Raw genomic sequence first — 114461 nt, 5'->3', positions numbered from 1 at the left:
ATGAGTGTTGTCGTCATATCCCTGTTTCCCGATTTCTCTGGCTTGAACCGAATCTCGCGGCGTCCGCACGGGTCCGGTCCGAGACCCGATGTCGACAGAACGCAGCGGTGCTTCTGTCAACTTCTCGCGAGTCGGCGCGCCAAGAGTGGCGCGGCTCACTCATGGTAGTCAGGTCCGCGGGTCATGAGGTGGCTTACGTGCGAACCGAATTTCGCGCATCGGAGAAATCTCGGAAGCATCCCATGAGATGCACGAATTGCGGCAACGGCGAGCGCCGAGACCTGAAAGACTCAGCAGCACCTGGGGATTCAGGGTAGCGACGTTGGGAGCGGCCGCAGGCTCGGACATGTGGATGGTGGCTCGATCTCCGGGGCGATACGCAACATCTGAAGGGAACTACATGTCCACAGCAAGCGTCATCCGTCTGCTGGCGCCGAGCGAACAGATGTTCGCCTTCGGCGAGGTCTTCGTCGGGTACTCGGTTCGCGTGTCCGGTCGATTGGACCTGAATGCGTTGTCGACGGCGTTCGACGCCATTGTTCGCGCCCACCCCATTCTGAGCGCTCGTCTCGAGGCCGCCGAGACCGGCGGGCACGTCCTGGTGGCTGCGGCAGGGGCGGCGCCGGGAATCTCGGTGGTCGACGGTGATCCGGAGCAACTGCTCACCGGAGCGAAGTTCGACCAGAGCGTAGCGGTCGGTGCGCTGTGCGTGGTCCGCGACGGCGACTCCGCGAGCGTCACGCTGGTGATCCATCACAGCGTGGCAGATGCGTACCACGCCCTTGCCATCCTCGGCGATCTGTGGTTGTTCTATCGTGCTGCGACCGAAGGCCGCCTGCCCGAACCGGAGATCCATCCCTATCCGGAGCCCGTGGAGGCACTGCTGGCCGCCCGCGGCATCGAGAAGTTTCCGAATCCGGCGGCCGCCGCACCGGCGCCGGGGCTCGCGGTGACCTCAACGCCCGCACCGGACACCATCGACCCCGGATACCAGATGTCCCAGACGACGCGATGCCGGCTGAGTAAGGCAGCGACGGCGCAGCTGGTCGATCTCGGGCACCGCGAACAGGTAACGGTGCACGGGCTGGTGTCCGCAGCGATCCTACTGATGGAGGCCGAGATTCGGGCACTGCCGCTGACCGAGCTCATGTACTCGTACTCCGTCGATCTACGCACCAGGGTCAGCCCCCCGATCGGTCTGACCGACGGCACCGACGTCCTGGGGTTCACGAACTATGTGCCTGGTGCAGACGCGGGGGCAACGCTGATCGGCCTGGCCCGCGGCGTCTGCGATGCCCTGCAGGCCGCCGTGGACTCGGGTTTCGTGCAGCAGACGCCCCTGCAGATCCCCGATGTGGCAGCGGCGGGACCACCCAGGGTCCCCGGGATGGTGATGGCGACGAACTGGGGCCGGGTGCCGCAACTGCCCGCGCAGCAGGACCTGCGGATCGACGACTTTCGCTCGATCTTCATCGCGAAACCGGACCGAACCGGGCGCAGGCCAGCGGCCAACACCCGCATTATCAGCACCTTCGACGACCGGCTGAGCATCGAAATCCATCATCCGCCGCAGACCGCAGCACAGGAGCAGCGTCGCATCGAGTTGCTCACAACGACACTGCACACGGCCGCCGAAATCCGCTCCCCGCAGTGACGCGAGTGTCGTCGCGCGAGTAGCGGACCCGGTTCGGGCTCGCCATCGGATGATGCGCGCCCGGGCCGCTTGCCCGGGTGCGGCTGAGCTCGTGCCTACCTGCGTATCGAGGGTGTGTCGGCCCCGCCTGGTAGACAGAGATCGCCGTCGACGACTGAATCCGGGAGGTGGGCGAGATGCCCCGCGAGTTGGCAGACCTGCCCTACGCGAGCTACCTGAAGCCGCTGGAAGGCCCGCTCGAGCAGGAGGGCGACTACGACTGCGTGCAGGTGAGCGGCGCGGACATCGACGATGTCGAGGCGGGCCACGCGCGGTTCTCCGAGGCGGTGTTCACCTCGCTCTCGATCAATCGCGGCAGCATGCGGTACTCGCGATTCGCGGATGTGTGGGTGCGCAACGTGCGATGGGTCGGCACGGAATTGGCCGACACCTCGTGGCAGGACGCGGAGTTGATCGAGGGCGCCATGTCCGGTGTGGACGCCGGCGGTGCCAATTTGCGGCGAGTTCGATTCGAGGGTTGCAAGTTCGACTCCGTCAACTTCCGCCGCGCCAAGTTCCGCGACGTGTCGTTCGTCGATTGCGTTGTGCGGCACACCGATTTCGGCGACGCCGAGCTGACCAATGTGACATTCCCCGGCACGGTGGTGCAAGGACTGCTACTGAACCGGGCGCGCCTGAAGAAGTTCGACCTCCGCGACGCGGTGAGCATCGGCATTGCCGACGGTATCGACGCGTTGCGCGGCGCGACCATCAGCAGTCGTCAACTGATGGACCTTGCCCCCGATTTCGCCCGCGCGATCGGCATCAACGTCGTCGACAGCTGACGGCGGTTCGCGTGTGTCATCGCCGAGGCTGAACTATTGAAGGTTCGTAGTTCCATCGCTATCGACGGGGTGGTGCTCGGAGACCAGCTGCGCCCCAGTGCTTTTCACCGGTGGGAGGCGTCTACGGTGTCGCCGAGGAACGCGGCAGTGTTCGCAGCACACCATTCGGCGAAGGTTCGAGGCGTGCGACCGAGCAGCCGCTCGACCGTGTCGGTGCGAAACCCGGTCGTATCGGCGCGCAGCAGCGCAAACCCTTCCGCAATGGCGGCGGCCAGTGCCGGGGGAGCACCGTGCGGAAAGCGGGAACGAACAGCTTCCTCGGGTGTGCGCACCGCGCGGACTTCGATGGTCCGGCCGAGCGTCGCGGCGAGGATCCGCACTTGCTCGGTGACGGTGAGCGCCTCGTCGCCGGTGAGAGCGTATTCCGTGTTCTCATGGCCGTTTTCGGTCAGGACGTGCGCTGCGACCGCGGCGATATCGGCGGGATCGATCGGCGCGAAGCGTCCTGGACCGACGGGGTCGAGGACGAAACCCTCGTTGCGGATGCTGTGTACCCACTCGAGCGCATTGGTCATGAAGCCGCCCGGTCGCAGGATGGTGGCGGGAATGCCACTGGCCCGGACGATTTCCTCCCGCGCGTGGTGCCAACGTCCCATCGCGGGCATGGGATCGCCGAGCACAAAGAGGGAGGACAGGTGCACCACGTGGCGGACGCCTGCGCGTACTGCGGCCGCGATGGCGTGGGCGGTCTGCTCGGTGCCGATGCCCGGAGTGAGCAGAAAGAGTGCGTCGACGCCGTCGAAAGCGCTCGCGAGGGTGGCAGGGTCGTCGAGATCGGCGACGACGCGGGGGATGCGACCGGGCAGCCCGGCGGCGCGCGCGGGATCGCGGACCAGGATCCGGCATGCGGCGCCGCGCCCATCGAGCTCCCGGACCAGTTCTCGCCCCACATTTCCGGTGCTTCCGGTCATCAGTATCATTGCTGCTCCCAGTTCATTAGCCGACTATCGACTGTCCGAACAGAACGTTAGCCGGTTAATGATTAGCCGTCAATCGACCTGTTTCGTACGACCATGGAGACCGCGATGCCCGAGTTCTTGGACCTGCACAGCAAGACGACAAAGGTGCTGCGCGCGGTGGCCGACGCGGGCATGCGACGGCACGGACTGCACCTCGGGCAGAACCACCTGCTGGCAGCGCTGTGGGAGCAGGATGGGCAGACGCCGGGCGAATTGGCCGCCGCATTGCACGTCACGACGCCCACCGTCGTCAAAATGGCCACCAGGATGGCCGACGCCGGGCTGCTCGTCCGTCAGCGCGACGACCACGACAACCGCCTCGTGCGCCTCTGGCTCACCGACGCCGGCCATGATCTGCGGGAGCCGGTCGAGTCCGAACGACGATCGCTGGAGGAAGTGATCACCGCGGATCTCACGGCGACCGAGCGCGAGTACCTGCTGAGCGCGCTGGCGAAAATTCACCGTGCCGCAACCGATCTGCTGCACGGTTCGGCAGACTGAGTGACGCTGGCGCTCAGTACTCCTTGCGGTGTGGAACGAACTCCAGCGTGAGCAGTGCGGCCGCGGCCAGCAGGACCTCGCGCCAGCGGATGAGGGCAAAGCGCTGATCGGACAGCGCGCGGAACTTGCGCAGGAACCGATACAGCGATTCCAGTCGAATCAGTGGATCGCCCAGGTGCACGAACGCATAGATCAGCGTGGCCGTTCGGGAGCGGTCCTTGTCGGCGAACAACTCGGGGAAAGGCGCGAAGGCCAAAGAGACTCGCTGAATACCCTGGGTGCGGGCGTAGTCGACCAGGTCGAGGACCATCCGTTCGTCCAGGCCGTTGGGGGCGTCCTTGCGCCGCCACGGGACATCGAGGCTCAGTTCTCGGCCGCGGCCGGACACGCCATAGCGCTGGAAACCTGCGACCCGCCCGTCCGCGTCGCGGGCGATGACCACGAGCATGCCGGGGTTTCGGCCATCCAGGAGATGATCGAGGATCATCGAGAAGCCGCGGGTCTGCCTGCCGTGCTGCCATTCGTCGACGATGTCGAGCAGTTCGGCGCGCAGCGGCTCGCTCAGCGTGGCTTCGCTGACCACCTCGGTGGTCACGCCGAAGTTGTGGGTGCGGCTCACGGCTTGGCGCAGATTGCGGAACTTTCGTCCGACCATGGCGAAACTGTCCACCTCGATCACCACATCGCGTCCGACCGGGATCGCGTGCAGCCCGCGATGCTCGATCGCTCGGCGCCGCCACATGTCCGCCATTTCGGGACCGGCGCCGAGCACCGCGATCCGCCAGCCGTTGTTGGCGGTGAAGTCGGAGAACTCCGAGATCAATTCGGCGAATGCGGCGCGCTCACCGATCGGATCGCCCGCCACCACCGCGATGCCGAAGCGGGTGCGATAGGCGATCGCGGCGGAGGAATTCGTGTTGAAGAAGTAGCTTTTCGACGAATGCAGCGCGAATGCGGCCAGCGGATCGCGCTCGGTCCGTCCGACCAGCTCGGCCACCCGATACAGCTGCTGTGGCTGTGGCCTGCTCGGTTGCGCCAGCATCAGAATGAAACCGGTCGAGGCGAGGAAGACGAACCCGAACCCGGGGTGGGAGACGCGATAGGCGGCATTGGCGGCCGCGAGTACGAACACCGCGATCGTCAGATGCGGCAAGGTGATCGGCCTGCGCAGGTGCAGGCCACGGACCACGAACAGTCCGGCGATCGAGGCCGCGACAAACCAGCTGTGATCGACGCCCTCCTGCGTAGCCAGCCCGGCTTCGTACACGAGTGCTGCGCTGAGCAGTAGCAATGCGGCGGTCAGGATGGGGCGGACAGCAGGTGTCGCGGTGAAGGTCGCTTGCCGATACCCGGCAAGCGTGGTCAGGCTCTGTGCCGCTGTCTGCCGCTCCTCAGCCACGCCGGTATCCCATCCGGACCAGTCGAGTCCGCGTCTGCCGCACATTCACGAACAGGTTCCCCATTTGGTCCTCCTGATGATCCTGTACCGAAGCCACACTATGCCGAACATGTGACAGGCTCTCGAACATTCCTTCGCTATGGAAACGATTTGTGTTAACGCTGTCCGGCGCTATTGCTCCAGCATGCGCGGTTGCACACCCGATGGCTATGCCCGCTTATCGAGCGAGGGCGAATAGATCCCTGTTCGGAAACTCGGCCTGGGCCGAGGAGGCCGTTGGTGGGTGGAAATCGCGGTCATGCTGCGGCGAGCCCCGAGTTGCCGTGGCGGTCTTGTGTCCGAGACAGTACGGGCGATCTATAGACAACGCTGTTCATATACGCCTATCGTCTTGATCTATGACGAAGTTCGGCGGTAAGCGCTGCCTGATCACCGGGGCCGCAAGTGGCTTGGGCCGCAGCATCGCACTGGCGGTCGCCGCCAAGGGCGCCTCGGTCATCCTGACCGATATCGACGACGACGGTCTGCAGCGCACCGCGGCCGACGTGCAGTCCGCCGGTGGCACCGTGCATCTCGCGGCCCCCGCCGACGTCAGCGACTACGACGCGGTGGTCGCGCTCGCGGCCGAAGCCCATGCCGTGGTCGGCAGCGTGGACATCGTGATGAACGTGGCGGGGATCGCCACCTGGGGCGCGGTGGACCGGCTCACCCACACCCAGTGGCGGCGGACGATCGATATCGATTTGATGGGCCCGATCCACGTGATCGAGGAATTCGTGCCGCGCATGATCGAGGCGGGCAACGGCGGTCACCTACTGAATGTGTCCTCGGCCGCGGGACTGTTCGGCCTGCCGTGGCATGCGCCCTACAGCGCCGGCAAATTCGGCCTGCGCGGCGTCTCGGAGGTACTGCGTTTCGATCTGCGCCGCCACGGCATCGGCGTCAGCCTCGCCGTGCCAGGTGCGATGTCGACGCCGATGGTCGACAGCGTGGACATCGCCGGTGTCGACCGCGCCGACGCCACCGTGCAGCGCGCCATCGGGCTCTTCATGCGCCATGCGGTCACCCCGGAAGCCGCCGCACGGTCCATCGTGCGCGGTGTCGAGCGCAATCGGTATCTGGTCTACACCTCGCCCGACATCCGGGTCGGGCACTGGGCGCAGCGATACTTCCCGCCCTCCTACAACCTCGCCATGCGCGGCATGAACTGGGCGATGACCCGCTACTTCGACCAGGAAGCCGCAGTCGACGCACGCTGATCAACCCGCCACTCGCCCAAGCAGCCTGCGCGTCGAGCGAAGGATCACCCATCGCGGCGTTGCAGCATCGAAGCGGGCGCCCGGCTGGATCACGGCGACCTGAGCCCCCCAGCTACCTGAGCTGTCGAGTTGTCGCGCACTGACCAGTTGATCTTGCCTACCCGCTGCGACGTAGCGTGATCGCTATGAGTGAGCGACTGGTTGTCATCGGCGGCGACGCGGCAGGGATGTCGGCGGCGTCGCAGGCGCGCAGGCTCAAAGATCCCGACGAGCTGGAGATAGTCGTCTTCGAGCGGGGCAACTTCACCTCCTTCTCCGCCTGCGGGATCCCGTACTGGGTGGCGGGGGATGTGGCCGAGCGTGACGAACTGGTCGCGCGCACCCCCGAGGAGCATCGATCCCGCGACATCGATCTGCGGATGCGCACCGAGGTCGTGGAGATCGACGTCGCGGGCGGCCGGGTGCGTGCCCGCGATCTCGAGTCCGGCGCCGAATCATGGACCGACTACGACAAACTGGTGATCGCCACCGGCGCCCGGCCGATCCGCCCGCCGTTGCCCGGCATCGACGCACCCGGGGTGCACGGTGTGCAGACCCTCGACGACGGCCAAGCGCTGATCGAAACTCTCGAGCGGACCGACGGCAAGCGGGCCGTAGTGATCGGCGCCGGCTATATCGGTGTGGAGATGGCGGAGGCGTTGATCAAGCGCGACTTCGGGGTCACGATGGTCAATCGCGGCGACGAGCCGATGTCCACCCTCGACCCGGACATGGGCGCGCTGGTCCGAATCGCGATGTGCGACATGGGTGTCGAGATCGTCAGCAGCGCCGAGGTGACCGAGATCCGCACCGGCGCGGACGGTAGGGCGAGCGCGGTGGTCACCTCGGAGTGCGAGTACCCGGCCGACGTGGTTGTGCTCGGCATCGGTGTGCGTCCGGAGACCGCACTGGCCGAGGCCGCGGGGCTGCCGCTCGGCAAGCACGGCGGCCTGCTCACCGATCTTGCGATGCGGGTGCGCGGCCACGAGAACATCTGGGCGGGCGGTGATTGCGTGGAGGTGTTCGACCTGGTGTCCGGTCTGGAACGCCACATCGCACTCGGCACGCATGCCAACAAGCACGGCCAGATCATCGGGTCCGGCATCGGGGGCGGGTATGCGACCTTCCCCGGTGTCGTCGGCACCGCAGTAAGCAAGGTGTGCGACGTGGAGGTCGCGCGAACCGGCTTGCGCGAGAAGGACGCTCGCGCGGCAGGGCTGCAGTTCGTCACCGTGACGATCGAATCGACCAGTCGCTCCGGCTACTACCCGGGCGCGGCGACGATGACGGTGAAAATGATGGCCGAGCGGCGCACCGGCCGCCTGCTGGGCGTGCAGATCGTCGGCCGTGAGGGGGCGGGCAAGCGCGTGGATATTGCGGCGGTCGCGCTCACCGCACGGATGACCGTCGAGCAGATGACGGCACTGGATCTCGGCTACGCGCCGCCGTTCTCGCCGGTCTGGGACCCCGTGCTGGTGGCCGCGCGCAAGGCGGTCGCGGCCGTCCAGCAGCGGGGATAGCGCGTCAGGCCGTTCGGCGATACACCGCGACCACCGGGATCACCCGCTCGGTTTTGGCTTCGTACTCGGCGAAACCGGGCAGGATCTCCACCATCCGCGCGTACAGCTCATCGCGTTCGGTGCCCGTCACGAACTCCGCCTTTGCCGGGTACTTCTCGGTGCCGATTTCCACGGTGAGCTCGGGGTTCGCGCGCAGGTTGTGGTACCAGGCCGGGTGCTTGTCGGCGCCGCCGTTGGAGGCGATGATCACGACCCGCTCACCATCGGGCAGATAGACCAGCGGGTTGAGGATCTGGCGTCCCGATTTGGCGCCGGTGGTCGTGATGAGCACCATGTGCGCCCCCTCGAACATGCCGCCGACCTTGCCGTCGTTCGCTCGGAATTCCTCGATGATCTGGGCATTGAAGTCGTTCATGTGTTCCCGTCCATTCGACTGCTTTTCCCGGGCCAACACCATAGCGGCTCCGGTAATTCCAGCCCCGACGCGAGGAGCAGCGAAGTGCAACCCGCTACCGTACTATCGCGAGCGAGGACACCCGCCAGGTGGATGAAGGGGGGCGGTGTGGGAGTTCGCCTACCGGCAGCCATACACGACGGGGCACGGTGGTTGCGGCGCTTCGCCACGACGACTCCCGGCGCGATCGGCGCGGTGCTGGTCGTCACCGTTGTGCTGTGTGTGTTTTCGGGTTTCGTGTCCGCGAATCAGCTGAGCGACAAGATGGTTCGCCGCGATATCGTGCTGGAGCGGACCGAACCACTGGCCTATGCGGCGCAGAGTCTGTACGTCGCGCTGTCGGCCGCCGACGCCTCCGCGGCGGCGGCCTTCCTGTCCGGTGGTATCGAATCGCCGGAGGTGCGCGGGCGATATCAGCAGGCGCTCGCCGATGCGGCGGGCGCGCTGGCGGAAGCGACCACCGGCGCCTCCGACGCGCAGACCCGATCGATCGTTGCGCGCATCACCGCCGACCTGCCCGCCTACACGGGGCTGGTCGAGACCGCTCGCGCCAACAACCGGCAAGGCTTCCCGGTCGGCTCCGCCTACCTGCGCGAGGCATCGATGTTGATGCAGAACTCGTTGCTGCCCAATGCCGAACAACTCAGCAAGAACCGTTTCGCCGCGGTGCGAGACGACCAGAACGACATCGGGGCGCTGCCGCTGACGAGCGTCGCCCTGCTGCTGTCGGTGTCGGCCGCCTGCGGCGTCGGCTCATACGTGCTGCTGCAACGGACCAATCGGCGCATGAACCTCGGGCTCGCCACCGCGGCCGGGGCAACGGCCGTCGTCCTGCTGTGGTCGGTGGCCGCGGTCCTTGTCGCGGCGAGCGGGGTGGACACCGGCAGGTCCGGGGCAAGCACTCGATTCGAGACGCTGGCGCAGGCCAGGATGCTTGCCCAGCAGGCCCGCACCGACGAGACACTACAGCTGATCACCCGTGGCGATATCACCTCCGGTGAAGCGGATTTCACCGAACACACCGCCGCGCTCGGTGCGCGCCTGGAGAACACGATCGGTTCGGATTCGGCCGCCGCCGGGGCGCTGGCGAGCTGGAAGGTCGGGCACGCTCGCCAGAAGGACGCCTACGAGGCAGCCAACTATCCGGCGGCGGTGGCGCAGGCCATCGGTTCCGCGCCCGAGAGCTCGGCAACGCGATTCGCCGACCTCGACGCCGCACTGCGCAACGAACTCGCCGACGTGCGCACGGAATTGCGCAAGGGTGTCGATTTCGCCGGCGGGTCACTGGCGTTCAGTCCGTCGGGCACCCTGCTGCTGATGGTGTTCGCGGCGGTCGCCGTCGCCGTCGGATTGTGGTCGCGGCTGAAGGAGTTCCTGTGAACACGAGGCTGCTGCTGGCTGCGACGCTGGTCGCCATGAGCGCACTGGTGACCGCATGCGGTTCCGGCACGAAGGTTCCGGACCCGACCAGGGTGGCGGCGGTGAACCCGCGGCCGGACCTGACCGAGATCACCACGGCGCCGGGATCAGAGGCCGACGACAGCTGTAACCCCGAGGCGAGCCTGCGTCCCGGACCGCTGCCGAGACCCGGCGCGATGCCGCCGGGGTCGCCGATGGCCGCGATCGTCGCGACCGGCCGCCTGCGGGTTGGCGTGGACCAGAACACCTATCTGTTCGGCTTCCGCAACCCGACCAGCGGCCAGCTGGAAGGCTTCGACATCGATATAGCCCGGGAGATCGCCCGCGACCTGTTCGGCGACCCGGACAAGATCGAGCTGCGTTCGGTCGTGGCAGCGGACCGCATCCCGGCACTGCGCGACAAACAGGTGGACCTCGTCGTGCGCACCTTCTCGGCCACCTGCGAACGCCGCAGGAATGTCGACTTCTCCGAGGTCTACTACCGTGCGGCGCAGCGGATTCTCGCACCCAAGAACTCCGGGATAAGGACCGCTGCCGACCTCGCGGACAAGGTCGTGTGCGTCACCCGCGGCACCACCGCGCCCGGTCCGCTGTTCGGACTGCCCAAGAGGCCGACCATCATGGGCGCAGGCAACTGGACCGATTGCCTTGCCGCACTGCAACAGGGCAACGTGGACGCCATCAGCGGCGACGATCCAATCCTGTTCGGACTGGTCGCGCAGGATCGCAACCTGGAGGTCGTCGGGGCAGAGATCGGCACCGGCGCGTACGCGGTCGGTATCGCGCAGGGCAACCCCGACCTGGTCCGCTTCGTCAACGGCGTCCTCGAGCGCCTCCGTACCGATGGCACCTGGCGGCGCCTCTACAACGCCGGACTCGGCGCCCTCGGCCCGTCGCCCGGCCCGCCAACGCCCCGGTACACAGAGTGAGTGCGGCGACCATGCAGCCGCTCACCGTCGCCGAGATCGATCACGAATTGGCCGCCCGCGCAGCCGAACTCGACGCCATCACCGCCACCCTGCTGGAACTGGACAAGCATCCCGGACACACGCTGCTGCGCCGCTTCCCGCCGACCGGGCGCACCGATCAGCGGTGGCAACCGGTGCGCGACGCGCTCGCAATGATGTGGGAGGACTTCGGCAGGCTGCGCTCGATACTGGATTCGGCGCGGACCGTGCGCGGCAGTCGAGCCCGGCTCGACGACAGCGAACGCGCCGAGGTGACCAGGCTGCTGCGTGGACGACCCTATGAGGCGTCACGCACGCCGATACCGATGGCGCAACGTTCGCTGACCGGTCCCAGCGAACAGGTGCTGTTCGTCGGGCTCGCCGATACCGTGGACCGCATGCGGGCCACCTTCCCGGAGATCGCCGAATTCTTCGACGAGGTCGATGCAGTGAACACCCGGATCATGTCCGGCCTCGCACCGCTGCAAGAGGAGTTGGACAAGGCAGGAGGAGCGGCGATCGCCGAGCTGGGTGTGATCGAACACGGCATCGCCGACCTGCTGAGTCGCTCGGCCACCGACCCGCTCGCGCTGACCACGCCCGAGATCGACACGCGCATCGCCGAATTGAGCGACATGCTCCGCAACCACGCCACCGTTCTCGCCGAACTCGCCGCGATGGCGGCGAATTGGCAGACGGCCGTCGCGCAGACGCGCAGCCGGTGGGACACACTGCGCGCGACCCGGGAGCGCGCCGCCCACGCCAGGGCCGAAGTCGAGCGCACGATTCTGGCGGGATCGCTGCCGGTGCCCGCCGACAATACCGCGACCCTCGGCGCACAACTGGAGGCATTGTCGGCGCATCCCGGTGCGGCTGCGGCACTGCTGGCGCTGCGCCGCCGGATTGCCGAGGCCATCGCCGATGCGGGCACTGCCGAACAGCTGGCGCAAGGCCTGCTCGACCGGCGCGCCGAACTGCGCGGGCGGCTGGCCGCCTACCAAGCCAAGGCGGCTCGGCTCGGAATCGGCGAGGATCGAGATCTGTTGTCCGCCTCCCAGATCGCCGCGGGACTGCTGTCCCGCAAGCCGTGCGACTTGGCGGCGGTCACCCGGGCGGTCGCCGATTACCAGCAGCTCATCGGTGAGAAATCGGGGAGACGACCATGATCTGTCAGGAGCCGGGGTGCGGCGGGGCCATCGAAGACGGATACTGCGTGGTGTGCGGGACAGCGCCCGCCGAGGCGACATCGGTCTCGGCGTCGGAAAACGCAGTGTCCGTGCCGAATCCGGTGTCCACCGAGGGCGATGCGTGCGCGGAGTCCGGCTGTACGGGCACGGTTGTCGACGGCTACTGCGACGAATGCGGTACCGCGCCTGCTGTGCGCACCACGACCTCGGCGACCTCGGCTCGGTCCGCCTCGACCGGCACCAACCGATCGTCGGGACGCTCGGTGCGCACCGGTCGGTCCACGTCGTCGAAGGCCAGTGCGCGGGGACGACTCGGTGCGGGCATGGTCGACGTGCCGCGGATACCGCGCATCGATCCGGCCACCGCAATCATGGTTGTCCCTGAGGTCGCCGAGTCGAAGCGGTTCTGCGGCAAGTGCGAACGAGCGGTCGGCCGCGGCCACGATGGAGTGCCCGGCCGCACCGAGGGCTTCTGCCCGAACTGCGGCACGCGGTTCTCCTTCACTCCCAAACTGTCCAACGGCGATCTGGTCGGTGGGCAATACGAGGTGGCTGGCTGTCTCGCACACGGCGGGCTCGGCTGGATCTATCTGGCGACCGACCGCAATGTCAGCGACCGCTGGGTGGTCCTGAAAGGCTTGCTGAATTCCGGCGACGTCGACGCGATGGCGGCGGCCATGGCCGAGAAGCGGTTTCTCGCCGAGGTCGAGCACCCCAGCATCGTCAAGATTCACAACTTCGTCGAACACACCGGACCCGATGGCATCGCCGTCGGCTATATCGTCATGGAGTACGTCGGCGGCACCTCGCTCAAGCAGATCCTGCGCGGCCGCCGCGACACCGACGGCAGCTATCTGCCGCCCGCCCAGGCGATCGCCTACATCCTGGAGATGCTGCCCGCACTGGGTTATCTGCATTCGCTCGGCCTTGCCTACTGTGATTTCAAGCCCGACAACATGATGCAGACCGATGAGCAGCTCAAACTCATCGATCTCGGCGCCGTGATCGCCATGGACGATCAGGACAGCAATATCTACGGCACCATCGGATACCAGGCTCCCGAGATCGCCGAGTCCGGACCGACGGTCGCCACCGAGGTGTACACGGTGGGACGTACCCTCGCCGTGCTGGTGATGAATGTGCCGCAGCAGGGCGGGCACTTCGGCGAACTGCCTGGACCGGTCACCGAACCGCTGCTGTCGAAATACGATTCGCTGCACCGGTTCCTAGTGCGCGCCACCGACGCCGAACCGGAAGCCAGATTCTCCTCGATGGAGGAGATGGCGGACCAGCTCACCGGTGTGCTGCGCGAGGTGCTCAGTACTGATGACGGGGTGCCACGACCGGGCATGTCGGCGTATTTCGGGCCGCCGCGCGCGGTGTTCGGCGTCGGCGCGGACGCCGTGGTGGCACCGGGCACAGTCGTTGCGGCGCTGCCGGTTCCGCTCGTCGACCCCGGCGACAGCGGCGCCGCGCTCCTGGCCACTACAACCGGGAGTACGCCTGCGGAATTGGCGAGCGCCTTCGAGGCGGGGCTACGGGCGGTCGTCACCAAACGCGGTGAGTCGGTGGAGATCCCGCTGCGGCTGGTGCGCGCGACACTCGAAGTGGGAGATTCGGAGGGGGCCGAACGACGACTGGACGGGCTTGCCGAAACCCTGCCCGGCGATTGGCGTTTGGCCTGGTATCGCGGACAAGCGCGGCTTCTCGCCGGGGATTTCGGTACGGCCCGGGCAGAATTCGATGCCGTGTACGCCGCGCTGCCCGGTGAGGCCGCGCCGAAACTGGCATTGGCGGCCGTCGCCGAACTGGCCGGTGCCGATGCGGCGACCCAGGAGGCATCGCGCTATTACGACACGGTGTGGCGCACTGATCACTCGTTTGCCAGTGCCGTATTCGGCCTTGCTCGCCTGCGTCGGGCTCGCGGCGACCGCGAGGGCGCGGTGGCTGCGCTCGACCAGGTGGACGCCGCATCGGCGCTGCACTCCGAGGCTCGGATCGCGGCAGTGGAAACAATGCTGACCGGGCGTGCGGCGGCCGAGCTGTCCGAATCGCTGCTGCGGGACGCGGGCGCTCGGGTCGAGCGGCTGCGGCTGGACTCCAAACGCCGTGGGGCGCAGATTCGGATGCGGGTGCTCGACGCCGCACTGGCCTGGCTGGCTGCGGGCAAAGTGCCTTCGGCGCATGAATCGCTGCTCGGCGCGCGCCTGGACCAAGACGGTGTGCGCATCGGACTGGAACGGTGCTATCGCGACCTGGCTCGCGAAACCGACAATATGTGGACGCGTTTCGAACTGGTGGATCGGGCCAACCTGATCCGGCCGAGGACGACGTTGTGAGCGAGCGTAAGGAGCGAACCATAGATACAGCGCCCGCGAGTGGAGCCGTGAACGCAGGCAGGCAGGCCGCCGCAGCGGCCAGGTGCCCGGGATGCGCCGCGAGTGTCAGTGCGGTCGACCGCTATTGCGAAGCCTGCGGTCGTGAGCTCGGTGCGCTGATTGCCCATGGGCTGCGCCGGGTCGCTCTGCCGCAGCCCGACCCGGACACGGCAGCGACATGCGACGGCTGCGGCGGGCTTCATTACGACGCCGATGGCTACTGTCGCGACTGCGGGCAGCTGCGTCCCGAACCTGACCGGTGCGAGGCGGATCTGGGTGCGGTGTGCGTCGTGACCGATCGCGGTATCGCGCACGCGCGCAACGAGGATGCGGTCGCCGCCGCCGTCGTAGCGGGCCGAACCCCGTGGCAGCGTGCCTCGACGGTGCTCGTCGTCTGCGACGGGGTGTCTACGTCGGAGGATCCGCAGGCGGCATCGGGTGCCGCGGCACGGGCCGGCGTCGATGCCACCGTCGCCGCGTTGGGTGACTCGCGCTCCGCCGAGGATGCGGTGATGGCCGGACTCGCGGCCGCTGCCACGGCAGTGCGCGATATCGGTGAGTACGACGGCCATGCCCCCTCGTGCACCTACGTCTCGGCCGTCGTGCGTCGACTCGGCGACGGCACAGCGGAGATCACCGTCGCGAATGTCGGTGACAGCCGCGCCTATTGGTTGCGTGCGCGCGATCCGCAGGCCCGCGATGCGGCGCCGTCCCAGCGACTGTCGTCCGACGATTCCTGGGCACAGGCTCTCGTGGACGCCGGCGCCATGGACGAAGCGGCCGCCATGAAGGACCCACGGGCCCATACTCTGCTGCGCTGGCTCGGCGCGGACAGCGATCCGAAACCATGGTCGGACTCCTGCGTGCGGACCTTGCGCACCGCCGGCCCCGGCGTCCTGTTGCTGTGCAGCGATGGGCTGTGGAATTACCAGGCCGATCCAGAGGCGCTGGCGGGCATGGCCACCACCCCCGCCACCGCGCTGCTTGCCGCGCGCGAGCTCGTCGACTTCGCGTTGCGCTCCGGCGGCAGCGACAACATCACCGTTGCGCTTGTGCCCGTCGGGCAGCCCGACAAGCCAGGAGAAAAGTAGTGAGTTCTGTTGACGGCAACGGCATTTCGGTAGCGATCGACCAGAACGAGTATCTGGCCGAAGGGACGGGCACGGTGGATGCCGTCGTCACCGTCGAGACCGGGGCGGATTTCGTGGCCGCGGGGCCGCCGCCGGACAGGGTGGAGATCCTCATCATCGACAGTTCCGGGTCGATGGGCACGGCGCGGAAATTCGACGAAGCGCGCAAAGCGACGCTTGCGGCGTTGGACGTGTTGCCCGACGGAGCGAAATTTGCGATCGTGCAGGGCACCTCGATGGCGCGCCTGGTGTTCCCCACCGACACGCCATCGGTGCTCGCAAGCCGGGAGAGCCGGGCGGCGGCGCGCCGCCACCTCGACAAACTGCGGCCCACCGGCGGCACCGCGATGGGCACCTGGCTCGGACTGACCCGACAGCTGGCAACCATGCATCCCGGCGCGCTGGTGCATGCGATTCTACTGACCGACGGCAAGAACGAACATGAGGAGCCCGAGGCGCTCGCCGCCGAGATCCGGCAGTCCGAAGGAATGTTCACCTGCGACTGCCGTGGTGTCGGAACCGACTGGCGGGTAGACGAATTGCGCGCCATCGCCTCGGCGCTGCACGGAACTGTCGACATCGTCGCTGACCCGGCCCACCTGGCCGTCGACTTCGCCGCCATGACGCAGTCCGCGATGACCAAGGCGATCCCGGAGCTGACGCTGCGGGTCTGGACGCCTGTGGGCGCGGCGGTGCAGTTCGTCAAACAGGTCGCACCGACCATCGAGGACCTGACTGCGCGTCGTACCGAATCCGGTGCGCAGGTGGGGGAATACCCGCTCGGCGCGTGGGGGGCGGAGGACCGCGACTATCACGTGCAGGTGCGGGTGGAACCCGCCGCGCCCGGCCGGGAGAAGCTGGCGGCCAGGATCAGCGTGGTCGCGGGCGCGGAGGTGGTCGGCCAAGGGCTCGTCCGCGCGGTGTGGACCACCGAAACGGAGCTGTCGGCCCGAATCAGCAGGCGGGTAGCCCATTACACGGGTCAGGCCGAGCTCGCACAGGTTGTCCAAGAGGGGCTGACCGCCCGCAAGAACGGTGACGTGGACACCGCGACGGCGAAGCTGCGCAGAGCGGTGCAGTTGGCCGCGGAATCGGGCAACGAGGGGACGGCCAAGCTGTTGCGCGGAGTCGTGGAGGTCGACGAACACAACGGGACGGTGCGATTGCGCGCCAAAGTCGAAGCCGCCGATGAGATGGCGCTGGACGCGCGCTCGACCAAGACGGCACGGGTGCGGAAGGAAGCGTGATGGTCTGTCCGGAAGGCCATCACTCTGTCGCCATCGACTATTGCGATGTCTGTGGCTCGCCGCTGGCCGAGCCTGCGACGGTCATGCCCGCGCCGACCACGGAATGCCCGTACTGCGGTGCGCCGATCAGTGGCCGATTCTGCGAGGTGTGCGGCCATGATTCGGCGCTGCCCGCCCCGGTTCCGGCTGCCCCCGCACGGCCGGAACCGATAGTTGCCGAATCTGCTCCCGCGACCCCGCCCGCCCGAATCTCCGGCGTGGTGACATGGGTAGCGACGATCACCGCTGATCGTGACTTCTATGACCGGGTGGTCGCCCGCGACGGACCCGATGCTGATCAGGTCGGCTTCCCCGCGTTCTACCCGGAGCGCCGAATTACCCTGCGCGAGGGCGATATTCTGATCGGCAAGCGCAGCGTCTCACAGGGCCTCGAACCCGACATCGATCTGGGCATTGCGCCCGCCGACATCGGCATCTCCCGCGCGCACGCGATGATCCACATCGCCGCCGACGGCCTCAACATCACCGACCTCGGTTCCACCAACGGCACCAGCCTCAACGGCAGCGACGAGCTGATCACACCCAAGATGGCAGTCCCCTTGCGCAGCGGCGACCGTATTCACCTCGGCGGTTGGACCACGATCACGGTGTCCGCCGAACTCGCGTGAGGCCGATCAGCCGCGCGAACAGTTCGGTCGGCAGGCCGGCCTGTGTGCCTGCTTCGTTGTATTCGACGCGAATCGCCACCCGCGTGGACGTGCCGCTGCTGCCGTTGGCGGTGCTGAACGCGACGACCTCGGCATCGGGGACATCCTCCACGCTCCTGGCCTTCGGTCGGGTGATCTTCTCGCGCAGCACATGACCACCGACTGTGACTACCCGACCGAGCAACCAGAGCTTGTGGTTCAATCGTTTCCTCGATTCCGAAGCATGACGAAAAATCCTGAGCAACTGTCCCGTTCACAAAAACGTGCCGTAGGACAGTACCCGATGCGTTCGGATCGTGTTGTACGACAACAATTTCGTTGATTGCGGCGTGATTGCGACGACCGGCGGTTTTTCGGGTGATTGGAAGCGCACGTGTCGAGCTCGGGGAACGGGGAACGACTCGGCGATCCACATCGTCTCCCCCAGACGCGGTTGTCGCGATAGCAGCGTACCGTCTCGGCCATCTCGGGCCCGAACTGCCGAGGTGATCGCGATCCGAGTGCTGCTCGAGCTTCGTCGGGTTGATGACGCAGCGTCGGCCGATGGGTCGGACCAGGCGTCATCCCCGGCCAGAGTCCCGATCATCCTGTATCTAACGGACCGATGTACAGCGGCGAGATTCGTCAAGTCGGGGTTTTCTGAAGCCGTTTGGCGGGTATCTCTGGGGGAAGGAGGGTTTGAAGGGGGATTTTACGGCATATTGTAGAACCCATTGAATGGTCCGTTGACTAGCGGTACATTCAGGAGCGATCCGATTGTTCGGGGTGAAGGGCTTCCCACCATGACCACAGTTCGTTCCGGTGAAGACTCGCAGGCGGCAGGTTCGTTGCGGACCGAAGACGTCGGCTACCGTCAGAGCCTCCGACCACGCCAAGTGCAGATGATCGCCATCGGCGGCGTTATCGGCACGGGTCTCTTCCTCGGCGCAGGAAGCCGCCTGGCGAATGCGGGCCCCGGTTTGTTCATCGTGTACGCGGTGTGCGGAATATTCACTTTCTTCATTCTGCGTGCCCTCGGTGAATTGGTGATGCACCGCCCGTCATCGGGGTCGTTCGTGTCGTATGCGCGCGAGTTCTTCGGTGAGAAGTACGCATTCGGCATCGGCTGGATGTACTTCTTCCACTGGTGCATGACCGGAATTGTCGACATCACTGCCATAGCCACCTACTTCCATTACTGGCGAGCCTTCCAGGGCGTTCCGCAATGGGTGATCGCATTCATCGCATTGATGCTGGTGCTGAGCATCAACATGGTGTCGGTGAGATGGTTCGGTGAGCTGGAGTTCTGGGTCGCGCTGGTGAAGGTCGTTGCGCTGGTGGCATTCCTGATGGCGGGAACGGTCTTTCTGGTCGGCCGGTTCCGGATTCAGGGCCAGGAAACCGGTGTCAGCGTGGTCGAGCACAGCGGTGGATTGTTTCCCACCGGCGTACTGCCGCTCGTTATGGTCACTACCGGTGTGGTTTTCGCCTATGCCGGGGTGGAACTGGTCGGGACGGCGGCGGGGGAGGCCAAGGACACGGCCAGGATAATGCCGCGCGCGATCAACTCGATCATCGCCCGAATAGCGGTGTTCTATGTGGGATCGTTGGTCCTGCTTGCCCTACTGCTGCCATACACCAGTTTCAGGGCGGGTGAGAGCCCGTTCGTGACCTTCTTCTCGAAGCTCGGCCTCGGTGGTGCTGCGGCGCTGATGAATGTGGTGGTGCTGACGGCGGCGTTCTCCAGCCTCACCGCCGGCTTCTACGCGACCGGCCGGATCCTGCGGTCGATGTCGACGAATGGCAGCGCGCCAGCCATCATGTTCCGGATGTCGACCAGGGGCGTGCCCTTTGTCGGGATTCTGGCGACCGGTGCTATCGCGCTGTTCGGGGTCGCACTCAACGCCGTCGTGCCGGAGAAAGCGTTCGAGATCGTGCTGAACGTGTCGGCCTTGGGCACCATCACATGCTGGTCGGTGATCGTGCTCAGCCAGCTGCAGCTATGGCGCTGGTCGCGCACCGGCCGGGCCGTGCGCCCTGCGTTCCAGCTTCCGGGGTCTCCATTCACCGGTATTGCCACACTTGTGTTCCTTGCCGGAGTTGTGACACTGATGGCGACGAACGATGACGAGGTCCAACGGTGGGCAGTGCTCACGACGGTGCTCGTCATGGTTCCGGCCCTCGTCGTCGGCTGGTTCGTGGCCCGGCGGAAGATGGCGAGCGTCGCGCGCCTCCGAATGGGATTCATCGCGCTGCTCCCAGCGGTCGCTGAGATGCGGTCGGTCGGCTACGAGGATCGCCAGCACCGGAACGCAATTCCGCCCTCGACAGCTTTCTCGGACCGGGAAATCCAGTGAAACCTGCAGAGAGTATTACGAATTCGGGAAGGTTCGCGTGGCAGTCCGATCCTGACAGGCACAACCCCAGGCCGGCATCGAGTCGGTGGGCGTCGAAACATGCCCGAGGTCGGTGATCGGGGACGGCTCGGAATACGTTGCGATCGTGCAAGTCTGCGCCATCTCGAACCGTTCTCTCATCGGCGGGAATACGAGTCGCCTTGTCGAGAATCCTGTTTCGGCTGGGTGGAGGGTGGTAGATCGGGCTGGACCACCGAACTGCAATCATGGCGGCATGGCATCCGCGGTATATCTGATCACCGGCATTCAGGCCGCCGGGAAGTCCACGATCGCGCAGGCGCTGGCCGAGCGGTTTCCACTCTCGGCACACGTGCGTGGTGACACGTTCCGGCGGTTCGTCGTCGGTGGGCGGGCGGAGATGAGTCCGCAACCGTCACAAGACGCGCTTTCGCAGCTGCGGCTGCGGTACGGATTGGCCGCGGACACGGCTGACGCTTATGCGGCAGCGGGTTTCACGGCGATCGTCCAAGACGTCGTGCTCGGGGGTGAGCTGCCGTGGTTTGTCGATCAGATCCGGACCAGGCCACTGTATGTCGTGGTGCTCGCACCGCGGCCCGACATTGTCGCGGTGCGCGAGGCGGGGCGTGACAAGGTCGCCTACGGTGCCTTCACCGTCGAGGATCTGGACACGGGATTGCGTGCGACGACACCGCGCATCGGATTATGGCTGGACACTTCCGATCTGACGATCGAACAGTCCGTCGATCAGATCCTCGCTCGCGCCGAACCTGTGCTCGAATAGCCGACAGCAACCTATGCGCCACACGCAGGCCCGAAAACGGACCGCCTAGATCTTTTTGGGCAACACCGTCGTCGGCCCACCTCGAGGCGGGTCGGTGACCGGTACGGCGGCGGGCCCGGAGATCAGGGGGAGGGAGGCGGTGGCGGGGCCGTCGAGGAGAGTGCCGTCGGCGGTGAAGCGCGAGCCGTGGAGGGGGCAGTCCCAGGACTTTTCGGCGTCGTTCCAGCGGACTATGCCGTAGAGGTGGGGACAGATGGCGGAGACTTCGGTGGTTTTGCCGGCGACAGTGCTGACGGCTGTGGGTTGGACGCCGTGGCGTTCGACATGGCCACAGCCTTCGGCGGGGATCGTGCCGTAGCCGGATCGGGCCATGCGTAGCCAACCGGTCGAAAGGCGCAGTGCGACGGCGCTGTTGGTTTGCGCCGCCGAAGGGATTGCTTTGAGTTCGGCGGGGCGCCAGCTGGCGATGGCGCCGGACCACCGCGGCGGTTTGCCGTTGATGCGGCCTGCGAGGGCGAGCGCGGCGGCGATGCCATTGGTCAGTCCCCATTTCGCGTAACCGGTCGCGACCAGGATGCGTTCCCGGCCGGGCAGCAGCGGGCCGACGTAGGGGAGTTCGTCGATCGGGTGGTAGTCCTGGGCGGACCAGGACTGCAGGGGTTCGGCGCTGGGGAACCAGGTTCTGGTCCATTCGGCCAGATCATCCACGAGACGACTGGTGGAGCCGGCGCGCCCGACCACATGGCCGTTGCCGCCGACGAGCAGCAAATCGCCGTCATCGCCGGGCACGTAGCGCAGCGAGCGCGTGGGTTGGCCCGCGCTGATGAAGATTTCGCGCCGGATGGGCTCGGCGACCTGGAACGCGGTGAGATAGGAGCGCTGCGCGGTGAGCCGAGCGAAGAAGCCGCCGCGATCGAGCATCGGTGTACCGGTGGCCAGGATGATGGTGTGTGTGGCGAGTTCGCCGTGTTCGGTGTCGATGACGAGATCGTCGTCGTCGCGGTGGTGAACGCCGTGGGCGATGGTGGATTCGAAGATCGGCGCGGCATGCGCCTCGACATCCACGGCCAACGTCGCGAGCAGCGTCATCGGGTCGAGCTGTGCCTGGTCGGCGAGCCCGACCGCACCGTGGAAGGGGAACGGCACGTCGAGATCGTCGACGGGATAGGTGTCGAGGCCTGCCGCTCGTGTGGCCTGGAGTTCGGCACGCACCGCCGGTATTTCGTCCTCGGTCTGAGCGTAGGTGAGGGCAGGCACCCGCTGGACGGGCAGCGCGTGTTCCTCGCAGTACCGCAGCAGCCACTGCTGTCCGGCGCGATTGGCTTCGACGTACTCGGTCACCGTGCGATCGGAATGCCGCGCGGCGATGCGCTGCGCGCGAGTTCCTTGGAGCAGGCTGATCTTTCCGGTGGTTGCGCCGGTCGTGCCTGCCCCGAGACGTCTACCCTCGACCACCGCCACCTCGACGCCGCTCTCGGCAAGTAGCAACGCGGTCACCAGACCGGTCAAGCCGCCGCCGATCACGACGGTGTCGAAGCGGAGTCCCGGCGTCAGCCGCAGCCGCGCCGGCACCTTGGCGTCGTTCAACCAGAGTGGCGTCATATTCCCGACATAGCCGTTATCGCTGCCGTGAAACGTTTGGATGCGTGTCGATTAGACCGACTGACGCCGGGTATGCGGTCACTGTTGATCGTCCAATTATTGGAGGTGAAATACCGTGCCCAAAAACAAGAGCGGACCACACGAAGGTTTCGAAGGTGCCGTCGAGGGCGTGAAGGGCACTGCCAAGGAAGCGGCAGGAGCTGTTCTCGGCAATGACAATCTGCGGGACGAAGGCCGAGCCCAGCAGCAGAAGGCGGCATCGCTGCGCGACGCGGCCAAGAAGGAAGCCGAAGCCGAAAAGGCAAGGGCCGAGGCAGATCTGGCGGAGCTGCGCGAACGGACGCGACAGCAGTAATGCCCTGACCGACCGCGAGGTTGCCCGGTCTTATGACCGGGCAACCTCGTTCGTGCAGATGCTCAGCGTGCGGTGACGGTGCGTTGCACCAATTCTTCCTCGGTGGCCTCGTGCACCGCGATCAGTCGTACGAGCTCTCGGAAGGCCGCACTTTTCTCGGTGCCTGCCGACGACAGGATTTCCTCGATCAGCTCGGTCATTCGCTGGTGCTGTGCATGTAAGAGATTCACGACATTCTGCTGATGTCGGGTTGTCATGTCTTCACCTCCCTGTTTTGTACCAGGAGTCCGTGGCGTGCAAGATCGGGGCAGCCGGATCAGTTGAAGCCCGCAAGCCCGGATGCGAGGTCCGGAATATCCAGGGCATCGAGCACCTGCTGGCGGACATCGGGGCAATGTTCGAGGGTGATCGTGTCGATGATCTTGCGGTCGGCGATGACGACGTCGTTGAGGCCGCCGTTGCGGGCTGCCCAATTGTGCACGGTGCCATTGAACGAAATCTTGCCGAGCATGGTGCCTTCATCGCGCCAGGTGCCGGCCTCTGGTCGAATCATGTCGCAGAGCTGGGTGGCCGCCGCAGGGGTGATCTCGTCGGTATTGGGCGCGCCCGAAGAACCCGAGGGCGCAGGAATCGAGATCGAGATACTGTTCGTCGTCGGTGTTGCCGGCGCCAGATCAGGTTCGCCGTTGCCCGAGCATGCCGCGAGCTGAGCACCGGCGGTGAGTAGTCCGGCGGACAAGACGATCCGCACTGCAATACTGAGCCGATTCACTTCTCCTCCTCGATATCGGATGATGCCGATATGGTGGCGTCGCGTTTCGATTACCCGGAGAAGTACCGCTCAATCGGTGGCTGGTGTGGGGACGATCGGGCCTACGTGGTGACGTCTCTCGGCGCGTGCGGGCGCAGCATGCGCGCGGCATTGGATGCGCGACGCGCGGAGCGATAGTCGGAGAAGCCCATTCAGTCGCAGCGGCGAGGCGTGCGGAACATACTTGCACTGTGACGGAGAGCGGTTTGTCCCCCGAAGGCGCGCATGCGCTCGATCGCGTGATCGGTGCAGGCACGCCGCAGAATGTCGGCTATTTCCACTTCCTGTTCGCCGACCAGAAGTGGGAATGGTCCGATGAGGTTGCACGCATGCACGGATATGCCTGCGGAGAGATAGAACCGACCACCGAGCTACTGCTGTCCCACAAGCATCCCGACGACCGAGCGCAGGTGGCCAGCGCGCTGGCCAAATCCGTCGAGACCGCCGAGCCGTTCTGCAGCAGCCACCGCATCGTCGATACCGAGGGCGATGTCCACCACGTGATCGTCGTCGCCGACCGGATGGTCGACGACAAGAACGAGGTGATCGGCACGTCGGGGTACTACATCGACGTCACGCAGACCATCGAGGAACACCGCAGGGAGACCCTCGACGACACCCTGCCCGAGTTGTACGCGACGCGTGCAGTGATCGAACAGGCGAAGGGGGCGTTGATTCTGGTCTACGGCATCAGCGCCGAACAGGCGTTCCGGGTGCTGAGCTGGCGTTCCCAGGAGACCAACACCAAACTGCGTGCCCTGGCCACTCAACTGGTCGCCGATCTGCGGTCGATGGTGCACTCCACAACAGGACTTCGCACGGAGTTCGATCACCTGCTGCTGACTGTGCACACCCGGATCCCGCCGAGCGGATCGGCCGGCGAGCGCTGAGCAGCGTCATCCCACCACGACACCAATCAAGTTTCGACAAGGCCAGGGGTTTCGAGCGGCATGGACCGGGTAGCCGGTCCATGCGCGTGCCGCTGGCTATCCGTCGCACCCGTGATCGCCCGATAAGCAAGGATCGGCCGACAGGGCCCGGGCTGTCGTTTGGTGTCGAACGAAGCGACCCCGCTCGGTGACGGCAAGAAAAGGTGGTGGTTGGCATGGCGGAACCGATCTCGCAAGCAGCGTTGGGAACGAGGGCCATCGGTATCCGGGTGCCCGCCGAGCTCGGGCAGCTGATCATGTTGCGCGCCCTCGCCGAAACCGTCGCGTTGATCGCGGATTTCGCGCTCGACGAGGTCGGCGACATCCGCCTCGCGCTCGACGAGGTGGCCACCTCGCTGATCCTGGACGCCGTGCCGGGCAGCACTCTCGACTGTGCATTCCGCTACGACGACAACCAGATGCGTGTCCATGTCGCTTCGGTGGGGGCTGCGCGACCAGCTGTCGGCGAAGACAGCTTCGGCTGGCACATCGTGCGAACGCTGACCGACTCCCTTACCACGACACAGGAGCACTACGACGAGACAGTGTCCGGGTATCCGACCGCTGTGGACTTCACTTGGGTGCGGAGTTCGGACAACCGCTGACACCGGTGACTGCCGCTCACTGAATGGGCGGTGGCGGTTCGGTTGGCCGCGGACCCGGCACCGGCGGTGGTTCCGGAACCGGCGGCGGCACCGGGTCGGGTGCGGGCGGAACTGGTTCTCCCGGCTCCGGTATCGGCGGCGGCGGTGACCCTGGCTCCGGCAACGGATCGGGGTGGGGAATGGGAGGTACCGTCGCGGATTCCATGGTGTGCTCCTCTGCGTTGTGTCATACCGTTCCGCCGAGGCAATACCCGTTGCCTTCATGCGCAAACCGCCGAGAGTTGTTGTGACCACGATTACTTTCGAAAATCGAGACTTCCGATTGAGCTCATCGGTAGCGGGTATGCGGTGAGTGTCCACCTGATAGCCGACATTTCGGAGGTAGATATCGTGTCCGAACACAACAGTGGTCCCCGCGAAGCTGTCGAAGGCACTGTCGAAGGTGTCAAGGGAAAGGTCAAAGAGGCCGCAGGAGCCGTCTTCGGAAACGACGACCTGCGGGAAGAAGGAAAGGCTCAGCAGGACAAGGCGGAATCTCAGCGCGAAGCTGCGCAGAAGGAGGCCGCCGCCGAAAAGGAACGCGCCGAAGCCGCTTTGGACGAACAGCGTCAGCGCGCGCATCAACGCGGCCAGTAGTCCAGTCGGGCCTTCGTAGAAGATTCCATCGCTGAATACATAAAGGGTTGCCGGAGTTCCGTCCGGCAACCCTTTTGTTTCGACTGTATCAGCCTACTTGGGAACGAATATGCCCGTCAGATCGGCCTTCCTGATCGGCGTATCGGGATTGGCCTGCGCCCTGCACATCAATTCGATGGACGCAATCGCGGCGTCGATCGTCCGGTCGTTCGTCGGTGCGGACTTGTCGCTGCGTTCCTGCTCGAGGAACTTGGTCACGGTGATGCGCTGCTTGTCTTTGTCCTGCGCGACGAACTCGTTGCACGGTGTGTCACCGCCCGCGTTGACTGCCTTCTTCGCCTCGTCGCAGCCGCTGGCGAACACGGCGGTCGCGGCGGCGACCGCAAACGCGGCGATCGCCATCCTGTTCGGTCGTTCGGTTGTTCTCATGTCGGATTCTCCTGACGAAATGGATATCAATGGCCGCGCGGTTCGCTGCGGACGAGCCCTTCCTGGTTCTTGACCCGCCGGTGTTCGACGGTTGCCAACACCACACCTATTCCCAGGCACAGGACGCACGCAATACCGCCGATAACCGCCCAGCCGGCAAATCCGTATCCCGCGGCGGTCAGGGTGAGCGCGAGCAACGCGATACCGACGCCGAAGAGAATGATTCCCGGCCAGTTGCGGGTATCTTCTATAGATTCACCCGCATGGGTTCTTGTGGTGCGTGTGTCGTCCGGAAAATCGTGTTCGGGCCGGTCGATGTCGTTGTTTCGGCTCGAATCGCTCGGTTCGCCGGGCATAATGTGTCCTTTCAGGTCGAACCGTCGAACAGGGGCATTCGTTCGAATACCCCGGAACGGGGTGTGTATGCGCTGGGAACCCGGGTAAGCGAACGGTAGAGGAAGGAAGCTGTTCGTGGCCGCACAAGATCACGCCTCGGATCGGAACCCACGCGGGGAAACCGAGACTCAGCAGCTGGACCGGAATTGGAACACCCTGGTCCAGGAATTGCGTGTGGTCCAAACCGGCGTGCAGTTCCTCATCGGATCGCTGCTGATTGTGCCGTTCCAGGTCGGGTTTGCCACGCTGTCGCACCCGCTGCGGCTGCTCTACCTCGCCACCGTTGCCGCCGCTGTCGCCGCGATGATTTTCCTTGTCGCACCGGTGTCCTGGCATCGGATTCTGTTCCGGCGGCACCGTTTGGGCAGTGTGGTCGCGGCGGCGCACCAGTGTGCGATGGTCGGTATCGCCCTGCTCGGTGCGTCGCTGATCGGTGCGGTGGTTTTGGTCGTCGACGTCGTCGAGGGCACCACCGAGGGTGCGATTGCGGGTGCGGTTGTCGCGGTCCTGTTCGCCGCGGCCTGGGTCGTCGCACCGTGGCGATGGCGGAAAGCGAGTAGGGAATACGGGTTTCGACCCTGAACGCTCGGGTACCTGTTCGAACGATCCCGGAAGGAGCGCGATTCGGTGGAGACGACAACGATCGGGATCCAGGTGCCTGCGCAATTGGAACAGCTGACGATGCTGCGCGCACTCGCCGAAACCGTGGCGATGATTGCGGATTTCGCGCTCGACGAAGTGACCGATATCCGCCTCGCGCTCGACGAGGTGGCCACCTCGCTGATCCTGGACGCGGTGCCGGGCTCGACCATCGACTGTGAGTTCAGCTATGACCGGACGCAGATGTTCGTACACGTCGCCTCGATCGCGGCGGCGGAAACAGTGGTGGCGCACGCGGGCTTCGGTTGGCATATTGTCCGCACCCTGACCGATTCCATCGCCGCGGTGCAGTCCCCGTTCGACAACGTGGTCTCGGGATATCCGACCGCGGTCGACTTCAGCTGGGTGCGAGGTGCCTCGGATGCCCGGTGAATCGAGATCGCCGGGCGACAGCTATGACAATATCGAGCCGCTCTTCGAGAAGGTCGCCGCGCTGGACTCCGAAGACCCGCGCCGGGAAGCGCTGCGGGACGAGCTGATCGAGCGTTGCCTGCCCTTGGCGGAGCACATTGCCCGCAGGTTCGCCGGGCGCGGCGAGGCTTTCGACGATCTGCTGCAGGTGGCGCGGCTCGGGCTGGTGCATGCGACCGATCGTTTCGACATCGATCGCGGATCGTCGTTCCTGTCCTTCGCGGTGCCGACGATCATGGGCGAGGTGCGCAGGCATTTCCGCGACAACACCTGGGCGGTACGAGTTCCGCGGCGGGTCAAGGAGATTCAGCTGACCATCGGACCTGCGGTCGAGGCCCTCGCGCAGCGGCTCGGTCGAATTCCGAAGGCAAGGGAGATCGCCGCCGAACTCGAAGTGGACCTGGTGGAGGTCACCCAGGCGTTGATAGCGGGCAACGCCTATCAGTCGTCCTCGATCGACGCGCTGGCCGGTGACGACAACGAGAATGCGCTGTTGCCGCTACTGGAAAGCCTCGGCGCCGAGGAGTCCTCCTACCACCTGGTGGAGGATTTCATGGCGGTGAAGCCGCTGATCGCGGAGCTGCCCGAGCGGGAGCGCCGGGTGCTGATCATGCGTTTCTTCGAGTCGAAGACCCAGAACCAGATCGCCGAGTATCTCGGCGTCTCCCAGATGCACGTGTCACGCATTCTGTCGCGCACGCTGAAGGTGCTGCGTGAACAGGCTTTGCGCGATTGAGCGCAATTTCGCAATGCCTCCGAGTTGCCTTGCTCACGAAGGCATTTCGTCGTCGGTTTGCTGGATGCGACCAAGGGGTACGCAGACAGTAGTCGGATTTCGATTGCCTACGGCGCAGGAGGTCGTCATGAACTATCAGCGACGACCGAGCACCCGGAACGTGCACACCGCTCCGGATAGTTCACGGTCGCTCAAACAAGCGCAAGAAATCTCCTCTCCCACCGACCGGCCCGCGCGGCCGGGTCGCGCGCTGGTCACTACCGATCACGAGGTCATTCGACGGTGGGCCGAGCGGCGTGGCGCGCGTCCTGCGACGATGCCGGGCAGTGCCTACAACGGGCACCTCGGTGTACTGCGCCTGGATTTCCCCGGGTACGGCGGTGCCGTCCTGCAGCCGGTGGATTGGGACGAATGGTTCGCCGACTTCGACGCCCGAGGTTTGAGCTTCCTGTATCAGGAGCAGTGGGCGGATGGATCGCTCAGCAATTTCAACCGGCTGGAGGGCGTGGATCGCGTGGTCGGATGACCGTCCGAGTCGACGCATGATTGTGTCGGACATCACGCCCAGCTTGCGCCGCCGCCGCACACATGAGCAGGCTGGAGGCCGCTGTACACATCGTTGACCGAGAACCGCGACGTTTACCGGACAATCGGTCCGGGTAATTGTGTGTTCGGCAAGTTGCTCGAAGTGCGGAAACTGTCGCGTCGGTATGGGGATGCGATTCTCCGCGTCGCGGCACGCTCCACGCGTGTCTGCAAAGGATGAGGTCTTGAGCGCGAACCTGATGATCGTGGAAGATGACAATCGTGTGCGTGGTGCACTGCGGTTGGCCATGGAAGACGAGGGCTACGACGTCGCAGAGGCGGAGGAAGCCGAGGACGCGCTCATCCATCTGCGCAGCAACGGCGTCCCTGATGTGATGATCGTCGATCTGATGCTCGGCGGCATGGACGGCTTCGACTGCATCCGGGAGATCCGGCGCGAACATGACGTGCCGATCATCGTGGTCAGCGCGCGTGACGATACTCACGACGTGGTGGCGGCGCTGGAGGCCGGTGCGGACGATTTCGTCGCCAAACCGTTCGAGATCAAAGAAATCACCGCCAGGATGCGGGCGCTGCGACGGCGCGCGCGGCTGTCCGCGGAGCGGGACACCCCTCAGGAAGTAGTGCTCGACGCGCACCCGGAAGCGCCCTTGGTCCTGGCCCCCGACGGCGGTGCGGTGCGCCGTGGCGACGAAGAGATCGGGTTGACGCTGACCGAGTTCCGGCTGTTGTGCGAACTGGCCGACACCCCTGGCCGGGTGCTGAGCCGCACCCTGCTCCTCGAGAGGGTATGGGACCGCGGCTTTTTCGGCGACGAGCGGATCGTCGACGTGCATATGCGCAGGTTGCGCACCAAGATCGAGCTGGATCCGTCCGACCCGCGCATCGTGGTGACGGTGCGTGGGCTCGGATACCGGCTAGATGTGCAGCGCTGATCGGGAGCAGTTCGCGCCCGAGCGCTGGGAACACGCTGCTGACCTGCAGCACTCCGCCGGTGAACGGTGGCACTCTGCGGCGGAATCCAGGCGCGCATTCGGATTCGATCCGGAGCGCTGGAGCCTGCGCACCCGGGTAGTGGCGGCGTTCGCCGCGATTACCGCGCTGATGTCTCTGGTACTGGTGATTTCGGTCTTCGCCATCAGCCGCAGCTACCTGGAGGCACAGCGGCCGCAGACACAGGGCTACGCGGCCGGCGATCTGCAGTCCGATCTGGAGTTGCTGCGCAACGTTCTGATCGGCTGTGCGCTGGTCGCCACCCTGATCGGTGCCGCGGTCGGCTGGTGGGCCAGCAAGCGGGTGCTCACCCCCCTGCAGCAGGTCTCCAAGACCGCCGCTCGGATTGCGGCCGGTGATCTCACCACCCGGCTGCCCGAGACCCGTGACCCGGATCTGGCCACGACTGTCGGGTCGTTCAACACCATGGTCGACTCGCTGCAGCGGCGGATCGACCGTGAACACCGCCTGGTCGGCGATGTCAGCCACGAATTGCGCACCCCGCTGACCACGCTGATGGCAGGCGTCGACGTGCTCAATCGGCACAGTGGCGAGTTCCCGGAGCGTCCGCGCCGGGCGCTGAGGTTGGTCACCGACGAGGTCGATCACCTGCGCAGGCTGCTCGACGATCTGCTGGCCTTGGCCCGCGCCGAGGCGGGCATGCACCGCGGCGACGCCGATCCGTTATCGGTGCGCGAGCTGCTGACCCACACACTGGCCGGGAGCAGGCACGCACCGGAGCTGCTGACCGTAGTCGAGGACGTGACCGTGCGCGGCCGCAAACTCGAGCTGGAACGAGCCCTGGTGAATCTGCTGGCGAATGCCGACCGGCATGGCGGCGGCGTTGTGGCGGTGACCGTGCGCCGCGAGGGCGGCGCCGCGGTGATCACCATCGACGACGCAGGGCCCGGTGTGCCCGCGGCGGATCGTGGTCGCATCTTCGAGCGCTTCGTCACCATGCGGTCGGGTCGCAGTTCGGCGACCGGCACCGGCATCGGTCTGGCATTGGTCGCCGAAACGATGTCCGCGCATCGCGGTCGGGTCGAGTGCCTGGACCGGCCGGGCGGTGGTGCCCGTTTCGCCCTCCGGTTGCCCGGCCTCGCCGGCGAGTCTCTGTGACCTTTTCGTAACACAACCGTAAACAACTCGACCGGATCACCTCAAAGTTGATTCGTAAGCCTGGATAAGTACTGCAGACCCAACCTGGGAGATGTATGTCACTGCCAACACTGTCCACCGCAACAATCGATCGACCACATGCTGAATCACCCTCGGCCGCAGTGAATTCCGCGCCGGGAGCGCGCGTTGTGCTGCGCGCGCCGCGGGTCGGCGACGCGGCCGACATCTGGCGGATCGCGAAGAATTCCCATGTGCTGGACACCAATTCCAGCTATGCCTACCTGCTCTGGTGCCGGGACTTCCCCGGCACCTCGGTGGTCGCCGAAGTGGGCGGCCGGGTCGTGGGTTTCGTGATCGGCTATGTGCGTCCGCAGGCGCCACACACGGTGTTCGTCTGGCAGGTGGCGGTCGAGCGGGCCCAGCAGGGTCGCGGCATCGGTGCCGCGCTGCTCGACAAGTTGCTCGACACCGTCGCCGGAGCCGGAGTTTCGGTGCTGGAAACGACCATCGCACCGGACAACCCCGGATCCATCGCCATGTTCACCGCGGTGGCGCGCCGCCGCGATGCGCGAATCACCAAGCGCCCCTTGTTCGAACCGGGAGTCTTCCCGGACAGCCACGCCGCAGAAGATCTCTATCGAATCGCCCCGACCGCCCGTACCACGCAGGAGGATCGCCGATGATTACCGCTGAAACAACCATTTTCGAAGAACTCGAATCGAATGTTCGTGGATATTGCCGAGCATGGCCCACGGTATTCACCACTGCTAAAGGATCCTGGCTGCGCGACGAGGACGGCAAGGACTACCTCGATTTCTTTGCGGGCGCGGGCGCGCTGAACTACGGCCACAACAATCCGGTGCTCAAGCAGCCGCTGCTGGACTACATCGCGAGCGACGGCATCACGCACGGACTGGACATGTCGACGGTGGCCAAGCGACGGTTGCTGGAGACGTTGCGCGACACCGTCCTCGCGCCGCGCGGCTTGGACTACAAGGTTCAATTCCCCGGCCCGACGGGTGCCAATGCGGTCGAGGCCGCGCTGAAGCTCGCGCGCAAGATCACCGGCCGCAAGACCATCCTCAGCTTCACCAACGCCTTCCACGGCATGACGCTCGGCGCATTGTCGGTGACCGGCAACGCCGCCAAGCGTGCGGGTGCGGGCGTGCCGTTGGTACACGCGACGCCGATGCCCTACGACGGCTATTTCGACGGCACCACCGCCGATTTCCAGTGGATGGAGCGCGTGCTCGACGACACGTCGTCCGGCTTCGATCGCCCGGCCGCGGTGATCGTGGAGACCGTGCAGGGCGAGGGCGGCGTCAATGTGGCACGCCCGGAATGGCTGCGCCACCTGGCCAGCTTGTGTGCCGCCCGGGAGATCCTGCTGATCGTCGACGACGTGCAGATGGGCTGCGGGCGGACCGGGCCGTTCTTCTCCTTCGAGGTCGCAGGCATCACTCCGGACATCGTGACGTTGTCGAAGTCGATCGGCGGCTACGGGTTGCCGATGGCGCTGGTGCTGTTCAAGCCGGAACTCGACCAGTGGGCGCCGGGTGAGCACAACGGCACCTTCCGCGGCAACAACCCGGCCTTCGTCACGGCACAGGTTGCGCTGGAACACTTCTGGTCCGACGGCGCACTGCAGGTCTCGACCGAGACCAAGGGCCAACGGATCGAGCAGGTGCTCGGCAGGCTGGCCGCGGAGATCCCCGGCGTCTCGCTGCGCGGGCGCGGGCTGGTGCAGGGCGTGGTGTTCGACGACCCGTCCCAGGCGAGCAAGGTCTGCCAGGTCGCCTTCGAGCGCGGGCTGCTGGTGGAAACCTCCGGTTCCATGGACGAGGTAGTGAAGTTGCTGCCGCCGTTGACCATCAGCGACGAGGAACTCGACCTCGGCCTCGATCTGCTGAGCACGGCCATCGACACCATCGGGGGTCGCTGAGATGATCGTGCGAACCACCGCGGCCATCACCGGTACCGAACGCGACGTCGCGGGCACGGGTTGGCGCAGCAAGCGCATTGTCCTCGGCGGTGACGGCGTCGGTTTCTCCTTCCATGAGACCACCATCGACGCGGGTACCGAGCACGAATTCCATTACCGCTATCACGTGGAAGCCGTGTGGCTGATCGAAGGGGAGGGGACGCTCACCGATCTGGACAACGACGTCACCTACGAACTCGAACCCGGCTCGATGTACCTGCTCGACGAGCACGAGCGCCACCGGCTGCACGCGCGCACCGAGATGCGGATGATGTGCGTCTTCAACCCGCCGGTGACCGGGCAGGAAGTCCACGACAGCAACGGCGTCTACCCGCTTGTCGCCGCCAACGCGGTGTGAAAGGAATCTGTAATAGTGTTGGCGCACACTGACACTCGCATCAATGATCGCTACCCGACCCGGCTCGGCGGCCCCGCGCCGCACCTGGATCGCCCTGATCCGACGGTATGGGGCCGGATCGAGCACCAGGAACTGGCGAGCTTCGACGCCGACGGGTTCGCGATCCTCGACGCGCTACTGACTCCCGGTGAGGTGGCCGATTTCAGCGCCGAAATCGACCGCCTCGCCGGAGATTCGGCGCTGCACGGCGACGACCGTGTCATCGTGGAGAAGTCGTCGAACCGGGTGCGTTCGATCTTCGAGGTGCATCGGCTCAGTGCGGCGGTGGCCGAGCTCGTGCGCGAGTCACGAGTCGCCGGATTGGCAAGGCAGGTACTGGGTTCCGAGGTCTATCTGCATCAGAGCCGAGTCAACTACATGCCGGGTTTCCGCGGCGCCGGCTTCTACTGGCATTCGGATTTCGAAACCTGGCACGCGGAGGACGGGATGCCCGCACCGCGCGCGGTGAGCCTGTCGATTGCGCTCACCAACAATTATTCGATCAACGGCAGCCTCATGCTGATGCCCGGCTCGCACCGTACCTTCGTGCCCTGTACCGGAAGTACGCCCGCCGAGCACTACCGGGAGTCGTTGCAGGAACAGGAGATCGGCGTGCCGAGCCAGGCCGATGTGGCGGCACTGGCCAATCGGTGCGGGATCGCCCAGTTCACCGGCGCCGCCGGATCGGCGCTGCTGTTCGACTCCAATGTCATGCACGGGTCGTCGAACAACATCACCCCGTTCCCGCGTTCGAACATCTTCCTGGTATTCAACAGCGTGGAGAACACTCTGGTGGAACCGTTTGCCGCGCCCGCGCGGCGGCCCGGCTACATCGGCAGCCGGGACTTCACGCCGGTGTAGGCAACGGTGCTAGCTGTCGAGCGCGCCGATGAGGGTGGCCAGTTCGGTGTCGAGCGCCAGGTCGCTGACTCGGCGTTCGAGTTTCTCGCGGTCGGCGGCGGGTAGCTTCGACCACACCGCACCGATGTGCGTCTGAGTGCGGATCTCCGCCGCGGCCACACTCGCAGCAGCGTCGGCCACAGGTGTGCCGTCGTTGCGACGACGGGCAGCGCCGCGAGAGTGGGTTCGGTCAGTTCGGTGAGATGCCGTGCAACTCGGCGTTGTACATCGGGCGTGGCGCGCTCCACCAGGTTCAGCAGTCCGCGCCAGAGTGCGGCCTCGGCACGCTCGTCGAGCCCGGCAACCAGCGATGCCATCGCCGCTGCATCGGCCGTCAACGGGTTGGCGGCAAGGCTGTCCAGTGCTGCCGGGCTGAAATGCCCGATGAACGTGAGGATGTCGGGCACCGCGCCCGCCTCGATGGCGGAGTTGGCGAAGTGGGTGATCGCCCCCGTCGAACCGATGTCGAACAGGATGTCGCCGACCGCGGCGATCACGTCCTCGTCGCAGCGGGCGAACGTCGAGAGCGCGGCCAATCGCAGATCGATCTCGCCGGCGAGCACGGTGGCGACGATGCGCGGAATCCGTTGGGCGGGTCCGGTGAGCAGTTCTCGCACGATGGCACTGACGTTCGCGCCGGAGAACGCGTACGCGGCCGACCGGATGAGCGCGTCGTCATCGTGCACGCCCTGCTCGACGGCTCGGATCAATTCCGGTGTCGCGTAGGCGAGCAACGGCCCCGCGGTGATGTAGTCGCCACGACGCAACAGCTCGTTGGTGATTCGGATGACCGGGCCGGGAGGAGCAACGTCGGCGAGTTGACCGACGCTGCGCGGATCCATGAAGGGCGCACAGTCCGCCGCATAGGAGACATCCAACATGCCGACTGCCTCGGCGGCCTTCTTCGGATGGTCGACCCCGACTGCGCCCGCCGCCCGGCCCGCCATCGTCGGCGGCACGACTCGCGTCACCAGCGGCAGCGAGATGCGCAGCGGCACGATCGAAACCAGCGCGCTGAGTCGCTCGAAGATCGCGTTGTTCTGATCGAAAATTATGCCTGCCATGCGTTCTTGCAAATCGTGCAGTTGCTCCGCGCCGAGCTTCTCGAGGTGGGCGAGGCTCTCGGCCTGCACGTGCAAAGTTCTGGCCAGCAGAATGATCTGGGCCTTGGTTACCAAGTCCGTCATCAGCCCAGCGCATTCCCGAACATGATCTTCTTGGCCGCGGTGCGCAATGGCCACGGCAGCGCGCCGACCACCTTGTCCACCGCTTCGGTCAATCCCTCGGTCTCGATCCGCTGTGCCGTGCGGAACATCGTCAACAGCTCGGTGGTCTCCTGGTCGGAGAGCAGATCGAGGGCCGAAAGCGGCCCGCCCAGTTCGCGTTCGAGGTCGGTTCTCGAGCTCATCCGTGTCTCCCCATGTTCGGCCGCGCGGACATGACTGTCCGGGCGGCGTTCTCGATCACATTGTGCAGGCTTCGGCCGAATGTCGGGAGGGTTCGTCTGAGACAGACTTACTGGCAATCCATCAGCAAAGTGTCGGGGGGTGACCTACGCACTTTGATTCAGCCGAGCTGGCCGATCAACCGCGTGAGACGATGCGCTGTAGCGCCGCGAGATCCTGCTCGAGCATGCGGAACAGCCAGTAGACGCCGACGAAGGCCAGGGCACTGCCGACGCACAACACACGCAAGGCGATGATCACCGCGGGAATGTCCTGCGGCGGAATGAAAGTTGCGCCCGCGACACCGAGCAGCGGAACGGCGGCCGCGACGACGAGGAAATAGGTGCTGGCTCGGTCCAATTGCTCCAGCTGGCGCGCGTCCTCGGCGCCGAGCCCGCCGTGCGGAAGGAACATCGGGTACAGACTGCGCACGGCATAGAAAGTGACCAGGAAGTACGGGTAGGCCATGGCGATGGCGCCGCAGACGATCTGGGTGATGAAGAAATGTACGTACGCCTCAGCACTGAGCTGATTGCCCGACAGCTGCACGGAGACCGGCACGACGATCCCCGAAAGAGCCCATAAAGCGAAGCAGGTCAGCACATTACGCCGACCGAGCTGCAGGGTGTCGGTGCGAGCACGAGCGAGGGTGGCCGCATCGTAGGGCTTGCCCGCGCGCAGCCCACGCGAGACCGACCACAGATGGGCGAGTAGCACATTGGTGACGACGAATCCGATGAAGAAACAGATCCCGTAGGCGGTGAGAGCGACCTGGTCGAAGCGGTGCTGCGCCTGCTCGTCCAGTTTGGCGATGATCAGCGTTCGATTGTGGCTGTAGCTGTAGAGGATCGCCAGCGCGTTGGGCACGGCGATGGCGAGTGCCATGATCGGGTGCATGAGCGATCTGGCCCGCAGGCGTCCGCTGTGCGCCGGCGGATCGACGAGATCGCAGGCGCGGGCATCGAGGCAGACGTCGAACTGCTGGGCCATATCCGCGCCGCGCGGCCACCGGTTGTCCGGATCCGGGTCGAGCGCACGCACCAGCGCCCGGCGCAGCGCGGCCGGGCAGTCGGGCGGAAGATCCCCGTACGGCAGCGATTGCGGGCTGCCCGAGCGTCGCAGCAACATGCCGTCGAGCGCGGTGCGATCGCCCAGCAATGCGCCGCTGCGTTCCTCGGCCGGTGTCGCCCGCACCCGTTCGAGCACCGTGAACAGCGTCCCGCCCGGCACGTACTGCATATAGAGCAGCCGCAGCCTGCGTCCCTCCAGCACGCGCTGGTCGAACACCCGCACGATGTAGTCGTGATCCAGCTGCGCCAAGGTCTGCGGCTCGGCGCTCTTGTCCTGCGAAATCTTGACTGCGACCAGGCGCTGCATCGATCGCTGCCGAGCCAGGAACACCCTGGCGAATGCACCGCGCCCCAGGCCGGTCATCAGGTCGAAGTCGTTGATCTTCTGGCCGACCTCGATATCGTCGAGGTTCGCAGGCTCGGCTGCCTCGGCCACGAGCGTACTGCGATAGTCGTCGGTGGCCAGCATTTCGGAAAGCTGGTCGGCCTGTTCGGGTTCGTGCACACTGTCTGGCATGCGCGTGCGGTCGGTTCCGGAGTTGATCAGCTATGCCGAGGGTGCGGGGCGGGTGAAGTACGTGCGGTTCTGGGGGCATCAGCCGCAGCAGGACGGCAGTGTCGGGCACGGCTGCTTGAGCCAATGGTGGCCTGCGCCGTTCCAGGTCGATGGACTGACTTTCGCCACCGCCGAGCACTACATGATGTGGGGCAAGGCGATGTTGTTCGGGGATACCGATACTGCCGAACGGGTTGTGGCGGCGGGACATCCGAAGCAGGCGAAGGAGCTGGGCCGACAGGTGCGTGGATTCAACGACATCATCTGGGCTGCACAACGTTTCGATATTGTCGTGGCCGGCAGCGTCGCGAAGTTCGGGCAGCACGAGCAGCTGAAGCAGTATCTGCTCGGGACGGGGGACCGGGTGCTGGTGGAAGCCAGTCCGGTGGACCGGATCTGGGGTATCGGGCTGGCCGCCGACGATCCACGGGCCGAGAACCCGGCGCATTGGCGCGGATTGAATCTGCTCGGGTTCGCCTTGATGGCGGCGCGCGACGAACTGCGGGTGGCTCAGCCGGAACTGACCGAATGATCGTTCTCGGCCGTGTGCTCCTCGGCGGCGCACGCGCGCCAGACCCTGGCCTCCGACGAATTGCCCTGGCGTTCCAGGAGTTCGGCGAGTCCGATCATCGCGCGGGACTCGCGGCGATCGGCGGCCGTACGCCACCAGTGTTCGGCCCCGGCGAGGTCGCCGCCGCGAAAACGGACAACGCCGAGGTCGTAGGCCGCACCGGCGTGGCCTGCTTCGGCCGCCTGTGCCCATAGGCTGCACGCCCCGTCCTCCTCGCCGCGGCTGTACATAGCGACGCCGAGATCGTAGAGGGCGGTGCGATATCGGGGTTCGGGCGCAGGCGCGGTCGTGACCGGGATGGGTGCGGTTTGCGTGGCAGGGTCTGGGAGGGACGGGGTTTGCAGAGGTGAAGCTTGCGTGGCCGGGCTTGTCAGGGATGGCGCGTGCAGGGGCCGGCTTTGCGGGGTTGGGTACTGGGGAAGGGCGTTCAGCAGAAGCGGCTCGTGCTGGGAGTGGTTCTGTACGAACAGGTTCTGGGGAAGGAGGTCCTGCTGAGGCAAGGCGTGCCGGGATGGGTTCTGCACGAGTAGGCCCTGCGAGAGTGGATCATGCCGGGGTGGGTCATGCGGGGGGCTTTGTAGGAGTGGGTTCTGCGGGAGGGGATTCTGCAGGTGCGGCGGGTTCTGCAGGTGGACCTCGTGCTGCGGCGGGTTCTGCAGGTGGACCTCGTGCTGCGGCGGGTTCTGCAGGGGGAGGTCGTGCTGCGGCGAGTTCTGCAGGTGGACGTCGTGCTGGGGTGGGTTCTGTGGAAGTGGATCTTGCCGGGGTGGGTTGTATGGGGCGCTTTGCTGGGGCGGGTTCTGCGGGAGGGGGTTCTGCAGGCGCGGGTCGTGCTGGGACGGGTTCTGCTGCAGAAGGTTTTGCGGCGGTACGGTGTGCGGGGAGCTTTGGGGCAATGGGTTCGGCGGGAGTGGATCGGGTACGGGTGGGTGCTGCGGGAGCGGGGTGTGCGCGGGCGGGCTGTGGGTCGGCGGGCGCTGCGCGGGGGTGCTTTCGGGGACCGTGGTGTCGGCGAGTGTCGTCTCGATCTCGACCACAAGGTTGGCGAAATTCGGTGGGCCTTCGCCGACGCTGCACCAGAGCACGAGTCGGCCGCTCGGTGGTTGTTCGATCAGCATGCCGTAATTGCCCGAATACGACTGTTCGATTCCGAACGGGTCGACCCAGACCGGCGTCAGACTGAACAGGGCGCCGGGGTTGTTGGGGAACAGTTCGAAAGTGATGCCCGAGGCGAGAGCATCACTCCACACATCGACGCCGCCGAGTTGCCTGCCCGCGAGGCGGATATGGCCATCTGTCATCGACAGACCGATCCCGTGCCCACGCAGTCCGGCCGGTGGTGCCGCCGACAGCAGTGTCATGCTGACCCAGATGGGTGCGGGTCCGACCTGTTCGGTGTACATGGGATAGACCATGCTGCCGTTCCAGCGGATCGGATCGGCGGACTGGTAGCGGGCGGCCAGCGGTAGGTTGTCGGCCGAATTCCGCGCATGCCACTGTGAATACGGCTCAGTCATTCGCGCCCCGCCTTTCCACCGATGGTTGTCGCCCCCGTCCTGTGCGGTATGGCCGGGGTATACCGTACTCGGCGGGCCAGAAGGCCCGCGGCTCAATCCTCCGCTGGGGCGCATACCGTTACGCCGAAGAGTTGTTCGCCCGTCGAAGCAGCGATTTCGAGCGCGTCGAACGCCTCGACGAGTCGCCGCTCTTCCCACTGGAAGTGGGATTCGAGGATCGCGGCGAGGCCGTCGAGTTCGCGCTTGGCGGTGTCCGCATTGTCCGGTCCAACCTCGGCGAGAAGCTGTTGCAGCCTGCGCAGGATGTCCGCGACAAGGTGATGATCGGCGCTGAGCTCGGCGAGCACCGGCGCCAGTTCCGGGAATTGGTTGCCAAGGGCGGGAAAGGCCGTGGTGTCCTCGCTGGTGTGGTGACGCGTCAAGGCCGCACAGAAGGCCGTGCAGTGTGTGCGAAGTCGCATGGGCGGTACCTCGTCGCCTGCCAGGTAGCGGTCGAATTCAATACGGACACGGCGCAGTTCGGTGCGCAGGTCTTGGTGTACCTCGGTGAGTTCACGCCCGAGGGCGCGGACGCGGTCGACCGACCGGTTTGTTGCGGGCGCAGGAGTGTTGTCAGGCATGGGAAGTCCTTCGATCGAGAGAGAATCCGACCGATCGCAATAGATCGGCGGTATGTGGCCCGAAAAGCGGGCTCCGTTATGCGATATGGCCGGCGCCGAAGGCGCGGCTCGGCGTCACTGCGGACGCGAATGTGGACGCATGGCGGTCTCCTCGATCACGGCGCCTCCATGGCGACCGCCGTCCACTCGGCGGCGCCACGCGACACGGTTCATGATTAGCACGACGGCAACTCGGCGATCAACCCGATCGCGCCAACACGGATGCTCGATCGATTGTGGCCTGATGCAATCCGAAACGCACCGCCGGGCGAGTGCATGTATCTGTTACTCGCAGTTACAGATACTTTGCCTCTTGTGGAAGAAGTGGAAGAGCCCCCGGTGGCGAGCCTACTCAACACATTCGGCAGCCGATGCAGAACAGCATACCTTGCCGATGTCGATAGGTGCTGCGGGATCGGCGATCAGACACCGATCGCCTCCGCCATCTCTTCTTCGGCGTCTTGTCGAACGCTCGCCGGGTCGGCTTGCGCGACGATCGGGGACCGGCGCTTCTCGTGGCGGCCTGCCGCGACCAGGAGCGCCGCACCCGCGGCGAGCCATAGGAACAGGCTCACCAGGCGTCCGTCCAAGCCGGCGCCGCCGTCGAAGTACAGCAGGCTCCGTGCGCCCTCGACGAAACCCGCGCCGTTCCAGAAGCTGTGCAGCGCACCGAAGAATCCGCTCTGGAGTTCTGGGCGATAGATGCCGCCGGAGGTCGTGAAGTTGAGCATGACGAACAGGATCATCAGTACCAGCGTGGTCCAGCGCTTCAGGAAGGTATGCACTCCGATGCCGACCAGGATGATCCCCACGCAGTAGAGCCACGACAGCGCCCAGATCGCGGCGTAGTCGTGGTCGACCACATGGAATAGCGGGCCGGCGACTGTGATCCCGATGATGCTCACCGCCAGCGAGGTCGCCACACCGACGAGCGCCCGCGCGCCGATCCGCAACCCGGTACCGGCTGCACCGATGGCCGCGACGCTGCCGTACGAGCCGACGCTCAATGCCACCAGTAGGAAGAAGATCCCCTGTGCGGTGGGGTCGCCGTTGGCGGGCGGCGCGACGTCGGTGACGGTCAGCGGCACGCCCTGTTGTCCGGCGACCTGTTTGAAAACCAGTTCGACGGCCATGGCGGTGGTGTCGGACCCGGCTTTCGCCACGACCAATTCGGGATGCTGTGCATCGGGGATGTACGCGCCCGCCAACGTGCGGTCGCGCAACTGGGTAATGGCGTCCGCCCGGCTGGGCAAGGTCACCACTTCGAGGGCGTCGCCCGCCCTGTCCTTCATCGTCTGTGCGAGCACCTTCTCTTGCGGCGCGCTGCCGACGACGGCCACCTTCAGGTGGTTCGGCTCCGGCTGGTGGAACGCGCCGAGGTAGGCCAGCGCCATGCCGAGGCACATCAGCAGCGGGGTGAGCAGGTGTAGGGCGACATGCCGAAGTTGGTGCGAAACCATGGGTGGACTCCGTATGGTTGGTAAATACAACTATGATGGTTGTATCATACAACTATGCGAGAGACCACCCGCGCAGCGGCGATCCAGACCATTCAGCGCGAGCTCACCGCGTTCGCGCGTCGAGCCCGCGGCAAGGCTGCCGAGCTGCATCCCGAGCTGTCGCTGGTCGCCTTCAGCGTCCTCGACTTGATCATCGAGCGGGACGGCTGCCAGGCCGCCGCCGTCGCTGATCACTTTCTGCTGGACAAATCCACGGTGAGCAGGCAGGTCGGTGCGCTGGAACAGCTCGGGTATCTCACCCGCGAGGTCGATCCCGGCAATCGGCGCAACTATCATCTGCGCCCGACGCCGGAGGGGCGTCGCATTGCGGGCGAGGCCGAACGGCGGCGTCGGGACGCGTTTACCGAGCGCTTCCTCGAGTGGGACGACGACGATCTGCGGCGTCTCGCCGGATATTTGGCCAGATACAACGTCACGTCCTGACTGTTTTGCGCGAATTGCTCAGTCGCACTTCGACATTGCGCATATCCCAGACGCCGAACCAAGCGCTTGCTAGTCTCGGCCGATGATCCCCACGATCGTCTGGGGCACGGGCAATGTCGGCCGGTCGGCCATCCGTGCCGTCGAGGCCCATCCCGAGCTGGAACTGACGGGTGTGCTCGTGCACAACCCGGAGAAGGTGGGCCGCGATGCGGGCACACTGGCCGGGCTCGACCACGAGATAGGTGTCGCGGCGTCCGATGACGTCGATGCGGCGCTGGCCGCGCGACCGCGCGCGGTCGTCTATGCGGCGTCGGGAGATATCCGGCCCGATGACGCGCTCGCCGACATCATCAGAGCCCTGCGTGCCGGTGCCGTTGTCGTCACGCCCGCGCTGTATGCGCTCTACGATCCGAGCAACGCTCCACCGGAACTTCGCGACCCGGTGCTGGCCGCGATTGCCGACGGCGGCGGATCGCTCTTCGTCTCCGGGGTGGACCCCGGCTGGGGCAACGACGTGCTGCCGCTGTTGCTCAGCGGCCTCGGCCATACCGTCGAGGTGATCCGCTGCCAGGAGATCTTCGACTACTCGACCTACGACCAGCCCGATTCTGTCCGCTACCTGGTCGGTATGGGCCAGCCGATGGACTACCAGCCGCCGATGACCGCGCCGGGTATCCCGACAATGGTGTGGGGCGGGCAGATTCGATTGATGGCGCGGGCACTCGGTGTCGAACTCGACGAGATCCGTGAAACGTTGGACCGACGTGCCCTCGAATCCGCCGTCACAACAACGACCATGGGTGAATTCGACGCGGGCACGCAGGGTGCGGTGCGGTTCGAGGTGCAGGGCGTCGTCGAAGGCGAGCCTCGCATCGTCATCGAGCACGTCACCCGCATCCATCCCTCCTGCGCGCCGGACTGGCCGACACCACCCGACGGGGCGGGCGCGCACCGCGTGATCGTCGAAGGTCACCCCCGCATCGAGGTCACCATCGAAGCCGGCGACGAGGACGGCAACCGCGCCGCGGGCGGAAACGCCACTGCCGTAGGCAGATTGGTGAACGCCATCGACTGGCTGGTCGAGGCCGAACCAGGTCTCTACGACGCACTCGATGTCCCACTGCGTCCCGCGGTCGGCAAGCTCGGAAGGAAACACTCATGAACATCGACATCCCCGAAGGCAAAGATCCCATCGGCTACGTCTGGGGCGAAATGGTTCCCGGCATCGGCCTCGCTGCGTCGAACTTCTCCCTGTCGGTCTACTCGCACACCACCCTCGGCCTGCGCGAATTCGAAGCCGCACGGCTGCGTATCGCCCAGATCAACGGGTGCATCTTCTGCCTGGACTGGCGCACCGAACGCGACGGCACAAAGGTCGAAGAGGGCTTCGCCGACGCGGTGACCAACTGGCGCACCACCGATGCCTTCGACGAGCGCACCCGCCTGTCCGCCGAATATGCCGAACGCTACGCCCTCGACCACCACAACCTGGACCAAGAGTTCTGGGACCGTATGACCGCGCACTACACCCAAACCGAAATCGTGGAACTGAGCATGAGCATCGGCTCTTGGCTGGCTTTCGGCCGCCTCAACCACGTCCTCGGCCTCGACGCGGTCTGCGTACTGCCTGGACACTGAGCGGTCGCCGCCGACGGCGTCGCGGAGATCGGCCAGGTGATCGAGTTGATTGCCGACACCGACGGGCCGGTGGTCTTTCATTGCGCCTCGGGTAACGACCGCACGGGGCTGATCGCGGCGCTGGTGCTGACCGCGCTCGACGTGTCCGAGGAGCAGATTCTCGCCGACTTCGCGCTGACGGAGCTGGCGACGGCGCGGCTCACCGCAGACCGGTGAGCTGCATACCCGAATCGGGTGCTCGCCTGGCCGAGCTATGGCCGGGCGCCTGCCGAGGTGATGCGGCTTGTGCTCGACGATCTCACCGCCGCCTACGGATCGGCGCGCCGATATCTCACCGAGCAGGTCGGGCTCGGCGAGCCGGTGCTCGAGCAGCTGCGGTCGCGGCTGCTCAGCTGCAACAGTCGCCACATTCACAGGAACTACACGGGTGATTCTGGTGCCGTCCTCACGATGGTGCGGTTGGCTGAGGTGGTGCTGATCGGCAGCACGGGCAGGGTGCAGTCCGAGGAGGTCAGGCCGTGCACACAGCAGTGACGACCGCCATCATTCCTCGTGAGCCGGTGTCGCTCACCGGTATCGCGGGGGAGTCGGTGAGCAGACGCGGGGGGCGGTCGATCAACGCCGATGCCGCGGCTACCTATACCGATTCGACGGTGGGACGTACTGCTTTCGTCGTCGCCGATGGTGTCGGTGATCATCTGCTCGCGGCGCGAGCGGCACGTACTGTCGCGAATATCGCAGCGCGGGTGGGCGCGCGCAGCGGGGCGGTAGCGGGAATCCTTGCGGCCCAGCAGAAATTGTTGCACGAGTTTCCGCAGGAGGGCGCCGACAGCGTGCTTGTCGTCGCCGTGCTCGAGACCGATCAGCCCAAGGGCCCGTGCGACATAGCGTGGGTCGGCGACTGTCGAGCGTACCGGTGGAACGGCCGGGTGCTGCACCAGATCACGACCGATCACACTGTCGCCGAGCACTTTCGCGCCAGAGGACTACACGCGGCGCCACGGCTGAATCACCTCGTCACCACGTCGGCGCGCACCGTGCGTCCGGCGGCCGTCGGGCACACCGCCACCGGATCGAGCAGAGGCAGGCTGTTGCTGAGCACCGATGGTGTGCACAAGCGCCTGGAGATGACCGACATCAAGGCGATACTCGCCGGCGGGGCGACAGCGGGGACCGCCGCGGAAGCGTTGGTGGACAATGCTCTGCGATCCGGCGGAACCGATAATGCCACGGCATTCGTGGTGGACGCAGGCTGAGGCACCGCCCAGCCGCTACGGCGCAGTGGGTGGTTCGGCCTGGTAGGCCTGGTGCAGTAGGTCCACGAACGCCGGTGCCTCGGGCAAAGCGACAGTGTCGATGCGATGTACCGCGATGCCCGGGGTCCATGAGTTCATGACCACGGCTCCGGTCAGCGTGGGCAGGTCGGCGGGCGTGATCTCCCGGTTGCGCTGGGGAATGCCCAGGCGATCGAGCTGCCTGCGCACGATGCCCATGGTGGTCCCGCCCAGCATCTCGGCGACCGGCCACACCACCGCGGTGCCGTCCCAGAAGGCCAGATTCCAGATCGAGGCCTCGCTGAGCCTGCCCTTGCGGTCGACGAAGGCCGCGTCGTCGAGGCCATGCCCGACGGCGCTGCGCAGGAAGTACGTCTTGGCGACCTCGCCGACATGTTTCACCGCGGGCAGGACCCGTTCGTACTCGACCGTCGCCAGCGTCAACGGGCCTTGCGGACCAGCAGTTGCCGGTCCGGTGCGGACCAGCACGTCGGGCTCGACATCGATTCCGGTCGCGGTGAATTCGCCTGCGGGGGAGTACATCGTGGCCGTCAGCGAGACATCGGGCGGACTCGCCGCCAATGCCGTCCGCAGGTAGGACCGCACCCGATCGTCGGGTAAGGCCTGGCCGAACAACTCCGCCGAGGCCACCCGCAGCCGCTCCAGATGCAGGTCGAGGCCCCGGATCCGGCTGTCGCGCACCTGCATTGCCGTGAAGTGGGCGTAGCCTGCGAAGGCGAGTGGCGCCAACTCTCCGACGGTCGCTGCTTGGCCGTTGCGCTGAACAATGAAGGCGGTCATGGATTTTCCCTGAGTAGTCGTGTCGTATACAGCCGGCAACGCGAGCATTGCCGCGTCCGGTGGAGCATTCGGGCTAGTTCCTCGGCCCGCTGACGGCCGCGACCAAGCCGCCGTCGATGATGAGGTCCTGTCCATTGATGTAGGACGCTGCATCGGAAGCGAGGAAGGCGACCGCGTCGGCGACATCTTCGGCGGTGCCGATGCGACCGGCGGCCACCTCGGCGACCACGGCGGCGGCCGCCGTCGCGGAGACGTTGTCGTGGAACATCGGGGTTTCGATGTAGCCGGGGCTGACGGAGTTGACCCGAATTCCCCTGGGCCCCAACTCGGCGGCGAGTGTGTGCGCCAGATTGTGCACCGCCGCTTTGGTCGCCGAGTAGAGGGAGGCGTCAGCCAGGCCACGGTGCAGCGTCCACGAGGCATTGATGACGATCGCCGCATGCTCGGGGAGCAACGGAACGGTCCGCTGGATGGTGAAGAACACGCCTTTGAAATTGATGCCGACGGCCCGATCGAATGCGGCCTCGGTGATCTCACTGTGTGGCTGGAACACGCCGACACCTGCATTGGCGAAGACCACATCCAGCCGCCCGTAGCGTGCACGGATCGCGGTCGTCATGGCGTCGAGATCAGCGAGGTTCGCCACGTCGCCGCGGATCGCCAGGACGCGGTCCCCGCCGTCCAGTCCGTCGACCGCGGCGTCGAGCTTCACCTTGTCGCGCCCGGTGATGACCACCTGTGCGCCTTCGGCGAGCAACCGGCGTGCGGTGGCGAGTCCCATGCCGCTGCTGCCGCCCGTGATGAGTGCGATCTTGTTGTCGAAACGAGAGTTGCTGTGGGGCATGGCAATCAGCCTCCCCAACGATGCGCACGACAAACAGTGTGCAGTTATCCAGGGTGTGGCACCACCAGGCTGGTGTTCAGGCCGGGGCAGCGAGCCCGACGTGCGTCAGGCGTTCGAGCCGAACCTCGGTTCCGGTGCCCGGGCGCGGGTTGTACAACTCCACGTGCCAGTCGGGGTGATCGGCGACGGCCAACGGCAGCATGTCGAAGATCAGGTCGCCGACCTCGGGGTGGTGCACCGCCTTCACGGCCTGGGTGGGGCCGGCCACGTCGTGGCGGGCCCACAGTTCGGCGAACTCGGGGCTGATGGCGGTGAGCTCGTCGACCACCCTGTCGAACTCCGGGTCGCCGGGAGCGCGCGCTGCTTCGGCGCGAAAGGCGGCGACGACATCGGGCGCAACCGACTCCCAGTGTAGGTGCATGGCGCGGTGCCGAGCATTGGTGAAGAAGGTGAAAAGGCAGTTGTGGTCGACGCCGTCGTAGCCGAGCGCCGTGTGCGCCGCGTCGTTGATCGCCAGCAGGTTCCAGTACCGGTCCCGCAGCACCGCGGGCCGTGGCGCCCACGCGTCGAGTAGCGCTCGCAGCTCCGGGGTGACGACGGCATCCCGCGGCCGGCCGCTCATCGGCGGGTTGAGCCCGGCCAGCACATACAAGTGCGCACGCTCGGGCTCGGTCAGCCGCAACGCACGACCGATGGCGTCGAGTACTTCGGCCGAAACCTTGATGTCGCGTCCCTGCTCGAGCCATGTGTACCAGGACACGCCGACTCCGGCCAGCATGGCGACCTCCTCGCGCCGCAGCCCCGGCGTCCGTCGTCTGCCCGCCGCCGCCATACCGACATCAGCGGGTGTGAGCCGCGCCCGGCGGGTGCGCAGGAAGTCACGGAGCTGCTCGCGGCGCCGCTGTGTTACCGCTGGCGATTCGCTGGTCATACGACCAAAGTAGCAACGACCGGTCGTTCGAGATTCCGCGCCGGGACAACCGTGCCGCCGTTGCCGGCGCCGGGCAATGCAGTGATCCGAGCGTCCGCGTGCGGTCGCGAGGTCGGCAGCGTCGTGCCGCACCGCTGCGGCGATATCGACGCAAGCGGCACGCAAGAAGACGCAAGGTGGGCGCAATCAGGTCTCGGCACAGTGTGATTCATGAACGAGACATTCGATGTGGTGATCGCCGGAGCCGGGCCCGTCGGCTTGATGCTGGCCTGCGAATTGCGACTGACCGGGGTCGATGTGCTGGTGGTCGAACGGCTGAACGAACCCGACATGACGCTCAAGGCCGGCGCTATCAATGTGCCGACGGCGCGAGCGCTCGCCCGGCGCGGCCTGCTGCCCGAGTTGGTCGAGCGGCAGGACGAGACGTTGGCGGTGGTACGGAAGTTTCAGGCGCAGCGTGGTGGCACGGTGATCGGGACGACGAGTAAGCGGCCGGGTGCCGGTCATTTCGCCGGGGTATTCCTCGATGTCGAGGATATCGACTACGACGACGAGGAATTCGCTGATCTCGGTCCCGCCGCCGCGGTGTTTCTGGTGCCGCAGCAAAGCATCGAAGCAATCCTCGCCCGGCGTGCCGAGGAACTCGGTGTGGTGATTCGCCGCGGTGTCGAGTTGACCGGCTTCACCGACGCCGCCGATGCCGTCGTTATTCAGCTCGGCGATGCCGAGGTCCGCACGGCGTGGCTGGTGGGTTGTGACGGTGGCCGCAGCCTCGTACGCAAGCTGGCGGGATTCGAATTTCCCGGCCTCGATCCCGAGATCACCGGTCATCAGGCGGTTGTGGAGATGACGGGCGCCGAAGCACTGGTGCCGGGTTGGAGCTCGACGCCTACGGGCATCTACGCCTACGGGCCGACGCCGGGTCGTTTCCTCACCGTGGAGATGGATGGGCCGCCCGCCGATCGCGACGCACCGATCACGGCGGACGAGCTGCAGGCAAGTTTGCGCGCCGTCTCCGGAGTGCCGGTCGAAATCACGGCGGTGCACTCGGCTACCCGATTCACCGACAACACTCGGCAGGTCACCGACTACCGCCAGGGCCGGGTGCTGCTGGCCGGCGATGCCGCGCACGTGCATTCCCCGTTCGGTGGCCAGGGTCTCAACCTCGGCATCGGCGATGCCGTGAACTTGGGCTGGAAGCTCGCCGCCGTTGTGCACGGCTGGGCTCCGGCAAACCTGCTGGACACCTACACCGCCGAGCGGCACCCGATCGGCGCCTGGGTGCTGGATTGGACCCGCGCGCAAGTCGCACTGATGCGGTTGGACCAGCGAAGCCGGACACTGCGCACCGTCTTCGCCGAACTATTGGCCACTACCGACGGGGCAACCACTGTCTTCAAGAACATTTCGGGCGTTCGCCACCGCTACGACCTCGGCGGCGGCCACGCACTCACCGGAGCGCCCGCCCCCGATTTCGAACTGTCCGATGGCAGCCGCGTCGAAGACCATTTCGTGGACGGCGCCGCAATCCTGCTCGATCTCGCCGACTCTGCCGAACTCCGAAACTTGGTGGTCCCCTGGTCTTCTCGAGTCCGAGTCGTCACCGCAAAACCCACCCGTTCGCGCTCTCTCGCGGCGATGCTCATCCGCCCCGACGGCTACGTGGCATGGGCCGCGGACTCGACCGAGATCGACGGACTGTCGAGCGCAGTGACTCGCTGGTTCGGCGCGCCCGAATAGTAGGTCGGCGTTGCGCTTGTGGTGCCCGGGCCCGGGCACCGCAAGCGAGCCGATCACACGTCGAGTTCTTCCTCGATACCCTTGAGGCGGTGTCGGGCCATCGCGAGGTTTGCCCGGCCTCGGTCCATGGCGAGGTAGAGGAAAAGGCCCTTGGACTTACGGCCGGTCATCGGCCGGATGATGTGGTATTGGCCCGAGAGCGTGATGAGGATGTCCTCGATACCGTCATTGAGCCCGAGCTGCTCCATGGTGCGCATCTTGGCGCGCACCACCTCGGTATTGCCCGCCGCCGCGACCTGCAGGTCCAGGGACTTGGAACTGCTGAGCATGCCGAGCGCCATGCCGCTGTTGTAGTCGACGACGGCGGCGCCGATCGCGCCGTCGATCACCATCATGTCTTTGAGTGCAAGATCCATGGTGGACATGTCTGTTCCTTTCAATCGGTGTTAGTTGTCTTTGTCGAGTTCGTTCGACGTCGCCGCCAGCTGGTCGGCGATCGTGCGGGCCACCGGGCGCGACTCCAGATGGAGCCGGCCGACATTCACCTCGGGGCCCGCCAGCACCGTCAGCGAGGTCCAACCCGCCGCGTAGATCACCACATGCCCGTCGGTCCCGCGCACCACGACCTCGTGGAAGCCGCCGCCGTGCGCGGTGGTGGCCAACCGGTGCGACAGCGACAGTTGTGCGGCGGCCATCGCGGCCATCGTGTCGGGCTCGATGTGCGGCGGCAGATCGTGGGCGACGAGCAGGCCGTCGTTGGATGCCACCAGTGAGCCGGTCAGTCGCGGGACGCGATCGCGTAGCGCTTGCAGTTCCGCGAGCACCACCGCGTTCGGTCCGGGTCCTGGCATCGCCACCTTGGTCAACCTTCCCATCAGTTCGCCGAGTAGTTTCTTGCGCGCGGTCACGTCCGCTCCGCAGGACACGGCTCGGACTCCGGCAGCAACGCCAGGGTTTCCAACATCCCGGTGCGCCTTTCCTTTTCGAGCCGATGTAGTTCGACCGCGAGCTCAACGCTCATGACCGTCAGCTGCCAATTCGGCGAGAATGCCCTGGAGCTGAAATCGCGCCATCCCGAGATTTCCGGTGTCGTCGTCGAATAGCACGTGCACGAAGAGTTGACCATCGAAGTCGCCGTTCACCAGATTCAACAGGTGATATCCCCGGGTGCCGCACACAATGAGCTCGGTGATGGCGTCATCACGGCCGGTGGCGAGCGCCGGGCAGTCGAGTACCGCTCGGACCACGTCGGTGGTGGCCGCGGCGTCCTCGTGCTCGTCCACCAGAGCGTGCCTGCCGCTTGCGGCGATCGCCAGGCCGCTCGCGCCGTCCACGAGCGTCACGCTGCGCGCACCGGGAATGTTCATAATGCGTTGCACACAGCCGTCGATTCCGATCACGCGCCCCTGGCCTGTCCTGTCCTGTGAGGGTTTCAGGATTCCAGACGGTACACACCGTCACGAGTGATGTACAGAAAATGTCAGGAGAATTCCGATCGGGCGAGCATTTCCCCCGGAAATGGCAACAAGAATACCTCTCGGTATCAATACCTTTCGGTATCCTGCTGGATGAATTAAATCGAATACCATTCGGTATCAATACCTTTCGGTTTCCGTCACTGCGAGTAACCGAATACCGTTCGGTACTAATAATTTCAACACGTATTCGCGCTGCTGACGTCAGCGGTCACGCGTCGATGATCATTGCCGAGTCGGTCGCGCTTTGTCGGTCGGGTAGCCCGCGGCACCGATCCGGATTTCCGGCGCGGCAACAGCTACGATGTCGGCACGGTGTGCAGCGCCGGCAGGAGCGTGTCGGCTATCGCGTCCAGCTGATTGCGTGCGTCGAGCGAGCCGATGCGCAGTACCACGTGTGTCGCACCGGCCGCGAAGTAGCGCCCGAGCCACTCGGCGCATTGATCGGCAGGGCCGCCGAAATATGCTTGGATGGTGGACATTTCGTCCAGCGACCGTCGATAGTACTGGTGGACGTAACGGTCGAGCTCGGCGCGGGCTACTGCGGTGTTGTCGTTGATATTGATCGTGGCATAGAAACCGGCGGTGACCGTGCGGGTGGTCAGCTCTCGAATCGTGTCCCAGGCGCGGGCGTAGGCCGCCGGATCCGGCAGGAACGGCAGCCAGCCATCATAGAGTCGGGCGACACGCTGTAGGACCCGTGGCGTGTCGCCACCTGCGAGCCAGAGCGGTGGCCCGGTGATGTCGTGGGCAGGCAGCGCGCGCGACAGGTCGTCGAGCCGCCAGTAGCGGCCGTCGAACCGGCCACCACCCGACCAACTCTGCCGCCAGATGGCCACTGTCTCGTCCAGCCGGCCGACCCGCTGTGCGAAAGGCGCTCCGACAGACTCGAATTCGGCCGCGCTCTCCGGCACCGGGAAACCTGCGCCGAGCCCGAGGATCAGTCGGCCGACACTGAGTTGATCGACGGTGGCCGCAGTGTGTGCACCGAGCAGCGGGTGGCGCAGCGTCGCGGTGTAGGCGGCCGTGCCCAACCACACCCGCGACGTGGTTGCCGCGACGGCGCCGAGCACCGTGAGCGGTTCGGCCCTCGTACGCGCCAACGGCGAATCGCCCACCCACACCGAGTCGAACCCGGCATGTTCGGCCGCCTGCGCGAAATCCACCAACCCGGCCGCATCATGCCTGCCGGTCATCGCCGTCTCCCGGCTCGGCAGCAGCACACCGATTTTTGTCATACCGACCAGCCTTGTCGGCCGTTGGATCCGGGGCAATTACGTCGAGGGTAAAGAGTGCTCGCGTCACTGCGTTCGAATTCGCCGCCGGGTGCGCGCCGGCTCGGTGCGGTCGCCGAGGGTTGCGATCACCGCGACGCAAAACATGGCGGTGGTGGACAAGTTTGACGATCGTCATACCTATGGCGGTGAGCAACGGTAGAAAAGTCTTCGCGTTGGGTGTCGAAGTGGACGGCGAGGGCTACCACCCGGCCGCATGGCGCCGGGCCACGCACGAACCTGATCGGTTCCTGACCGGCCGCACGGTGCAGGCACGCGTGGCAGCGGCCGAAAATGCCGGCTTCACGCTGGCGACCTTCGACGATTCGATCCTGGCGCCGAGCGATCAACCCGCGGGGCGGATCGATGCCGTGACCCGTGCCTCTTTCGTTGCGGCGACGACCAGCACCCTGGGCCTTGTTCCCACGGTGGCGACCACGTACGCGGAGCCGTTCCACACATCGTCGCAACTGGCTACTCTCGACTACACCTCGCGCGGTCGCGGCGGCTGGATCGCGACAACGATCGCCGACCCCGCCGCGGCGACGACCTGGGGCCGACCGGCCCGCACCGCCGAGGCGGAACTTGCTCAGGAACACCGTGATTCGATCGAGGTCGCGCGCCGCCTGTGGGATTCCTGGGAAGACGACGCGGTCGTTCGCGACTATGCGACAGGCAAATTCCTCGACCGGGACAAGCTGCATTACGTCGACTTCGTCGGCGAGAGCTTCTCGGTGAAGGGCCCCGCGATCGTGCCACGCCCGCCGCAGGGCCAAGTGGTTGTCTTCTCCGACGGCGCCGCCGAACCCGGGCAAGCGGATGTAGCACTGGTGTCGGGTGTGGATCTCGCCCAGACCCTCGCGGCCGCCGATCGAGCTCATGAGTCCGGTGCGCTGGTTTTCGTGGAACTCGATGTCGCCCTCGACCTTCCGCTGGTGTCTGCGGCGCAGCGGCTTGCCGATCTTGACCGCTACGCGACCGCGAAACATGCTGCTCGCCTACGGTTCTCGGGCAAATCGAAGGATCTGGTCGCGCTGCTGACCGAACTCGCCCACCACGTCGACGGTGTGCGCCTGCACCTGGCGGTCATCGATGAGGACCTGCCGGTGCTCGCGCACTACGTTTTGCCCGCTCTGTTCCGATCCGGCCTGGCCCACCGTCCCGTGCCTGGTTCGACACTGCGTGCCAACCTCGGACTTGCCCGGCCGGACAATCGATACGCGAAGGATCAGCACTGATGACCGACGTTCCGTTCCCCGACGCACAGGTGCATTTCGGCGTCTTCTTTCAGGGCGTCAACCACTCCACCATCTGGTCGGACCTCACCAGCGGGTCCCAGATCGACTTCGAGACCTTCCGGCGCACCATCACCACCGCCGAACGGGGACTCTTCGACGCCTTCTTCCTGGGCGAGGGTTTGCGCCTGCGCGAGCAGAACGGCAAGATCCTCGACCTGGACATCGCGGGCCGTCCCGACGCGATTGCCCAACTCGCGGCACTGGCCGGAATTACCAGCCACATCGGGCTGGTCGCCACGCAGAACACCACCTACAACGAACCGGCGGACCTCGCGCGCCGGCTGTCCGGACTGGATCTGCTTTCGGGTGGACGCGCCGGCTGGAATGCAGTCACCACCGACAATGCCTGGACGGGCGAGAACTTCCGGCGCGGCGGATACCTCGACCACGCTCAGCGCTACGAGCGCGCGGGCGAATTCATCCGGATCGCCCGCGAACTGTGGGATGCCTGGTCGGACAACGCTATTGCGACAGCCCGCGATGGCGCCGCCTGGCTGGAACCGGGCGCGGTGCGCACCGTGACACGCGACAACGAACACTTCCAGGTCTCGATCACCCCGACACTGCCGCGCTCCGCGCAGGGGCATCCGGTCATCTTCCAGGCCGGCGATTCACCCGCCGGTCGCGAGTTCGCCGCCGCGCACGCCGATGTCATCTTCTCCAGGCACGGAACGCATTTCGATGCCGCGCTCGCGTTCGCCGACGACATCCGGGCCAGGCTGCGCACCGTCGGACGCCCCGACGACGACATCAAGATCCTGCCCGGCACCCAGATCGTATTGGCGGAGCGGGAATCCGAGGTCGAAGAGAAGGCCCGCTGGGTGCTGGAGAGCCAGTTCACCGGCCAGACCGCGCTGTCACTGGTCGGACAGGTGTGGGGTCGCGACCTCTCCGATCTCGATCCGGACGGTCCGCTGCCCGCGGAGGACCCGGTGCCGACCGTGATCTCGGGAGCCCGTGGCGCACAGCGCGATGGCCAGGACCCGGTGGCGATTGCCAGGCAGTGGCGGGCACTGGCCGAGGCGAAGAACCTGTCGCTGCGGCAGGTGGCAATCGAAACCGCGCAGCGATCCGGATTCCAGGGCACGCCCGGCCAGGTTGCCGACGAACTCACTCGCTGGGTCCGTTACGGCGCAACCCACGGCTTCAATATCTCGCCCTACCTGGTGCCGACCGGCCTCGACGAGATCGTCGACTGGTTGGTTCCCGAACTCCAGGAACGTGGTTCCTACCGCACCGGATACACCGGCACGACACTCCGCCATCATCTCGGCCTCCGCCCACCGCTGACCAGGCGCTGAGCGCGCCCGATTCGCCTCGGGCTGCGCGGGTGGCGTGCGGTGCGGTGGGCGTTGTTCGAGAGCCGCGGCGCCTCGACTCGCTGCCGATTTGACCTCAACCTTCGTTGACGTTCGATGCTCGGTGTATGACCCCAACAGTTAGTCCGCTTCAGCTCGCCGTCATCGTCGGAAGCACCCGCTCCGGGCGATTCGGCCCGACCGTCGCCAAGTGGTTCGTCGAACTCGCCGCACAGCGCCAGGAGCTCGGCATCGACCTCATCGACCTCGCGGACATACAGCTGCCACCGCACATGTCCGACAACCCGGGTGAGCAGGGCGCGCAGGCTCTGGCGGAGATGGGTGCCCGCCTCGCGAACGCGGACGCGTTCGTCGTGGTGACACCGGAGTACAACCACAGCTATCCCGCGCCGCTGAAGAACGCGATCGATTGGCATTTCACCCAGTGGCAGGCGAAACCGATCGGATTTGTGTCCTATGGAGGCCTTTCGGGCGGTTTACGTGCTGTCGAACACCTGAAGCAGGTCTTTACGGAGCTGCACGCGGTCACTGTGCGTGACACCGTCAGCTTCCACGGTGCCGCACAGCAATTCGATGCTCTGGGCCTGCCGATCGAGCCCGCACCGAGCAAGGCCGCCGCTACCAAGCTGCTCGACCAACTGGTCTGGTTCGGCGAAGCCCTCCGATCGGCCAGGTCCGAGCGGCCCTATGTCGCTTGACCCGCGACGTTCGATTCAGTAGTCCTCGAGGGTGATGGCGTTGGCAGCGTGGTTGAGCGGCTTCATGATCGGGCGCAGTGCGAGGTCCTGCCACGGCAGGTAGCGCAGCATCCGCATCATGGTGGTCTGCATCCGAATGGCGCCCTTGCTGCCCGCCACCATCTGGCCGGCGTTGTTCCAGCCGAGGGTGAGGTTCAGCTCGACATAGTCGCGCATCTTTTCCTGGTATCTCGGGAAAGCGACGTGGTGGTCGCCTCCGGCCGAGTTGAGTTCCCCCGCAAGGACATACGCGCCGACTACGGCGAGGCTGGTGCCCTGGCCGGACAATGGCGACGGGCTGTAGGCGGCGTCGCCGACCAAGGCAACGCGCCGCAGCGACCACTGGTCGAGGCGGACCTGGCTGACCGAGTCGAAATAGAAGTCCGGGGAGTGGGGCATCGCCTGCAGCAGCGTCGCGGTCTCCCACCCACCGTCGGCGAACGTATCGGTGACCAGACGCTGCTGTCCGGCGACATCCCGGCGGTCGGGCAGGGTTTTCGGTGTCGGAAAGACGAATTGGGCCTTCGCGGCGGACTGCTGGGTGCTGTAGACCTGCACCACTCTGCCCGGCGTGGGATAGATGAGCTCCCAGCGGTCCAGATCGAGGTGATTGGGCACGCTGAATACGCACGCATGCATCCCGGTGTGGCGAACGAACTCGGTTTCGAGCCCGAACACCTGGCGGCGCACGGTCGAATGCAATCCGTCGGCACCGACAACCAGATCGAACACTCGCGTCGGGGCATGTTCGAAACTCACGTGTACCCCGTGCGGCACCTGGGCGATATCGGTGATCGAGTCCCCGAACAGATACTCGACCCCACTCTTGCTCGCGTCGAACATGATTCGGGCGAGATCACCGCGCAGTACCTCCTCGTCACCGGGGGCGCGCATGCCGATCAGATCGGGGCCGAGCGTCGCGAGCGTCTTGCCCGACCTGTTCACCCACGCGCCGCCGCGCATCTGGGTGCTCGCTTTCCGGATCTCGGGTAGCAGACCCATCCGCTCGATGACATTCATTGCGACGCCACGCAGGTCGACCTTGTAGCCGCCTTCCCGAAGAGCAGGAGCTTGCTCGACGACGGTGACGGTAAACCCATATCGGTGCAGCCAGTAGGCGAGGGCCGGGCCTGCGACGCTGGCGCCGGAGATCAAGACGGTCTTATTGGCGAGGCGCTGAGTCGTTGTCATATGGCAAGCGTCGCCGTCGGCGCTCACCGAACGCTCACCGTCTGCCGACCCTTACTCGCCGGCCAGTTGCAGCACCTCGTGGCGTGAGAGAATGCTGCCACGTTGCCGGGCATCGAGGTACTGCCTCGGCCCGAGCAGACGCTCGGCTTCGGCAACAATCCGCGCGACATCGCGGTCGCCGGACGGTGGCGCACCACGTAGGGCAGCTCCGGCGCCGAGCAGCAGGGCTGCGCGCTCAGCGTCGCCTGCCAGCAGACAAGTTTCGGCCAAGCCCTCCACCGCCCCCGCGGCGACGGGCAGGTTGCCGCTGGCCATGGCCGCGGCGAGACCGGCCCGGTGCGCCGACCTGGCCTGCGCCACGTCGCCGTGCGCCGCGGCGACCCAGCCCGATCCGATGAGGATCCGCGCCCGCGTCTCCTGCGCGCTGATCGAGATGTGCCCGCTCAGCTCGAGCGCCAGCGCGTACTCTCGGGCCGCCAGCGCGGAGTCGCCTTCGGCCCGAGCGATATCGCCGAGTCCTCTGCGCGCGTTGGCGCGCATGCTCGGACATCCGATGGTGCGCGAAAACTCCTCGGCACGTTGGTAATCCGAGCGAGCCGCATCGAATGCGCCGCACCGAACCCTGGCATCTGCCCGGCGGTTGAGCAGGTCTGCAGTGTCCTCGACGGTGCCGAGCTGTTCGACCAGCGCGATGGCCTCGTCCATCAACTCCACCGAGCGCGCAGGTTCGCCGCGACCGTCGGCGATCGCTGCCAGCTTGTCCAGCACGGTCGCGATCGCCCACCGGTCGCCGAGCGGGCGGAAACCGTCCAGCGCGGCCGTGAATTCGCGCTCCGCCGCCGACGGCTGTCCGGCGAAGACGAGTTCGAGCCCCTGACCAACGCGCAGGAACGCCTGCGACCATGGATCGGCGCCGAACAGGGTGCGCTGTTGTTCGGCGGGCATGTTGATTTTGCCGCCGCCGATCATCAAGAGCAGCAAGAGATATGGCCGTTGCAACGGCCGGTCGTGATTCGCGATCGCCGTGGCGGCACGCGCGAGGTGCTCGCTCGGATCGCCGTGACCTTGGGCGGCGGTTGCGACGCACAGGGCGTATTCCTCGGCAGGAGTATCGGAACCGAGCCGGTCCAACAGTTGGGTGGCCAGCGGCGCGGATTCGCCGCGCACCCCGCGCAACCACCAGAGCCACGACGACGCCGCGATGAGTCGCACAGCCAACTTCGGGTCGCCGGCGTCCGGCGGCGCATCGAGGTCGGAGACGGTTGCACCCGCGCCGACGGCCCAGCGTAGCGCGCCGAGCAGGTTGGCGTGCTCGGCGGCAAGCCGGGTCAGGAATTCGAGTTGCTCGGGCCCGCGCAGCCGGAGGTCTGCGTGTTCGACCAGTGCTACGAAGTGCTCGGCGTGACGCCGGTTCAGCTGTGCTCTCTCACCGGCTTCGGCGAGCCGCTCCGCGCAGAACTCGCGCACCGTCGCCAGCATGCGGTATCGGCCGGCGTCGACGTCGACCAAGGACTTGTCCACGAGACTCGTCAGCAGATCGTCGGCGTTCGATGAGCCGCACACGCGCTCGGCGTCGGTCAACGTGGCGCCTCCGGTGAAGACCGTGAAACGCCGTGCGAGGGCTTGTTCGTCGGTGTCGAGCAGGTCCCAACTCCACTGGACCACAGCGCGCAGCGTCTGGTGTCGCGGTGCGGCCGTTCGGCTACCGCGGGACAGCAGCCGGAATCGTTGGGCCAGACGGGTTTCGATCTCATCGAGGGCGAGCGTGCGCAGCCTGGCGGCGGCCAGTTCGATCGCCAGCGGCAGACCGTCCAGATCGGCGCAGATCCGTCGTACCGGCCCGATGGTGCCCGCGTCCACCACGAAGCCGGGCCGCGAAGCTGCCGCGCGATCGGCGAACAGTCGCACTGCGGGGGAGCCCAATGCCTCGGAAAGCTTGACGTCTGGTGCGGGCACGGCCAATTGACCTACCGGGAACAAGGTTTCACCGGTGATGTGCAGCGCCTCTCGGCTGGTGGCGAGAATTCGGAGGCCGGGACACGCCGCGAGCAGCCGATGAGCGAGCGCGGCGACGATGTCGATCACCTGCTCGCAGTTGTCCAGGATGATCAGCTGCGCGCGGTCGGCGAGTGCGTCGAGGAGTCGGGATTCGGCGTCTGCCGGGCCGGAATCCGAAGGCAGCAGCCCTGTTTCGCGTACCCCGAATGCCCCGGCGATTGCCCGTACCACCTGCGCGCTGTCGACCCACGGCGAAAGATCGATGAAGTGCGCCGCACCTCGTACGCGAGCGCCTACCTCGACAGCGAGACGGGTCTTACCGGTGCCGCCCGGACCGCTCAGCGTCACCAGCCGTTCCTGTGCGAGCAGCGCCGCCACTTGGCGGAGCTCACGGTCGCGACCGACGAAGCTGGTGAGCTGAGCGGGCATGCGGCGTGCGATCGGGGTCGCCGTGGACTCGGCCCGCAGGATAGCCAGGTGTGCCTCCGTGAGCTCCGCAGCGGGGTCGACGCCCAACTCGTCGGCGAGCAGCTGCCTGGCCTGTGCGAACACGGCAAGCGCCTCCGCCTGCCGCCCACCCGCATACAGCGCCCGCATCAACAGCGCGACGGCTCGTTCACGCAGCGGGTGGGAGACCAACAGCTCCGGTAACTCGGCCGCGACGGCACAGTGATCACCCAGCGCGAGCTGTGCCGCGGCGCGATCCTCCAGCGCGGCGGCCCGTGCGTCGGCAAGGCGTGCCGCATGCGGCACGGCGAAGGGGGCGTCCAAGACGTCGGCGAGGGCCTCGCCGCGCCACAAGCTCAGCGCTTCGGTCAACAGCGTCGCCGCGGCTGCCGGATCCCCGGCGGCCAGTGCCCGACGCCCGTCCTCGGCCAAACAACCGAAGCGGTGCGCGTCTACCCGCTCCGGATCGACGGCGAGCCGATATCCGGCCGGGCTGTGCTCGACGGCTGCGCCGGACGCTGTTGCCTCACGCAATCCACGCCGCAGCCGCGAAACCTGCGACTGCAGGGCGTGCGTCGCATCTGCGGGCGGGTCTTCGCCGTACAGCCCGTCTATCAGCCGTTCACGCCCGACGACGTGTCCGGCATCGAGCAATAGCAGTGCCAACAGTGCGCGAACCTGCGGCCCCCCCGACCGCGACCGGGCTACCGTCCTTTCGCCACACCTCGATCGAGCCCAAGATTCCGAAAAGCATCAGGCGTCGCTCGAATTCGCGACTCGACCTGCGGTAACCATGCCGCAGAGTATGCCAGCACCGATCCGGCGCCGGTGAGCAGTGAGCAGGTGGTGAGCAGGTGGTGAGCGCCGCGGCCGAGGCTTTGTCCTCGAATCGCACACCATCACTTCAGAAGCAAGGCAGGGACTCCATATGTCGAATTTGCACGGCAAAATCGCACTGGTCACCGGATCGTCGCGAGGCATCGGTCGAGCCGTCGCGATGCGATTGGCATCCGATGGCGCGAACGTCATCGTGCACTACGGCAGTAACGAGCAGGCTGCCGCCCAGACCGTGGCCGATATCGAGGCTGCCGGCGGAAAGGCGTTCGCAGTGCGCGCCGCTCTCGGTACCCCGGACGGGGTTGACACCCTGTTTGCCGGACTCGCAGCCGGACCGTTCGGCGAGCGGCTGGACATTCTGGTCAACAACGCGGGCGGCGGCGGTATGGGTGGCTCGATAGTCCAGGTCGAGCCGGAGGATTTCGATCGGCTTTTCGCCGTCAATGTGGCCGCTCCATTCTTCATCCTGCAACACGCGCTGCCCCTGCTGAACGACGGTGGTCGCATCGTCAATATCTCCTCGTGCGCGCCCCGCCTGGCCGCACCCTCACAGGTGGCCTACGCGATGAGCAAGGGCGCCATCGATGTCCTGGGCAGGACCCTCGCCGTCGAACTCGGGCCGCGCGGAATCACGGTGAACACCGTCGCCCCCGGCGCAACCGAGACCGACAGCACCGCAGCCATGTTCGCCATCCCGGAGGCCAGCGCGATGATGGCCTCGATGACCGCGCTCGGCCGATCGGGCCGCCCTGCTGACATTGCCGATGTCGTCGCGTTCCTGGCCTCGGACGATGCCCGCTGGATCACTGCCAACATCATCGACGCCAGTGGAGGCATGTTTCTGAGCCCGGCGACGGGGCACTGAACGGCAAGGTGGCCCGGTTGCGCCGGCCGGGATGCGGACCGTGTACGCCTGGAGGCGGCGCAGGAGTAACGTTAGCGATCCGATCCCACTTCTCGAGCCGAGGCCGTCGTGCATGAAATGGCGATCACGCAGAGTGTCATCGCCGCCGTGTGTGGACACGCGGCGGGACGGAAGGTGCACAGTGTCACCGTCGCGGTCGGTACGCTCTGTGCGGTGGTTCCCGACGCGATGCAGTTCTGCTTCGAGCTGGCCGCCGAAGGCACGGTCGCGGAAGGGGCACGGCTCGAGATCGAGCAGGTACCGGGCCGGGCCAGCTGCCGGTCCTGCGGCGCGGACTTCACGCTGACCGACCTGATGGTGTTGTGTCACTGCGGAAGTGCCGACGTCGATGTGATTTCCGGGCGGGAACTGCGAATCCGGTCGATGGAAGTGAGCGAAGAATGTGCGCAACCTGCGGATGTGGTAACGACACAACAGCCATGATCACCGTCCCGCACGATCACGAGCCTCACCACGATCATGGCGAGGGTCACGGTCACCACCATGATCACGGCGCTGATCATGTGCACCTGCCGGTGACCGAAACGATCACCCTCGAGCAGAAGATCCTGGCGAAGAACGACCTGCTGGCTCGCCATAATCGTGAATGGCTCGAACAGCGAAATATCGTGGCGTTCAACATGACCAGCTCGCCGGGCGCGGGCAAGACAACACTCCTCGAGCGCACCATCAGAGAGCTCGGCGAAGTACCGATCGCCGTCATCGAGGGCGATCAGGAGACCCTGTTGGATGCAGAGCGCATCAAGGCGACCGGCTGCGCGGTGGTGCAGATCAATACCGGCGCCGGTTGCCATCTGGACGCCGACATGCTGCGGCGCGCCTTTGATGCCCTGTCGCCTGCACCGGGCACTCTGTTGTTCATCGAGAATGTCGGCAATCTGGTCTGCCCTGCGCTGTTCGATCTGGGTGAGCGCAGCAAGGTCGTCGTCATCTCGGTGACCGAGGGGACCGACAAGCCACTCAAGTACCCACATATGTTCGCGGCCGCAGGTCTTGTCATTGTCAACAAGACCGATCTGCTGCCCTATGTAGATTTCGATCTGGATAAATGTCGCGAATATGCCCGTTCGATCAACCCAGGCGTCGAAATGCTGCCGATGTCGGTGACCACTGGCGACGGCGTGGGGTGCTGGTACGACTGGCTTGCGAAGGAACGCGGTGCGGCCAGTCTTGATCATGTTGTCGAGCGAGCCTAAACTCTTGTGATCAGGGTCACATAGCGGTGACGTTCTTCAAAATGGGCGAGACCGTCACCCGGTGTCCGGACTTCGGAAGGTGGCGTTTGTGCCAACTCAGGAAGCAGTCCGAGCCGAAGAAACGTTGATCCATGTCTTGTGGATCAACGCCGGCCTAGGTTGTGACGGTGACTCGGTGGCTCTAACTGCGGCCACTCAGCCGAGCATCGAAGAGATTGCACTGGGGGCGCTCCCCGGCTTGCCGAAGATCGCGGTTCATTGGCCGCTCATCGATTTCGAATGCGGACCGACGGGCGGTGCCGACGACTTCCTCGAATGGTTCTTCAAAGCGGATCGCGGTGAATTGGAACCGTTCGTGCTGGTCGTGGAAGGGTCGATTCCGAACGAGCAATTGCACGAAGAAGGCTACTGGTGCGGGTTCGGTAATAACCCCGACACCGGTCAGCCGATGACGACCAGTGAATGGCTCGACCGCCTCGCACCCAAAGCGACCGCTGTTGTCGCGGTCGGCACCTGTGCCACCTACGGCGGCATCCATGCGATGGCAGGCAACCCGACGGGCGCCATGGGCGTGCCGGACTACCTCGGCTGGACCTGGAAGAGCAAGGCGGATATCCCGATCGTCTGCGTTCCCGGTTGCCCGATTCAGCCGGACAACCTGTCGGAGACACTGACGTACCTGCTCTACATGGCAACCGGCCAGGCGCCGATGATCCCCCTCGACGAAGCGTTGCGGCCGAAATGGCTGTTCGGCGCTACCGTGCACGAGGGCTGTGACCGGGCGGGCTACTACGAGCAGGGTGACTTCGCCACGGAATACGGTTCGCCGAAATGCATTGTGAAACTGGGATGTTGGGGCCCGGTAGTCAAATGCAATGTGCCCAAACGCGGTTGGATCAACGGCATCGGTGGCTGCCCGAATGTGGGTGGCATCTGCATCGGCTGCACTATGCCCGGATTTCCCGACAAGTTCATGCCGTTCATGGACGAGCCGCCGGGCGGAAAGCTCTCCTCCACTGCATCAGGTCTCTATGGGTCGGTGATTCGCAGCCTGCGTCACATCACCGGCAACACACTCGACAAAGAACCCCGCTGGCGCCACAAGGGTAAGAAGCTGGAATCCGGCGCGTCGCGCACCTGGTAGGAGAATCTTCGATGACACAGATTATCCCGGAGCCGTCGCACCGAAAGATCGATCCCGACAGTCTCGTCGAAATGGCGTGGGATCCGATCACTCGTATCGTCGGCAGCCTAGGTATCTACACCAAAATAGATTTCGAGAATCGTGAGGTGGTCGAGTGCCACAGCACCTCGTCCATCTTCCGCGGATACTCGATCTTCATGCGCGGCAAGGATCCTCGTGACGCGCACTTCATCACCAGCCGCATCTGTGGAATCTGCGGCGACAATCACGCCACCTGCTCTTGCTATTGCCAGAACATGGCGTACGGAGTGAAGCCGCCGAACTTGGGAGAGTGGATCGTCAATCTGGGCGAGGCCGCCGAGTATATGTTCGATCACAACATCTTTCAGGAGAACCTCGTCGGCGTGGACTTCTGCGAAAAGATGGTCGCCGAAACCAATCCCGGCGTGCTGGCGATGGCGGAGAAAACACTGTCACCGCATTCCAACGAACACGGTTATCGGACCATCGCCGACATCATGCGGGCCCTCAACCCGTTCACCGGCGAGTTCTATCGCGAGGCACTTCAGGTCAGCCGCTCCACCCGCGAGATGTTCTGCCTGATGGAGGGTAGGCATGTGCATCCGTCGACGCTGTATCCCGGCGGTGTCGGTACGGTCGCGACGATTCAGCTGATGACCGACTACATGTCTCGGCTGATGCGCTACGTCGAGTTCATGAAGAAGGTCGTGCCGATGCACGACGATCTGTTCGACTTCTTCTACGAGGCACTGCCCGGCTACGACCAGGTGGGCCTGCGTCGCACGCTGCTCGGCTGCTGGGGTTCGTTCCAGGATCCCGACGTGTGCAACTTCGCCTACAAGGACATGGAGGCGTGGGGCCGCAAGATGTTCGTCACCCCGGGCATCGTGGTCGACGGCAAGCTGATCACCACCTCCTTGGTCGACATCAACCTCGGCCTCCGAATCCTCTTGGGTAGTTCGTATTACGAGGACTGGACCGATCAGGAGATGTTCGTGAAAACCGACCCGCTCGGTAATCCGATCGATCGTCGCCACCCGTGGAACCAGCACACCAACCCCAGGCCGCAGAAGCGCGACATGGACGACAAGTACAGCTGGGTGATGTCACCTCGCTGGTTCGACGGCACCGACCATCTCGCACTCGACACCGGCGGCGGGCCGCTGGCGCGGCTGTGGGCGACGGCGCTGGCCGGTCTTGTCGACAACGGCTATGTGAAGTCGACGGGGCACAGTGTGCAGATCAACCTGCCGAAGACCGCGCTCAAAGGCCCGGTGACCTTCGAATGGAAGGTCCCCGCCTACGGCAGCAACACCATCGAACGCAACCGCGCCCGCACCTACTTCCAGGCCTACGCGGCGGCGAGCGCGCTGCACTTCGCCGAGAAGGCTTTGGCGGAGATTCGCGCGGGCCGCACCAAGACCTGGGAGAAGTTCGAGGTGCCCGACGAGGGTATCGGCTGTGGCTTCACCGAGGCCGTGCGTGGCGTGCTGTCGCACCACATGGTCATCCGGGACGGCAAGATCGCGAACTACCATCCGTATCCGCCGACGCCGTGGAATGCCAGCCCCCGCGACAGCTTCGGCACGCCCGGCCCCTATGAGGATGCGGTGCAGGGGCAACCGATCTTCGAGGAGAACGATCGGGATCATTTCAAGGGCATCGACATCATGCGTACCGTGCGCAGTTTCGATCCGTGCCTGCCATGCGGCGTGCACATGTATCTCGGCAACGGAAAGACGCTGGAGAAGCTGCACTCCCCGACACAAACGCTCACCGCTGAGTGAGCCGAACCGGGCGACGCGACAGGAGACGACAGTGGACGATCGCCCGGAGCAACAGCACGTCGCTGCGGCGTACGAACCAGAGCAGCCGGAATCGGGTCGCTGGCGAGATGCCGGCGAGCGCATCGAATCCCTGCTCGAAGCCAGCGCCGTCGGCGGCACGGCGGCGCGCGAACGCGCCGAGCAATTGGTGCGTGAGGTCGCGGATCTGTACGGCGCCGCGTTGGCACGCGTATTACAGCTGGTCGACGGCCCCGCCGTCGACCGGCTGGCGCGTGACGACCTGGTGGCCAGCCTGCTGCTCGTGCACGGCCTGCATCCGCACGACCTGCACACGCGAGTGCTGACCGCGTTGGACAGTGTGCGGCCCTACCTCGGGTCGCACGGTGGAGATGTGGAATTGCTCGATGTCGCCGACGGGGTGGTGCGACTCGAATTCGCGGGCAGCTGCCGCACCTGCCCGTCGTCATCGGTAACGCTCGAGCTGGCAGTGGAAGACGCGGTGCGCGCGGCCGCACCGGAGATCGAACGCATCGAAGTGGTTGCCGCGCAACAGGAGTCGGCGTCGAGTCTGATCTCGGCCGACTCGTTGTTCGCCCGGGTGCATGCGCACGAATCGCAGTCGGGCAGTTGGATCGCCGTGCCAGAGCTTGCGCAGTTGCAGCCGGGCGAGGTCGGTGGGTTCGCCGTCGGCGGGCTGCCGATCCTGGCCTGCCGGGTCGGTGACGGTCTGTTCGCCTACCAGGACCATTGTCCGGCGTGTGGGAAGTCGCTGGCGGGCGCGGCATTGCAGCGCCGGGTCGGATTCACGGTCGGCGACGCGGTGCTGCGGTGCCCGACCTGCCTTGCCCATTTCGATGTCGTGCACGCCGGCGCCCGAGTCGACGGCGACGGGCACCTCGATCCGCTGCCCGTGCTGGTGCGCTCCGGTGAGTTGTCGGTAGCGGTGCCGGTGGGGGTGCGCGGGTGACGACACCGTTCCATGTCCTACAGCGCATCACCGCCGACCGGAGACCGGCGGTGCGTGCGGGCGAGCGGTGTGAAATGTGTGCCGAGCCGATTGCCGATGTCCATCAGCACGTGGTGGATATCGAAGGTAGGCAATTGATGTGCGTCTGCCGAGGCTGCTACCTGCTGTTCACAGCTGAGAACGCCGCCCTGCGGTACCGGGCGGTGCCCGATCGCTATCTGTTCTTCCCCGACTTCACCATCAGCCAGGGTGAGTGGGACGCGCTCGAGATCCCGGTGGGCCTGGCGTTCTTCTTCCGCAATTCCGCGCTCGGCAAGACCGTCGCGTTCTATCCGGGTCCGGCGGGAGCGACGGAATCGGAATTGCCGCTGGAACAGTGGCGCTCGGTGCTGGAGCGACATCCGGAACTCGACGCGCTCGCCGCCGATGTCGAGGCACTACTGATTCGCGTGCCCGAACGCGGCACCACCGACGCGGTATGCCTGCTGCTGCCGATCGATGCGTGCTACGAATTCGTCGGCCGGATGCGGATGCTGTGGCGCGGTTTCGATGGCGGTCAGGATGTTCGCCGCTATATGGACGAATTCTTCACCGAGATGTCGGCACGTGCCCGGCCAGGTGGTGTGCGATGAGCCCCGTCTACTCGACCACCTTCGCCGTTCTCGGGATCAAGCCGGAGCCCTACGCGGTGGCGCCGATCCTGTCCGCGCGTGTCGGCATCGCCGCGCTCGGCGAAGACCCGGTGCACGCGATCGCACTGCGAGCGCAAGTGCGCATCGAGCCGTACCGCCGTACCTATACCGACGAGGAGAGCGCAGGTCTGGCCGACCTGTTCGGTCCGCGTGAGCGGTGGCAGGACACGCAGCGCTCGTTTCTCTGGATGCATTGCGCCACCATGATTCCCGGATTCAATGGCGGCACCGAGGTAGACCTGCCGATGCCGTGCACCTACGACTTCGAGGTGACAGGGTCCAAATATCTGCACGCGCTGCGCGGTGGCACCGTGCCGTTGATCTTCCTGTTCAGCGGCACCGTTTTCTTCAAGGGGCAGACCGGTTTCGCCATCCAACAGATTCCATGGGACCGCGAGGACAAGTTCGATATGCCGGTTTCGGTCTGGCACGACCTCGTGGCCGCGCACTTCCCGAACTCCGGCTGGGTGCGCTTGGGCACGGAAACCCTCGACGCGCTCGCCGCGTACAAGTCCGGCCACGGCATGCTCGGTTTCGACGACGCGGTCACACACCTGCTGGCTTCCTCGACCGAGGAGATCCCATGAGCGCCGCCATATCTCCCGGCGCAGCGCGGGCGCGTGCGGTCGCCGATGCTGTGCTCTACGAGGGCTATCTGCTCTACCCCTACCGGGCGAATTCCAGCAAGAACCAATCTCGCTGGCAGTTCGGTGTGCTGGGGCCCGAAGGCGCGGCGCAGGCAGGTCTCGGCGAGGAGTCGAGCCTGTCGGCGCAATGTCTGCTCACCGCGGGTGACGCGGCATCGATCACGCTGACCGTCCGCTTTCTGCAGTTGCAACACCGCCTCGCGGTGGATGCCGACGGTCACTCGGTCGACGAACTCGTGGTCGGCGCGCGATCCTGGATCACGTGGGACGAAGCCGTCGAGCGTGAAATGACCTTCGGCCCACTTCCGGCCACCGACACGACACAGCCGGTGCACATTCCCGGTGGCTTCGATGTGGAGGAGATCGTCGACGCCGAGGGCCGGGCGGCGGGCCGATTGGTACGCACCCGTCTGCCGGTGGAAGGCCGGCTGGCGATGTCGGTGCGGCGCGATGAGGGCCACCTGCGCCTCACGGTCGAGGTCCGGAATGTCGGCCCGGCCGCGACCGATAAGGACGATGCCATCGCGCGCTCACTGATCGGAGCGCACGTCATCGCCGAAGTCGATGGCGCGCGGTTCATTTCGCTACTCGAAGCGCCCTCGGACGCGACCGACGCCATCGCACGCTGCCACCAGCACCGCTGCTTTCCGGTGCTGGCGGGCCCGCCCGATGACGACAGCCTGCTGTTGATCTCCCCGATCATTCTCTACGACCACCCCGAGATCGCCGAGCAGAGCGAGGGACCGCTGTTCGATTCCACCGAGATCGACGAGATCCTCACCTTGCGCGTGATGACGATGACCGACGAAGAGAAAGCGCAGGCCCGCGCCACCGATGCGCGCGCGGCCCAGATCATCGATCGCTGTGACGGCATGACTCCGGAGGCGATGCAGCTACTGCACGGGGTGCTGCGAGACCCACACCTGGGGCGACCGGATCTCGGTCCACTGGACCCCATCGAATCGGGCGCTACGCTACCGCGGCTGGTGCCGGAAATCCCCGAAGGCGTCGACTGGTGGGATCCATTGGCGGACAACGCTGTTGCGCCGGAATCGGACGCGGTCTCGGTTCAGGGTGTTCGCGTGAGCCGAGGCAGCCTGGTCCGGCTGCATCCCGCACGGCGTGCGGACGCCCAGGATCTGTTCTTCGACGGCAAGCTCGCGCGTGTCACCTCGGTGCACGAAGACGTCGACGGTCAGGCCCATGTCGGGGTCGTCATCGCGGACGATCCAGCTGCCGACCTGCACGAATGGTATGGCCGCTATCTGTATTTCGCGCCGGAAGAAATCGAACCACTCAGCAGCCCGGAGAACGGAAAGGAAGGTCTGCCATGGAAACGGTGGGATTGATCGCGACAGGAGTGGTCGCGCTGATAGTAGTGGGCGGTCTCTACCTCGGTGTCCGGTCGATACCGGACCTCAAGCGCTATTTGAAGATTCGGCACATGTAGCCGACAGGAAGCGCACCGGGAAAGGAGCGAGCAGACGGCCAAGGTACTGGTCGCCGGGATCGGCAATATCTTCTTCGGCGACGACGGATTCGGACCGGAGGTGGTGCGGCGGTTGCCGCCGCATCCCGAGAGTGCCGTGCGCGTGGTCGACTACGGAATCCGTGGCATGCACCTCGCCTACGACCTGCTCGACCAGTGGGACGCACTGGTGCTGATCGACGCCGTGCCGAATCGCGGCACTCCGGGTGCGCTCGTGGTCTTTCACGCGGAGCCCGATCCTACGAGCGCGGCGCCACTCGACGCCCATGCCATGAATCCGGATGCCGTGTTCGCGGGTGTGCGAGCGCTCGGCGGGACGGTGCCGCCGACGGTCGTCGTCGGCTGTCAGGTCGAGTCCATTGCGGAGGGGATCGGCCTGTCCGGGCCGGTCGCCGCGGCGGTGGACGCGGCGGTGGACGCCGTCGATCGCGTCGTCGCGGACCTGCTGAGCACACGACAGGAGGTGTGAACGATGTGCCTCGGTATCCCGGGCCGGGTCGTCGAGATTCTCGACGGCTACCACAACCAGATCGCGCTGGTGGATGTCTCCGGCGAGAAGCGGAAGGTGAATGTCGGTCTCCTCGAGGATGATCCGGCGCAACCCGGCGACTGGGTGATCATTCACATGGGCTTCGTGATCGAGAAGACCGACGAGGCAGGCGCGGCGCAGGCGTTGGACGGACTTCGCCTGCTCGGCAGCGGTGGCGAGCCGTGACCGGCGCGCGAGCACGGCGGCGGCTGATCGTCCGCGGCGTGGTGCAGGGCGTCGGATTCCGTCCGTTCGTCTACACCACAGCGGCCGAACTGGCGTTGTCCGGCAGCGTGTCGAACAACAGTTCCGGTGTGATCGTCGAAGTCGAAGGCGCGCCTGCGGATCTGGACGAGTTCACGCGCCGGGTTCGACATCGTCCCCCGCCGCTCGCCGTAGTCGAATCGGTGCACGAGGTCGCTGTCGCGGTGCGCGGTGGCACCGGATTCCGCATTGCAGACACCACCCGAGACGGCGGCGGCCGCACCCTGGCCTCGCCCGATGTCGCGATGTGCGCGGACTGTGCTCGCGAACTGCGTGATCCACAGAACCGCCGCTACCGCCATCCCTTCATCAACTGCACCAACTGCGGTCCACGGTTCACCATCATCGCCGGTCTGCCTTATGACCGCGCACAAACCTCGATGGCCGACTTCGCGATGTGCGAGCGCTGCGCTCGCGAATACGCCGACCCGGCCGACCGGCGTTTCCACGCCCAGCCGATCGCGTGCCCGGACTGCGGTCCAACCCTCGACTATTTTGCGAGGGACCCGAATGCGGCTGTGCCACAGATGATCTCGGAAGATATGCGCTGCCACCCCGGCGACCCGTTGACCGCCGCAAGGGACTTGCTGCGCACGGGTGGGATTCTCGCGGTGAAGGGCATCGGCGGCTACCACCTCGCCTGCGATGCCGGGAACGAGGCCGCTGTTGCCGAGTTGCGCAGGAGAAAGCGCCGCGGCGACAAGCCTTTCGCCATCATGGTCGAGGATCTGGCCGCGGCGCGCTCGATCGTCCATGTCCAGGAGACCGGCGCCGCCCTGCTGACCTGTCCGCAACGACCGATCGTGCTGTTGGCCCGCGGTGACCGCGTGCTTGCCGAATCCGTCGCGCCGCGCAACCCGGATCTCGGCATCATGCTCGCCTACGCTCCGCTGCACGTGCTGCTGTTCGGTCTGCCCGGCGATCCACCCGGTCCGCAGGCCCTGGTGATGACCTCGGGCAACCTCGGCGGCGAGCCGATCTGCTACGACGACGCCGATGCGCGCGAGCGGCTCGGCGATCTCGCCGACGGCTGGCTCTCGCACAACCGTCGCATCCTCGTACCCTGCGACGACTCGGTGGTGCGGCTGGTCGACGGGATCGAACTCCCGATCCGGCGATCGCGTGGCTATGCGCCGATGCCGTTGGCGCTACCGGTCCCCGTGCCGCCCACCGTCGCGGTGGGCGGCGACCTCAAGAACACCTGTGCGGTGGCCGACGGCCGCTACGCGTGGCTCAGCCAGCACATCGGTGATATGGACGATCTGGCGACCCTGCGCGCGTTCGGCGCTGCCGAACAGCATCTGGAGGACCTCACCGGCGTCCGCCCGACGCAGCTTGCGGTCGACGCGCACCCGCTCTACCGGTCCACCGCGTGGGCGCGGCAGCATGCGGGTGACCGGCCCATCCGGACGGTCCAGCACCACCACGCCCACATCGCCGCGGTGATGGGCGAGCACGGGCTCGGCGAATCGGCGACGGTCGTCGGTCTTGCCTTCGACGGGACGGGGTTCGGTCCCGACGGGGCAGTCTGGGGTGGTGAGGTGCTGCTCGCCGGCTACAAGGGGTTCCGGCGACTCGCGCACCTGAAATACGTGCCGCTGGCCGGTGGCGATGTGAGTGTGCAGCGGCCGTACCGGATGGCGCTGGCACACCTGCGAGCGGCGGGCATCGAGTGGTCGCCGTCCATCGCGTCGGTCGCGGCATGTCCGGTAAACGAAAAAGGTGTGCTGTCTCATCAATTCGAGACCGGCCTCGGCTGTGTGCCGACCTCGAGCATGGGGCGGCTGTTCGACGCTGTGTCATCGTTGGCCGGCGTGCGGCACGTCGCCGATTATGAAGCGCAGGCCGCGATCGAACTGGAAGGCTTGTCCCGCGACGTCGCTGCCGACGCCATCGGCCCACACACCTACCGGTTCGCGCTGGATCACGACGTCGAGCCCGTTGTGATCGACTCGGCGCCGGTAGTCGCGGCCGTGGTCGCCGACTCGACGCGCGGTGTCGCACCCGCTGTGATCGGCGCGCGATTCCATCGGGCCGTCGCGCGCCTTGTCCTCGAACTGGCGCTCGCCTACGCGAGCGAATCGACGACCATCGCCCTGTCGGGCGGGGTCTTCCAGAACGCCTTGTTGTTGTCGCAGTCGCGAACATTGCTGCGGGGAAACGGATTCCACGTCCTGTGTCATCGTCGGCTGCCGCCGAATGATGGCGGTCTCGCGTTCGGGCAGATACTCGCCGCGGGCGCGGGCTGAGCGAAAGGAGAGCCGACGATGTGCCTGGCAGTCCCAGGAAAGGTACTCAGCCTCGAGGAGCGCGACGGCACGCTGATGTCCGTCGTCGACTTCGGCGGCGTGCACAAAGATGTGTGCCTGCAATACATCCCGGACGCGGCTGTCGGTGACTACGTGGTCGTCCACGTCGGCTTCGCCATCCAGCGTCTCGACGAGGAGTCCGCGCTGCGGACCTTGGCCGAATTCGAGCACCTCGGCGTGCTGAACGAGGAATTCGGCGACGGGTTCGCGCTGGCAGCCAGACAAGCCGGTCTCGCCGACCCCACGGCCGAAGAGGCCGAACCAACAAAGCCGCAACACGACACAGAGGTGGCGCCATGAAGTATCTCGACGAGTTCAGCAATCCGGAGCTGGCCAAGAAGCTGCTCGACAAGATCCGCGGGGCCACCACACAACGCTGGGCCATTATGGAAGTCTGCGGCGGCCAAACCCATTCGATCATCCGGCACGGTATCGACCAGCTGCTTCCCGATCAGATCGAGATGATCCACGGACCGGGCTGCCCGGTCTGTGTGACCCCGCTCGAGGTGATCGACAAGGCATTGGCTATCGCCGCACGACCCGGTGTGATCTTCTGTTCGTTCGGTGACATGCTGCGCGTGCCCGGCAGCAAGAAGGACCTCTTCCACGTCAAGAGCGAGGGCGGCGACGTCCGAGTGGTCTATTCGCCGCTGGACGCGCTCAATATCGCCAGGGAGAACCCGGATCGCCAGGTGGTGTTCTTCGGTATCGGATTCGAGACGACCGCGCCTGCCAACGCCATGACCGTCTATCAGGCGAAGCGGCTCGGCATCGAGAACTTCTCGCTGCTCGTCTCGCATGTGCTGGTGCCCCCCGCGATCGCCGCGATCATGGAGTCCCCGAGCTGCCGAGTGCAGGGGTTCCTCGCGGCCGGGCACGTGTGCAGCGTGATGGGCACCGAGGAATATCCGCCGCTCGCCGAGAAGTATCGGGTCCCGATGGTAGTCACCGGCTTCGAGCCGCTCGACATCCTGGAGGGCATCCGCCGCACCGTGATTCAGCTCGAGGAAGGCAGACACGAGTTGGAGAACGCCTATCCCCGCGCGGTGATGGCCCAGGGCAATACCGCCGCGAAAGCGATGCTGGGGGATGTCTTCGACGTCACCGACCGTGCCTGGCGTGGCATCGGGGTGATACCGCAGAGCGGGTGGCGGCTCTCGGAGCGATACCGCGACTACGACGCCGAGCAGCGGTTCTCGGTGGGCGACCTGCATACCGCGGAATCGTCGATCTGCCGCTCCGGTGAGGTGCTGCAGGGTCTTATCAAACCGCACGAGTGCGCCGCATTCGGCAAGGAGTGCACACCGCGAAACCCGTTGGGCGCCACCATGGTGTCGTCGGAGGGCGCGTGCGCGGCTTACTACCTCTACCGGCGCCTCGATCAACCCGCGGAGGTGGCTCATGCCTGACCAGATCGGAATGCCCTCGCCGGCTCCGACGATCGACATGGAGAGCTGGGTGTGCCCGATGCCCCTGCGGGACTCACCGAATATTGTGATGGGGCACGGCGGTGGCGGCGCGATGTCGGGCGAGTTGATCGAGCACCTGTTCCTGCCCGCGTTCGGGTCCGCCGCCGAGGCAGGCATGGGCGACTCCGCGGTGATTACGCTCGGCGGCGCTCGGCTGGCCTTCTCGACGGATTCGTTCGTGGTGAAGCCACTGGTGTTTCCCGGCGGTTCGATCGGCGACCTCGCCGTCAACGGCACCGTCAACGACCTGGCGATGGCTGGTGCGCGGCCGATGGTGCTCTCGACCGCGTTCATCCTCGAGGAGGGCACCGCGCTTGCCGATATCGCGCACATCGCCAAGGCATTGGGCACAGCGGCGCTCGCTGCCGGGGTCACGCTCGTCACCGGTGACACCAAGGTGGTCGATGCCGGGCACGGCGACGGCATCTTCATCAATACCGCGGGGATCGGCATCGTCGACGAGGGCGTCGACATCCGTCCGCAGCGAGCCGCGCCGGGCGATGTCGTGCTCGTCAGCGGTGACATCGGTGTGCACGGGGTTGCGGTGATGAGCTGTCGCGAAGGGCTCGAATTCGGGACCACCGTGGTCAGTGACACCGCGCCGCTCAACGGTTTGGTCGCGGCGATGCTCGCGACCGGCGCGGATGTGCATGTGCTGCGCGACCCCACCCGCGGTGGTGTGGCGGCGACGCTCAACGAGATTGCGAGCGTGGCGAAAGTCGGTGTCTCACTGGACGAACGGAATCTTCCCGTGCCCGCCGAGGTGCGCGATGCTTGCGGCCTACTCGGATTGGACCCGATGTACGTCGCCAACGAGGGCAAGCTGATCGCCTTTGTCGCACCACAGGACGCGGATCGAGTGCTGGCCGCGATGCGCGATCATCCGCTCGGCGCGCGGGCGGAGGCGATCGGGGTGTGTGTCGCGGAGCATCCGGGCATGGTGGTCGCGCGCACCGCATTGGGTGGAACCAGGGTGGTTGCCCTGCCGGCCGGAGAGCAGCTGCCGCGGATTTGTTGAGCGGGGCGGTGATTCGCCGCTGGAGAGATAGCGAGGTCCGCGTCATCGTGTCGATCACCAACTATCCGAGGGCGTTGCGGCCTGCATGGATCGGAATGGAATCTCGGCAACGGGTCGGCATTGTCGGAATGGTCGCCACCATCCTCACCCTGCACATCGTCGGCTGGGCCACATTGTTCTTCCTTGTCGTCCCGAACAACTATGTTGTAGAGGGCACGGTATTCGGTGTCGGGCTGGGGGTCACCGCCTACACCCTCGGCATGCGGCACGCCTTCGATGCCGACCACATTGCCGCGATCGACAACACCACTCGAAAGCTGGTGGCCGACAAGCAGCAGCCGCTGTCGGTGGGATTCTGGTTCTCGCTCGGGCATTCCACGATCGTGTTCGTTCTCGTGGCGCTGCTCGCGCTGGGTGTGAAAGCGCTGGCCGCCAATATCCAGAACGAGAACTCCGACCTGCAACAGTGGACCGGCGTGTTCGGCACCGGCGTCTCGGGCACCTTCCTGATCCTTATCGGGCTCCTGAATTCAGTATCGTTGATCGGGATCTGGCGCGTCTTCCGCACTATGCGCCGGGGTAGTTACGACGAGACGCAGCTCGAAGCGCAACTGGAATCCAGGGGCGCACTGAATCGGCTCTTCGCACCAATGACGCGTGCGGTGCGCACGCCGTGGCAGATGTATCCGGTCGGGATGCTCTTCGGCCTCGGCTTCGACACGGTCACCGAGGTGAGTCTGCTGGTGATCGCGGGCGGGACCGCGGCGACAGATCTGCCCTGGTACTCGATTCTGGTTCTGCCCGTGCTTTTTTCGGCGGGTATGTCGCTGTTCGACGCCTTGGACGGGACCTTCATGAACTTTGCCTACGGCTGGGCATTCGCCAGGCCGATCCGCAAGATCTACTACAACATCGTCGTGACGGGACTGTCGGTGGCGGTCGCCCTGCTGATCGGTGCGCAGGAGGTGATTTCGATTCTCACCGAGAAGCTCGATGTCACCACAGGCCCGCTGGCCTGGGTCGGGAACCTCGATCTCGGTGCGATGGGTTTCATCATCGTCGGACTGTTCGCGCTCACCTGGATCGCGGCCTTTGCGGTGTGGCGCATCGGCGATGTCGAGCATCGCTGGCAGGCCGACCCGGCCGGAAAGCCGCAGGGGTGATGGACGCACGTGGCACGGACATGTTCGCGCGATACACCTACGCGCCCAACCGGCTCGGCTATTGCGGCCCTGCGGAGGCGGCGGCATTGCGCGGCGGCTCCGGTGCCGAGATTCGGGCGGTCGCCACCCGCTTTTCCGGCGTGTGGCCCTACCTGCAGGTGATGTCCCGGCTGACCGGGATCGACGATCCGCTGGACCATCGCCTCGTCGAATCCTACTGGCATGGTGGCGGAATCGGCGCTCAGCTCGACGCAGGGGCCTTCATGACCGAACTGCTTTCGGTGATCGGTCCGGTGGCAGGAGCCTACTGGGCACACCTCACCCCGGAACTTGCCGAGGAAGCCGCCGGCAACCACTGTTTCCATGTGTTCGGTGTGTACCCGTGGTCGCGACTGTTGGGCAGGGGGATGGACGAGCATCCGGTGAGCGTCCTCGACAATTGCCGGATCAATTGGGGAACAGTCGTTTCCCGTGACCGAACCGGCGTCGCCTTGCGATGTCGAACACTGGTGTGGAACGGGCAGACGCTCGAGCTGTCCACGCCGTCGATACTGCGCGCCGACATCTGGTCCGATGGATACAGCTCGGTGCCGGACGTCGAGGTCGGCGACGAGGTCGGCGTGCACTGGGGTCGCCTGTGCGGTCGCCTCACCCCGGAACAGGCTCGAGACCTGGCGGCCAGTACCGCCCACCAGCTGAAGGTAACCAACCTTCGGCTCGCCGAGTCCGCTCGGCGGAAACCATCAACGGAAAACTCCTGAACCATCACGCCTTTTCGGCATTGTGGAACGCCGCCCGGTAAGCGTTCGGACTGGTGCCGACTATGCGCTTGAAGCGGTCACGAAAGGCCGTCGGCGAGCCGAACCCGACCTGGCCCGCGATCCGGTCGACCGGGTGCGTGGTGGTCTCCAACAGATACTGGGCATGGCGGATGCGCGTGCGATGCAGCCACTGCAACGGTGTGGTGCCGGTCTGTTCGCGGAAGTGGCGATTGAGGGTGCGGGTGCTCATACCTGCGCGGAGGGCGATGTCGTCGAGGGTGAGTTCCCGCGCCGCGTTGTCTTCTATCCAGTGCAACACCGGCTCCAGAACCGAGCCGCGCGGTGCGGGCGGGTTGTCCCGGACGATGTACTGGGCTTGTCCGCCTTCACGTTCCAGCGGCATGACCGACAGACGTGCCGCGTCGGCGGCCACCGCGGAGCCGTGATCGCGGCGAATCAGGTGCAGACACAGGTCGATTCCGGCCGAGGCACCCGCAGAGGTCAGGATGTGGCCGTTGTCCACGTAGAGCACATTCGGATCGACCTCGATCAGCGGATAGCGTGCGGCGAGTTCTTCGGCGGCGAGCCAATGTGTGGTAGCGCGATGTCCGTCGAGCAGCCCGGTGGCGGCGAGAATGAACGCGCCCGAGCAGATCGAGGCGATGCGGGTTCCGTTGTGCGCCGCCAGTTTCAGCGCGTCGATGACCTCGGGCGGTATCGGGGCGGTCGGGTCGGAGCAGCCCGGCAGGATGATCGTGTCGGCGCTGGTCAGCGCTTCCATGCCGTAGCGCGGCTGGAGAGTGAACGCGCCCGCGTCGACCGTCTGCGTCGCACCGCAGACGCGGACCCGGTAGGGCGTGAGTCCGTCGGGCAGCCGGATGCGGGTGAACACCTCGATCGGTGTGGACAGGTCGAAGGGGATCACCTTGTCCAGCGCCAGGACGGCGACGGTATGCATGGCTACAAACTAGGCCTGACCACAATTCCTGCCAAGCATTCCGGCCTGGGGCCAGGCTGAAAGAAGGAGTTCAGCATGTTGGCGAGAATCCGTTGGGATATGGCAATCCAGCCGATTTCGATGATCGCGCGCACTGGCTACCGTCGGCGGGAAGCGCCAACGGAGAGGAACGAATGCCCATGCTTGTGTCCGCAGGATTCGTGTCGTCAGGGGTCGTCGCGTCGTGACCGAGTTCCTGCTCTCGGTCCACGTCCTCGCCGCGATCATCGCGGTCGGACCGGTCACCGTCGCCGCCAGCATGTTCCCCGCCTTCGCCCGCCGCGCCGCAGCAGAACCCGTTGCTGGACAACCCGTTGTGGTGTTGCGGACCTTGCATCGCATCTGCCGGGTGTACGCGGCCGTCGGGATCGTCGTCCCGGTGTTCGGAATCGCCACTGCGATTAGCCTCGGCGTGCTGGGGGACACGTGGTTGATGATCTCGATTGCCCTGACCGCCGCTGCGGCGGGGGTCCTTGCGCTGATGGTGCTTCCTGACCAGGCAAAGATACTCACCGGACTCACCGGGATGTCGCATCCCACTGCGCCGGCGCGCGCCATGATCAGTCAATTGGCGATGTACACCGGAACATTCAACCTGCTGTGGGCGGCTGTGACGGTCCTGATGATCATTCGTCCCGGGTCTACAACCGGGGCGTAACCTGTGATCGCAGCTGCTTCGGGTCAGTCGAATATTGCTGTATGGCAATCATATTTGTTATCGGCGGATGCCTTGCGGATTGGCGAACCGGACGCTCGCGCGAGCGCCCGGTCTTCCGCAGCGGCGTGCATTCGCCAGGTGAGCGTTTGCCTGCCTGTAGTCGGAGCCTTAGCGAATGAAGCTGCTACCGAGGCTGAGCACACTGCTGCCCGCACCGAGGATCAGACCCAGGATTCCTTGAATGTCCATTGCTCACTCTTCTTTTCGGGGGATCCGCGCTGAGATCGCGGGTCCTGGTAGGTGAAGCGACGTCAATGGGCGGGTTCGCCGCATGTCGGCGGGCTCGATCCACGGGACTCAGCGTCGCGGCCGCCTCAGTGAAGACGACGTGCGAGGACCGTAGCCGGGGAATCGAACTCGGGTTTAGGGCAGACTTCCCACGCTTGGAGACCTGGAGCCGGCGGGCGGATGGACGACACCCGCGAAGCCCCCCTTGGTGATGTCGTAGGTGTGTTCGGATACCTGGTCACCGGAGTTGCCTTCGATCGTGGTGATCATGTTGCCGTTCCGGGCGACCACTAGGCCGATGTGGCCTTGGTCGCCCCAGATGAGGAGGTCACCCGCGCCGGCGCTCGATATGAGGCCTCGGTGTGTGCCGTTTTCGCCGCTCCCGGCATCGGCCCAGATGGCAGGCACGTAGTTCTTGTTGTTCCAGTGCGGGTCGATGCCTGCGTCCTTCCACGCCCAGGTGGCGAAAGACGCGCACCACGCGTCGTCGATGTTGTACGGCGCGTCGACATGGTTGTTGCCATTCGTTTCGCTGACGCCCCTGGCGAGCTCGTCCCACGCTTTTTTGATTGCCACGTCGACCTTATCCCTTGGCGTGGCGGCCACGTACTCGCCCTTGCTGTGCGGTATGGGCAGCGCGGTCGGGCGCCCGCCGCCGAAGGAGGGATAGGCGGGGGCGCCGTAAGTGGGAGTCGAGTTGCGAATGCGGTTAGCCTCCGCCTCTATATCGTCGGTGGCCTTCGCGACCTCGTCGTATACCGCTTCGACGGTTCCCTTTACGGCGTCCAGCAATGCCGTTTCCGTGGCGGGGGATATGTAGATCTTGCCTTCGCTCGGCCCCGGTGCAGCGGCGAGCACCTTCTCGAGCGCGTTGATTTTCTCCATGACAGCTTTGTATGTCGAGTTCGACGCGCTGAGGGTTGCGTGTGAGGACATGTCGACTTTCGCATTCTGCCCACGCAACTCATCCTTGATCGCGTTGACTTTGTCGACTTTCGATTTGTAGCCCGCCTCAGATTCGGACTGGGGTGTGTTTTCCGCGGAGTTGTCGTTCTCGTTCACCTTCTCCTTGCGGAATCGGCCGAGAAGATCTGGCTGCTGGCCTGGTTCGCCTCTCGCCAGCGTGAGGACGGTGGCCTTGAAATTGTCGTCGGCCGCGGCGACCTTCGCTTTCAGCTCGGCAGTCCAGCCGGGCCCGTCTTTGGGCAGGTCGACGTCGGCGACCAACTCGCCCAGGGTCGGGCTCATCGAGGCACCCGACTGTCGGCAAACTGGGCGGGCACGGCCCGCTGGCCCACGAACAGCGACATCCGTTACCTCACTCGGTCACAACCCTCCGGCCGCAGGTGGCCGACTCATCCAATGGCCTCGATTATCGGGCATTCCCGACATTGGTAAGGGTCGGTGCTCGACGCTCCTTCGCCTGGGTAACGGACCCTCCAGGAACTCGGTCTCGGCTACAAACTGAAGGCGATCGTGCGGAGGATCAGCATGACGATGAACACTGCGGTGAAAGCCAGGTCGATCGACAGCCCGCCTGCTCGCACTGGTCGCAGTACCCGTCGCACCGGTGCGATCACCGGCTCGGTCCAGGTATGGGTCAGGGCGCGGGCTCGGTTCGTCCACGGCGGCGCGTCGGCAACCATCCCAACCCAGTCCAGCACCACTCGCGCAAGCAGAAGGAGAACGAACACCGTCAGGGCATATCCGACCAGGGTTCCGATGAGGGTCATGCCGAACTCCTTCGCAATGGACGTTGTGACCGTCTTGCCGGTGTCAACGCAACCGATCAGGTCCAAAGTGCCACGTTCGTCGTGTTCTCAGCGGACTATCAGGTCAATAAGAACAGATTGCCTGCGAGTGTTGATCGTTTCGCGGTCTCCGGCCCACAGCGGTCGATGTCTCCAGCCCACCTATGGTGGGTGGATGAGTACATCGTCTGGCTCGTTGGTGATGGTCGCCGAGGATATGGAATCGGTGACGACGGTCGGGAACGAGGACGATCCGGCCGACGCCGGTCTGACTCGTGGTGAGGTCGAGTCGCTGTGGGAGTCGGTGCGGGGGTGGTACCGACTGGGAACCACTCCCGCGATCCAAGTGTGTCTGCGACGCAACGAGAAGATCGTGTTGAACCGGGCCATCGGCCACGGTTGGGGGAACGCGCCCGCCGATGGGCCCGGCGCGGCGAAAGTGCTCGTCACGCCGGAAACGCCGTTCTGCGGGTTCTCCACCGCGAAGGGTGTGTCGGCGGCACTGATGTTCATGCTCATCGAGCAGGGCGCGTTCGCGCTGAATGATCCAGTGTGCCAGTACATTCCGGAGTTCGCCGCCAACGGCAAGGCGGCCATCACCATCGGTGACGTCATGTCTCATTCGGCGGGTGTCCCCTTCGTCACGCCGCCGTACAAAGGCATGGAGTTGGTGGTCGATGAGGAGCTCGCGGTGCGGGGGCTGGCCGATCTCGTCCCGAGCTGGCCGCCGGGCCGGTTCCGGGTATATCACGCGCTGACCAGTGGGCTCATCCAACGGCTGCTGGTCCAGCGGGCGACAGGAAAACGGATGCGTGAGCATCTGGCCGAGCAGGTGCTCGACCCGCTCGGGTTCCGGTGGACGAATTTCGGTGTGGCCCCCGAGGATGTCGACAAGGTGGTCCCCAGCGTGAAGACCGGGCCCCGGGCGTCTCGCATGTCGACCTTCCTGGCGCGCAAAGCGCTCGGTGGCCGGATGGACGGTCGGGTGTCCGATGCCGCGACGCGTGCCCTCCTCACCGCGGAGCTTCCCTCGGGCAATCTCGTCACCACGGCGTACGAGCTATCGCGGTTCTATGAAATCCTCACGCGCGGTGGCGAACTGGATGGCATCAGGATCATCGAACCGGATACGTTGCGGCAGGCGGTGCAACCGGCGAATCGGATGCCGGGTCTGGCCGGTGCGGTGAGTCGAGCGGGCTTCGAACTGGGCGGGCGGCGGTCGAAGTTCGGCCGCAACACTGAATCTCATTTCGGGCGTAGCGGATTGACGACCCAGTACGGTTGGGCCGATCCGGCCCGCGGGCTGTCCGGGGCGATTCTGACCAGTGGCAAGGCGACCACCGATGCCAAGCGGCCGTGGCAGCTGTGCGCGCAGATCTCCCGCACCATCGGTCGTCTGGACACCGCTGACCGCGTGTTCAGCCTCTGATCGGATTCCTTCCATTCGGGAACGGTTCGGAAACAACGGGCCATGCTCGATGCCATTTCGTTATCGATGCATGCGGTTCGGCCGCGATCTGCCTGGTCGGCGCGCACTCTTGCGAACGCACAACAGCATGGGCGCTTGCACGAACGCATCGATGCTTCCCGAGTCGACGAAGCGGTTCGGATGTGGCAACCTGCTTCTCGAGATCGGGGTGTGAGCATCGACTCGGGCACCGATTGGTTCGGCTGCGGCGGCCCCGCCACAAGGTGGGGCCGCCGGCAGAACCGCAGAATCTAGGGGAGCCCGCGGGTGGCGGCGGTGATGGCATCGCACACCCGGTCTATGTCGGAGTCGGTGGTGCGCCAATTGCTCACGGCGGCGCGCAGGCCAGGTTGCCCGTCGTAGACCGTCGGGGTGACGAACGCTTTCCCGCTCGCGGCAATCGCCTCGCCCAGTGCGTGCACCCGTTCGGTGGTGGGCTGGTCGGCGAGAGTGAAGCAGACGACGTTGAGACGGACCGGGGCGAGCAGCCGGATCACGCCGGTCGCGGCGAGCTGATCGCCGAGGCGGCCTGCGCAGGAAATGTTGCGCTGCACGATCTCTCGGTGTCCGTCGCGGCCGTAGGCCGACAGGGTGAACCATGCGGGGAGCGCACGCAGTCGCCGCGAGTTCTCCGGTACCAGATCCCCGAATCCCGGTTCTTCGGTCGGTGCGCCGAGGTAGGCGGCGCCGGAGTTCTGGAAGGCCCTGGCCTGCAGGTCCCGGCGCCGGGTGAACTGGACCGCGGCGTCGTAGGGCACGTTGAGCCATTTGTGTAGATCGACGCACACCGAATCGGCCTCGGCGAGACCGTCGACCAGATGCGCATGCTGCGGCGAAAGCGCGGCGAACGCTCCGAAAGCGCCATCGACGTGCAGCCAAAAAGGAAACCGTTCGCGCAATGCCGCAATGGCACGCAGATCGTCGAAGTCGACGGTATTCACGGTTCCGGCGTTGGCGACCACGATGGCGGGTCGACCGTCCAATGCGGCGAGTGCCGCGGCAAGTTGGTCCACATCGACGGCTTCCCGATCCGGCAGCGTGGGTATCCGCTGGAGCCGGTCGCGGCCGATGCCGAGCATCGACAACGACTTGGTGACGCTCGAGTGCGGCGACCCGGACAACACATGAACGGGCCCGAGCGCGCCGACCCCGGTCGTGGCCACGGAAACCCCGAGTTGTTCGCCGAGCCATTCCCGCGCGATTGCCAACCCGACCAGGTTCGAGGTGGTCGCTCCGCTCACGAATGCGCCGGTGTGCTGCGTCAAGCCGAAGAGCTGCCCGATCCAGCCGACGGTCTCCTGCTCCAGATCGATCGCCGTGGAATCACCGCCGGACATAACATTCTGGTCGAATGTGCTGGTCAGCCAGTCACCTGCGATCGACGCAGGCGTCGCGCCACCGGTGACGAAGCCGAGGTAGCGCGGGCCCGCGCTACCGGAGAAGTTCGGTTCCCAACGGTGCTGGAACTCCGAAAGCGCCTGGCGCAGACCGAATCCCCGTTCCGGCAGGGGTGCCGCCGGAACCGGATCCTGCGGCAGCGCCACCGGACGTTCGGCGATTCCGGTCAACACCTGTTCGGCAGCATGGCGGACTATTTCGAGCAGCGCGGGTAGTTCTGCGAGATCGTCGGCAAGTTTCTGGTCCACATCTGCAGACGTTACGAGCGCGCCACCCGACTTGTCCTGGTCCAGTCGGAAGGAACTGGACCTCCGGGCGCTGGACTTTGCTGGTGGCCTAGCTCGCTTCGCGCTGTGGGCCCCCTGGCCTCGGTTGCTTGTAGCTGCGGGCGATCAGCGCGGATCTGAGGTACCAGACGCCGGAGGCTTGGGCGGGGTCGAAGCCGGTGAGCTGACCGATGCGCTTGAGTCGATAGTCGACCGTGTTGGTGTGCACGTGCAGGGCACGTCCGGTGCGCTGCCGATTGAGGTTGTTGCTGATATGGCGTTGCAGGGTTTCGAGCAGTTCGGGGTGTTCGTCGAGCGGGTCGAGCAGAGTGCGTAGGTGGTCGAGGCCGGGGCCCGGCCGAGTGAGCTGGTATTCCAGGGCGAGATCGTCGAAGCGATACAGGCCGTGGACGCAGTGCAGTCGGGCCACCATGTCGAGCAGTTCGTGGGCTTGATCGGCTGCGGCGGGCACCAGGGCCGGGGTCGCGGGCATGACCGCGGCGGTGATCGGGACCTGCGCGGCGTGGGAGAGTTGGTCGACGAGCGAGTCGAGGGTGTCGTCCTCGAATAGTGCGGCGGGAAGCAGGATGGTGCCGCCGTCGACGCTCAATAGTGACAGCACGCCCTCGCCACATCGAGTCGCGAGCTCGGCCTGTACGCGGCGCAACTTGCGCCGGGCGACCACGGTGCTGTCGACCCTGGGATTGCATTCCTCGGGGTGTTGCGGAATCGACACGGCGAGAACGGAATACGATTCGGCGATCTCGATCCCGCATTCGCGCGCCATGGTGGAGGTGGGGTGGCCGCCGAGCAGTGCCGAGGTGAGAGTGTGCGCGGCGGTGTGGTGCTCACTGACCACCGCCCGCAGCTCCCGGACATAGGCTTGCGAGACGGTCGAGGTAATGGTGTCGAGGATTTCGAGCAATCGCCGGCTGATCTGCTTGAGATTGTCGAAGTCGTCGGCGGTTGCATTGGCCAGGATGAGATCGAAACCGAGCTTGAAACCCTCGTGCACGGCATGGTGGATCGTGTCAATCGGGATGCCCTCGCGGGCCCACCCTGCGGCGACCTTCTGCAGCTGCTGGGTCTTCTCCGGAATATCGGTGCCGTCGAACATGCTCACAGCCAACTCCAGGCAGACCCGGGTGACAGTGGTGATGTCGCCGTTGAGCGCCTCGCCCGGCAGCGTCCGGCATGGGACGACGTTCTCGACGAAGTGCCCGACCATCTGCTGTGACAATGCCCGGACATCCTGCAGTGAGGACGTCACCGGCCTGCCCGATACGGTCAGATCCGGTCGATCCGAACTGGTGACGGTCATCGTGACTCCCTTCCGGCGTCGCACCGTGGCGAAGCACCCACGGTAACGCGGCGACCTCGCAGAACAAGGGGGCCGTCGTCGGTTCCGGGCATGTTCCGAACCTGGCGAGGCCATGCCTGTGAGGGTTCACAGTGCGAGAATGTGGAAGATTGTCTACATCCTGCCGAACTGGTCGATTGTCCGAGTCTTTAGGCCGCGCCGCTGCGACGGTGGCGAGCTGCCTCGATATGAAGGATCACAACCGCCGCAAGGCGGCAGCGTTTCGCGTCGGCTCGGGCCGCATAGGGATCTTTCACAATCAATCCGCACCCGAGTTCGTCCAATCGCCGAAACGGGCCCGTCAGCTCGAAGGCCGGTACGTCAGCCCGTAGCGTCGGAATCCGATAAGGGCGTTACGCGGAGGGAGTCCCATGACGATGCGCCCACACGACGAGGCCTGGGCGACCGGCCCCGACGCGATGCTCAAGGCAGGCTTCGAGCTCGCACTCGTCCTCGTGGATGCGGCCGAGGCCTCGGGTTCGATGGCGATGTCATGGTTCGAGCACGCCGCCGCCCGTTGCGCCGCGGCGGGAATCCCCATCGAAGCGGTGCACGACGCCGTGCGTGACAGCGTGAAAACCGCTCTGGCCCAGGCTGGTCCGGTTGAGGAGCCGGTGACGTGCACCTGGGAAAGCGGGGTCGACCCCGGCGCCGGCGGAGTCGTCGATATGTTGACCTCCGCGGTGACGCGGGCCTATGCGCAATAGGCGATGCCGCGCAGGCGTTCTCAGGAAACTCTCAACAAATCCGCGCTCTGATCTCAGGACCGACCCGTTGAATGAGCGCAGCTGCCCCGCCGGTTCGCTCTAACCAGGCGGGGCAGCGCCAGCTCGGTAGCGCTGTTGCCGCTTGCGTCGATGCCCTTGGCAATTCAGCCCATGCTCGGCGTCGCAGGCGTGAGATACATGTAGCTCCTCTCCTCGACGCGCTGCTTGATGCGCCATCGGCCGTCGATGCGGACGAAGGTGTCGAGGTACCACAGACCGCAGAACATGACGCTCTGCTGTCCGTCGCCGTTCGCGACAAGCATCGGGTTGTGGCACATCGTGCGGCCGGTCGCGGTGTCGCCGTGGACGGTGATCGACGAATTGCCGACCAAATGCTGGAATGCCGGGAAGTTCGGGAGCACCTGGGCGAGAAAGGCTTTCGTCGACGTAAGGTCGCCGATCGCACCGCCCATTGCCGAGTAGTCGATGTGCGCGTCCGCGGTGAAGACGTCGTCGAGCAGGTCCCACTGCCGAGTGTCGACCGCGTGCGAGTAGCGGACCATCAGATCCTGGATCTCCAGGCGATCGGAAATCTCCTGCAACGACAGCATGCGCGCCTCCTTGAACTGACACAGGTTTCAGTAATGCCATCAGTGTCGGAGCAAGTAAGCAAGAGCGCGTTCCGGCTGGTGACGCAGAACGGCCCTGTCGGCGGAATCCGCGTGACAGGGCCGTGCTGGTCGAACGGGGGTTGCGGCCTTACAGGTAGGCGCCGCACACCGGCCATGCGCCGGGGCCCTGGGTGGCGAGCACGTTCTCCGCGACGCGGATCTGCTCGGAGCGGCTGGCGCTGCTCGGGCTGCCGGAGCCGCCGTTGGCCTCCCAGGTGCTCTGGGTGAACTGCAGGCCGCCGGAGAAGCCGTTTCCGGTCTCGGTGCCCCAGTTGCCGCCGCTCTCGCACTGCGCGACGCCGTCCCAGTTGTGGCCTGCGGCCGACGCGGTGGCGGTGGCGACACTGAACGGGACGGCAACGAGTGCGCCGATGACGGCGGTGGTGCCAAGCGCGCGGGTGGTGAACTTACGGTTCTTGAACATATGGATTCCCTGCCTGCGCCCTACCGGCCCGTGGAAGCTGCACACGAGTCCCTGCCCCCAGGGATGTCGGGGATCCTCGAACCGTGGGGCAGGGTTGCCGGTGTTCGGCGATTCGAGTCAGAACCGGATGTTGATCCGGGCCGCCAGCGACGTTAACCGAGAAGTCGCGGAGGATCACGTCGAGATAACGTCCGAATTGCCTGAACTCTATCGAGAGAGTGTCCTCGTTTTCCTGGATAGCGCTGGGAAAATGTAATATTACAATTTTCAGTTATTGTTACGTGATGTGTTTGGGATCACTATGAAATAGTGATTCGGGTCGCGTCGATCGGTGTTCGGTCGCGCGGTCTCGAACCTCTCGAGCTTCTCGAACCGCGATGCGGACGCCGGTGGAACCGTTCGACGCCGAGTGTGAACGCCTGGTCGGGCATCGATCGGCCTGTCTTTGGGGCGATCCTGTCGGGGTAGGCGTCGTCGACGAGCGCTGATCTGACGGGGTTCCCGTGGAAGCTGCTGGCCGTAGTGCTCGCCGTGCTTTACGGTACGTCCGTACGGTTTGACGCAATCCAATGACTTTGGAGGGCCGATGTGGGATCCCGAGAAGTACCTTGCGTTCGACGACCACCGTTCACGCGCGTTCTTCGATCTGCTGAACCGCGTGGCCGCCGAACAGCCGCGCCGGGTAGTTGATCTCGGATGCGGGCCGGGCCATCTGACCCTCGCACTTGCCCAGCGCTGGCCGGGAGCGGTCATCGAGGCATCCGACTCCTCACCCGACATGGTCGCTGCCGCACGAGATCGTGGTGTCGACGCCACCCTCGGCGCCGTCGAGGAGTGGCACCCTGCCCCTGATACCGACGTCGTGATCTGCAATGCCGTGCTGCAATGGGTGCCGACCCACACCACCCTGCTGCCTCGATGGGTCGACCGCATGCCTTCGGGAGCCTGGCTGGCCTTCCAAGTTCCCGGCAACTTCGACGCGCCGTCCCACCGAACAATCCGCGAACTGGCGTCCCGGGATCAGTGGCGTGCGGAACTTGCCCCGTCGGGCATCCTCGAACCGGAGCGGTGCTCGACCCAGATGGATACGCCCGACTACTCACACGTTGTCAGGTGGACGCATGGGAGACCACCTACCTCCAGCGCCTGGAGGGTGAAGACCCCGTACTGGAATGGCTCACCGGAACTGCCCTACGTCCCGTTCGCGATGTGCTCGACGACACCGACTGGCAAGAATTCACCACACAACTCGCCCCACTCCTGCGGGCGGAATACCCGCGTCACACCGACGGCACCACCTGGCTGCCTTTCCGCCGAGTGTTCGTCGTCGGCCGTAAGACCGGGTAGGCACCGGACCGTATGGCGGCGGAGGCATTCCGTGGCTTGCCGCCGCCTATTGGTCATAGGGCTGCCGATGGACACGTCGCGCACATGGAGGCCAACACCCTATCGGTGGCGATGTCACGTGGCCTGAAGATCTGTAATGCCCGGGGAATACATGACGACGGACCGACGTATGTTCGCGACGCACGTGTTCCGTAGATCGTCGCGACGATCTACATTGAACGCAGTCACCGGGAGTGACATTCGAGGAGACGCATTATGTTCGTTGCGACCGTCATTGTTTCTGTATTGCTTGCCGTCATGTTGTCCATGTCGGCGTTCTTCAAGATCACTCGGCGCCCTCAGTTCGTCGAGGGGTATGCCGCCATCGGGGTGCCGGAGAGCTGGCTGAATCCGTTGGCCGCACTGCTGCTCGCCGGTGCGGCGGGTCTGCTCATCGGCCTGTGGTTCGCGCCGGTCGGGATTGCTGCCGCGGTCGGGCTGATTCTCTACTTTCTCGGCGGTATCGGCTTCCACGTGAAGTCGAAGGACTGGAAAGGCATGCCCGTGCCCGCGGCCATTCTGATCCTGTCGATCGTCGCGCTTGTGCTGCGTATCGCCACTGCGTGAACCGGTTCGACGGTCAGTCAGGAAGCACGGCCAGCTCGAGCTGCCGCAGGCGAGCCGGATCGGCGTACACCTCGTAGGCCGCGATCCGATCGCCTTCGACGGTGACCGTGAGCGCGAGCAACAGCCGACCGCGCGGCGCCACGATGATGCCGACTGCGTCGTTGACCAGGGCAAGGGCGGCGACCTGCGAGCGCCTGCGAAGCATCAGAGTCTCTTTCGCCACGGCATCCGCGCCACGGGCAGCCAAGGACATTCCGGCGGGCAGCGTGGCCGGATCGGCCGTGCGCACCACCTCCGGTGCCAATACCGCCAGCAAAGCACCGAGGTCACCACTGCGTGCGGCGGCGAGGAACGCCTCGACGACATGGCGCTGCTCGGCGAGTTCGGCGCTGGACGCGGTCGCGTCACCGCGTGCGCGCGATCGGGCCCGGCTCGCGAGTTTCTTGGTGGTGGCAGTCGAGCGCCCCACGATCGGCGCGATCTGATCGAACGGCACCGCGAACATGTCGTGCAACACGAACGCCACCCGCTCGTCGGGGCCAAGGGTGTCCAGCACCACCAGCAGCGCGCGCCCCACCGAATCAATAAGCACGGCTTCGTGTTCCGGGTCGCTGTCGTAGGCCGTGTCGCCGTGATCGGCGATGGAGTCCATGGGGTCTTCGCGCCGCGCGGCTCGCGATCGCAGCATGTCCAGGCAGATCCGTGAGACGACCGTCGTCAGCCAGCCCGCCAAATTCTCCACATCGCCGGTGTCGGACAACGCCAGCCGCAACCATGCCTCCTGAACCGCATCTTCGGCTTCGCTCGAAGACCCGAGCATCCGATAGGCAACCGACCGCAGGTGGCCGCGATGCGTTTCGAATCGGCGCGCCAACAAATCCTGTGCGTGCATCGGTCACCTTTCCTCGCCGCCATCCGTCATCTGGATGACGAACTCAACACCGCCCGAGTGACCGCGGGTGCGGCGCTTCGCGCGCCCATCACGATCGCAGACCTCGGGTGCCATCGAACAGGAGGGTATTTCCCGTGCATATCGCCTACATCGTCGTCACCGTTCTCGCCGCGGTGGCAGCCGCTGTCGCGGCAGCCATCGATGTTGTCCGGCCGCAGTGGCTGCTGGACAACATGCAGAACTACGGCATTCCTGGGCAGGTGCTCGGCCTGCTGGGCGTCATCAAAGCCATCGGCGCGCTCGGCCTCCTGGTCGGCCTCGCGATCCCGCCCATCGGCTTGGCTGCCGCTATCGGCTTGGTTCTGTACTTTCTCGGTGCGGTCGTCACCATCGTGCGCGCCCGCTGGTATTCCGACATCGCCTACCCGCTGCCGTGGCTCTTGCTTGCAGCTGGATCTCTCGGCCTCTTCGTGGCCGCATGAGCTCGCCGCCCACAACGACGTAGGGCCCCGAAAGGCGGCTGATGCGGAGATGCGCGCTGCGCACTGGTGCAGCGCGAGCAATGTTGCACACCATGCCAATCCGGCATACTTGCCGTTGCCGTTGCCGTTGCCGTTGCCGTTGCCGTTGCCGTTGCCGTTGCCGTTGCCGTTGCCGTTGCCGTTGCCGTTGCCGTTGCCGTTGCCGAGAAATTGCGGAGATCGGGCGAGCCTTTCCCGACGCCCGGCTGAAAGGGTCGGCGCCGGCGCCGGGAACACAGTCGGCGGCGCCGAAGAAGTCGCGCAATTTACGCCGTGATCACCTGTGCCGGCCATCGATGAAGACGCCGTCGACGAGCAGCGGCACTACGTCGGTGGCATCGAGTTCGGTGGCAATCGCGACGTCTTCGGCGAACCCGCCTTCCGCGAGCTCACGACCGGAGGAACACTCGGTGAGGTCGCGATCTCCACATCGGTGTAGCTTGCCTCGGCGACGAGTCGCACGCCCCATGATCGCTGTCCGAACCAGTGGTCACCCGACACGACCGACCTTTCTACCGTGTCGAGCGTTTCGACCCGTGATCAGGGCGAGGTGGCGCTGCTCGACCGGGCCAGCATGAAAGGTGAACCGGGGGAAGATGGCTGCCATCCGCGTGCCAGTCCCAGACGTATGCTCGCGGCAACGTCGGCCGGACGGACGGAAACCGGGGGAATGTCCATCCAGTTGCGGGGATGAGCGTGGCCGGTGTCGACGACCAACGTGGTGCCGGGATGGGCGGCGTGCTCAACGGCAAAGTTCAAGCGTGTCAACGCGATCCCTTGCATATAGGTCGGCCGTCGCCGGACACGCCATCGGTACGCGGTCCCATCGACGACGATGCGCCGGGCCCCCTTCTTCGGCAGCGTCACATATCTCCTTTCGAGGCTGTCACGCTAGCGCGGAACCCGAGCCCGACACCACCGATTATCGGGGTCGGACCGCACCGGCCGCGGTCCGCTCTACCCCGGTAGGGCAGAGCGGTGCAGCCGCGAGTGTTATTCGGGAGTGCCGTCGGCGATCCAGCGGGCGAAGACATCGATGTGGTCTTGGGGCCAGCGGCCGTCGCAGGGCATGGATCCTTGCTGGAGTCGGTCGAGGATGCCGGCGGCGTGCGCTACGACGTCGGTGTGCAACCACAGATCGAAGACGAAGCTCATCGATTTGCGGTCCATCGCCCGGAACAGCGGTTTGATGTGCCGGTCGAAGCTGACCGGTTCGTCCGGGCTCGGTAGTTCGATGGTGTGGTCGGCTTCGGCGGGAGGTGTGAGGGCGGAAACCCGGGACCCGGGTGTGGCGTTGCATACCCACCACCACCGTGGCACCGGCATGTGTGGCGGTGGAGTCGCGCCCGGCTGCGAATTCTCCAGTGCGATACGCGATCCCCACTCGATATAGGCGGCGAATGCGGCCCGGAATTCCGCGTCGGTCGGCAACCCGGCGTCATCCGCGGCACGAGAGATGAGCTGCGCCCACCGCGCCCGCCACTCCTCGGTGAGCGCCTTGCCCGCGTGCTCGGCGACCATGTGCTCGTAGCCGCCGTACATCTCGGTATACAGCTTCGGTCCGCCGAAGGTCTCGCCGAGCCAGGCGGCAACGCGCTCGGGATGATCGGGTGACATGCTGGCGAAAAGCGGTGCGAGTAGCGGATCTTCGGGGACGTACTTGCCGTAGAAGATGTGCGTCATCCGGGTGAGCGCAGGCAGGCCGCCTGCCCACTCGAACAGAGTCGGCTCCTCGGAGGGCACCGGATCGGCGAATCCGACGTAATAGTGCATCCCACTGCAGAACGGCTTGTTCTGCGAGTGCCCACACCGGCAGAGGCTGTAGTGCTCGCTCGACGCGCCCGTGTTGCGTTGGCCGCAATCGACCAGCGGGATGCCACCGGAGATCCGGTACGGGCCGTCCTTCGATACCTCGATCGCGGGTTCCCTGGCCGGGGCGTCGCCCTCCTTGCCGTCGATTGCGTAACCGAGAGCGCCGGAGGGGCAGGCTCGTGCCGCCCGTTTGATCTCGTCCATCCGGCCGCCGCTCGGTGCGACGAAAGGTTCTGCGCTAGCACGGAATACGTTCGGCAACCGATCGGTGCAAAACCCGGAGTGGGCACACAGGCCGCGGTTGTCGAGAACGGTGACCGCAACGCCTTCGTAGGTTTCCCGGCTGTCGGGCACCCGCTGCGGATCTTTGGCGCCGCTGAATCCGATGCGGGCATGGCTGCCGTCGCAGAGCGGTTTGGTCTCCGAAGCTCCGCAGCGGCACAGGGCCAGCTGCGGAAGCGCTCGGATGGCCACCCCGAGCCAATCGGTGATCTTGGTGGCGTTGGTGACCAGGTACGGCCCGTCGGGGGCAACCTGGATCTGGGATTCCAAGCCCGACTGGAGCGCGGTGAGCTCGGCCACACGAGCGTCCGGGTCGTCGGCGGACAGGACGGCCAGGTGTTGAAGGGCGGCGGTGGCCTCCTGGACCCCGGTCGGTAGTCCGGGGTTGCTGCGGAATCGGGTAATGTCGCGCGCCAGCTGCCACACCTGGTCTGTGGTTTCTGCTCCGGTTTCGTCGTCGGCGTTGACGTCCGGGGCCCGGCCGGTCATCTCGGTGAACGCTTCGGTCAGTGGTCGGATCACCGAATCTTGCAGGGGCGCAGCGCTTCCTGCCGGGTGGCCTTCCATAAGCTTGGCGAAGTGCCGGTCGAGCGTCAGGGCCCGGGTCAGCAAGGACTCCAGTTCGTTGTGCACTCCTGCTCCTGTTTTCTCTGTCTAGCGGTCCAACAGGACAATGATTACTTCATTACGTTATTTCGTCCACGAAGAGGAATCCCCGACGCCGGGAATGGGCGGCGGTTCCGTCACCAGCGTTGCGACCTACCGCACGAGCGGTCGACGTTCCCGCTGCACCCGCTCCAGATCCGGCTGCCCTGATCAGGACCTTGCCCACCGGTGAGCCCGGTGGCGAGCCACCAGGTGGCAGCCTCGGGATACACCGCGTACCCCCGCTCGCCACCCGAACCGGCCGCGTTCGCCGACCTCATACCGCGCGAACGCACCCTCTCGAGCAGGCCGCTGGTCAGAAATCGGGCACTCCCGATTGCGCGCCACTCGCCGCAGGCCGCCGACTGCGGCGCGGTGGGTTCGCCTGCGGCACTGTGCGCCCCGCTCATCGAGAAACTCTCGGCACGGAACAACGGGAATAAGCCATCGCGCGCCGACCACGCCGCCGCCTTCGGAGTTATTCGTCGAGGACGTCGGTACGTTCCTCTGGCTCGTTCGCCGAGATGGACGCGGATGCTCCGCCCAGAATCAAGTTTCCTGGCGCTGAAGCGGTCAGCGCCCTGCGCTGAGGAACTTGGCCGCTTGTTCGCCGACGAACACGCTCGGCGCATGGGTGTGGCCACGGATGAGCAGCGGCATCACCGACGCATCGGCGACCCGAAGTCCGTGCACACCACGGACTTCCAGTCGTGGTGTGACCACGCTTGCTTCGTCGGTGCCCATCCGGCAGGTGCCCACCGGGTGGTAGAGGGTGTGTGAGTAGCCGTTCAGCGCCAGCTCGAGGGCTGCTTCCATCTCGCTCGGCGCTTGCGGCGGATAGATCAGCGGCCCGAGTATCGCTTTCATCGCAGGCGATGCCGCCAGTTCGGCGCAGGTCCGCAGTCCGGACATGAGAGCGGCGCGGTCGGCCCCCGCACTGTCGGAGAGATATCTGGGATCGATGACCGGTTTCGCCGTCGGGTCGCCCGAGGCGAGGGTGATGCGGCCGCGGCTGTGCGGCCGCAGCAGTACCGTCGCCAGCATGACGCCGTGCTCGGTGGGGTCGAGCAGCCCTTCGTAATAGAAGGGCGCCGGCGCGAAGATCAATTCCAGGTCGGGCAGGTCGAGATCGGATCGGCTGCGCACGAACCCGTAGGCCTCACCGACATTGGAGGTGAGCATGCCGCGGTGCCGGATCAGATAATCCAACAGCTGGCGCGGCTTCTCCGCGGCGAACAGCGAGTCCGCTTCGACGCCGTAGCCGATGCCGGCGACCAGATGGTCTTGCAGATTCGCGCCGACCTCCGGGGCGTGGTGCACGACCTCAATGCCCTGCCTGGTGAGCTCGTCCCGATCGCCGATGCCGGAGAGCATGAGCAGCTGTGGGCTGTTGATCGCGCCGCCGCAGAGGATCACTTCGCGGCGCGCGGTGACCGCGTGCGAGGCGGCGCCCTGCAGGTATTCCACGCCGACCGCGCGCGGTGTGCCTGCCGGATCACGTTCGAAAAGGACACGAGAGACGAGCGCTTCGGTCCGGATGGTCAGATTTGTCCGCCGCAGCGCGGGCCGCAGATAGGCATCTGCCGTGCTCCATCGGCGACCGCCCCGCTGGGTGACCATGGTTTCGCTGAACCCGTCCGGCTGCGGCCGGTTCGGCGGTTCCACCGCGAAGCCGGCTTCTTGCACCGCGGTCAGGTAAGCCGCTGTCGACGCGCGCGGACTGCGCTGCCGCGAGATGTGCAGCGGCCCGGCTGCCCCCTCGTCCGGGTACTGAGCCTCTTCGACGTTCTCGATGCGCCGGTATTGCTCTACCGCGGCGGCGAATCCCCACTCCTCGCCCGCCAGCAGCGCCCACTCGTCGTAGTCGGCGCGGAATCCGCGGACCCACATCATCGCGTTCATCGATGACGATCCGCCGAACATCTTCCCGCGCGGCCAATAGATCTGCCGGTTGTTCAGCCCCGGCTGCGGCGCGGTGAGATAGTCCCAATCCACTTCTGTGCGAAATAGTTTCGCGAAGGCGGCAGGAATGTGCGCAAACTTGTTCTTGTCGGGCGGCCCCGCCTCGAGCAGCACCACGGTGGTGCCGGGGTCGTCGCTGAGCCGGTTGGCGAGGACCGCACCGGCGGATCCCGAGCCGACGATCACATAGTCCGCGGTTATCCCAGCTGTCTGCACTGTCCCACTCCGATCCACACTGCGTAGGGCAAACATACGAGTATCGGGCAGCTGCAGGTTCGCTTTCTTGGAAATCTGGACAGCAAACCGCCGGAAACCCACCGCTGCGGGTCAGCGGTGGGTCCCGGTGAATCAGTGGACGGTGCTCAGCGCGCTGCCCGGGTTGCGAGCGCGGCGGCGGCCAGTACCGTCACACCCTCGGCGATCGCCGTGCCGCCCAGCGCATGGGCCGCCGACAAAGCGGTGGTGCCGAGCAGGCCGAGGAAGATGGTGCCGAAGCAGGCGATGCCGACGACGATGCCCAGCTGCACGCTGGTGACCAGGATGCCGCTCGCGTCCGCGGCAAGCGACATCGGGATCTTGGCCAGGGTCCTGGTCATCAATGGGCTGAACGCGAGTCCGAAGCCGATGCCCTGGATGCCGAAGATCGTCAGCGGCAGCGGGCCGAAGTCGGCGCCGTTGCGCAGCAACATGCCGAGCGTCACCATCGTCACCGCGCCGAGTACGAGCCCCAACGGGATCATGGCTGCATGGAAACGGTGTGGAATGCGCTCCCAGTTCAGGCTGGCCAGTGCGAACGTGACACCCATCGGGATGAACAGCAGCCCCGCATGTAGTGCGGTGTAGCCGAGGGTGCTCTGCAGGTGAATGGCCATCACGAACATCCAGCCGCCGAAGGTCGCCATGATCACGAACAGTGTCGCCGCGGTGAGCACCAATCCGGGGGCTCGCAATACCCGCTGCGCGAACAATGGTTCGCCGCCGCGCGCCGCGACCGCTCGTTCGATGGCGATGAATACCGCGATGCCAATCACGCTGGCGCCCAGGGTGATCCATGTCCACAGCGGCCAGTTCTGTTCGTGGCCGAGCACCATCGGAAGGACGAGCAGCAGCACCGAAGCGGTCAGCATCGCCAGTCCGGCCAGATCGAGCTTGCGGTCGAATCGTGCCGTGTCCGAAGGCAGCACCCGCGGCGCGACCAGCAGCAGCACCACACCGATCGGCACATTGACCAGGAACACGCCACGCCAGCTGCTACCCCAGAGATCGGCGTTGACGATCAGACCGCCCACGACCTGACCGACCACCATGCCGCCGGAAATGATCGCAGAGTATGTGCTGAGCGCTTTGGCCCTGGCATTGCCGGTGAAATTCCGCTGGATCAGGGTCATGATCTGCGGGACCATGGCCGCCGCGCCGACGCCCTGCAGGAATCGGAACACGATCAAGGTGACTTCGTTCCACGCCAACCCGCAGGCCAATGAGGCCACAGTGAACGCCGCAAGGCCGGCGATGAAGGTACGACGCTGGGTGAACCTGTCACCCAGCCGGGCGCCGGTGACCAGCAGCACGGCGTAGGCGATGACGTATCCGGCGACGATCAGCTGCAGCGCCGATCCGCTCGTGTGCAGCGAGGTGCGGATGGAGGGAATAGCGACATTCACGATGGAGGCGTCGAGCACCGCCATGAACTGCCCGGTCAGGATGACGGCGAGGATCGCAATGGTGCGCCGCGCGCCGTACGCGGGAGATGCTGGGGGAGTCGGCGTGGCGGGTGTCGTCTTGGCCGAACCCGGTGACAACGTCTGGGTCATGCACTGAGCTTGCAGCCGATTCGACACCAGTAACAGGAGCCCAATAAAACTGGTATCGGCAGCACCTGGATAAGGTTCCGGGATTCGGGGACGATCACAAGATGACCGATGTTGTGGACATGCGCACCTTGCGCAAGGCGCGCCGTGCCGAGCTGGGCTCTTTTCTGAAGTCACGGCGTGCGCGGATTTCGCCGGAGGATGTGGGCCTGCCACCCGGGCCCCGGCGGCGCACGCCCGGCCTGCGGCGTGAGGAGGTCGCCCAGCTGTCCGGGATCGGGATCACCTGGTACACGTGCGTGTAGTACCGAAAGATCTATCTATTGCCTAGCCTGGGGTTATGCCTCTGAGTCCCAAGGATTTTCCCGGTTTGGCGGCCGTCATCCAGGCCCGTGTATCCAAAGCGGGCAAGCATAAGAGCGAGCGTTCCCCGAAGGAGCAGATCGCCTGGGGGCGGACTGAGTGTGCGCGGTTCGGCTGGAACGTGTGCAGGGTGATCGACGAGGGGCGGTGGGTGCGACTCGGCACTCTCGGAAGGCTCGGCCTGGCCGCGACGAGTTGCGTCTGGAACTGGAGGCGATAGCTCGCCGCGTTAAGCGCGGCGACGCCCCGGGTGGGGTGCTGGTGAATTGGTCATCGTCGCGTGCGAACCGAAAGATCGGTGACATGTCCGAATTGCGCGAGCTCTGTGCGGAGTTCGGCGTGTACTGGTATTACGGCGGCGTGCTGTACGACATGAATGACCCCGACGATCGTAAGCGCGTAGCACAGGATGCGGTCGAGGATGAGCATGCGCCTGAACGCAACCGGATCGACTCGATGCGGGCTCTGGCTCAGAACTTTGCTGATGGCAAGCCGCATGGACCCGAGAGTTTTGGTCTGCAGATCGTTTATCATCGAGGCAAGGCAACGAAGCGTGCCGAATGTCCACAGAACGGGCCGATCTTTCGTGAAATGGCCAGGCGCGCCTTAGGTCTGGAGAATACCTATCGTATCGGGCGATGGCTCACAACCGAGGGCGTGCCGATTCCCAGTCACGACAAGTCCTTTCCGTGTAACCGGTGCTCGGTGAAAGACGGCCGCCGCGTTGTCCGGAAGATCGATCGGCGTACATGTCCGTGTCCGAAAGGGTGGCGCACAAAATGGAACGGTGACATGGTTAAGCGCGTCCTCTTGAATGAAGCGGCGGCAGGGTTGCGTGTGCATGTCGACGACCACGGAAACCGGTTGACTGTCAAGGCGGCCTGGGACGGTCTGATTTCAGTGGACGAACATGAGCGGTTGAAGCTCATCCTCAATGATCCGCGGCGAGGATCATTCCGGGGCAGCGCGCCTAAATGGTTGCTGTCCGGAATCGTTTGGTGTTGGAAGTGCGGCGGCCCCGCGGTGTCTCGGCGTTGCGCGGACCGCCGCCGCTACTACGCGTGCAAGCAAAACAGCTGCGTGACGCGAAGGGCTGATTTAGTTGATGCGCTTGTCGAAGAGGTGGTTCTGCGCCGGCTCGAGGATCCGAATTTGCTGGGTTCGCTGATCCGGACAGACGATGACGCAGTCGCAGCTCTTGCGGAGGCGCGTGGACTGCGGGATGCGTACGAGAAATGGTTGAGCGACGCGATCGATGCGGACCTGTCACCGAGAGAGATTGCGTTGTACAGAGCGAAGAAGGCCCCGCTGATTGAGGCTGCAGAGCGTCGCGCTCAGGCTGCGCTGCCGATGCCGCATGTGGCCGCCGCAGCGGGGGCAGATGCACGCGCGAAGTGGCACGACCCTGAAGTTACACCGCTGGAGGCGAAGCGGGACATCATTCGCTCGTTGGTTAACGTGACGCTCCTGTCCGCGGTTGGGAAGCGTCGGGGCTTCGCCGTTGGTGCCGGTTTGGACACGATCAAGATCGAGCGCCTTATTGCTTGACCGACTTCGGCGGGTATGGGAATCCCGTCGTGGGAGCTTCGTGAACTGTCCGATGATACTGGTATTGGTGGCACCTGGATACCTCTAGTGAGGTGTGGGAGCATCTGAGCATGTCCGGTGTTGTTGATGTTCAAGCGGTGCGCAAAGCTCGGCGTTCAGAGCTGGGGGCCTTCCTGAAGTCCCGTCGCGCCAGGATCTCACCGGAGGACGTGGGGCTACCTCCTGGGCCGCGTAGGCGCACTCCTGGCCTACGCCGGGAGGAGGTGGCACAGCTGTCGGGGGTGGGCGTGACATGGTATACGTGGCTCGAGCAAGGCCGCAGTATCAATGTCAGTGTGCAGGTGTTGAATTCGGTGGCGCGGGCGTTGTCGTTGGATGCGGCGGAGAAGGCGCATTTGTATCGGTTGGCGGATGTGCCGACGGTGCCGACGGCGCATGCGGGTACTGCGTTGCCGGAGGAGCTTCAGGTGATTTTGGATCATGTGGAGCCGTTGCCGGGGGTGGTGTTGAGTGCCCGGTATGACGTGTTGGCTCATAACGAGGCGTATGAGGCGTTGTGTCCTGGTTTCCTGACCGGCGAACGCAACGTCGCTCGCCGGGTCTTCCTTACCCCGGAATGCTGCAATACCTACCAACACAACTGGGATGACCTGCGTCGTATGGTCGGCTATCTGCGTGGTGCCTACGCCAAGAACCTCGGTGACCCGTACTGGGAGGAGTTCATCGTCGAGTTGTGTTCGGAGAGCCCGAATTTCAAGGCTTTGTGGGCTCGTAACGATGTCGCTGTCCCGGTCAGTCGTACGAAGCAGGTTCGTAATTTGGCGGTGGGGGAGTTGGAGATGTTTCTGACGAGCATGTCGTTGCCGTCGGTTCCGCATGCGTGGATGCAGGTGTATACGCCGACTGATGAGGTGGCGTGGGCGAAGTTGCGTGAGTTGTTGGCGATGTCGGAGCAGGAGCGTCAGCGTCCGTGGGTTGAGCATCGCGAACAGGTTCATGTGGCGGCGGGGTAGGGGAGTCGGGGTGTCGAGGTTTGGGACGAGTGCTTGGTGGGTTGCGCGGGCTGGACGGTAAGCGGAGCCGGGATTGTGCACGAGGATTGTCTCGGACCCGGGTCTCGAAAGTCTTGGCTTCGTTGATCCATATGTGTCTGCTCAGTCTTGCTGCGAGCGGTAACCACCGTTCCACCAGTGTCGCAGTAGTGTGAGCTGACGTTCGGTCAGCGGTCCAGCCAACGCTTCCTGTACTTTTTCGATGTAGGTGAGTTCCTCGGGTGTCCAGTCCCGTGCGCGAGAGCTGTGCTCCGCCATCGTCATCGGCGATTCAGGGCGGCGTAGACGGTAGTTATCGAACGCTGGCAGTGGTGTTCGCGGTCGCAGAGTTGTCTTGCCGTCGGTGCAGGGGTGGGAGCGGCGAAGATCTTCTGATGGCTGCCTGCTTCGCGTTTGCCGGGATCGGTTGCGGTGAAACAGGGTTGCGGCGCGTGTAGGGGAGACATGAGCTGTCGCTTTCGCGCCTGTCGACTGATTCTCCCAGCCCCATTTAACTCCGTTGTCCAGTGGTTCGCCACCGCGAGATGAAGGGCGCCAATGAGGTGAGTGCCTGACAACTCCGCGTTGGTCCACAACTAGCCGTGTGCGCAGTGTGTCCGAAGGGGGAACTGCCCCATATCCCCAACCTGGTGTATGCCGCTGACCTGCAACTTCCTTGACGCCGATAGCGCTGTTGGCGCGCGACCTGATTGGCCGCCCAGTGTGAGCAGCTCGCGTTTCAGGGTGTCGAGTGGTTCGGCAGTGCGGTCGCGAACGACTCACTTCACCCCTGCGGACATCGAGTACGCCGCCTGTGCCGTGCACTAGTCGGCGTTCGAACGCGCGATGGGTGAGGAAACGAGCGAACCCGCCGACGTCGAGGACTACCTGGTCGCCGTCGCCAACACTCGCCTGACGCTGTGACCGGAGATTCTGACAGCGTTCGAGCAGGACCAGGCGAACTACCAGTTCACAGCCACCGCCGCGTGTGGAGTCGGCTACCGCGGCGATGATGGGCCTGCAGATTGCGGTGGCGTGCCGGGTTCGGGCCGACGCGGAGTCCCGGCGCCGTGCCGAAGCAGATCGCCTCGACTACGAACGCAGCCACGGCCGCGCCTGACGTGGGGGCGCGCCTGTACTTCTGATGGATACCCGATCTCGCTCGGATCCTCAGCGGCGCAACGCCATCGTCGCGAGTCCGGCAGAGTGACGAGCTCGCACAACAGCTATCGGCATCGCCGAACCGCGTGATCGGGAGCCGAACAGGCCCGCGCTCTCGATGGCGCTGCCCGCGGCCGGGGCGAGCTCGGCGACGCTTCCGCGTATCTCGCCGAGCTGGAATCCCGTCCCTCCCCGGACTGACTGGCGACGGTGGTGCAGTCCGATATTCAGGTTCAGAGTGTCCGGCAGGCATATCACCTGGTTGCACCGCCATCATCTCGCGCATACAGGAGCGCCGTGATGAGCGTATCGACCGCGCGTGGTCCGGAAGTGGCTGCCCGCGTAGGCAGGTGGCTCGGTGTCATCGTCATCGTCTGCTTCGTGCCCGGGCTGCTGAGCCACTGGATCCAGCATCCTCGTTGGTGAAGGCGGACTTGCGTCGGGTAGAGCACGGCAGTGTGCGCTACCGGGAATGTGTTCGGTTCTCTATGGCGCGTTCGAGCAGGGCCGATCTCGACCTGGTCGGCGTCGCTCGGTCATTGAGTTCGCCGTACGTACGGGATATCGGCCCGCAGGTCATGGCAACTCTCTCGGGAGATTCACGCGCATGGCGCTCGAACTCGAGGTGGACGAATGGGTTGTCGGGCAGTGGAACGCGAATTCCTGGCAGAGTCATAGCCATCGCCGATGTATCTATTTCGAGGTAGCCGCTCGGACTGCTCGACTATTCCTCCGCGTGAGGCGGGGATAACTCCGTAAGACGAGGCCCACGAGTATGGCTAGGGCGGGGTTGCTGGGATTGATGTACTCACGTATCGAATCGAACCGGCCATCCCGCATATGCGCAATCCAACAATACCCGTCGATGTTCACGCGAACGCCACCCACCACCGCCCCGCGCTCGTACTCGACCACGACGTACTCGTCGTTCGTGAACCAGTTGATAATTTTCACCGCGGACCTGTCGTCGTGCGATTTCGTGTCGCCCGAGACGGTAAGGGCCCCGATGACATCCGCGCGGCCTCTCCAGGTGTAACCGATCGGGACGAGAGTGAACTCGCAGTTGTCGGTCAGCAGTTCGCCGAACTGTTCGTAATCGTGATCGGCGATGATTTTCAGGTACCGTTCGACAAGGGCTTCGGAGTCGGGCGATGTCATATGCGCTGATCCTTACTTCGTTGGCGTATGAACACGTCGAGAGGTTGTCGACCGCCAGCTTATGGCTTTGTGCTCGGATTCGCTCACGATTACGGCAGTACCCGGACCGGGACGTTGTTCCAGCCTGCGAGATTTTGCATGTTGACCCGGCGACAGCCGGACCAGTCAACCACGTAGCGCGGCATGTAATCGAGCAGTTTCTGCAATGCGATGGCACCTTCCATCCGTGCGAGTGCAGCCCCCAGGCAAGTGTGAATTCCGAAGCCGAACCCGAGATTCTGGGCGTGGGCACGATTTCGATCGATGTCGAAGACGTCCGGGTCCTCCCAAGCGTCAGGATCACGATTGGCCGCACCGATCAGCAAGAACACCGGCTTGCCGGCCGGAATGGTGACGCCGTGCAACGTGATATCCACACGCGAGCGGCGCACATTGTATTGAGTCGGTGATTCGTAGCGAAGCACCTCTTCGACCGCGGCTGGGATCCTGCTGCGGTCGGACAGCAACTTCTCCCACTGCTCAGGATGACGCGCAAACAGCACCACCATGCTGGCCACCAGCCGGGTGACGGTTACCGCCCCCGCGCCGCCCAGAACGAGGGCGAACTGGGCGATTTCGGTGTTGTCGAGTTCGGTGACCTCACCGTTCTCACGTTGCACCTTGGCTGACACCAGGTCGCTGATCATGTCATTACGCGGACGAGCTCTGCGCTCCTTCACCACCTGGTAGTAGACGACTGCCATCTGGATGGCTGCCTGGAGGCCCGCATGCGAGATCTTGACCTCGCCGGGCTCGCGGTGCAGGAATTCGTCGAGCCACAGTCGAATCTGTTCACGACGTGCGTCGGGTACGCCGAGCATCGTCGTGATGATTTCGATGGGGAACAAGGCTGAGAAGTCTTGAACTACATCGAATTCATCAGGATCGGCAGCTTTGAGGTGGCGGTCGATCAGGTCCGTCACCAAGGGGCGCAGCTCTTCGATCGCACGTGGTGTGAACACCTTGTTGACGAGGCCGCGCATATGGCGATGCTCAGGTGGATCCATGACGATGATCGACTTGTGCATCGGGGGTTCCCCTGATTGCACCGCCCCCAGGTCCACACCATCAGCCGACGAGTACGTCTCGAAGTTCTTGTGCCCGGCAGCGACATCGGCATGGCGGCTCAACGCATAGAAGTCGTACTTCTTGCTGTAGTAGACCGGGGACTCTTCGCGCATCCGACGATAGGTCTCATACGGCCCGTTGAAGTAGTCGTGCGAGAACGGATCGAATTCCAGATCTCCAGGCTGCATTACTCAGCCCTCCTTACGTGTACCGGACTGGTTATGAACTGACTTCATCCTGGTATTTCGTCGCCATGAGATCGATAGCATCCTGGTGCTCCTGCGCGAGGTTGTCTCGTACCTGCGCTGCCCGTGCGGCGGCATCCAGTGTCGGCTGCGCGTGGCCTTGGAAGTGCGGCATAACCTCGGCAGCGAACAGTTCGGCCGACCGTTTGGTGGCAGCTGGGTTCGCCCACTCGTGACCCATCTGCAGCATGCTGCCGAATCCGCCGGACTGATCCCACAGCCGCTGAACCTGTGCCCGCGCGCGCTCGGGCGTACCGATGACGCCGGCTCCGAGGTCGTTGATGATGGTGATCATCTCGTCGATCTCCTGTCCCGGCATCGTCAGGTGCGGGAAGGCGGCCACCTTCTGGAAATAGCGGAACCACGACTCGATGCCGTATCTGACGTCGTCGCGAGCCTGCTCGTCGGTCTCGGCGATATGGAAAGGCCCGGCCAGGGCCCAGTTCTTGCGGTCGACCGTCGTCCCGAAGGCCGCAGCCCGTTCCTCGGCGATGCCCCAGTGGTACGAGAGTGCGCTGAAGCCTTCGACCGTCAGCGTCGACCCGATCGAGATCAGCCCGATCCCATGCTTACCGGCCAGCCGTGCGCCGGTCGGTGAGGAGACCGCCGCGACCGCCAGGGGAATCCCGCTCTCGGAGTAGGGCGCCAACTGCAATCGAGCGTCGATCAATTCGTGTGTGGCGGTTTTGGCGCTGACGGTTTCGCCAGCCAGCAGGCGGACGACGATATCGAGGTTCGTCTCCAGAAGTTCGCGCGTATCGGTTTGCGACAACCCGATCATTCCGGCATCAGTGGGAAGTGAACCCGGCCCGAATCCGCCGATCACTCGACCGTGGGTGAGGTGATCGAGCAGCATCAGCCGGTCGGCCACCCACAGGGGGTTGTGGTACGAGAGCGAGATCACGCCGGTGGCGAACCGAATCCGCTTGGTCCGCTGCGCAGCGGCGGCGATGAAGATCTCCGGTGAGCTGATGATCTCGCTGCCCGCCGAGTGATGCTCGCCCAGCCACACTTCGTCGTATCCGAGTGCATCGATGTGGTCGATGAATTCGAGGTCGCGCTGCAATGCCAGCGTCGGGTTCGTGCCCGCGCGGTGGAACGGTGCGATGAAATATCCAAATCGGAGCCGAGACATATATTTTCCCTCTGGGCAGTAGTTCTTGGTGTTCTGATCATCGACCATTGAACGGGACGACGACATTCGCGTGGTATTTCTGTAGTCCCGCTACCGGATCGTCCAGAAACAGCCCGGCGGGAACCAGCATTCGGGTGACGCCGAGGTTTTGCAGGATATCGATCTCAGGAAGAGCGTTCCTGCCCACGAGAGTTGTGGTAACAGTTACTTCGATATCGTCCAGGTCTCTGTCTGCCGCTGTCGCAGCTTTTCTCATCTCGGTCGACAGCGATTTGAGAACTCCTATATCCCTGGTCATGGGCAAAAACCCGTCCCCATAGCTCCCGGCGCGCCGGGCAGTCGCCACGGAATTGCCGCCGATGTGAATCGGTATGGACTGCTGGGCCGGGGCGGGGCGCAATATACAATTGTCGAAATTTATGTATTTGCCATGATGGCTGGCGACCGGATGCGTCCACAGTGCCCGCATGGCGGAAATATACTCTTCCGTACGCTGACCGCGGTCTTCGAAAGGTGTGCCGAGGGCTTCGAATTCTTCCTTCATCCAACCTAGGCCGACGCCGAACTCCAGGCGTCCGCCACTCAGGTAATCGAGGGTGGCGAGCTGCTTGGCCAGCACTACCGGATTGAGTAGGGGAACAATAATGGTGCCGGTTGCGAGTCGTATGGTGTCGGTTGCCGCGGCAATATATCCGAGCCACACCAATGGATCCGGAATCGACGCGTCGTCACCGCCCGGCATGCGACCGTTGTGAGTATACGGGCACGGTGACGTGTAGTCGGCGGGAATGACGACGTGCTGACTCGCCCACAGGGATTCGAATCCCAATCTCTCGGCTGCCTTCGCGAATTCGGTGGCGACTGCCGGCTCGGCCAGATGGCCCGTGTTCGCGAAGATAATGCCGAATTTCATGACTGCTTCCCTTGCACACCGGACAACTGCACATCCGTATCCGGATCGCCGATCGGCCGGCCCGGCCCGGCACTGTCGGATTCACTGATGCCGACTCGATCATGTAGTGCGGCAAGCGGTTTCGGGGCCCACCAGTTGGCTCTGCCCATCACATGCATCATTGCCGGAACCAGCACCGTGCGTATCAGGGTCGCGTCCATCAGCACGGCCAAGGTGAGTCCGAGCCCGAACATTCTCATGAACGGCACCTCCGAGGCGGCGAGTGCGGCGAACGAGATCGACATGAGCAACGCGGCGGCGGTGATCACGCTTCCGGTGCGTGCCACGCTCAGCGCCACACCCTCGTCGCTGGCTCGGGCGGTGCGTTCGGAGTCCACCCAGTGTTCGCGGAATCGCGACACCAGGAAGACCTCGTAATCCATCGACAGGCCGAATGCGATGCAGAACAACAGCACCGGCATGCTGGCGACCAGAGTTCCGGTCGGTGTGGTTCCCAGTGCTCCGAGGTGGCCGTCCTGGAAGATCCATACGAGCGCGCCGAATGTGGCTGTCAGCGATAACACGTTGAGGATCAACGCTTTCAAGGGGAGCACGAGGCTGCCGGTGAGCAAGAAGATCAAGGCGAAGGTGAGGGCCGCGATCAACCCGAGCACCAGTGGCAGCCGCGAGGTGATGGCCGCAACGCTGTCGCGGTTGATCTGCGCGAGCCCGGATATGAGTACCTGCCGACCGGCCGGGCCCGTCACGTCATGGACGTTGTCCAGCTGGGTATCGGAGGCCGAGGAGCCCAGCGGAGCGGTGCTGACGATCGTCAAGAGGCCGCTGTCGGCTGCCAGGCCGGCCGGAGCGGCCGGTGGTCCCATCTTCATGCCGCTTACGAACGTGCCACTCGGGGCGGCAACCGCCGCAACGTCGGGCACCCGGGACAGGTCGGCGGCATACCGTTCCAAGTCGGCCTGGTCCAGACCCACCGCATCGGGCACGACGACGGGTATCGACGCTGTGGGATCGATGGCGAAGTCGCCGCGCAACTGGTCGCCCACCTGATGCGACGATGCGTCGCGCGGCAGCAGGCGGTCGTCGGAAAACCCCAATCTCACTCCGAGGAACGGAGATCCGAGCAGCAGTAGCAGGGCGATTACGGCCAGACCGATCGGCACGGCATGGCGCATTACGCGCTTGGTCGAGCGGTACCACAGCGACAGCTCGATCGGTGTGGGGACCGGATCGGGGCGGCGCAACAGCCGGCGTGCCAAGCGCCGCACATTCAGCGCATCCAGCCGGTCTCCCAGCAGCACGATGGCCGCCGGCGATACCACGATCGCGGCAATGGCCGCGAAGGCGACGATACTCACGCCCGCGTACGCGAAGGACCGCAGGAAGTACATGGGGAACAACGCCATCACCGACATGGACAATGCCACAGTGATCGCGGAGAATAGCACGGTTCGGCCGGCGGTGGCCATGGTCCGGAACAATGCTGCCCTGCCGGTCGCGCCGTCGGCCAACTCATCGCGGTAACGGTTGATGATCAACAGGGTGTAGTCGATCGCCAGCGCGAATCCGAGCGCGGTGGCCAGGTTGAGCGCGAAGGTCGACACCTCGGTGCCGAAGGTGATCAGACGAAGCACCGACATCGAGCCGACAATGGCGATCAGGCCGACAGCGACCGGCAGGGCTGCTGCGAAGAGCCCGCCGAACACCCATACCAGCGCCACGAAGCTCAGTGGAATGGCGATGGCCTCCATCAGCACCAGGTCGTGCTGGCTCTGCTCATTGACCTGCGCGTAGGCCAGGGCAATGCCGCCGGCACGCACGGTAACGCCGTCCCTGTCGTGCACCACTTCGTCGGACAGCGCTTTCGCGTTCTTCTCCGCGTCGTTCTCCGGGCCTTTGAGATTGGCGACGATCAACCCGGATTTGCCGTCTTTGCTCACCATGGCGGCGGCCGACTGGGGTGCGGAGGTCCACGCCGACCACAGATCCAACACGTGGGGCGACTGTTTCAGGTGGTCGACGATGTCGGTGGCGATCCGGCTCCCCGTTTCACCGCGCGCGCCGTCGGGTGCGGTCACGACGATCAACAGCTGCTGATCGCTGATTCCGAACTTCTCGGTCAGTAGCTGGGTGGCCTGAGCCGAATCTGACGCCGGATCGTTGAAGCCGCCCGAGGACAAGCTCCCCACGGCCGGGATGCCGAAGACCGCTGCCACGACAAAGACCAGCATCGTGAAGGCCATGACTCGCCGTGGTGCGGCGAGCGCCAGCAGCGCGATCCGGTGCAACATAGTGTGTCCTTCCGGGGCGGCATGCCCCACTGGCTCCGGTGCGACGTGGTTCCCTGTTCGGCAGTCCGCTCAGCCGCGTGCTGGTTTGGTTGCCGAGAAGTAGGCGATCGCGCCCGAACACTCGATCGTGATCGCATTGAGGCCCGCCGTTACGAGCCATTGACGCAGATCGTTCTTCGAGTAGACGTCGGCGAAGATGCCACGCCGTTGCCACAGCGAGACGAATCGATCACTCCGCCACCCGGCGCCGATGATGACTGTGCTGCCACGCACCACGCCACCTGGCCGAACCGCCCGTGCCATCGCGGCAATCGCGCCGGCCGGGTCGGGCATGCAATGCAGACCCATATAACTGAGGCACAGGTCGAATTCGGCGTCGTAAGGCATTGTCACCACGTCGCATTCGACCAGCTCGAGGTTTTGGATCGAAGCTTTCTCAGCTGCCTTGCCGGCCAGGGCAAGCATCGCGGGGGAGACGTCAGCGCCGATGTATCGGCGTGGAGCCGTGCCGGACAGGTGCCCGAACACCGCGCCGCCGCCGCAGGGCACATCGAGGACCGCGGCGCCTTGGATCTGGTTGCGAACGGCGGCCAGGTCGGCGTACCAGCGCCGGTAGTCGGATCCGAAAGCGAGGTAGGTATAGACCATCGCTACAGCGCGATGTTTGACCGTGAAATCCCAGCCAGAGGTTATCGAAGTGCCTCGACGCCAGGTCTGGGTTACGATTGTCATACTTCTGCACCTTCCTTTTTTCTCGGCGCATTGCACTATGAGATGGGCGCCGAATTGGAGTTGTTCATGAAGTGCGGAAATCAGCCGAGCGAGCCCGGATAGTGCAGTTTCCGAGATCGCTCGGAATTTGCTGTCCGGAGTGTGAACCGGCTAACCCGGATGTCGCGTGTCCGGGAGTCCTCGGGCCGGTCGGTGCGCAATTCATGCGGTCAAACGCATGAGCGTGTTGATAGCGCTGACGCAAAGTCTGCCGCTAGCGCCACGGTGCATAGATGTTTATTGATAGCGAATTCCAGCCCCCTGAAGTCCATCCCCTTGACGGGTTGAACTCTAGACTTTCCGGCGGCCACAGTCACCCAGGTGAAAATGTGATTTACGTCACCATTGCGAGGGAGGCGCCGGTCCCACTCGGCTGGTAGCGTTCTGGAGTAGGGAGATTCGTGTTGGCTATCCACCGAGTCTGTGGGAGTTTAAATTTCATGTTCGGAGGGGAAGATCGTGAGTGCCGATTCCAGGCCAATGAATTACTGGTCGAAGATTGTCAACTTCGGTGATATCCACTGATGCAGACCGACGTGGAATCACTGATAAAGAAGTTCTCTCCGGCGACCAGGGCTCTACTCTGGCAGGCGCTCTCCGCTGAAATCGAAGATACGCGCGAACCGGCGAAAACGGAACCAATCGCCCTCGTGGGTGTCGGTTGTAGATTTCCGGGACAGATTACCGATTGTGGTAGTTACTGGGAATCTTTGATCGAAAAGAAGGATTCCATCACCGAAGTGCCGCCGGGGCGCTGGAATATCCAGGACCAGTATGAACGGCACCCGGGACTGCCTCGCAGCAGTGCCATGAATTGGGGCGGATTCATCGACAATCCCGCCGGATTCGACGCCGAATTCTTCGGCATATCGACGGCCGAGGCGGCTGCCATGGATCCGCAGCAACGGGTGCTTCTCGAAGTCGCGTGGGAGTCGCTGCAGCACTCCGGAATTTCGGCCGATTCCCTCGGAAACAGTCGAACCGCTGTGATGATCGGAATGACGAGCTGGGATTATACAATAGTCAACCTCGAGCGGCGCAGCGAGCCGGTCGCATATATGGCGACGGGAAATGCGCACAGCGCCGCCGCCGGCCGTATCTCGTACCTCTTGGGTCTGCATGGACCGTCCCTCACTGTCGACACAGCTTGCTCTTCTTCGTTGGTCGCCATCCATCTCGCGTGTCAAAGTCTGAGGTCGCGTGAAAGCGATCTGGCTCTGGCCGGTGGCGTGCAGTTGAGCCTGTCGCCCTATGCGGGACTGGCGATGTCTCGATGGACTGCGCTGTCGCCGACAGGCCGGTGCCGCGCCTTCGACCTCGACGCGGACGGATACGTTCGTAGCGAGGGTTGCGGTGTTGTTGTACTCAAACGGCTGTCCGATGCGCTGCGCGACGGCGATCGTGTCATATCCGTCATTCGTGGAACGGCGGTGAACCACGACGGGCCTACGAACGGGCTCACTGCCCCGAGCGGGGCAGCGCAATCCGAACTCATCCGGCAGGCATTGGCATCTGCCGATCTACTCCCTGGGACCGTAGGTCTCATAGAAACCCACGGAACCGGAACACCGCTCGGTGATCCCATCGAGTTCGAATCGATACGGAAGTCGTACGGCGCCTCGGGAATTGGTTGTGCACTGGGTGCAGTGAAAACAAATCTAGGTCACCTCGAGGCGGCTGCAGGGGTTGCCGGGCTGATCAAGGCGAGCCTGGCGCTCTCCCACGGCATTATTCCGCCGAATAACCATTTCAAGGAGTGGAATCCGGCGATAGACCCGACGGGAACGCGCTATTTCGTTCCTACCGACTGTGTGGAGTGGCCCACCACGAGTCACCCACGCCGTGCGGGGGTGTCGTCCTTCGGTATTTCGGGCACCAACGCTCATGTGGTCCTGGAACAAGCTCCGGAAGTGCCAGTGAACGCAGTACGTGAACGTCCGGCAACCGCGGTGCGGTTGACAGGAAAGACCGCGGACCGGGTCGCCGCTTCTGCCAATGCTCTCGCAGAGTGGATGACGGGTAAGGGCGCGAAGATCTCGATCGGCGACATTGCCCACACTGTCAATCGGAGCCAGGCGAACTATCGGCATCGAGCAGTGGTCGTGGGACGAGATCGTGCCACCATTGCTCGTAGACTTCGGCGCCTGTCCACGCCGGACCCGGATGGGGTGGTGATGTACCCCCGGCTCCAGAGCGCACTCGGGCCGGTATGGCTGTTCTCCGGCCAGGGATCCCAATGGGCAGGGATGGGCCGGACGCTGATGGAGGACGAGCCCGTCTTCGCCCGGGAAATATCGCAGTTGAGCTCGTTGATGTCCGCCGAGGTGGATTTCGATCTTTACGAAATGCTGTGCAGCGGTGAAGAATTCCGGGGAATCTCGCAAATTCAGCCGGCATTGTTCTGCATGCAGATCGCGCTCGCCGAACTCTGGCGATCATACGGCGTGACACCCGGTGCCGTCATCGGTCACTCCATGGGCGAGATCGCGGCCGCGGTCGTTGCGGGTGCCATCGACAAATCGGATGGAGTGAGCATCATTTGTCGTCGCTCACGCCTGCTCGAGCGAAATTCGGGCCACGGTGCGATGGCAATGTTTTCACTCAGCTCGGCAGACTGCGCCGAACTGATCCGCAGCTACAGTGGTCTGGATATCGCGGTGCTCGCGGCACCGAATCAGACGATTATCTCGGGCGACGAAGCAGAGCTGGCCAAGCTGATGACGAAGGCCAAGAAGGAGTCGGTTCCGGTCTGGCCCATCAAATGCGACGTCGCGAGCCACAGTCCGCAGGTCGACAATCTGCTCGTTGATTTGCGGCAGTGCCTCGACGGCATCGAGAGACGACAGCCGCCGGTAGCCGGATACTATTCCGCAACCTTCGCCGACTCGCTGGAGACGCCGCTGTTCGATCCCGACTACTGGGTCAGCAACCTTCGACAGCCCGTGCAGTTCTTCCGCGCGGTGTCGTCTGCGGCCGAAGACGGATATCGGCTCTTCACCGAGATGTCACCTCATCCGGTACTTGGGTCACCCGTCACCGACACTCTCGAATCCGCGCTGGCGGGAGAGGGCTTCATGGTGACCTACTCCTTGAAGCGTGATCGCGATGAAGCCGAGGAGTTTCATTCTCAACTCGAGATGGTCTTGTCCGCGCTCGAGGGGACATTCGGCAAACTGGGGCCCGACATGGGCAGGCTGGTCGACGTCCCCGCGGCGCCCTGGTCGCATTCGAATTTCTGGGCGGCCGACCAGGCTCCCGTACCGGACGCCGGTGGCCATCCGCTGCTCGGCCGGGACATCCTGATCCCGCGTACCGATACCCATGTGTGGAGTGTCGATGTCGGCACCGACCGGAATCCGTGGCTCAACGACCATCGGGTGCACGGAATGCCGGTCATGCCGGCCGCGGCATTTATCGAGGTGTGCTTGGGTGCGGCGAGCGAAGCATTTCGTGTCGGCATTGAAGACTTGGAGCTGCGTGATTTCAACGTCGAACGCATGCTCGTGCTCGACAAGAATGTCAGTCTGACGACACACCTGCAGTGGCAGGTCACCGATCGAACGGTCGAGATCGAAATATTTTCACGGTCAGGCGCAGACGAATGGCTCCGGCACGCCGGTGCGGTGGTGATTTGTGCCGACAAATCGGGCGGTGACGGCATACGCATCGACCGTAGTGCCGCGGGCGAGCTGGAGACTTCAACCACAAAGGTCCCGGTGGGGACCTATTATTCCCTGTTGAGGCAGACCGGACAGCAGCACGGGCCCGGTTTCGCGGCGCTGACCAGCATCGAACGTCACGGTGGGGGCAGGGCTTCCACCACGATCGAACTTCCGCCCGCGGCACCGCAACACCTCCGTTTCATCGCGCATCCGGTGATCCTCGACGCCGCTTTGCAGAGCATCGGTGCTGCGCTGAGTGACACGGCCTTGCCGCGACTGGCAGATGCGACCTACCTGCCGGAGTCGATCGAGTCCCTCCGAATCCTCGAGCCCCTCGACGGCAAGATCGAGTGTCGCGTGGACCTCCGTCAGTCCGACGATGCGGACCGCGGTATACGAGCATCTGCCCAGCTGGTGAATGATGCCGGCCGAGTGGTAGCCGAATTCGCTGGTATCTCTTTGAAAAGAGTGGCGTCTCGGAAGCTGGATCTCCCGATCGGGCAGAAGGTTTTCGACACGAAATGGACAGCGGAACCACTGAAATCTGCATCCGTGAACTCCGTCGACGAGCGGTGTTGGATCCTGCTGACCGAAAGTGGCGAGCTGCCGTCGATCGCGTCGAGCGCGGCCGCCGCGATCGACGCGGATCAGGGGCGGGTCTTCACCGCTCAGCTCGCGGACGAGCGATCATTGCGTGCGGCATTCGAGTCGGCAGCGGGCGGCGCGGGCACCTCGCCGGCCGAGATAGTGGTCTTCGTCGATCCCAGTCGGCCAGGTGAGGCCGCCATCGCGGCGGGGGTTGCACGCACGCAGGCGACGATCCTGCGGTTGGCCGCCATCGTTCGAGCAATTGTCCAGGACCTGAACAAGCAATCGCCACGGCTGTGGCTTGTGGGTCGAGGCGGCCTTGCTGTCCACGCCGGCGAAGCTGGCGACCCGGCCGTTGGTGCGTTGCGAGGGATTGTCCGGACGCTCGCGTTCGAAAACCCGCAGCTGCGGGCCACGCTCCTCGACCTCGACCCCGGCGCTGACGGCACCTCGGAGCTGTTAGCCGAACTCGGCGCAGGTGCTGGAGACGACATAGTCGCTGTGCGCGGCGGCCTCAGATACGTAGAAACCCTCACGAGAGCGCAATTGGGTCCGGAAGCTCCGAGCAATACTGTGCGGGCCGACGGCTCCTACGTCATCACCGGCGGCCTCGGCGGACTGGGACTCAGTATCGCGCGGTGGCTGGTGGATGCAGGCGCCGGCCGTGTGGTTCTCAACGGCCGGTCTGCGCCGTCCACCGAGGTAGCGGCGACGGTACTTGAGCTCAACGGCGTCGGTGATGTGGTCATCGAACTCGGTGACGTATCGACCACCGGAATCGCGGAGCGGCTCGTAGCCGCTGCCGAAGCGAACGGTCGGCAGTTGCGGGGTGTGGTGCACGCGGCCGGCGTGCTCCATGACGGAATCTTCACCTCGTTGGACGACGCTGGCGTGACCGAGGTCTGGAGACCGAAGGCCGCCGGGGCAGTGGCGATGCACAATGCCACGGTCGGCAGAGAGCTGGACTGGTGGATCGCCTTTTCATCGATGGCGTCGATGATCGGTTCACCCGGCCAGGCAGCCTATGCCAGCGCAAACGCCTGGCTCGATGCTTTCGCTCACTGGCGCCGAGCTCAGGGTGAACCGGCATCGGTGATCAATTGGGGCCAATGGTCGGGTGTCGGTTTGGCTACCTCGGTCCTCCTACCCGTTATCGACCCGCTCACGCCCACGGAGGGAGTCGACGCATTCGGAACAGTCCTGGCTCACAACCCGGCACGGATCGGAATTGCGCGGCTACGGCTGGACCGTGCGGTCGCCCTTCCGGAACTGAAGCAGATGGCCTACTTCAGGGAGGTGATCCAAGAATTCGATCATGCGGAAGCGGCGGAGGATTGGATCGGCTCGGACGGACTTCGGCAGCTGAGTCCCGCGGAAGCCGGTAACGCGATAGCGGAACGATTGGTCTCCCGCTTGAGTGTCATCATCGGTGCTACGTCGTCTGCGGGCCTGGATTCGAACGCCTCGTTGTTTGCGGCCGGTATGGACTCGCTGATGGCCATGCGAATTAAGAATACGTGCCGCTGGGACTTCGGGGTGGAGCCGTCGGTCGGACTGCTACTGCAAGGCGCGTCGTTGCGCGATTTGGAGAAGGATATCGTTATTCAGCTCGGCTTGAGCTCGGAGGAGCATTCGGACGAACTCGACAATCGTCCGGTGGAACGTGCACACGCCCGCCGTAGCGCCCGGGCGCGTCGACCGCGTGGTGAATAGCAGAATTATGTAAGTAGGGGGTGACGATGACCGTGGACTCTGGTATCGAGAATTCAATTGCAATCATCGGCATGGCGGGGAGGTTTCCTGGTGCCGTATCGCTGGAAGAATATTGGGACAATCTTCGCGGCGGCTACGAGTCTATTGTAGATATCTCGGATGAGATGCTAGCCGAATCGGGAGTTCCTGCGGAGGTCTTCAAGCGCTCCGCTTATGTACGGCGTGCGCCGATTCTGACAGATATTGACAAGTTCGACGCCGAATTCTTCGGGCTCACGCCACGCGCGGCGCGGATCATGGATCCGCAGCATCGGATGTTTCTGCAGACCGCCTGGAGTGCGCTCGAGGACGCCTGCTGCGATCCGTACCGGTACGGTGGCGCGATCGGGGTCTTCGGCAGCAGTGCGGCCAGTGGCTATCTGCTGAATAACCTGCTTTCGCACGGCGATCTGCGCGAGTCGCTGGCCCAGGGCGCGAATGCGGAACTGCTCAACTTGTTGATTCACAATGACAAGGATTATCTGGCGACCCGGGTATCGCACCAGTTCAACCTCCGGGGTCCGAGTCTCACCGTCCAGACGGCATGTTCCTCTTCCTTGGTCGCGGTGCACATGGCATGTCAGAGCTTGCTGTCGAATGAA

The 114461-nt window shown here is 65.0% G+C and carries 110 protein-coding genes and 4 pseudogenes (2 of these 114 only partly in view); 69 read left to right on the top strand and 45 right to left on the bottom strand.

Going from position 1 to position 114461, the window contains the following annotated elements; all coding sequences use genetic code 11:
• On the bottom strand, positions 1–17 hold the start of the coding sequence (locus OHA42_RS27350) for an AMP-dependent synthetase/ligase (RefSeq protein ID WP_406230678.1). It extends 1816 nt beyond the left edge of the window; 17 of the gene's 1833 nt are visible here — the first part of the coding sequence; its start codon is at positions 15–17; its stop codon lies beyond the left edge, outside the window.
• A 383-nt stretch (positions 18–400) separates the two neighbouring features.
• Between OHA42_RS27350 and OHA42_RS27345 the strand changes: the two genes are divergently transcribed.
• Together OHA42_RS27345 and OHA42_RS27340 are read left to right on the top strand one after the other, a co-directional pair.
• Positions 401–1654, top strand: a complete 1254-nt coding sequence (locus OHA42_RS27345; RefSeq protein WP_406230677.1) for a phthiocerol/phthiodiolone dimycocerosyl transferase family protein — start codon at positions 401–403, stop codon at positions 1652–1654.
• Positions 1655–1830: 176 nt separating this feature from the next.
• The gene (locus OHA42_RS27340) at positions 1831–2478 is read left to right on the top strand and encodes a pentapeptide repeat-containing protein (RefSeq protein WP_406230676.1); all 648 of its coding nucleotides are present in this window, start codon (positions 1831–1833) and stop codon (positions 2476–2478) included.
• A gap of 104 nt (positions 2479–2582) precedes the next feature.
• On the opposite strand, the gene OHA42_RS27335 is transcribed toward OHA42_RS27340, so the two are convergent.
• Positions 2583–3449, bottom strand: a complete 867-nt coding sequence (locus tag OHA42_RS27335) for an NAD(P)H-binding protein (RefSeq protein ID WP_406230675.1) — start codon at positions 3447–3449, stop codon at positions 2583–2585.
• A 114-nt stretch (positions 3450–3563) separates the two neighbouring features.
• Here OHA42_RS27335 and OHA42_RS27330 point away from each other — a divergent pair, with 114 nt between their 5' ends.
• Positions 3564–3998, top strand: a complete 435-nt coding sequence (locus OHA42_RS27330; protein WP_406230674.1) for a MarR family winged helix-turn-helix transcriptional regulator — start codon at positions 3564–3566, stop codon at positions 3996–3998.
• Positions 3999–4011: 13 nt separating this feature from the next.
• Here OHA42_RS27330 and OHA42_RS27325 read toward each other — a convergent pair whose 3' ends face one another.
• Positions 4012–5397 (bottom strand): bifunctional lysylphosphatidylglycerol flippase/synthetase MprF, encoded by a 1386-nt coding sequence (locus OHA42_RS27325; RefSeq protein ID WP_406230673.1) that lies wholly within the window; start codon positions 5395–5397, stop codon positions 4012–4014.
• Between the two features lie 398 nt (positions 5398–5795).
• Here OHA42_RS27325 and OHA42_RS27320 point away from each other — a divergent pair, with 398 nt between their 5' ends.
• Entirely contained in the window at positions 5796–6656 is an 861-nt protein-coding gene (locus tag OHA42_RS27320; protein ID WP_406230672.1) for an SDR family oxidoreductase, read from the top strand.
• 185 nt (positions 6657–6841) lie between these two features.
• A complete protein-coding gene (locus tag OHA42_RS27315) occupies positions 6842–8215 on the top strand; it encodes an FAD-dependent oxidoreductase (RefSeq protein WP_406230671.1) in 1374 nt (457 codons plus the stop codon).
• 4 nt (positions 8216–8219) lie between these two features.
• On the opposite strand, the gene OHA42_RS27310 is transcribed toward OHA42_RS27315, so the two are convergent.
• Complete coding sequence (locus OHA42_RS27310; RefSeq protein WP_364900536.1) at positions 8220–8630, bottom strand: nitroreductase family deazaflavin-dependent oxidoreductase; 411 nt, start codon at positions 8628–8630, stop codon at positions 8220–8222.
• Between the two features lie 147 nt (positions 8631–8777).
• On the opposite strand from OHA42_RS27310, the gene OHA42_RS27305 reads away from it, so the two are divergent.
• The 7 genes from OHA42_RS27305 to OHA42_RS27275 are packed head-to-tail and all read left to right on the top strand — an operon-like array spanning position 8778 to position 17645.
• The gene (locus OHA42_RS27305; RefSeq protein ID WP_406230670.1) at positions 8778–10049 is read left to right on the top strand and encodes a hypothetical protein; all 1272 of its coding nucleotides are present in this window, start codon (positions 8778–8780) and stop codon (positions 10047–10049) included.
• Positions 10046–11017, top strand: coding sequence for a glutamate ABC transporter substrate-binding protein (locus tag OHA42_RS27300; protein ID WP_406230669.1), 972 nt, complete (start codon positions 10046–10048; stop codon positions 11015–11017). The genes OHA42_RS27305 and OHA42_RS27300 overlap by 4 nt, the downstream gene beginning before the upstream one ends.
• Positions 11014–12201, top strand: a complete 1188-nt coding sequence (locus tag OHA42_RS27295; protein ID WP_406230668.1) for a hypothetical protein — start codon at positions 11014–11016, stop codon at positions 12199–12201. The genes OHA42_RS27300 and OHA42_RS27295 overlap by 4 nt, the downstream gene beginning before the upstream one ends.
• Positions 12198–14561 carry a tetratricopeptide repeat protein gene (locus OHA42_RS27290; protein WP_406230667.1) on the top strand — a complete coding sequence of 788 codons (2364 nt, stop codon included), beginning with the start codon at positions 12198–12200 and terminating at the stop codon, positions 14559–14561. Before OHA42_RS27295 ends, OHA42_RS27290 begins: the two co-directional genes overlap by 4 nt.
• Positions 14558–15691 carry a PP2C family protein-serine/threonine phosphatase gene (locus OHA42_RS27285; RefSeq protein ID WP_406230666.1) on the top strand — a complete coding sequence of 378 codons (1134 nt, stop codon included), beginning with the start codon at positions 14558–14560 and terminating at the stop codon, positions 15689–15691. Before OHA42_RS27290 ends, OHA42_RS27285 begins: the two co-directional genes overlap by 4 nt.
• Positions 15691–16977 (top strand): vWA domain-containing protein, encoded by a 1287-nt coding sequence (locus tag OHA42_RS27280; RefSeq protein ID WP_406230665.1) that lies wholly within the window; start codon positions 15691–15693, stop codon positions 16975–16977. Before OHA42_RS27285 ends, OHA42_RS27280 begins: the two co-directional genes overlap by 1 nt.
• A complete protein-coding gene (locus tag OHA42_RS27275) occupies positions 16977–17645 on the top strand; it encodes an FHA domain-containing protein (protein WP_406230664.1) in 669 nt (222 codons plus the stop codon). Before OHA42_RS27280 ends, OHA42_RS27275 begins: the two co-directional genes overlap by 1 nt.
• On the opposite strand, the gene OHA42_RS27270 is transcribed toward OHA42_RS27275, so the two are convergent.
• Positions 17620–17886: a hypothetical protein gene (locus OHA42_RS27270; RefSeq protein WP_406230663.1), complete on the bottom strand. Its 267-nt coding sequence runs from the start codon at positions 17884–17886 to the stop codon at positions 17620–17622. The genes OHA42_RS27275 and OHA42_RS27270 overlap by 26 nt on opposite strands.
• A 580-nt stretch (positions 17887–18466) precedes the next feature.
• On the opposite strand from OHA42_RS27270, the gene OHA42_RS27265 reads away from it, so the two are divergent.
• Together OHA42_RS27265 and OHA42_RS27260 are read left to right on the top strand one after the other, a co-directional pair.
• A complete protein-coding gene (locus OHA42_RS27265; RefSeq protein WP_406230662.1) occupies positions 18467–20020 on the top strand; it encodes an amino acid permease in 1554 nt (517 codons plus the stop codon).
• 274 nt (positions 20021–20294) lie between these two features.
• The gene (locus tag OHA42_RS27260; protein WP_406230661.1) at positions 20295–20822 is read left to right on the top strand and encodes an AAA family ATPase; all 528 of its coding nucleotides are present in this window, start codon (positions 20295–20297) and stop codon (positions 20820–20822) included.
• A gap of 45 nt (positions 20823–20867) precedes the next feature.
• On the opposite strand, the gene OHA42_RS27255 is transcribed toward OHA42_RS27260, so the two are convergent.
• The gene (locus OHA42_RS27255) at positions 20868–22424 is read right to left on the bottom strand and encodes an FAD-dependent oxidoreductase (RefSeq protein ID WP_406230660.1); all 1557 of its coding nucleotides are present in this window, start codon (positions 22422–22424) and stop codon (positions 20868–20870) included.
• 115 nt (positions 22425–22539) lie between these two features.
• Between OHA42_RS27255 and OHA42_RS27250 the strand changes: the two genes are divergently transcribed.
• A complete protein-coding gene (locus OHA42_RS27250) occupies positions 22540–22779 on the top strand; it encodes a CsbD family protein (protein ID WP_406230659.1) in 240 nt (79 codons plus the stop codon).
• A 62-nt stretch (positions 22780–22841) separates the two neighbouring features.
• On the opposite strand, the gene OHA42_RS27245 is transcribed toward OHA42_RS27250, so the two are convergent.
• Both OHA42_RS27245 and OHA42_RS27240 read right to left on the bottom strand, forming a co-directional pair.
• Positions 22842–23036 (bottom strand): hemerythrin domain-containing protein, encoded by a 195-nt coding sequence (locus OHA42_RS27245; protein WP_406230658.1) that lies wholly within the window; start codon positions 23034–23036, stop codon positions 22842–22844.
• Between the two features lie 59 nt (positions 23037–23095).
• A complete protein-coding gene (locus tag OHA42_RS27240; RefSeq protein WP_406230657.1) occupies positions 23096–23551 on the bottom strand; it encodes a hypothetical protein in 456 nt (151 codons plus the stop codon).
• A 230-nt stretch (positions 23552–23781) separates the two neighbouring features.
• Between OHA42_RS27240 and OHA42_RS27235 the strand changes: the two genes are divergently transcribed.
• The 3 genes from OHA42_RS27235 (at position 23782) to OHA42_RS27225 (ending at position 25760) form a co-directional block, all read left to right on the top strand.
• On the top strand, positions 23782–24480 hold the full coding sequence (locus OHA42_RS27235; protein ID WP_406230656.1) for a PAS and ANTAR domain-containing protein: 699 nt from the start codon (positions 23782–23784) through the stop codon (positions 24478–24480).
• 215 nt (positions 24481–24695) lie between these two features.
• Complete coding sequence (locus tag OHA42_RS27230; protein ID WP_406230655.1) at positions 24696–25124, top strand: ATP-binding protein; 429 nt, start codon at positions 24696–24698, stop codon at positions 25122–25124.
• A gap of 390 nt (positions 25125–25514) precedes the next feature.
• A complete protein-coding gene (locus tag OHA42_RS27225) occupies positions 25515–25760 on the top strand; it encodes a CsbD family protein (RefSeq protein ID WP_406230654.1) in 246 nt (81 codons plus the stop codon).
• Between the two features lie 93 nt (positions 25761–25853).
• Here OHA42_RS27225 and OHA42_RS27220 read toward each other — a convergent pair whose 3' ends face one another.
• Both OHA42_RS27220 and OHA42_RS27215 read right to left on the bottom strand, forming a co-directional pair.
• Positions 25854–26189 (bottom strand): hypothetical protein, encoded by a 336-nt coding sequence (locus OHA42_RS27220; protein ID WP_406230653.1) that lies wholly within the window; start codon positions 26187–26189, stop codon positions 25854–25856.
• A 26-nt stretch (positions 26190–26215) separates the two neighbouring features.
• On the bottom strand, positions 26216–26545 hold the full coding sequence (locus tag OHA42_RS27215) for a hypothetical protein (protein ID WP_406230652.1): 330 nt from the start codon (positions 26543–26545) through the stop codon (positions 26216–26218).
• A 115-nt stretch (positions 26546–26660) separates the two neighbouring features.
• On the opposite strand from OHA42_RS27215, the gene OHA42_RS27210 reads away from it, so the two are divergent.
• The 10 genes from OHA42_RS27210 to thpD all read left to right on the top strand — a co-directional run bounded on the left by OHA42_RS27210 (position 26661) and on the right by thpD (position 34289).
• On the top strand, positions 26661–27167 hold the full coding sequence (locus OHA42_RS27210; protein ID WP_406230651.1) for a DUF6328 family protein: 507 nt from the start codon (positions 26661–26663) through the stop codon (positions 27165–27167).
• 45 nt (positions 27168–27212) lie between these two features.
• On the top strand, positions 27213–27617 hold the full coding sequence (locus tag OHA42_RS27205) for an ATP-binding protein (RefSeq protein WP_406230650.1): 405 nt from the start codon (positions 27213–27215) through the stop codon (positions 27615–27617).
• Entirely contained in the window at positions 27607–28392 is a 786-nt protein-coding gene (locus OHA42_RS27200) for an RNA polymerase sigma factor SigF (protein ID WP_406230649.1), read from the top strand. The genes OHA42_RS27205 and OHA42_RS27200 overlap by 11 nt, the downstream gene beginning before the upstream one ends.
• A gap of 127 nt (positions 28393–28519) precedes the next feature.
• On the top strand, positions 28520–28918 hold the full coding sequence (locus OHA42_RS27195; RefSeq protein ID WP_406230648.1) for a hypothetical protein: 399 nt from the start codon (positions 28520–28522) through the stop codon (positions 28916–28918).
• Between the two features lie 244 nt (positions 28919–29162).
• On the top strand, positions 29163–29873 hold the full coding sequence (locus OHA42_RS27190; protein WP_328401996.1) for a response regulator transcription factor: 711 nt from the start codon (positions 29163–29165) through the stop codon (positions 29871–29873).
• The gene (locus OHA42_RS27185) at positions 29860–31050 is read left to right on the top strand and encodes an ATP-binding protein (protein ID WP_406230647.1); all 1191 of its coding nucleotides are present in this window, start codon (positions 29860–29862) and stop codon (positions 31048–31050) included. The genes OHA42_RS27190 and OHA42_RS27185 overlap by 14 nt, the downstream gene beginning before the upstream one ends.
• 95 nt (positions 31051–31145) lie before the next feature.
• On the top strand, positions 31146–31733 hold the full coding sequence (gene ectA, locus OHA42_RS27180) for a diaminobutyrate acetyltransferase (protein ID WP_406230646.1): 588 nt from the start codon (positions 31146–31148) through the stop codon (positions 31731–31733).
• Positions 31730–32992, top strand: coding sequence for a diaminobutyrate--2-oxoglutarate transaminase (gene ectB, locus OHA42_RS27175; RefSeq protein ID WP_406230645.1), 1263 nt, complete (start codon positions 31730–31732; stop codon positions 32990–32992). The genes ectA and ectB overlap by 4 nt, the downstream gene beginning before the upstream one ends.
• Position 32993: 1 nt before the next feature.
• Positions 32994–33389, top strand: a complete 396-nt coding sequence (locus OHA42_RS27170) for an ectoine synthase (protein WP_328401988.1) — start codon at positions 32994–32996, stop codon at positions 33387–33389.
• Positions 33390–33401: 12 nt separating this feature from the next.
• Positions 33402–34289 (top strand): ectoine hydroxylase, encoded by an 888-nt coding sequence (gene thpD, locus OHA42_RS27165; protein WP_406239636.1) that lies wholly within the window; start codon positions 33402–33404, stop codon positions 34287–34289.
• On the opposite strand, the gene OHA42_RS27160 is transcribed toward thpD, so the two are convergent.
• The 3 genes from OHA42_RS27160 to OHA42_RS27150 form a co-directional block, all read right to left on the bottom strand.
• A complete protein-coding gene (locus tag OHA42_RS27160) occupies positions 34256–35515 on the bottom strand; it encodes a hypothetical protein (protein WP_406230644.1) in 1260 nt (419 codons plus the stop codon). The genes thpD and OHA42_RS27160 overlap by 34 nt on opposite strands.
• On the bottom strand, positions 35515–35736 hold the full coding sequence (locus OHA42_RS27155) for a hypothetical protein (protein ID WP_406230643.1): 222 nt from the start codon (positions 35734–35736) through the stop codon (positions 35515–35517). Before OHA42_RS27155 ends, OHA42_RS27160 begins: the two co-directional genes overlap by 1 nt.
• Before the next feature lie 175 nt (positions 35737–35911).
• Positions 35912–37360, bottom strand: coding sequence for a protein kinase domain-containing protein (locus OHA42_RS27150; RefSeq protein WP_406230642.1), 1449 nt, complete (start codon positions 37358–37360; stop codon positions 35912–35914).
• Here OHA42_RS27150 and OHA42_RS27145 point away from each other — a divergent pair.
• On the top strand, positions 37359–37931 hold the full coding sequence (locus tag OHA42_RS27145; protein ID WP_406230641.1) for an NADAR family protein: 573 nt from the start codon (positions 37359–37361) through the stop codon (positions 37929–37931). The two genes, OHA42_RS27150 and OHA42_RS27145, sit on opposite strands and share 2 nt — an antisense overlap.
• On the opposite strand, the gene OHA42_RS27140 is transcribed toward OHA42_RS27145, so the two are convergent.
• The 3 genes from OHA42_RS27140 to OHA42_RS27130 all read right to left on the bottom strand — a co-directional run bounded on the left by OHA42_RS27140 (position 37910) and on the right by OHA42_RS27130 (position 41606).
• Complete coding sequence (locus OHA42_RS27140; protein ID WP_406230640.1) at positions 37910–39487, bottom strand: hypothetical protein; 1578 nt, start codon at positions 39485–39487, stop codon at positions 37910–37912. The two genes, OHA42_RS27145 and OHA42_RS27140, sit on opposite strands and share 22 nt — an antisense overlap.
• Before the next feature lie 92 nt (positions 39488–39579).
• The gene (locus tag OHA42_RS27135; RefSeq protein WP_406230639.1) at positions 39580–40107 is read right to left on the bottom strand and encodes a hemerythrin domain-containing protein; all 528 of its coding nucleotides are present in this window, start codon (positions 40105–40107) and stop codon (positions 39580–39582) included.
• A gap of 461 nt (positions 40108–40568) precedes the next feature.
• On the bottom strand, positions 40569–41606 hold the full coding sequence (locus tag OHA42_RS27130) for a hypothetical protein (protein ID WP_406230638.1): 1038 nt from the start codon (positions 41604–41606) through the stop codon (positions 40569–40571).
• 54 nt (positions 41607–41660) lie between these two features.
• Here OHA42_RS27130 and OHA42_RS27125 point away from each other — a divergent pair, with 54 nt between their 5' ends.
• The 5 genes and pseudogenes from OHA42_RS27125 to OHA42_RS27105 all read left to right on the top strand — a co-directional run bounded on the left by OHA42_RS27125 (position 41661) and on the right by OHA42_RS27105 (position 44983).
• Positions 41661–42089, top strand: a complete 429-nt coding sequence (locus OHA42_RS27125) for a MarR family winged helix-turn-helix transcriptional regulator (RefSeq protein ID WP_406230637.1) — start codon at positions 41661–41663, stop codon at positions 42087–42089.
• An 82-nt stretch (positions 42090–42171) separates the two neighbouring features.
• Complete coding sequence (locus tag OHA42_RS27120) at positions 42172–43251, top strand: dihydrodipicolinate reductase (RefSeq protein ID WP_406230636.1); 1080 nt, start codon at positions 42172–42174, stop codon at positions 43249–43251.
• The gene (locus OHA42_RS27115; RefSeq protein WP_406230635.1) at positions 43248–43727 is read left to right on the top strand and encodes a carboxymuconolactone decarboxylase family protein; all 480 of its coding nucleotides are present in this window, start codon (positions 43248–43250) and stop codon (positions 43725–43727) included. Before OHA42_RS27120 ends, OHA42_RS27115 begins: the two co-directional genes overlap by 4 nt.
• Positions 43728–43763: 36 nt before the next feature.
• Positions 43764–44261, top strand: a pseudogene (locus tag OHA42_RS27110) (tyrosine-protein phosphatase).
• The gene (locus OHA42_RS27105; RefSeq protein ID WP_406230634.1) at positions 44246–44983 is read left to right on the top strand and encodes a PP2C family protein-serine/threonine phosphatase; all 738 of its coding nucleotides are present in this window, start codon (positions 44246–44248) and stop codon (positions 44981–44983) included. Before OHA42_RS27110 ends, OHA42_RS27105 begins: the two are co-directional and overlap by 16 nt.
• A gap of 15 nt (positions 44984–44998) precedes the next feature.
• Here the strand turns inward: OHA42_RS27105 and OHA42_RS27100 are convergent, their stop codons facing one another.
• The 3 genes from OHA42_RS27100 to OHA42_RS27090 all read right to left on the bottom strand — a co-directional run bounded on the left by OHA42_RS27100 (position 44999) and on the right by OHA42_RS27090 (position 47577).
• A complete protein-coding gene (locus OHA42_RS27100; RefSeq protein WP_406230633.1) occupies positions 44999–45802 on the bottom strand; it encodes an aminotransferase class IV family protein in 804 nt (267 codons plus the stop codon).
• Positions 45803–45875: 73 nt separating this feature from the next.
• Complete coding sequence (locus OHA42_RS27095; RefSeq protein ID WP_406230632.1) at positions 45876–46646, bottom strand: glucose 1-dehydrogenase; 771 nt, start codon at positions 46644–46646, stop codon at positions 45876–45878.
• 76 nt (positions 46647–46722) lie between these two features.
• Positions 46723–47577: a helix-turn-helix transcriptional regulator gene (locus OHA42_RS27090; RefSeq protein ID WP_406230631.1), complete on the bottom strand. Its 855-nt coding sequence runs from the start codon at positions 47575–47577 to the stop codon at positions 46723–46725.
• 210 nt (positions 47578–47787) lie between these two features.
• On the opposite strand from OHA42_RS27090, the gene OHA42_RS27085 reads away from it, so the two are divergent.
• Positions 47788–49317 (top strand): FAD-dependent oxidoreductase, encoded by a 1530-nt coding sequence (locus OHA42_RS27085; RefSeq protein WP_406230630.1) that lies wholly within the window; start codon positions 47788–47790, stop codon positions 49315–49317.
• A 53-nt stretch (positions 49318–49370) separates the two neighbouring features.
• Here OHA42_RS27085 and OHA42_RS27080 read toward each other — a convergent pair whose 3' ends face one another.
• From OHA42_RS27080 to OHA42_RS27065, 4 genes are all read right to left on the bottom strand, one after another.
• A complete protein-coding gene (locus tag OHA42_RS27080; RefSeq protein WP_328401955.1) occupies positions 49371–49742 on the bottom strand; it encodes a hypothetical protein in 372 nt (123 codons plus the stop codon).
• A 21-nt stretch (positions 49743–49763) separates the two neighbouring features.
• Positions 49764–50225, bottom strand: coding sequence for a roadblock/LC7 domain-containing protein (locus OHA42_RS27075; RefSeq protein ID WP_406230629.1), 462 nt, complete (start codon positions 50223–50225; stop codon positions 49764–49766).
• Between the two features lie 102 nt (positions 50226–50327).
• Entirely contained in the window at positions 50328–50717 is a 390-nt protein-coding gene (locus OHA42_RS27070) for a hypothetical protein (RefSeq protein ID WP_406230628.1), read from the bottom strand.
• A 374-nt stretch (positions 50718–51091) separates the two neighbouring features.
• Positions 51092–52030: an LLM class flavin-dependent oxidoreductase gene (locus OHA42_RS27065; protein ID WP_406230627.1), complete on the bottom strand. Its 939-nt coding sequence runs from the start codon at positions 52028–52030 to the stop codon at positions 51092–51094.
• A 179-nt stretch (positions 52031–52209) separates the two neighbouring features.
• Between OHA42_RS27065 and OHA42_RS27060 the strand changes: the two genes are divergently transcribed.
• The 3 genes from OHA42_RS27060 (at position 52210) to OHA42_RS27050 (ending at position 55381) form a co-directional block, all read left to right on the top strand.
• Positions 52210–53304 (top strand): LLM class flavin-dependent oxidoreductase, encoded by a 1095-nt coding sequence (locus OHA42_RS27060; RefSeq protein ID WP_406230626.1) that lies wholly within the window; start codon positions 52210–52212, stop codon positions 53302–53304.
• Positions 53304–54665, top strand: a complete 1362-nt coding sequence (locus OHA42_RS27055) for an NtaA/DmoA family FMN-dependent monooxygenase (RefSeq protein ID WP_406230625.1) — start codon at positions 53304–53306, stop codon at positions 54663–54665. Before OHA42_RS27060 ends, OHA42_RS27055 begins: the two co-directional genes overlap by 1 nt.
• 125 nt (positions 54666–54790) lie before the next feature.
• Entirely contained in the window at positions 54791–55381 is a 591-nt protein-coding gene (locus OHA42_RS27050; protein WP_406230624.1) for an NADPH-dependent FMN reductase, read from the top strand.
• Between the two features lie 15 nt (positions 55382–55396).
• On the opposite strand, the gene OHA42_RS27045 is transcribed toward OHA42_RS27050, so the two are convergent.
• Both OHA42_RS27045 and OHA42_RS27040 read right to left on the bottom strand, forming a co-directional pair.
• Positions 55397–56611 (bottom strand): FAD-dependent monooxygenase, encoded by a 1215-nt coding sequence (locus tag OHA42_RS27045; RefSeq protein WP_406230623.1) that lies wholly within the window; start codon positions 56609–56611, stop codon positions 55397–55399.
• A 51-nt stretch (positions 56612–56662) separates the two neighbouring features.
• Positions 56663–59722: a BTAD domain-containing putative transcriptional regulator gene (locus OHA42_RS27040; protein WP_406230622.1), complete on the bottom strand. Its 3060-nt coding sequence runs from the start codon at positions 59720–59722 to the stop codon at positions 56663–56665.
• 262 nt (positions 59723–59984) lie between these two features.
• On the opposite strand from OHA42_RS27040, the gene OHA42_RS27035 reads away from it, so the two are divergent.
• The 18 genes from OHA42_RS27035 (at position 59985) to OHA42_RS26950 (ending at position 76274) form a co-directional block, all read left to right on the top strand.
• Positions 59985–60758: an SDR family NAD(P)-dependent oxidoreductase gene (locus tag OHA42_RS27035; protein WP_406230621.1), complete on the top strand. Its 774-nt coding sequence runs from the start codon at positions 59985–59987 to the stop codon at positions 60756–60758.
• Between the two features lie 108 nt (positions 60759–60866).
• Positions 60867–61241: a hydrogenase maturation nickel metallochaperone HypA gene (hypA, locus tag OHA42_RS27030; RefSeq protein WP_406230620.1), complete on the top strand. Its 375-nt coding sequence runs from the start codon at positions 60867–60869 to the stop codon at positions 61239–61241.
• Entirely contained in the window at positions 61199–62014 is an 816-nt protein-coding gene (gene hypB, locus OHA42_RS27025; RefSeq protein WP_406230619.1) for a hydrogenase nickel incorporation protein HypB, read from the top strand. The genes hypA and hypB overlap by 43 nt, the downstream gene beginning before the upstream one ends.
• Before the next feature lie 88 nt (positions 62015–62102).
• A complete protein-coding gene (locus OHA42_RS27020) occupies positions 62103–63158 on the top strand; it encodes a hydrogenase expression protein HypE (RefSeq protein WP_406230618.1) in 1056 nt (351 codons plus the stop codon).
• Positions 63159–63169: 11 nt separating this feature from the next.
• Positions 63170–64966, top strand: coding sequence for a nickel-dependent hydrogenase large subunit (locus OHA42_RS27015; protein WP_406230617.1), 1797 nt, complete (start codon positions 63170–63172; stop codon positions 64964–64966).
• Positions 64967–64997: 31 nt separating this feature from the next.
• The gene (locus OHA42_RS27010) at positions 64998–65933 is read left to right on the top strand and encodes a NifU family protein (protein WP_406230616.1); all 936 of its coding nucleotides are present in this window, start codon (positions 64998–65000) and stop codon (positions 65931–65933) included.
• Positions 65930–66565, top strand: a complete 636-nt coding sequence (locus OHA42_RS27005; RefSeq protein ID WP_406230615.1) for a DUF5947 family protein — start codon at positions 65930–65932, stop codon at positions 66563–66565. The genes OHA42_RS27010 and OHA42_RS27005 overlap by 4 nt, the downstream gene beginning before the upstream one ends.
• A complete protein-coding gene (locus OHA42_RS27000) occupies positions 66562–67212 on the top strand; it encodes a DUF6084 family protein (protein ID WP_406230614.1) in 651 nt (216 codons plus the stop codon). Before OHA42_RS27005 ends, OHA42_RS27000 begins: the two co-directional genes overlap by 4 nt.
• 8 nt (positions 67213–67220) lie before the next feature.
• Complete coding sequence (locus OHA42_RS26995) at positions 67221–68621, top strand: hypothetical protein (RefSeq protein WP_406239634.1); 1401 nt, start codon at positions 67221–67223, stop codon at positions 68619–68621.
• Positions 68603–68722 carry a DUF6893 family small protein gene (locus tag OHA42_RS26990; RefSeq protein WP_406230613.1) on the top strand — a complete coding sequence of 40 codons (120 nt, stop codon included), beginning with the start codon at positions 68603–68605 and terminating at the stop codon, positions 68720–68722. Before OHA42_RS26995 ends, OHA42_RS26990 begins: the two co-directional genes overlap by 19 nt.
• 46 nt (positions 68723–68768) lie before the next feature.
• Positions 68769–69230, top strand: a complete 462-nt coding sequence (locus tag OHA42_RS26985; RefSeq protein WP_406239632.1) for a hydrogenase maturation protease — start codon at positions 68769–68771, stop codon at positions 69228–69230.
• A gap of 3 nt (positions 69231–69233) precedes the next feature.
• Positions 69234–69476 (top strand): HypC/HybG/HupF family hydrogenase formation chaperone, encoded by a 243-nt coding sequence (locus OHA42_RS26980; protein ID WP_406230612.1) that lies wholly within the window; start codon positions 69234–69236, stop codon positions 69474–69476.
• Positions 69473–71803, top strand: a complete 2331-nt coding sequence (gene hypF / locus OHA42_RS26975; RefSeq protein ID WP_406230611.1) for a carbamoyltransferase HypF — start codon at positions 69473–69475, stop codon at positions 71801–71803. Before OHA42_RS26980 ends, hypF begins: the two co-directional genes overlap by 4 nt.
• Positions 71804–71821: 18 nt before the next feature.
• Complete coding sequence (locus OHA42_RS26970) at positions 71822–72163, top strand: HypC/HybG/HupF family hydrogenase formation chaperone (RefSeq protein WP_328401920.1); 342 nt, start codon at positions 71822–71824, stop codon at positions 72161–72163.
• Positions 72160–73272 carry a hydrogenase formation protein HypD gene (gene hypD, locus OHA42_RS26965; protein ID WP_406230610.1) on the top strand — a complete coding sequence of 371 codons (1113 nt, stop codon included), beginning with the start codon at positions 72160–72162 and terminating at the stop codon, positions 73270–73272. Before OHA42_RS26970 ends, hypD begins: the two co-directional genes overlap by 4 nt.
• Positions 73265–74350 (top strand): hydrogenase expression/formation protein HypE, encoded by a 1086-nt coding sequence (gene hypE, locus OHA42_RS26960; RefSeq protein ID WP_328401916.1) that lies wholly within the window; start codon positions 73265–73267, stop codon positions 74348–74350. The genes hypD and hypE overlap by 8 nt, the downstream gene beginning before the upstream one ends.
• 95 nt (positions 74351–74445) lie before the next feature.
• Positions 74446–75513, top strand: a complete 1068-nt coding sequence (locus OHA42_RS26955; RefSeq protein ID WP_406230609.1) for a HoxN/HupN/NixA family nickel/cobalt transporter — start codon at positions 74446–74448, stop codon at positions 75511–75513.
• Positions 75513–76274: a DUF6390 family protein gene (locus OHA42_RS26950; protein ID WP_406239630.1), complete on the top strand. Its 762-nt coding sequence runs from the start codon at positions 75513–75515 to the stop codon at positions 76272–76274. The genes OHA42_RS26955 and OHA42_RS26950 overlap by 1 nt, the downstream gene beginning before the upstream one ends.
• A gap of 4 nt (positions 76275–76278) precedes the next feature.
• Here the strand turns inward: OHA42_RS26950 and OHA42_RS26945 are convergent, their stop codons facing one another.
• Positions 76279–77232 carry a GlxA family transcriptional regulator gene (locus OHA42_RS26945; RefSeq protein ID WP_406230608.1) on the bottom strand — a complete coding sequence of 318 codons (954 nt, stop codon included), beginning with the start codon at positions 77230–77232 and terminating at the stop codon, positions 76279–76281.
• Between the two features lie 223 nt (positions 77233–77455).
• Between OHA42_RS26945 and OHA42_RS26940 the strand changes: the two genes are divergently transcribed.
• Positions 77456–77929: a hypothetical protein gene (locus OHA42_RS26940; RefSeq protein ID WP_406230607.1), complete on the top strand. Its 474-nt coding sequence runs from the start codon at positions 77456–77458 to the stop codon at positions 77927–77929.
• A gap of 423 nt (positions 77930–78352) precedes the next feature.
• On the opposite strand, the gene OHA42_RS26935 is transcribed toward OHA42_RS26940, so the two are convergent.
• Both OHA42_RS26935 and OHA42_RS26930 read right to left on the bottom strand, forming a co-directional pair.
• Positions 78353–79465, bottom strand: a complete 1113-nt coding sequence (locus OHA42_RS26935) for a CHAP domain-containing protein (RefSeq protein WP_406230606.1) — start codon at positions 79463–79465, stop codon at positions 78353–78355.
• A gap of 209 nt (positions 79466–79674) precedes the next feature.
• Positions 79675–79950: a YggT family protein gene (locus OHA42_RS26930; protein ID WP_406230605.1), complete on the bottom strand. Its 276-nt coding sequence runs from the start codon at positions 79948–79950 to the stop codon at positions 79675–79677.
• Positions 79951–80143: 193 nt separating this feature from the next.
• Here OHA42_RS26930 and OHA42_RS26925 point away from each other — a divergent pair, with 193 nt between their 5' ends.
• A complete protein-coding gene (locus OHA42_RS26925; protein WP_406230604.1) occupies positions 80144–81397 on the top strand; it encodes a serine hydrolase in 1254 nt (417 codons plus the stop codon).
• Positions 81398–81687: 290 nt separating this feature from the next.
• On the opposite strand, the gene OHA42_RS26920 is transcribed toward OHA42_RS26925, so the two are convergent.
• Positions 81688–83082, bottom strand: a complete 1395-nt coding sequence (locus OHA42_RS26920) for a pyridoxal phosphate-dependent decarboxylase family protein (RefSeq protein ID WP_406230603.1) — start codon at positions 83080–83082, stop codon at positions 81688–81690.
• Between the two features lie 88 nt (positions 83083–83170).
• Positions 83171–84421, bottom strand: coding sequence for a PucR family transcriptional regulator (locus OHA42_RS26915; protein ID WP_406230602.1), 1251 nt, complete (start codon positions 84419–84421; stop codon positions 83171–83173).
• Positions 84422–84831: 410 nt separating this feature from the next.
• Between OHA42_RS26915 and OHA42_RS26910 the strand changes: the two genes are divergently transcribed.
• Positions 84832–85167 carry a hypothetical protein gene (locus OHA42_RS26910; protein WP_406230601.1) on the top strand — a complete coding sequence of 112 codons (336 nt, stop codon included), beginning with the start codon at positions 84832–84834 and terminating at the stop codon, positions 85165–85167.
• A gap of 164 nt (positions 85168–85331) precedes the next feature.
• Here OHA42_RS26910 and OHA42_RS26905 read toward each other — a convergent pair whose 3' ends face one another.
• Both OHA42_RS26905 and OHA42_RS26900 read right to left on the bottom strand, forming a co-directional pair.
• Entirely contained in the window at positions 85332–85778 is a 447-nt protein-coding gene (locus OHA42_RS26905; RefSeq protein WP_406230600.1) for a nuclear transport factor 2 family protein, read from the bottom strand.
• 151 nt (positions 85779–85929) lie between these two features.
• Positions 85930–86262, bottom strand: a pseudogene (locus OHA42_RS26900) (transglycosylase family protein); the annotation flags it as partial.
• A 586-nt stretch (positions 86263–86848) separates the two neighbouring features.
• Between OHA42_RS26900 and OHA42_RS26895 the strand changes: the two are divergent.
• Positions 86849–87609, top strand: a pseudogene (locus tag OHA42_RS26895) (trans-aconitate 2-methyltransferase).
• A gap of 255 nt (positions 87610–87864) precedes the next feature.
• Entirely contained in the window at positions 87865–88215 is a 351-nt protein-coding gene (locus tag OHA42_RS26890; RefSeq protein ID WP_406230599.1) for a DoxX family protein, read from the top strand.
• Between the two features lie 13 nt (positions 88216–88228).
• Here OHA42_RS26890 and OHA42_RS26885 read toward each other — a convergent pair whose 3' ends face one another.
• Entirely contained in the window at positions 88229–89107 is an 879-nt protein-coding gene (locus tag OHA42_RS26885; RefSeq protein ID WP_406230598.1) for a sigma-70 family RNA polymerase sigma factor, read from the bottom strand.
• A gap of 134 nt (positions 89108–89241) precedes the next feature.
• Here OHA42_RS26885 and OHA42_RS26880 point away from each other — a divergent pair, with 134 nt between their 5' ends.
• A complete protein-coding gene (locus OHA42_RS26880; RefSeq protein WP_406230597.1) occupies positions 89242–89589 on the top strand; it encodes a DoxX family protein in 348 nt (115 codons plus the stop codon).
• A gap of 322 nt (positions 89590–89911) precedes the next feature.
• On the top strand, positions 89912–90067 hold the full coding sequence (locus tag OHA42_RS26875) for a hypothetical protein (protein ID WP_406230596.1): 156 nt from the start codon (positions 89912–89914) through the stop codon (positions 90065–90067).
• 101 nt (positions 90068–90168) lie between these two features.
• On the opposite strand, the gene OHA42_RS26870 is transcribed toward OHA42_RS26875, so the two are convergent.
• The 5 genes from OHA42_RS26870 to OHA42_RS26850 form a co-directional block, all read right to left on the bottom strand.
• A complete protein-coding gene (locus OHA42_RS26870) occupies positions 90169–90495 on the bottom strand; it encodes a hypothetical protein (protein WP_406230595.1) in 327 nt (108 codons plus the stop codon).
• A gap of 126 nt (positions 90496–90621) precedes the next feature.
• Positions 90622–92355, bottom strand: a complete 1734-nt coding sequence (locus OHA42_RS26865) for a CDGSH iron-sulfur domain-containing protein (RefSeq protein WP_406230594.1) — start codon at positions 92353–92355, stop codon at positions 90622–90624.
• Positions 92356–92465: 110 nt separating this feature from the next.
• A complete protein-coding gene (locus OHA42_RS26860) occupies positions 92466–92777 on the bottom strand; it encodes a hypothetical protein (RefSeq protein WP_406230593.1) in 312 nt (103 codons plus the stop codon).
• 163 nt (positions 92778–92940) lie between these two features.
• Positions 92941–94545, bottom strand: a complete 1605-nt coding sequence (locus OHA42_RS26855; protein ID WP_406230592.1) for a GMC family oxidoreductase — start codon at positions 94543–94545, stop codon at positions 92941–92943.
• A 146-nt stretch (positions 94546–94691) separates the two neighbouring features.
• Positions 94692–96140: an MFS transporter gene (locus tag OHA42_RS26850; RefSeq protein WP_406230591.1), complete on the bottom strand. Its 1449-nt coding sequence runs from the start codon at positions 96138–96140 to the stop codon at positions 94692–94694.
• Positions 96141–96241: 101 nt separating this feature from the next.
• Between OHA42_RS26850 and OHA42_RS26845 the strand changes: the two are divergent.
• The 3 genes and pseudogenes from OHA42_RS26845 to OHA42_RS26835 form a co-directional block, all read left to right on the top strand.
• Positions 96242–96433, top strand: a pseudogene (locus tag OHA42_RS26845) (transcriptional regulator); the annotation flags it as partial.
• Between the two features lie 370 nt (positions 96434–96803).
• The gene (locus OHA42_RS26840; RefSeq protein WP_406230590.1) at positions 96804–98048 is read left to right on the top strand and encodes a hypothetical protein; all 1245 of its coding nucleotides are present in this window, start codon (positions 96804–96806) and stop codon (positions 98046–98048) included.
• Between the two features lie 110 nt (positions 98049–98158).
• On the top strand, positions 98159–99061 hold the full coding sequence (locus OHA42_RS26835) for a helix-turn-helix transcriptional regulator (protein WP_406239628.1): 903 nt from the start codon (positions 98159–98161) through the stop codon (positions 99059–99061).
• 141 nt (positions 99062–99202) lie between these two features.
• On the opposite strand, the gene OHA42_RS26830 is transcribed toward OHA42_RS26835, so the two are convergent.
• On the bottom strand, positions 99203–99364 hold the full coding sequence (locus OHA42_RS26830; protein ID WP_406230589.1) for a hypothetical protein: 162 nt from the start codon (positions 99362–99364) through the stop codon (positions 99203–99205).
• Positions 99365–100540: 1176 nt separating this feature from the next.
• Here OHA42_RS26830 and OHA42_RS26825 point away from each other — a divergent pair.
• On the top strand, positions 100541–100666 hold the full coding sequence (locus tag OHA42_RS26825) for a hypothetical protein (RefSeq protein WP_406230588.1): 126 nt from the start codon (positions 100541–100543) through the stop codon (positions 100664–100666).
• Positions 100667–100933: 267 nt separating this feature from the next.
• Here the strand turns inward: OHA42_RS26825 and OHA42_RS26820 are convergent, their stop codons facing one another.
• The 6 genes from OHA42_RS26820 to OHA42_RS26795 form a co-directional block, all read right to left on the bottom strand.
• Positions 100934–101398: a nuclear transport factor 2 family protein gene (locus tag OHA42_RS26820; protein ID WP_406230587.1), complete on the bottom strand. Its 465-nt coding sequence runs from the start codon at positions 101396–101398 to the stop codon at positions 100934–100936.
• 89 nt (positions 101399–101487) lie between these two features.
• Positions 101488–102693 carry a cytochrome P450 gene (locus tag OHA42_RS26815; protein ID WP_406230586.1) on the bottom strand — a complete coding sequence of 402 codons (1206 nt, stop codon included), beginning with the start codon at positions 102691–102693 and terminating at the stop codon, positions 101488–101490.
• Between the two features lie 31 nt (positions 102694–102724).
• The gene (locus OHA42_RS26810) at positions 102725–103885 is read right to left on the bottom strand and encodes an LLM class flavin-dependent oxidoreductase (RefSeq protein ID WP_406230585.1); all 1161 of its coding nucleotides are present in this window, start codon (positions 103883–103885) and stop codon (positions 102725–102727) included.
• A gap of 37 nt (positions 103886–103922) precedes the next feature.
• Positions 103923–104798, bottom strand: a complete 876-nt coding sequence (locus tag OHA42_RS26805) for an LLM class F420-dependent oxidoreductase (protein WP_406230584.1) — start codon at positions 104796–104798, stop codon at positions 103923–103925.
• Entirely contained in the window at positions 104795–107086 is a 2292-nt protein-coding gene (locus tag OHA42_RS26800; protein WP_406230583.1) for an MMPL family transporter, read from the bottom strand. The genes OHA42_RS26805 and OHA42_RS26800 overlap by 4 nt, the downstream gene beginning before the upstream one ends.
• Before the next feature lie 69 nt (positions 107087–107155).
• Positions 107156–107818 (bottom strand): class I SAM-dependent methyltransferase, encoded by a 663-nt coding sequence (locus OHA42_RS26795; RefSeq protein WP_406230582.1) that lies wholly within the window; start codon positions 107816–107818, stop codon positions 107156–107158.
• A gap of 563 nt (positions 107819–108381) precedes the next feature.
• Between OHA42_RS26795 and OHA42_RS26790 the strand changes: the two genes are divergently transcribed.
• Together OHA42_RS26790 and OHA42_RS26785 are read left to right on the top strand one after the other, a co-directional pair.
• Positions 108382–113820, top strand: a complete 5439-nt coding sequence (locus OHA42_RS26790; RefSeq protein ID WP_406230581.1) for a type I polyketide synthase — start codon at positions 108382–108384, stop codon at positions 113818–113820.
• 26 nt (positions 113821–113846) lie between these two features.
• A protein-coding gene (locus OHA42_RS26785) for a type I polyketide synthase (RefSeq protein ID WP_406230580.1) crosses the window boundary here: on the top strand, positions 113847–114461 show its start. Its footprint extends 3912 nt past the window's final position; 615 of the gene's 4527 nt are visible here — the first part of the coding sequence; it begins with the start codon at positions 113847–113849; its stop codon lies beyond the right edge, outside the window.

Origin of the sequence: Nocardia sp. NBC_01009 (assembly GCF_045208035.1) — a bacterium.
Taxonomy (GTDB): Bacteria; Actinomycetota; Actinomycetes; order Mycobacteriales; family Mycobacteriaceae; genus Nocardia.
Note: the sequence above shows the minus strand (reverse complement) of the source record. Positions and strands in the feature narration are given on the sequence as shown.

Coding starts and splice junctions, on each gene's coding strand:
- OHA42_RS27345 (WP_406230677.1), top strand. CDS start 401: ATGTCCACAGCAAGCGTCATCCGTCTGCTGGCGCCGAGCGAACAGATG.
- OHA42_RS27340 (WP_406230676.1), top strand. CDS start 1,831: ATGCCCCGCGAGTTGGCAGACCTGCCCTACGCGAGCTACCTGAAGCCG.
- OHA42_RS27335 (WP_406230675.1), bottom strand. CDS start 3,449: ATGACCGGAAGCACCGGAAATGTGGGGCGAGAACTGGTCCGGGAGCTC.
- OHA42_RS27330 (WP_406230674.1), top strand. CDS start 3,564: ATGCCCGAGTTCTTGGACCTGCACAGCAAGACGACAAAGGTGCTGCGC.
- OHA42_RS27320 (WP_406230672.1), top strand. CDS start 5,796: ATGACGAAGTTCGGCGGTAAGCGCTGCCTGATCACCGGGGCCGCAAGT.
- OHA42_RS27315 (WP_406230671.1), top strand. CDS start 6,842: ATGAGTGAGCGACTGGTTGTCATCGGCGGCGACGCGGCAGGGATGTCG.
- OHA42_RS27310 (WP_364900536.1), bottom strand. CDS start 8,630: ATGAACGACTTCAATGCCCAGATCATCGAGGAATTCCGAGCGAACGAC.
- OHA42_RS27290 (WP_406230667.1), top strand. CDS start 12,198: ATGATCTGTCAGGAGCCGGGGTGCGGCGGGGCCATCGAAGACGGATAC.
- OHA42_RS27275 (WP_406230664.1), top strand. CDS start 16,977: ATGGTCTGTCCGGAAGGCCATCACTCTGTCGCCATCGACTATTGCGAT.
- OHA42_RS27265 (WP_406230662.1), top strand. CDS start 18,467: ATGACCACAGTTCGTTCCGGTGAAGACTCGCAGGCGGCAGGTTCGTTG.
- OHA42_RS27260 (WP_406230661.1), top strand. CDS start 20,295: ATGGCATCCGCGGTATATCTGATCACCGGCATTCAGGCCGCCGGGAAG.
- OHA42_RS27255 (WP_406230660.1), bottom strand. CDS start 22,424: ATGACGCCACTCTGGTTGAACGACGCCAAGGTGCCGGCGCGGCTGCGG.
- OHA42_RS27245 (WP_406230658.1), bottom strand. CDS start 23,036: ATGACAACCCGACATCAGCAGAATGTCGTGAATCTCTTACATGCACAG.
- OHA42_RS27230 (WP_406230655.1), top strand. CDS start 24,696: ATGGCGGAACCGATCTCGCAAGCAGCGTTGGGAACGAGGGCCATCGGT.
- OHA42_RS27220 (WP_406230653.1), bottom strand. CDS start 26,189: ATGAGAACAACCGAACGACCGAACAGGATGGCGATCGCCGCGTTTGCG.
- OHA42_RS27215 (WP_406230652.1), bottom strand. CDS start 26,545: ATGCCCGGCGAACCGAGCGATTCGAGCCGAAACAACGACATCGACCGG.
- OHA42_RS27200 (WP_406230649.1), top strand. CDS start 27,607: ATGCCCGGTGAATCGAGATCGCCGGGCGACAGCTATGACAATATCGAG.
- OHA42_RS27195 (WP_406230648.1), top strand. CDS start 28,520: ATGAACTATCAGCGACGACCGAGCACCCGGAACGTGCACACCGCTCCG.
- OHA42_RS27185 (WP_406230647.1), top strand. CDS start 29,860: ATGTGCAGCGCTGATCGGGAGCAGTTCGCGCCCGAGCGCTGGGAACAC.
- ectA (WP_406230646.1), top strand. CDS start 31,146: ATGTCACTGCCAACACTGTCCACCGCAACAATCGATCGACCACATGCT.
- ectB (WP_406230645.1), top strand. CDS start 31,730: ATGATTACCGCTGAAACAACCATTTTCGAAGAACTCGAATCGAATGTT.
- OHA42_RS27170 (WP_328401988.1), top strand. CDS start 32,994: ATGATCGTGCGAACCACCGCGGCCATCACCGGTACCGAACGCGACGTC.
- OHA42_RS27160 (WP_406230644.1), bottom strand. CDS start 35,515: ATGACGGACTTGGTAACCAAGGCCCAGATCATTCTGCTGGCCAGAACT.
- OHA42_RS27155 (WP_406230643.1), bottom strand. CDS start 35,736: ATGAGCTCGAGAACCGACCTCGAACGCGAACTGGGCGGGCCGCTTTCG.
- OHA42_RS27145 (WP_406230641.1), top strand. CDS start 37,359: ATGCGCGTGCGGTCGGTTCCGGAGTTGATCAGCTATGCCGAGGGTGCG.
- OHA42_RS27150 (WP_406230642.1), bottom strand. CDS start 37,360: ATGCCAGACAGTGTGCACGAACCCGAACAGGCCGACCAGCTTTCCGAA.
- OHA42_RS27140 (WP_406230640.1), bottom strand. CDS start 39,487: ATGACTGAGCCGTATTCACAGTGGCATGCGCGGAATTCGGCCGACAAC.
- OHA42_RS27135 (WP_406230639.1), bottom strand. CDS start 40,107: ATGCCTGACAACACTCCTGCGCCCGCAACAAACCGGTCGGTCGACCGC.
- OHA42_RS27130 (WP_406230638.1), bottom strand. CDS start 41,606: ATGGTTTCGCACCAACTTCGGCATGTCGCCCTACACCTGCTCACCCCG.
- OHA42_RS27125 (WP_406230637.1), top strand. CDS start 41,661: ATGCGAGAGACCACCCGCGCAGCGGCGATCCAGACCATTCAGCGCGAG.
- OHA42_RS27120 (WP_406230636.1), top strand. CDS start 42,172: ATGATCCCCACGATCGTCTGGGGCACGGGCAATGTCGGCCGGTCGGCC.
- OHA42_RS27115 (WP_406230635.1), top strand. CDS start 43,248: ATGAACATCGACATCCCCGAAGGCAAAGATCCCATCGGCTACGTCTGG.
- OHA42_RS27100 (WP_406230633.1), bottom strand. CDS start 45,802: ATGACCGCCTTCATTGTTCAGCGCAACGGCCAAGCAGCGACCGTCGGA.
- OHA42_RS27095 (WP_406230632.1), bottom strand. CDS start 46,646: ATGCCCCACAGCAACTCTCGTTTCGACAACAAGATCGCACTCATCACG.
- OHA42_RS27090 (WP_406230631.1), bottom strand. CDS start 47,577: ATGACCAGCGAATCGCCAGCGGTAACACAGCGGCGCCGCGAGCAGCTC.
- OHA42_RS27085 (WP_406230630.1), top strand. CDS start 47,788: ATGAACGAGACATTCGATGTGGTGATCGCCGGAGCCGGGCCCGTCGGC.
- OHA42_RS27080 (WP_328401955.1), bottom strand. CDS start 49,742: ATGTCCACCATGGATCTTGCACTCAAAGACATGATGGTGATCGACGGC.
- OHA42_RS27065 (WP_406230627.1), bottom strand. CDS start 52,030: ATGACAAAAATCGGTGTGCTGCTGCCGAGCCGGGAGACGGCGATGACC.
- OHA42_RS27060 (WP_406230626.1), top strand. CDS start 52,210: ATGGCGGTGAGCAACGGTAGAAAAGTCTTCGCGTTGGGTGTCGAAGTG.
- OHA42_RS27055 (WP_406230625.1), top strand. CDS start 53,304: ATGACCGACGTTCCGTTCCCCGACGCACAGGTGCATTTCGGCGTCTTC.
- OHA42_RS27050 (WP_406230624.1), top strand. CDS start 54,791: ATGACCCCAACAGTTAGTCCGCTTCAGCTCGCCGTCATCGTCGGAAGC.
- OHA42_RS27045 (WP_406230623.1), bottom strand. CDS start 56,611: ATGACAACGACTCAGCGCCTCGCCAATAAGACCGTCTTGATCTCCGGC.
- OHA42_RS27035 (WP_406230621.1), top strand. CDS start 59,985: ATGTCGAATTTGCACGGCAAAATCGCACTGGTCACCGGATCGTCGCGA.
- hypB (WP_406230619.1), top strand. CDS start 61,199: ATGTGCGCAACCTGCGGATGTGGTAACGACACAACAGCCATGATCACC.
- OHA42_RS27015 (WP_406230617.1), top strand. CDS start 63,170: ATGACACAGATTATCCCGGAGCCGTCGCACCGAAAGATCGATCCCGAC.
- OHA42_RS27000 (WP_406230614.1), top strand. CDS start 66,562: ATGAGCCCCGTCTACTCGACCACCTTCGCCGTTCTCGGGATCAAGCCG.
- OHA42_RS26990 (WP_406230613.1), top strand. CDS start 68,603: ATGGAAACGGTGGGATTGATCGCGACAGGAGTGGTCGCGCTGATAGTA.
- OHA42_RS26980 (WP_406230612.1), top strand. CDS start 69,234: ATGTGCCTCGGTATCCCGGGCCGGGTCGTCGAGATTCTCGACGGCTAC.
- OHA42_RS26970 (WP_328401920.1), top strand. CDS start 71,822: ATGTGCCTGGCAGTCCCAGGAAAGGTACTCAGCCTCGAGGAGCGCGAC.
- hypD (WP_406230610.1), top strand. CDS start 72,160: ATGAAGTATCTCGACGAGTTCAGCAATCCGGAGCTGGCCAAGAAGCTG.
- hypE (WP_328401916.1), top strand. CDS start 73,265: ATGCCTGACCAGATCGGAATGCCCTCGCCGGCTCCGACGATCGACATG.
- OHA42_RS26955 (WP_406230609.1), top strand. CDS start 74,446: ATGGAATCTCGGCAACGGGTCGGCATTGTCGGAATGGTCGCCACCATC.
- OHA42_RS26950 (WP_406239630.1), top strand. CDS start 75,513: ATGGACGCACGTGGCACGGACATGTTCGCGCGATACACCTACGCGCCC.
- OHA42_RS26945 (WP_406230608.1), bottom strand. CDS start 77,232: ATGCATACCGTCGCCGTCCTGGCGCTGGACAAGGTGATCCCCTTCGAC.
- OHA42_RS26935 (WP_406230606.1), bottom strand. CDS start 79,465: ATGAGCCCGACCCTGGGCGAGTTGGTCGCCGACGTCGACCTGCCCAAA.
- OHA42_RS26930 (WP_406230605.1), bottom strand. CDS start 79,950: ATGACCCTCATCGGAACCCTGGTCGGATATGCCCTGACGGTGTTCGTT.
- OHA42_RS26925 (WP_406230604.1), top strand. CDS start 80,144: ATGAGTACATCGTCTGGCTCGTTGGTGATGGTCGCCGAGGATATGGAA.
- OHA42_RS26915 (WP_406230602.1), bottom strand. CDS start 84,421: ATGACCGTCACCAGTTCGGATCGACCGGATCTGACCGTATCGGGCAGG.
- OHA42_RS26910 (WP_406230601.1), top strand. CDS start 84,832: ATGACGATGCGCCCACACGACGAGGCCTGGGCGACCGGCCCCGACGCG.
- OHA42_RS26905 (WP_406230600.1), bottom strand. CDS start 85,778: ATGCTGTCGTTGCAGGAGATTTCCGATCGCCTGGAGATCCAGGATCTG.
- OHA42_RS26890 (WP_406230599.1), top strand. CDS start 87,865: ATGTTCGTTGCGACCGTCATTGTTTCTGTATTGCTTGCCGTCATGTTG.
- OHA42_RS26885 (WP_406230598.1), bottom strand. CDS start 89,107: ATGCACGCACAGGATTTGTTGGCGCGCCGATTCGAAACGCATCGCGGC.
- OHA42_RS26860 (WP_406230593.1), bottom strand. CDS start 92,777: ATGAGCGGGGCGCACAGTGCCGCAGGCGAACCCACCGCGCCGCAGTCG.
- OHA42_RS26850 (WP_406230591.1), bottom strand. CDS start 96,140: ATGACCCAGACGTTGTCACCGGGTTCGGCCAAGACGACACCCGCCACG.
- OHA42_RS26840 (WP_406230590.1), top strand. CDS start 96,804: ATGTCCGAATTGCGCGAGCTCTGTGCGGAGTTCGGCGTGTACTGGTAT.
- OHA42_RS26835 (WP_406239628.1), top strand. CDS start 98,159: ATGTCCGGTGTTGTTGATGTTCAAGCGGTGCGCAAAGCTCGGCGTTCA.
- OHA42_RS26830 (WP_406230589.1), bottom strand. CDS start 99,364: ATGACGATGGCGGAGCACAGCTCTCGCGCACGGGACTGGACACCCGAG.
- OHA42_RS26825 (WP_406230588.1), top strand. CDS start 100,541: ATGAGCGTATCGACCGCGCGTGGTCCGGAAGTGGCTGCCCGCGTAGGC.
- OHA42_RS26820 (WP_406230587.1), bottom strand. CDS start 101,398: ATGACATCGCCCGACTCCGAAGCCCTTGTCGAACGGTACCTGAAAATC.
- OHA42_RS26815 (WP_406230586.1), bottom strand. CDS start 102,693: ATGCAGCCTGGAGATCTGGAATTCGATCCGTTCTCGCACGACTACTTC.
- OHA42_RS26810 (WP_406230585.1), bottom strand. CDS start 103,885: ATGTCTCGGCTCCGATTTGGATATTTCATCGCACCGTTCCACCGCGCG.
- OHA42_RS26805 (WP_406230584.1), bottom strand. CDS start 104,798: ATGAAATTCGGCATTATCTTCGCGAACACGGGCCATCTGGCCGAGCCG.
- OHA42_RS26800 (WP_406230583.1), bottom strand. CDS start 107,086: ATGTTGCACCGGATCGCGCTGCTGGCGCTCGCCGCACCACGGCGAGTC.
- OHA42_RS26795 (WP_406230582.1), bottom strand. CDS start 107,818: ATGACAATCGTAACCCAGACCTGGCGTCGAGGCACTTCGATAACCTCT.
- OHA42_RS26790 (WP_406230581.1), top strand. CDS start 108,382: ATGCAGACCGACGTGGAATCACTGATAAAGAAGTTCTCTCCGGCGACC.